Origin of the sequence: Kitasatospora sp. NPDC005856 (assembly GCF_040629945.1) — a bacterium.
Lineage (GTDB): Bacteria > Actinomycetota > Actinomycetes > Streptomycetales > Streptomycetaceae > Kitasatospora.
Genome location: NZ_JBEXWT010000008.1, coordinates 1 through 115343, shown reverse-complemented (window position 1 = coordinate 115343; position 115343 = coordinate 1). Strand labels below are relative to the sequence as shown.

The window sequence follows — 115343 nt, the reverse complement described above, 5'->3', positions numbered from 1 at the left end:
CCGGCTGCGGGAGGCGGCGGTGGCCACGGTCGGCCCCGCCGGTCTGCCGCCCGAGCGCCGCCCCGAGGCCGGTCCGGACGAGGTGCGGCTCATGTCGGCCTTCGCGTGGACCGCCGTCAGGGCCGGGGAGCGGTTGGGTCCGGCGTGACCTCCGGCGGGACCTCGGACACTGCCTCCGACGTGCCGTCCGCCTCGACCGGATGGGTGATCCACACCCCGGGCTCCCAGTACGAGCCGAGGTCCCGTGCGCGCTCGATCCGCAGCGTGGAGAGGCCTCCCGGGAAGACGTAGTCGCCGTCCTCCGGGAAGGCGAGGCCGGTCCAGCGCTCCCATTCGGCCACCGTCCCGGTGATCCGCGACGAGCGTTCCGAGGCTCCGGCGATCGTTCCGCCGGCGCCCACCTGGGTGCGGATCCACGGGTCGAGCGGGGCCCCGTCCGCGCGCCGCCAGCCCGCGTACCGCTCGATCGGCACCAGCGGGTACCGGTCCTTCCAGGTGGGCCGCACCGGTACCAGCACCGTCTCCAGGGCGGCCCACCGCGCCACCTGGCGCATCGCGTCGAGGAGCACGGTGGAGAAGCCCTTGCGCTGGTAGTCCTCGGCGACCTCGATGCCCAGCGCGCACAGGGCGCCGGCGGTCCGGCCCGCCGCGCGGTCCGCGAACGCCCGGGCGATGGAGTCGTCCAGGCCGGGGCCGAGGTCGGCGGCGGTGCCGTCCCAGGTGCGCGGCAGCGAGCGCCCGGCGCCCGCCACCAGCTCGCGCACGTCGTCGTACAGGACGAACTGGTAGTCGGGGAACTCCTCGAACAGCCGGTTCCAGTAGGTGTCGTTGACGTCTCCGTGCAGGTTGTACTCGGGCACGATGCCGGCGAACCGTTCCGGCATGCGGTCCCACAGTTCCGGGCGCTCCGCGTGGGTCACCACGACCAGGGCCATCGGGCCGTTCTCCTCTCCTCGTGGACGTCCGCGTCCTCGTCGACGTCCGCGTCCTCGTCGACGTCCGCGTCCTCGTCGACGGATGCGGGTCCTACGCCGGAACTTCGACGTCCCAGACGATCACGATCGGCAGCCCGTCCCAGGCCGCCCGAGCCGCGTCCGCGATGAACTCCTCGTAACCGCCGGGCGCCAGGCTCCCGTTGAAGAGCGGTTCATGGCAGCCCCGCACCCGCAGCCCCGCACCCGTGAACGCCTCCAGGTACCGCCCGGGGAGGTGGACGTGGTTGCGGACGAAGGCGAGCCGGTCGGCGCCGTGCACGAAGAGGCACTGCCCCTGCAGGGCGACGACGAACGGATGGAGGTCCGACACCAGGATCCGCCCGCCCGGACGGACCACCCGGGCCAGCTCGGACACCCCTGCCGCCAGGTCCGGAAGGTGGGTCATGGCCAGGGAGCAGACGGCGAGATCGACCGAGTCGTCGTCGAGCGGCAGCTTCTCCAGGTGCCCGAGCCGGAGCTCGGCCTCGGGGGCGCGCTCGCGGGCCCTGGCCAGCATCTCGGGCGACTGGTCCACGCCGATGGTGCGGTGCCCGCGGGCGGCGAGGGCGCCGGTCTGGCGGCCGGTGCCGCAGGCGGCGTCGAGGGCGGTGCCGGTGGGGAGGGTGTCGAGGATCGCGTGCAGCACGGGCTCCTCGACCTCGATGTACGAGCTGGGCAGCGAGTCGTACACCGCCGACCAGGAGGCGTAGCCCTCGGCGGCGTCGAGTTCGCTGACGGCGGCGCCGCCGTCCGGCAGCGGCTCCTCACCCGACGCGAAGCGCCGGATGTCCTCGACGCGTTCCCAGAGGAACTCCTCCTCCCCGTCCACGGCGTGGCGCAGAAGTGCCAGCCCCTCGATTCCCAGGACGAGTTCCCGTACCCGGAATTCACTGCTCATGAGAGCCCCTTGTCGATGACCGGAGGTGACGGATTTCGCGGCAGCCGGTGGGGCGCGGCCGGATTCCGCCCTACCCGGTTCGACGGAAAGAACTCGGCCGGCCGGGCCGGGTGTCCGAAAGGCGGCCCCGAATGACCGGTTCACGGCACCGTTGCCCGGAATTCCGACACCTCCTACCATGGCTTGCCGATGCGACCGGAATGAATATTCGACGGTCGATCGTTCTGCTGGGGAGGCGGAATGATAGAGGGATATCTCGGACGGGAAAGCGTCACTTCCGGGGGAGAGCTGAGGGTCCACGTCTCCACCGACGCCGCCCGGTTCCGGCTGAGGTTCTACCGGCTGGGAGAGACGGTGGACCTGGTAGCGGAGACGGGCTGGCACCCCGGTTCGCTCCACCTGCCGCCCCCGCACCCCGACGGCACACCCGGTCGGGCCTCGCCCGCCCACGACTGGGACTGGCCGCCGCTCACCCTGCCCGTGCCCGAGGACTGGACTCCCGGCATGCACCTCGTCCAGTTCATCGAGGAAGCCCAGGACGTCAAGGAAGCCAAGGGTGCCGAGGGAGCCGAGGAGACCGGGGAAGCCGAGGCCGGCGACGCCCCGCCGCCGCTGGACGCCGCGAGCATCGAAGGCCCCGCCCGCGAGTTCTTCGTCGTGCGGCCCCGGCGGGCCGGGAGCCGCTCCCGCATCCTCTACAAGAAGTCGACCTTCACCCGGCACGCCTACAACCGCTCCGACCGGCCGGGCGAGGAGCGCGCCGTCAGCCTCTACGACCACCCGGTGTACCTGTCGGACGGCGCTCTCCGCGGACACAAAGTGAGCCTGCACCGGCCGGGTGGAATCATCGACCTCGCCTACTGGGACGCCCCGTTCATCGCCTGGCTGGAACGCAACGACTACCCGGTCGAATTCTGCACGGATCTCGATCTCCACGAGGACCCGGAGCTACTCTCCTCCTACGATCTCCTGCTCAGCGTCGGCCACGACGAATACTGGAGCGAGGCGATGCGCGCCCACGCCGAGCGATTCGTCCGGGAGGGCGGGAACATCGCCTTCCTCAGTGCCAACACCTGCTGGTGGCGAATTCACCCGACCGACGGGAACACCGCCTTCGTCTCCGACACCGACCACCACGTGGGGGACGATTATCCGCACCTCCCCGCGACCGACCAGTGGTGGCCGGCGGCGCCCGACGGCGCGGGCCGCCCCGAGAACTCCCTCACCGGGGTGAGTTTCCGCAACGGCGGAATGTGGCCGAGCACCGAATGGCCCGGGGACCGTCCGCGCGCGGGGTACACCGTGCAGCACGCCGACCACTGGTTCTTCGCCGGCACCGGTCTGCGCGACGGCTCCGACGGCGGTGAGCCCGACCGGCTCGGCGCGGGCACCCCGCTCATCGGATACGAGTGCGACGGCGCCGCCTACGTCCGGGACGCCCGGGGCGTGGCCCGGGCGACCGGGGAGGACGGCACTCCGGCCTCCTTCCTCATCCTCGGCATCCACGTCCTCGATCCGGTCCACGAGGACTTCCACCACTTCAAGTGGGGCCACTGGAACGGCCCGGTCCGGGAGCCGGGCCTCACCAGCCCCCGGGCCGCGACCATGGGCGTCCACACCGCCGGGGGCACCGTGTTCACCGCGGGCACCACCGACTGGCCCGTGGTCTGCGGGAGGGAACAGGACGCCGGCGTCGTCCAGGTCACCCGCAACCTCCTGGACCGGCTGCGGCACCGCACGGCACGCCGCTGAGCAGTTCCCGCAGCCCGCGGATCCGGGCCGCGCCGGCCGGCAGCGGCGGTTCCGCTCCGCGGACCGCCGGGTCCGGCCGGCGCAGGTGGACGGGCCGCAGCCCGGCGGCGAGCGGTCCGAGGACGTCGGGCGCCCACATGTCCCCGACGAACAGCACCTCCCCCGCCCGCAGCCCGCACCGCTCCAGCAGCACCCGGTAGATCAGCGGGTGCGGCTTGCGCGCCCCCGCCCGGGCGGAGCCGACCACGACGTCGACCACCGCGCCCAGGCCGAGCTCCTCGACGTGATCCTCCAGGTTCCAGAACCAGTTGGAGCAGATGCCGACCAGCAGGCCGCGGTCGCGGAGCTCCCCGAGGACGGGGCGGACGTCCTCGAAGAGCTCCAGCCGGACGGCCTTCATGGCCCGGTCGATCTCCGCGACCAGGCCGTCGAGCTCGCGGTCCGGCACCCCGCAGGCCCGCGCCCTGGTCCGCAGCCGCTCCAACTCCCAGCGGTGGTAGGCGGTTTCGTCGACCGAGTGGGCCGCGTGCTCCTCGCCCTCGCCGGGGCCCACCGCCCACTGGTCACCCCAGCGGGCGCCCTGGGCGGCCAGGCCCCGGCGTCCGAAGATCGCTCGGTGGTCGGGTGGCAACGGCTCGACCATCCGCACCAGCGTCCCGTAGAAGTCGAAGACGGCGGCACGGATCCCCGGCGACGACGCGTACGGCAACGCGCTCGGCGACACGTACGGCGACGCATTCGGCGACGCGTCCGGCAGCGCGCTCGGCACCGGGCCGGCCTCAGTACCGGCCGTACCGGCGCGGGAAGTAGTCCTGGAGCCCGCCGTCCCGCTCGATGTCGACGGTCGCGCAGTGCAGCCCGCCGCCGAACGGCCCGACCGCCCGGAACGGCACCGGGACGATCTCGAAGCCGTACGAGGAGAGTTGCTCCGCCAGCCGGACCTCCTTCTCCTCGATGCACAGGGTGTTCTCGTCGAGGTTCAGCATGTTCCCGGCGAGCCACGGGCTGCAGAACGACAGCTTCGGCGGGTGGTCCCAGCTCGCGGGCTGCACCGCCTCGACGATCTCCCAGTCGTTGAGCCGGAAGAACTCCATCAGCTCGGCGTCCGCGAGCCGCTCGCCGCAGTGCAGCACCAGGCCGGGGCGCAGCGGCACCCAGGTGGCGTCGATGTGCAGCGGGTGGGTGTTGGTGGAGGTGACGGCGTGCACCCGGTGGTCGGGGAAGTGGCGCTTGAGCCACTGGTAGCCGCTACGGTTGGTGACGAAGGACAGCTGGACGAACAGGTCCTTGCCGAAGCGGGCGACGTCGGCGGCGTCGAACAGGGGCTCGGCCTCGGTCAGCACCAGGTCGTAGTCGCGGACCCGGGCCAGTTGTTCCTCGGTCGACAGGTCGTTGTAGGTGTCCCAGAACTTGGTGTGGTACGAGGCGTCGGTGAGGCGGGGTTTCGGGGCGGCCTCCCAGCGCATGCGTTCGTCGGCCTCGAACAGGCTCTGCAGCACGGGCCGGTAGCAGAGGTACTCGTGCCAGCGGCTTCGGTAGGACATGGTCGCCTCGAGGACCTCGTTGCCGACGGTCAGCAGCAGGTCGCGGGGCGGCATGCAGCCGAACATGGAGTCGTGGGTCCAGTCGGGCGTGCCGACCTGCCGGGTGAAGTCGACGGGGGTGGGGCGGTCGACGCGGATGCCGCGGCGGCGCAGCAGTTCGGCGAAGTCGTCGAGCTGCTGTTCGGCCTCGGCGACCATGTCCGCGGGCATCGGGCCGTGGGTTCCCAGCGGGAAGCCGTCGTCGGGGTAGTCCCGGCGGACCGCGTGTTCGGGAGCCTGGACCACGGTGCCCTCGGCGCGCCCGACGATCACATGACGCAGGGGGTCCCAGCCGTTCCAGGCGTTGACCCTCACCGGCCGTTCGGTGGTGCCGGGGTTCGCCTCGGGCGCGGTCGTCGTCTGCTCGGTCACGTACAAGCCCTTCGATCGGGGTCGTGTGGGTGACGCAGAGGCCCAACCTGCGGGTGCCACCCAGGAGGAGTCAAGGCGTTGCGCCCTCTGCGGGACACCGAACGTCATCTTCCGGCCGAATGTCCGCGCCTCCGCGCCGTGGGCGTATCGGACGGGTAGTCAGAAGACCGCCCCCATAGCGAACTTGGAGACCCCATGGCCATTCGCATGCCTTTTCGCCCCTTGGTTCTCACGTTGCTCCTGTCCATGGCCGCCGCCGGGTGCGGCTCCGGATCGGGCGGCGGTTCCGGGGCCGGCGGCAAGCTGACGGTGTGGCTGGCCGTGGACGCCCAGGAGAGTTGGCCGCAATTGGTCCAGTCCACTAACGACCGTTTCGCCAAGGCCCACCCCGGGGTCCAGGTCGAGGTCCAGTACCAGCAGTGGACGACGAAGAACCAGAAGCTGGACGCCGTCCTCGCCGGGAAGAACGTGCCCGACGTGGTGGAGATGGGCAACAGCGAGACCACCAACTACATCGTCAACGGCGCCTTCGCCACCCTCGACCCGGCGGGCTTCGACCAGTCGGGCGCCTGGCTGCCGGCACTCGCCGACGCGTGCCGGAACAACGGCAAGGCGTACTGCGTGCCCTACTACGTCGGGGCCCGGGTCGGTGTCTACCGCACCGACTACTTCGCCCAGGCCGGTGTGCCGGGCGCCCCGAAGACGTACCCCGAGCTCCTGTCCGCGTTCGACAAGCTGAAGAGCACCCTCGGCGCCCAGGACCCGAACTTCTCCGCCTTCTACATGCCCGGCCGGTACTGGTACGCGGCCATGGCCTTCGTGAAGGACGCGGGCGGCGAGATCGCGGTGAAGGAGGGCGAGCGCTGGAAGGCCTCGCTGTCCTCGCCGAAGTCCGTCGCCGGGCTCACCGAGTGGAAACGGCTGATCGACGCCTACTACGTCGGCGACCGTGCCAAGGACAACGGCGACCAGCCGGCCGTCGTCGGCCAGGGCCGCGTGGGCGTCTTCTACGGCAACACCTGGGAGGCCGACGCCGCCGCCGACGAACGCTCCGGCGGGGATCCGAAGCTGAAGGACAAGTTCGCCACCTTCCCCTTCCCCGGCCCGTCCGGAAAGCTCCTGCCGCCGTTCCTGGGAGGTTCCACCCTTGCGGTGCCGGCCAAGTCGACGCGCAAGGACCTGGCCACCGACTGGATCAGGATGTTCACCGACCGGGAGTCGCAGAAGACGCTGATCGCCGCGAACACCCTGCCCAACAACACCACCCAGCTGGCCGAGGTCGCCGCCGGCGGCATCAACGGCCCGGCCGCCCAGGCCGCGGCGACCGGGGGCTGGATGACCCCGTTCGCGCCCGGCTGGACGTCGGTGGAGAAGTCCAACGTCCTGCCCGAGATGCTCGAGCGGATCGCCAACGGCAAGGCGTCGGTGCAGGACGCCGCGCGGGAGGCGGACCGGCGGATCGACGAAGTGATCAATGAGCGCTGACCGGGGCCGGCGGCGGCGCCCGCTGCTGCCGTACCTGCTGATCGGCCCGACCGTCCTCGCGCTCGTCCTGGTGCTCGGCTACCCGCTCGTGGACATGGTCGTCCTCTCCTTCCAGGACATGACCCGCGAGCAGCTGTTCAGTGGCACCTCGCCGCCGTGGGCCGGGCTCGACCAGTTCCGCAGGATCCTCGGCGACGGGTTCTTCTGGACGGTGGTGGCCCGCACGGTGCTCTTCACGGCGGTGTGCGTCGCCCTCACCGTGCTGTGCGGGCTGTTCACCGCCCGGCTGATGCACCGGGTCTCCCCGTGGGTGCGGGCCGTCATCGCCGGGGTGCTGGTCACCGTGTGGGCGATGCCCGTCATGGTCGCCGCCTCGATCTTCCGCTGGCTCTTCGACGCCGACTACGGCGTGGTGAACTGGCTGCTCTCCAACCTGCCCGGGGTCGACCTGGCCCGCCACAACTGGTTCACCGACCCCTGGCAGGGGTTCTCCGTCATCGTCGCCGTCGTGGTGTGGGGCTCACTGCCGTTCGCCGCGATCACCCTGCGGGCCGCGCTGGCCCAGGTGCCGCCCGAGCTGGAGGAGTCCGCCGTGCTCGACGGGGCCCGGCCGTTCCAGGTCTTCCGGCACGTCACCCTGCCGGTGATCAGGCCGGTGCTCGTCATGGTCACCACGCTGTCGGCGATCTGGGACTTCGGCGTGTTCAACCAGATCTGGCTGATGCGCGGCGGCCAGCCCGAGCGGGAGTACTACCTGCTGGGCGTCTACTCCTTCATCGAGTCCTTCGCCGTCAACCGGTACAGCACCGGGGCGGCGATCGCGCTGGTGACCGTCGTGCTGCTGCTCGCCGGATCGGTCGTCTACCTGCGTCAGATGTTCAGGACGGGAGAGATCGAATGAGGCGACGGCGGTCGCTGGGCCACGACCTGCTCGGGCTGCTCGTCGCGGCGGTGATCGGCTTCCCCGTCTACTGGATGGTGCTCACCGCGTTCCGGCCGGCCACCGAGATCCTCAGCCTGCCACCGGAGTTCTGGCCGGGCCGGTTCACGCTCGACAACTTCGCCCGGGCCCTGCGCACCGAGACCTTCTGGGCCAACGTCCGCTCCAGCACGGTCATCGGCCTGGGCACCGTCCTGGTGTCCCTGGTCGTCGGCGCGCTCGCCGCCTTCGCCCTCGCCCGGTTCCGCTTCACCGGCCGCAGGGCGTTCGTCGTGGTGATCCTGATCGTCCAGATGGTCCCGCTGACGGCCCTGATCATCCCCGTGTACCTGCTGCTGAACGACATCGGGATGACCGACAGCCTCACCGGCGTGATCCTCACCTACCTGGTGTTCACGCTGCCCTTCACGGTGTGGATGCTGCGCGGCTTCATCGCCGGCGTCCCCGTGGAACTGGAGGAGGCGGCCATGGTCGACGGCTGCGGCCGCCTCGGCGCGTTCCGCCGGGTGGTGCTCCCGCTGCTCGCCCCCGGCATCGTCGCCACCTCCGTCTTCGCGCTCGTCCAGGCGTGGAACGAGTACGTCCTCGTCTACGTCCTGCTGTCGAGCCCGAAGAAGCAGACCGTCAGCATCTGGCTGGTCTCCTTCCAGACCAGCTTCGGGACGGACTACGGCGGACTCATGGCGGGTGCCACGCTGACCGCCCTGCCCGTCGTGGTCTTCTTCCTCGTCGTCCAGCGCAGGATCGCCTCCGGCCTCGCGGCCGGCGCGGTCAAGGGCTGACCGCGAGCGCAGGAGGCCCGGCTCTCCCGGCGGCACCCCGTTCACGTCCACAGGAGGATTCCGTGACGCACGACCGCCTCGACCTCGTGTCCAAGCTGTACCAGCCGTCCGGCTGGCCCCGCGTCCTACAGGCCGCCTCCGGAGCCGCATCCGGGGCGCCGCTCGTCGTGGACCTCGATCCGACGACCTTCTGCGACCTGGCCTGCCCCGAGTGCATCAGCGGAAAGCTCCTCAACCAGGGCCGCTTCACCCCCGACCGGCTGGCCGCGCTCGCCGAGGAACTCGTCGCCCTGTCCGTCCGGGCCGTGGTGCTGATCGGGGGCGGCGAACCGCTCGCCCACCGGGGCACCCGCCGGGTCCTGCGCATCCTCGGCGAGGCGGGCCTGGCCATCGGAGTCGTCACCAACGGCACCATGATCGACAAGAACCTCGCCGAACTCGCCCGGTACGCCACCTGGGTCCGCGTCTCCATGGACGCCGGCACCCCCGGGACGTACGGCCGCTTCCGCCCCGACCGCAAGGGCCGCAGCGTCTTCGACAAGGTCGTCGCGAACATGCGGCTGCTCGCCGAGGCGAAGAACGGCGCCCTCGGCTACTCCTTCCTCGTCATGACCCGCCGGGAGCCGGACGGCCGGACCGTCAGCAACCACACCGAGGTGCTGCGCGCCGCCGAACTCGCCCACGACATCGGCTGCGACTACTTCGAGACCAAGGCGATGTTCGACGACGAGCACCACGTCGTCCAAGTCTCCCAGGAGATCCTCGACTCGGTCGACCGCCAACTCGCCGAGGCTGCCCGGCTGGAGAGCGACACCTTCCAGCTCGTCAACTCCTCCACCCTCACCTCCCTGCGCCGCCGCACCGGGCCCGTGCAGCCCAAGGAGTACCACCGCTGCCGGGTCGCCGAGCTGCGCACCCTGATCACCCCGTCCGGCGTGTACGTCTGCTCCTACCACCGGGGCAATCCGATGGCCAGGATCGGCGACGCCGTCACCGACAGCCTGACCGACATCTGGCAGGGCTCGGACCGCGGCATCGTCGACCCGAACCGGGACTGCCGCTTCCACTGCGCCCGGCACCGCTCCAACCTGGAACTGGAACGCATAGCGGAAGGAACGGGCGCAGCCCCCCTCGGCGAGGACTACGACCCGTTCCTGTGACCGTTCCCGTCACCGTTCGGTGAGCGTCACACCGCGCTGACGCCGGCCCCGGCCCCGGCCCTCGCCCGGGCACCGCGGCTCCCCGGAGCCGCCCGGGCGGGGATCACCCGCGCCCCGGGGTGGGGGCCGCGCAGCGCGCCGGCCAGGCCCGCCACCACCGCGGGCGCGTCGGCCGCGCGGCACACCCCGACCAGCGAGCCGCCGCCACCGGCTCCGCTGAGTTTGAGCGGCAGACCGACGGCGCTCAGCGCCACCGTCCGCAGCTCCTCCAGGAGCGGGGTCGACATGCCCTGGAAGTCGCGCATCGCCGCGTGCGCCCGGGCCATCGCCTCCCCCAGCGCCTCGTGGTCGCGCCCGCGCAGCGCCGCCCAGGCGGCGGCCGACGCCCGGTCGGCCTCGCCCCGGTACGCCGCGAGGGCGGGATCGCCGGCCGCGAGCTGTGCCCGCACCGTGCGGATGTGGTCGCCGGTGTTCTTCCGGGTGCCCGAATCCACCACGACCACCCGCCAGTCGTCCGGGAACTCCAGCCGCTCCCGGACGACCGGCAGGCCCTGCTCCCGGCCGTCGATCAGCAGCGCGCCGCCCTCGGCGACGGCGAGGTGGTCCATGCCGCCGCCGTTGAACCGGGCGAACTCGAACTCGTAGGCCCACTGGACGATCGAGCGCTCCGGCACCCGCTCGCCGCCAGGTGCCCGCACACCGGACGGCACCCCTGTGCCGGCTTCGGCGAAGGCCCGGAACAGCGCCACGATCAGCGCCGTGGACGAGGACAGTCCGCTCGCGGCGGGCGCCTCGCTGCGCACCCGCACGGCCGGCGGGACGGGGGCCAGCCCGGGGAGCCGGGCGCGCAGGAAGGTCCACACCTCGGCCGGCCAGTCGCCCGCCGCACGCGCCGCGGCCGCGGCCGTCGCCGTCTCCGTCGCCGCTCCCCCGGGCACGACCTCGACCGTGGTCGGCAGGTCCAGGGCGAGGCTGACCGAGCGGCCGGCGCCCAGCCAGTCCAGGTCCTCCCCCGACAGGCACGCCCGGCACGGCACCGCGGCGCGGATCGGATGCTCTTCGCTCATCCTGCCTGGAACCTCCCCTCGGCGACGAACGCCCGGTACATCGACAGCACCACCCGCGTGGGCGGGTGCAGCGGCGCCGGCGGGTCGTCGAGCGGCCGGAACCGCGCCCGGCGCACCTCGTCCGCCCCCGGGGAGAGCTCCCCGGACCAGCGCCGGGCCACGAAGCACAGCGCGAAGCAGTGGGTGACGTCCCCGTTCGGGTACGTCAGGGTGTGCACGGCCGGATCGGACAGCGACCCGAACGCCACCAGGTCCTCCTTCTCCACCCGCAGCCCGGTCTCCTCCGCCACCTCGCGGACGGCGGCGTCGGCGAAGCCCCCGTCCTCCTCGCAGGCGCCCGCCGGCAGCTCCCACACGCCGTTGTCGACGCGCTGCTGGAACAGCCCGCGGCCGTCCTCGTCGAGCAGCAGGACCTGGGCGCCCGGAACCAACAGGCGTCTGCCGCCCACCTTCTGACGCAGTGACCAGATGTACGACCCGACGTAGCCCATGCCCGCACCGCCTCCTCCGCCGCCCGCCCCACGGCGGACGCCCACGGGGCCACAGACTGTCACGCGTTCTCCTCCACCAGCCAGCGCGGCACCGCCTCGGGCGTCGACTCCAGCCACCGCACGTACCGGTCCACGCCCTGCGCCACGTCGATCCGGGCCCGCCAGCGCAGCAGCTCCCGGCTGCGCTCGATGGAGGCGTACCCGCCGAGCGGATCGCCCTCGGGCCGCGGGGTGACGATCCGGCGCGCCCCCGGGAAGTAGGGGGTGAGCAGGTCCGCGACCTCCCGGACGGACGTCGGGCGACCCGTCCCCACGTTCACCGTCCGGCCCGCCATCCCCTCCTCGACCAGCGCGAGCGCCGTCGCCTCGGCCACGTCCTCGACGTGGACCAGGTCGCGCACCTGGACGCCGCCCCCGTTCAGCCGCATCGGACGGCCGAGCCGGGCCTGCAGGGACAGCCAGGGGACCATCCAGGAGTGGCTGCCCGGCTTGGGGATCTGCGGCTCCCCGTAGACGGAGAAGTACCGGACGATCGCGTGCTCGCACCCGGAGGACGACCCGAGCAGCAGCCGGGTCTGGTGCTCGGCCCACAGCTTGCCGTTCGCGTACACCGACAGCGGGAACAGCGGCTGGTCCTCGTGGAACACGTGCGGACCGGGCGAGTCGGCGGGGCCGTCGCCGTACACGGACGCGGAGGAGACCAGCACCAGCCGGCGGATCCGCGCCCGGGCCGCCTCCTCCAGGACGACCTGGGTGCCCTGCACATTGGCCCGGAAGGCGATGTCGGGGTTACGGGTGCAGGCGGCCACGTCGGCGTAGGCGGCGGCGTGGACCACGAAGTCGGCCTCCCGAAGCAGGCCCGCGACCGTGTCGCGGTCGCAGACGTCGCCGACGACGAGCCGGGCCCCGGTCCCCTCCACCGCGAAGACCGCGTGGCCGGACTCGGGGTAGGCGTCCATCCGGTCCAGGACGGCCACCTCGGCACCGACCCGGCCCAGCAGGGCGCTGAGCCGGCTGCCCACCAGCCCCCCGCCCCCCGTCACGACGACGCGGGCGTCGCGCAGTTTCTCCAGCCGGGCCTCGACGCTCTCGCCCCCGTCGGCTCCGGCTTCGTTCGATGGCGCGTGCGATCCAGCGGACATGGAGTGTCCTTTCCGTGGAGACGGCTAACTCGGATGCGCGCTCACACACAGCCACAGGCTTCACACGGAAGGTGGCGTGCCAGGCCAGCATCCGTGGAGCTCCAACCGCTCCGCCAGAGCGAATTCGGCACTCTTGCCAGCCCTCGGCTCGATCCGTACTGTCCGGAACCGGCGGCACCCGCAGTAGCCGACCGTTCCACGGGACCCACCACGCCACCCACGCAACAGCCGAGACAGGAACGCCACATGACGCGCCATCAGCTCAGCGCCGTGGTCATGACCCACCCCAAGCGCCGGCAGGCCGCCGAACGGATGGCCCGGGCGGCGCCCCCGGGCGCGCTGCGCGTCGTCATGGACCCCGACCCGACCGGGACCCCCTCGGTGCTGCGCACCGCGCTCGCCGCCTGGGAGGCGGTCGAGGACGGCGCCACCCATCAACTCGTCGTCCAGGACGACATGCTGTTGTCCGAATCGTTCTTCGAGCGGGTCCGCCTCGCCGTCGACGCGATGCCGGACGCGGCGCTGGCCCTGTTCGCCCTGTGGGACTCCCGCAACGGCGCCGCGGTCCGCTTCGGCGCCCTGGCCGGCGCCCGCTGGACCGGCGCGGTCAACGAGTACTTCCCGTGCGTCGCGATCGTGCTGCCCCGGGCCGTCGCCGAGGGCTTCGTCCGCTACGGCCGCGAGCGCCTCGGCGGCTGGCCCGACGACATCCTGATGCACCGCTACCTGCGCGACAGCGGCGTCCCCCGCTACGTCTCCGTCCCCAACCTCGCCGAACACCAGGACCACGGCTCGATCTCCGGCAACGCCTTCCGGGGGCCCCGCCGCTCGGTCTGCTTCCTGCCCGGCGACCGGCCCGGCGACGAGGGGAGCCGGCTGACCGGGCTCACCGTCCTGCCGTTCTACAAGTACGGCGTCGCACGCTGCGCGGTACGGGTCGCCGGGCCGGGCCCCGAACGGTGGCTGCACATGGACTGCGAGCAGTACCTGCGCGGCCTGGACCTGCCCCGCTCGCTGTTCGCGCCGCCCGGTGCGGAGCCGGACGAGCCGGACGTGCGGGGCACCTGGCTCACCGCCCTCGCCATGGGCCACGAGGCCGCCCGCCTCGGCCTGGACGTCGAGGGCCGCGCACCGGCGGTACGGGCCGAGGTCCACGCCGAGGCGATCGCGACGATCGGGCCGGGCGGCATCAGCAACACCAGCACCGAGGAGCGGATCGCCGAACGCCGCGAGGCCCTGGCCGCCGTGGCACGACGGGCCCTGGTCGCCGGGCGGGAGGCCGCCGACCGCCCGACCCCCCGCCGCCGGCCCCGGCGCCCCGCGGGCTCCGCTGCCGGCCTCGCCGTCCGCGCCGCCGGGCTCACCGTCCGCGCCGGCGCCACACCACTCGGCGAACACCTCACGCGCAGGCTCACCGACCTCACCGGTGACGAGGCACCCGACGCCGTCCTCGACCTCACCGGCCTGCGCGACCGCGCCCCGGCCCGGAGCCTGAGGATCCACCTGCCCGACGACCCGCGGCCGTACACCCTGGCCGTCGGCGAGGTCTACGGCCCCGGCTGCTCCCGGAACACCCCCATCGGCCGCATGGTCTGGGACGCCCTGCGCAGCCGGCCGGTGGTCGTCCAGGGCGGCCCCGACGCCGAACTGCACGCCGTGTACGTGGACGACCTGGCCGACGCCGTCCTCGCGGTGCTGCGCACCCGCCCCACCGCCCACACCCTGACCATCGCCGGCGAAAAGCCCACCACACTCAGCGAGTTGGCGCACGCCGTACACACCGCCGTCCGCCCGGTGCCGGTCCACATCGATCCGGAGGCACCCGAACTCCCCACCCCCCACCCGGACTTCGCGGAAGGCCCCCGCCCGCCCGGATGGACACCGGCCACCGGCCACACGAAGGGACTGCACGCCTTCGCCCAGTGGCTGGCGTACGAGGGGACACTGCTCACCGTCGTCTGACGGGTCACCTCCGCGACCGCACCGCGCGTTCGCCCCGCCGACGACGGGACCCTGCCGGCGTCGGCCGGGCGTGCCGCACCCGGCGTCACCCCAACAGCGCCTCGAACTGGAACTCGGGCGCGGTCAGCGGTTGTTCGGACCAGATGACCTTGCCCCGGGCCGTGTACCTGGTCCCCCACCGCTCGGCCAGCTGCGCCACCAGGAACAGACCCCGACCGCCCTCGTCCGTGGTGGCGGCGTAGCGCAGGTGGGGCGCGGTGCTGCTGCCGTCGGAGACCTCGCAGACCAGGCTGCGGTCCCGCAGCAGGCGCACCCGGATCGGCTCGGCGCCGTAGCGGACGGCGTTGGTGATCAGTTCGCTGAGGATCAGTTCGGCGGTGAAGGTCAGGTCCTCCAGGCCCCAGGCCGTCAGCTGGTCGCTGCACTCCTTGCGGACGCGCGAGACCGCGGCGAAGTCGAACGGCACGTTCCATTCGGCCATCTGGTCCGGCCGGAGCAGCCGGGTGCGCGCGACGAGGAGCGCGATGTCGTCGCTGCGGCGCGGTGGGAGCAGCGCGCCGAACACGGCCCGGCAGGTGTCCTCCGGGGAGCGGTGGGCCTGGGCGCCCGCCAGGGACAGGCGCAGCTCCGCGAGTCCGGTGTCCAGGTCGCGTCGGCGGTTCTCGACCAGCCCGTCGGTGTAGAGCACCAGCGAGGTCCCGGGCGCCAGGCGCATTTCGGCGGTCTCGAAGGGCAGTCCGCCGACCCCGAGCGGCGGGCCGACGGGCAGGTCGGCGTACTCCACGGTGCCGTCGGGACGGACCAGTGCGGGCGGCGGGTGTCCGGCCCCTGCCATGGTGCACCGTCCGGAGGCCGGATCGTAGATCGCGTACAGGCAGGTGGCTCCGGTGACGGGCGCGCTCTCCTCCTCGCCCCCGGCGCCGGTCGCCTCGTCCTGGTCGAGCCGGGTGACCAGTTCGTCGAGGCGGGCGAGCAGTTCGTCCGGAGGGAGGTCGAGGGCGGAGAAGTTGAGCACGGCGGTTCGCAGCCGGCCCATGGTGGCGGCGGCGTGCAGGCCGTGGCCGACGACGTCGCCGACGACCAGGGCCACCCGGAAGCCGGGCAGCGGGATGACGTCGAACCAGTCCCCGCCGACTCCGCGCAGCGCCGGGAGGTAGCGGTAGGCCACGTCCAGGGCGCTCTGCTCGGGCAGGCCCCGGGGCAGCAGGCTGCGCTGCAGGGTCTCGGCCATCCGGTGCTCGCGGGTGTAGCGGCGGGCGTTGTCCACGCACACCGCCGCCCGGGCCACCAGTTCCTCGACGAAGGCGAGGTCCTCCTCGTCGAACGGCGGGGAATCCCCCGCCCGCCAGAAGTTCACCGTGCCCAGGGACAGTCCCCGTGCCCGCAGCGGCGCGGTGATCAGCGAGTGCACGCCGAACGAGAGCACCCGGTCGGCGGCCTCCGGGTCGCGCGCCCGCCAGGCGTGCTCGTGGCGCAGGTCGTCGGTCAGCGCGGCGTGCCCGGTCTTGAGGGCGGTCTCCTCCGGGCTGCCGGGGAGCGGGGTGGTCTCGGTGCCGATGGGCATGAACGGCCAGTCGGCGATGCCGTCGCTGCCGCTGCCGGCGGTCGTACGGTGGGTCCGCGGGCCCTGCTCGACGCCGGGGTCCGAGAGCAGTTCCTCCCCCTGCAGCACCGGGTCGGCCAGCTCGACCGTCGCGAAGTCCGCGAACCGGGGGACCGCCACGTCGGCCAGCTCCTGGGCCGTCCGGGTGACGTCCAGGGTGGTGCCGACCCGCAGCCCCGCGTCGTAGAGCAGTTGCAGCCGGGCGCGGGCCGTCTCGGCCTGCCCGGCCAGTGCCCGCAGCTCGGTGGTGTCCCGGAGGGTCGCGACGCCGCCCGGCCCGCCGCCGAAGGGGGCGGTGGGGCGGTTGTTGACGGCGAGCAGCCGGTCCCCCATCCGGTGCACCTCGTCCGTCGCGGCCCGGCCCGAGGCCAGCAGCTCGGCCAGCCCGGGTTCGAGCCCGAACTCGGTGACCTTGCGCCCCTCCGCGTCGGGCGGCAGGTCGAGCAACCGCCGGGCCTCGTCGTTCGCGAGCACGACCCGTCCGTCCCCGCCGACGATCAGCACGCCCTCGCGGACGGCGTGCAGCACCGCGTCGTGGTGCTCGTACATCCGGGTCATCTCCGCCGGGCCCAGGCCGTGCGTCGTGCGGCGCAGCCGTCGTCGCACCAGCACCGCCCCGACGGTGCCGAGGGCGAGCGCGGCCGCCGCGCCGCCGATCAGGACCGGCAGCTGCCGGCTCACCGCGCTGCCCACGTGGGCGACGCTGATCCCGACGCCGACCGCTCCGGCGACCGAGCCGTCCGGTCGGAGAATCGGCGCACCGGACTCCACGACCTGTCCGATGGGTGTCTCGAAGCTGTCGGTGGTCGGCCCGGTGAGGGAGCGCTCGAACGGGCCGATCACGTGCTTGCCGATCAGCTCGGGGCTCTCGGCCGTGTAGCGGATCCCCTGCGGGCTGGCGAACACGACATAGTCGAATCGGCCCTCCTTCACGACCCTGTCGGCCAGCGGCTGCAGCACTGTGGTCGGGTCGGGGCTGTCCATCGCGCTCAGCACACCGGGATCCTGCGCCAGGGCGACGGCGGCGGCGCGGGTGCGCCCCGCGGCCACGCCCGTGGCGTAGCGGTTGGCCTGCAGGACGAGTGCCGTCAGTGCCGCGCCGACCAGCACCACCACCACGACCAGCAGCCATACGAACACCTGCCCGGCGACACTGTGCACCCGCAGCCGGGAACGCAGTCGGTGCAGGGCCGACCGGTGCTGTCCGGGCTCTGCCGGGGACCCGTTCCCGGCGTCCTGGCCGTCCGCTGCGTCCATCGGCCCGCGTCAGCTCCCGCCACGGTCGGTCATGCGGGTCTCCCATTCGTCCGACGGCTGAGCGGAGTCCCCGGGTCGGTGGCGTCGTCCTCGCCCGGTCGTCACCTCGGCTCTCAGAGTAGTACCGGCCCCCCGGCCCCGCCTGCACGACCGGCCGCGCCTCGACAACCCTGCCCGCACGATCGGCGGCGTTTCGACGGCCGTGCCCCCGCACCGGCCGCGCCTCGACGGCGGGCCGTGACGAAGGGGTCGCGCCGCCCGGCGCACCGTCCCTCCGGGGCGCCGTCCACCGTGGGCGCGGTCCGCCCGCCGATACCGGGCGTCGCCGCCGCGCCGATCGGTGCGCCCGTGCGTGAACCGGGGTGAGGTCCGCTGTCGGAGCCCGCCGAGACTGCTCGCCCGGACGCCGAGGTGGAAGCGGGCCCGTGCGCCGGGCATCGCCTGGAGGCGGGCGCTGCGGCGGTACACCGTCCGTCCGCTGACGCCGAGTTGGCGGGCGATCGACTCCGCGGTCGGGCCGCCGCTGTGACGGGTGGGCGGCCGCCGGGCCCGGTCGTGGTCGCCGCGCGACGGGAGGGTTCGTCCCGCGGCGGCCGCCTCGCGTTGGGTGCCAACTGCGCGACCGGTGTTCGATTGTGACTGATTATGGGGCTTTCAAGGCAGCCATGAACAAGTCCTTGTGTCCGGGGTCTTGACGCCCACGTGAACGGCGGGCTTTCCTGTGACCCGAACGTTCGATTGTGATGGCTTCTGTTTGCACGTGTTGCTTCCCGCTCCCGCGAGCGGGAAGAAGCAGCTCCTCCGACCTGCCATCAGAAGCCGGTCGACCGGCGGCACTTCGCCCAACCGCGCCCCGGCGGCCACGACATCCCCCGTCCCGTCACAGTGGAGCTCCCCCATGCCCCTTGCCGCACCACACAGGCTTCGACGATCCCTGACCGCGATGACGACCGCGCTCACCTTCCTCGCCGGCGGAGGCGCACTCGCCGCCATGGCCGCCGTCGGCCTCGACCTCGCCACGGCTCCCCCGGCGGCCGCGGTGGAGAACACCCTGGCCCGCACCCCGCAGATGGGCTTCAACAACTGGAACTCCACCCACTGCCGGGCCGAGTTCAACGAGTCCATGGTCAAGGGCATCGCGGACCTCTTCGTCTCGCAGGGCCTCAAGGACGCCGGCTACACCTACGTCAACCTGGACGACTGCTGGGCGCTGCCGGTCCGCGACGCCTCCGGCAACCTGGTGCCCGACCCGGTGCGCTTTCCCAACGGCATCAAGGCGGTCGCCGACTACGTCCACTCCAAGGGCCTGAAGTTCGGGCTGTACTCCAGCGCCGGCGTCTCGACCTGCGACGTGCAGGGCTTCCCCGGCGGCCTCGGCCACGAGCAGCAGGACGCGAACCTGTGGGCCTCCTGGGGCGTCGACTACCTCAAGTACGACAACTGCAACAACATGGGTGTGGACGCCCGGCAGCGCTACCAGGCGATGGGCGACGCCCTGAAGGCCACCGGCCGCCCGATCCTGTACAGCATCTGCGAGTGGGGCAGCAACCAGCCCTGGACCTGGGCCGAACCGCTCGGCAACTCCTGGCGCACCACCGGCGACATCTCCGACTCCTGGTCCAGCATGATCGCCATCGCGCACGGCAACCAGGCGCTGGCGCCGTACGCCGGGCCCGGGCACTGGAACGACCCGGACATGCTGGAGGTCGGCAACGGCGGCATGACCGACACCGAGTACCGCACCCACTTCAGCCTCTGGGCGGAGATGTCCGCCCCGCTGCTGATCGGCAGCGACCTGCGCACCGCGAGCCCGGCCACCCTCGCGATCCTGAAGAACACCGACGTCATCGCCGTCGACCAGGACCCGCTCGGCGCCCAGGGAACCGTCATCGCCTCCTCCGGCGGCCTGGTCGTCATGAGCAAGCCGCTGGCCGACGGAAGCCGCGCGATCACCCTCACCAACGAGAGCGCGAACCCGCAGACCATCAGCACCACCGCGGCGGCGGCCGGCATCGGCGGCGCCTCCTCGTACACCGTCAAGGACCTGTGGTCGAAGACGACCACCACCTCCTCCGGTGCGATCAGCGCCTCGGTGCCCTCCCACGGCACCGTGATGTACCGGGTCACCCCGAAGACGCCGACCCCGCTGCCCACCGGCCTCCTGCGGCTCGGCGACCTGGCCTGGACCTCGGCCACCAACGGCTGGGGCCCGGTCGAACGCGACCACAGCAACGGCGAGACGGCCGCCGGCGACGGGCACGCCCTCACGATCGGCGGGACCACCTACGCCAAGGGCCTCGGCGTGCACGCGGGCTCCGATGTCCGGTACCACCTCGGCGGCACCTGCCGGAACCTCACCGTGGACGTCGGTGTCGACGACGAGTCCGGCTCCAACGGCTCGGTGGTCTTCCGGATCTACCGCGACCAGGCCCTGGTCGCCGACAGCGGCGTCCGCCGCGGCACCGACGGACCGCTGCGCCTGAGCGCGGACCTCACCGGCGGCGGCGACCTGCGCCTGCTGGTCACCGACGCCGGCGACGGCAACACCTTCGACCACGCCGACTGGGCGGACCCCCGCATCGCCTGCGGCACCGGCCCCGCCGCCGGCGCCCACGCCCTCAGCGACCTCGCCTGGTCCAGCGCCTCCAACGGCTGGGGCCCGGTCGAGCGCGACCAGAGCAACGGCGAGACGGCCGCCGGTGACGGACTCCCCCTCACCATCGGCGGGACCACCTACGCCAAGGGCCTCGGCGTCCACGCCCCCTCCGCCGTCAGCTACTACCTCGGCGGCACCTGCACCAACCTGAGCACCGACGTGGGCGTCGACGCCGAGTCGGGAATCCGCGGCTCCGTGGTCTTCCAGATCCTCGCCGACGGCGTCAAGGTCGCCGACAGCGGGACCCTGACCGGCGCGAAGGCGGCCGTGCACCTCAGCGCCCCGCTCACCGGCGCCAACGAGCTCACCCTCCAGGTCACCGACGCCGGCGACGGCAACACCTCCGACCACGCCGACTGGGCGACTCCCGTCCTCACCTGCGTCTGAGCCGAGCCGCCACCGGGCACATGCCGGGCCGCCGCCGTTCCCCGAGGGACGGCGGCGGCCCGCCACGTTCGTGCCGCGCGTCGATCGCCCCGAGACAAAAGTTGAGAATTCAACTATAGTCAGGGGCGCCGACCAGGCGATCCAGCCGTACCAGGAGGAACCATGGACCAGTCCGTCACCGACAACGCCGAGAAGTCCCGCTTCGAGATCCAGGAGGACGGCGAACTCGCCGGCTTCGCCGAGTACCACCGCTCCGGCAACGAGATCGCCTTCATCCACACCGAGATCGACCCCCGCTTCGGGGGCCGCGGACTCGGCGGCCGGCTGGCCCGCGCCGCCCTGGACGCGGCACGCGAGCAGCAGCTCGCCGTCCTCCCCTACTGCCCCTTCATCCGCGCCTGGATCACCAAGCACCCCGAGTACGCCGACCTCGTCCCCACCACCCACCGCGCCCGCTTCGGCCTGTGACACCCCCGCACCTCGAAGCCGGACGCGCCGGGCCGCTCCCGCCTCCCCCGGCGCCCACCGGCCGCGGCAAGGGGACGAGGCCCCAGCCCGGGAGCTGGAGCCTCGTCACTGCGAACGCCCGTGCGGTACCGGGACGTTGAGGTCCGCGTACGGTTCCGGTGCTCAGCCGCCGCCGTAGGTGGCCTGGGTGACCGCGAAGACGTTGCGTCCGCCCACGGTCTCCTGCAGCGACCACAGCAGGTCGGGGTTGGTGGCATCCTCCCAGTAGGACAGGCTCTCGCCGCCGCCCACCCAGGCGAAGGTGGAGGGGCCGGTGGTCGGGGTCCAGTAGTAGAGCTTCTTCTGCCCCGAGGAGTTGAACCACCACCGGCCGTTGTGGGACGCCACGCCGTTGAGGTTGTACCAGGGCAGCTGGAGGGCCTCACTGGCGGTCGTCGTCGCGGCGAAGGTCGTCGCCCCGGAGGCGAACGGGAAGCGGACGGCCCGCGGCGCGCGGTTGGGGTAGTCGGTGCAGCCCGACTGGCAGGTGTACTCCGTCATCACGATCGACTTGCTGACCCGGTCCAGGGAGACCGACGACCACACCAGCTTGTCGCTGGAGGTCGTCTGCGCCGTGACCGTGCCGATCTGCGGCAGCACGTAGGCGTAGTTGTGGGCGTAGTAGACGGAGGCGGACTGCCGGCCGATCTGGTCGGCGGTGCCGCCGGTGTCGGTGTTGAGGATCTTGCGCATGTCGAAGACGCGCATGCCCCGCCCGGTGTCGGCGACGTAGAGGTAGTCGCCGTACCAGGAGACGCCGCCGGCGTGGATCGGGACGTCCTTGAAGTCCGGCGCCGTCGCGGTGCCGGTCGGCTCCACCAGGAGGATCTTGCGGTAGGCGTTGGGGTAGGTGGCGTCCCAGTCGACCAGGGTGATCCGGCTGCGCTGCTGGGCGCCGTCGCAGCCGTCCTTGGTGTACCAGCTCACCAGCACGAGCTGGTGGCCGTCGTAGTTGCCGCTGTTCGCGGTCCCGACGGCGTCCCGACTGGTGGTGATGCCCTGCGGGTAGCTCTGGCAGTCGGAGTTGTCGCCGTCGTCGAACCGGAAGCCGGTGGACAGGCCCGCGACGGAGAACGACGAGGGGAGCGCCTGCCGGTCGTGGTTCGCGTTCTCCATCACCGTGTGCACGGCGGAGGTCCCCAGCGTCGTGGTGAGCGCCGAGTTGAGGGTGTCGTACTTGTGGTAGTCCGCCGTGAGGGTGTAGTCGGACGCCGGCAGCGCCGTCGGTGCCGTGGCGGCCGCCGCCGGCGACGCGCCACCGAGCACGCCGGTGACGAGCAGACCGGCGGCGAGGGCCGCCCGCGCCGCGTTTCTGACATGACGGAAGATCAAGGGTGAGCCTCTCCACGTGAATGGATCATCGTGGGCACTCACGCTAGGGGCGCGTTGAGCATGTCCGCAACACCCATGAGGTGGAGGTTCGGCGCCGGTGCCGAGGTCGCCACGGCGCCTGGTCCTTCCCGCCGGAGCAACCGTCCGAAGGCGTCGCGCACGAGCGCTCGCCGTCGAACCGCTTGCCGTCCGCGACGTGCGCGGGCATCCTGACGACTCCCCACAACCACCGTGGAACGGGCTGGACATGACGACTCCATACCTGCACCGGCGCCTGCCCGCACTCGAGGACACCGTGCCGTTCCGCCGCCTCGGGCACGCCCCGACGCCGGTACGGGAACTCACCGGGACCGGCCGGGGCGATCTGTGGTGCAAGGACGAGAGCCGTTACGGATCCGGCGGCTGGGGCGGCAACAAGGTCCGCAAGCTGGAGTGGATGCTGCCCGAGCTGCGCCGGCGCGGCACCCGGACCGTGCTGACCGTCGGCGCGACCGGGACCAACTGGGGGCTGGCGTTGGCACTGTACGGGCGCGAGCTCGGCATCGACACCGCCATCGCGCTGATCGACCAGCCCGAGGACGAGCACGTGCGCGAGCAACTGCGCCGACTGCGGCGCTCCGGCGCGACGCTGCACTTCACCCGCTCCAAGCCGCTGACGATCGCCGCCGCGCCATGGCTCTTCCTGCGCCACGCGCGCGGCCTGCGGCTGCCGTCCTATCTGCCCGCCGGCGGCTCCGCACCGATCGGCGTGCTCGGCTACGTCGAGGCGGGGCTGGAACTCGCGGCCCAGGTGGCCGCCGGCGAACTGCCGGAACCCCGGCGCATCGTCACCGCCGCCGGCTCCGGCGGGACCGCCGCGGGCCTGGCCCTGGGCTGCGCACTGGCCGGATTGCGCTCGGAGGTCCTGGCGGTGGTGGCCAACGACACCCTTCCGCTGGCCACGGCCGATCTGACCCGGCTCGCGGACCGGACCGCCGCCGTCCTGCGCAGGCGCGGCGCCACCGTCGACCTTCCGCCGCTCCGGCTCACCTCGACCCGCGCCCACCTGGGCCGCGGCTACGGCCACCCGACGCCCGGGGCCGCTGCCGCCGCCCGGGTCGCCGAGGCGGCCGGACTGCACCTCGATCCCGTGTACGCCGCCAAGGCGTTCGCCGCGGCGCTGAGCACCGACCCGGACGGCCCGGTGCTGTTCCTGAACACCTACGGACCGAGAGGGTGAGTGTTCGCCCGGTCGCGCAGCGGTCACGGGGCCGCTCCGGCCGGGCCGACGGCCCGCGAGGCTGAGTCAGCGCGGCCGTTCGGATCCCCGTCACGGTGACGGGGATCCGAACGGCCCTCAGTCGGCATGAGGGCCTTGGCGGTGGGCTCTTCCTGGGCGCGAGCCGCGCTGGAGGCTGCGGTGAGCACCCTCGCTCACCGCAGGACGTCCAGGGCGTTGTCGGCGTCGTTGACGAAGTAGACCGCGTCGCGGTCGAGGTTCAGGTCGAGGCCGAAGAGGGCGCCGGCGCCGGGCGGGTTGCCCTCGCCGTTGATCTGCTTGACCGCCACCTGCTGTCCGGACCGGTTGGTCTCGACGATGTTGCCGTCCCCGCCGTTGACCGTCAGGACGTCGCCGCCGGGGGCGATCGCCAGGCCCAGCGGGGCGTTGAGGCCGCCGCCCGAGGTGAGGAGCCGGCCGGTGCCCGCGCTGTCCTTGCGGGTCAGCGCGTCCGGGATGGCGGTGATCCGGCTGAGCACCGAGTCGGCGACGTAGAGGGTGCCGTTGTGGAGCCCGACCCCGGTCGGGCCGACCACCAGGGCCGCCGGGTCCGTGCGCTCGGGGAAGCCCGAGCCGATCACGGTGGTGGCCGTGCGGGCCGGGGGCTGGTCGCCCCTGGCCTCCAGGGTGATGCGCAGGACGGTGCCCTCGTCGACGTTCGCGCCGCCGCCGGCGACCGTGCCGTTGAGCACGTTGGTGACGAACAGCTCGCTGCACTCGCCGATGCTGACGGCGGTCATGTCCCACGGACCGTTGATGCCGTCCCCGGCGATGGTGGAGCGGACCGTCCCGTGCTTGTCGAGCACCAGCAGGCAGCCCGCCTCGGCGGTGGCGGACGTGCCGTCCGAGGTGGGCAGGCTGCCGACCACCACCCAGCCGCCGGGCAGCACGGTCAGCGCCGTGGTGAGGCCGACCCCGCCGGGGCACGGACCGGGCAGGTGGGCCGGGTCGATCGTGGCGAACGTGGTCCTGATCCCGTCCGGGGTGATCTGGACCAACGTGGTCCCGGTGCCCTGGAAGTTCGCCGAGTTGTTGAAGTTGCTGATCAGGACGTTGCCCCGGTGCAGGTCACCGATGCTCTCCCGGATGGTGAAGGTGCCGTACGGGTTCACGTCCCCGTTCTCCGGAACGGTCGACGCGACGGGGGACACGGTGGTCAGCCGGTCGAGGAACGGCCGCGGCTCGGCGGCCCCGGCCGGGGTCGCGGCGGCGGTCAGGCCGACGGTCAGCGCCGCGCTCGCCAGCGCGCTCGAACATGCCCGAAGTCTCATGGGTACTGCCTCCTGGAGGGCGCGGGCCGGGCCCGCGGAAGTGTCGGGATCCCCCCAGAAGGTCACGCTAGGCACCCGGGCCGTCACCCCGCCCGGCGGCGTACGCCATATGCCGGTGCCCGAGCGGCCGGCGCCCGGTACGGCTTCACGTCGTCGCGACGCGCCGATCCGTCCGCGCCCCGCGGGGTGCTCCGCGGCAGCGCTCTCAGGCGCACCACCATGATCACCCGCAGGCGAACACCAAGATCCCTGACAGGGTCGAGCCGACGGCCGGATCAGTCGGTCCGCCCGCCCACGGCCCGCAGGACGAAGGGCAGCAGCCGGTCGGCGGTGGCCCGGGCGGTGGCCGGGTCGACGTCGTCCGGCGGTCGCGGGGTGAGCAGGAAGTGGCTCATCACCGGGCCGAGCGCGACCTCGCCGAGCAGGTCCACGTCCGCAACCGGCGGGATCTCGCCGCGTTCGACGGCCCGCCGTACGACCTCCTCCACCCGCCGGTACACCGGCTGGAGGAAGGCGCCCACCAGCGCCTGCGCGAGGGCGGTGTTGTGGGCGGCCTCGCCGATCAGGGCACGGATCAACCGGCCGCCCTCGCCGGTCATGGTGGCGGCCTTGTCGCGCAGGACCACCCGCAGGTCGCCCTCGAGGCCGCCGGTGTCGGGCTGCTCGTACACCCCCTCGCCGTGCAGCGCGGCGGCGGCGATCACCAGTTCCTCCTTGGACGACCAGCGCCGGTAGAGCGTGGCCGTGGACACCCCGGCCCGGGCCGCCACGGCGGCGGTGGTGAGCCCGCCGTAGCCCTGCTCCGCCAGGACGGCCAGCGTGGCGTCCAGCAGCGCGCGGTCCCGGGCGGCGTCGCGGGGGCGGCCCCGGCGCGCCGCGGACGCGGGGCCTTCAGGGCGGGAGGGAGGCGTGCTGCGCGTCATGCCGTCGATTCTATCCAAAAGTAGAAACGAAAGCGTTTCGTTTCGTTTATGCTCGGCGGCATGACCACCGACACCGCGAGCCCCGCCACCCCGCCCGTCGACGCGGCGGCCACCGTCGCCCGCCTGAACGCCGCCTTCGCCACCGGCCGCACAAGGCCCGTCGCCTGGCGCAAGGCCCAACTCCGCGCCCTGCGACGCCTGCTGACCGAACAGGAGGCCGCCTTCGCGACCGCTCTGCACACCGACCTCGGCAAGAGCGCCACCGAGGCGTACACCGGCGAGATCGGCCTCACGATCAACGAGATCGACCACGCCCTGCGCCACCTCGACCGGTGGCTGCGCCCGCGCCGGGTACCGGTGCCGCTCGCCCTGCAGCCCGCCCGGGCCCGTACGGTGCGCGAGCCGCTCGGCACCGTGCTGATCATCAGCCCCTGGAACTACCCGCTGCAGCTCGCCCTGGCCCCGCTGGTCGGCGCGATCGCCGCCGGGAACTGCGCGGTGGTCAAGCCCAGCGAGCTCGCCCCGGCCACCTCGGCCCTGCTCGCCCACTGGCTGCCGCGCGTGCTCGACCGGCAGGCCGTCGCCGTGGTCGAGGGCGCGGTGCCGGAGACCACCGCCCTGCTGGAGCAGCGCTTCGACCACGTCTTCTACACCGGGAACGGCACCGTCGGCCGCATCGTGATGGCCGCCGCCGCCCGCCACCTCACCCCCGTCACCCTGGAGTTGGGCGGCAAGAGCCCCGTCGTCGTCGAGCCCGGCACCGACCTCGCCACCGCCGCCCGCCGGATCGCCTGGGGCAAGTACATGAACGCCGGCCAGAGCTGCACCGCCCCCGACTACGTCCTCGCCATCGGCGGCACCGCGACCGCGCTCGAACGGCACCTGACCGCCGCGATCCGCGAGATGTACGGCGCCGAGCCGGCGAAGAGCCCCGACTACGGCCGCATCGTCACCGAGCGCCACTTCGACCGTCTGACCGCCCTGCTCTCCGACGGCCGTCTCGTCACCGGAGGCGACCACGACCGCGCCACCCGCTACCTCGCCCCCACCGTCCTCGCCGACGTCGACCCCGACGCCCCGGTGATGCGCGAGGAGGTCTTCGGCCCCGTCCTGCCGATCCTCCGCGTCCCCGACCTCGACGCCGCCATCGCCTTCATCACCGCCCGCGACAAGCCCCTCGCCCTCTACGCCTTCACCTCCTCCGCCGCCACCAAGCGCCGCCTCACCGCCGAAACCTCCTCCGGCGCCCTCTCCTTCGGCGCCCCCAACGCCCACCTCACCGTCCCCGGCCTCCCCTTCGGCGGTGTCGGCGAGAGCGGCCTCGGCCGCTACCACGGCGTCTACTCCCTCGACACGTTCAGCCACCTCAAGGCCGTCCTCGACAAGCCCCTGGCCGCCGACCCCATGCGCCTCGCGTACCCGCCCTTCACCCCCCTCAAGAACCGCCTCCTGCGCCGCCTCCTCTGACCACCCGCGCGACACCGCACCCCAGGGGCGACCAACCACCGCGCCTCCCACGAGGACTGACGAAGCATCGGTCCACGGCACGCGGCGCCCGCGCAGGCGCCGCTAGGTCGGATCCCCGGGAGGCGTGCGGATGGCGAGGATCGCCATGTCGTCGTGGCCGTCGCTCGGGTGCCGGTCGGCGAGGATGCGGACGAGCTCGTCCAGCGGGCGGTCGGCGTGGGCGGCGACGAGGTCGACGAGGGCGTCCAGGCCGTGGTCGATGGGACGGGCGGGGTGCTCGACGAGGCCGTCGGTGAACAGGACGACGGTGCTGCCCGCGGGCAGGGGGTGGATGTGGTCGGGCCGGTGGAGCTCGGGATCGATCCCCAGGGGGATGCCGGGTTCGCCCTGCAGGTACCGGGCGCGGCCGTCGGGGGTGAGGACGAGGGGCGGCAGGTGGCCGGCGGTGCTCCAGTGGAGGGTCCAGCCCTCGGCGGCGGGTTCGATCCGGGCCAGGCACGCGGTGGTGACGGGCAGGTCGGTGATCGCGCCCACGGTGACGTCGAGCTGGGTCAGCACCGAGCTGGGCGGGCTCCTCCGGTCGTACAGCAGGGCGCGGAGCATGTTGCGGGCCTGGGCCATCGCGGCGGCGGCGTGCAGGTCGTGGCCGACGACGTCGCCGATGACGGCGACGCAGGCCTGGTCGGGCAGGACCGCGGCGTCGTACCAGTCGCCGCCGACTCCGGCCGGTTCGGCGGCGGTGCGGTAGACCGCGGCCCCGGAGAACGGAGCCAGGTCCGGCAGCGTGGGCAGCAGCAGGCGCTGGAACTGCTCCGCGCTGTCGCGCAGGTAGCCGAACAGACGGGCGTTGTCGATGGCGATGCCCGCCGCGCCCGCGAGGGCCCGCACGATCTCCTCGTCGTCCTGGTCGAACGGCCGGCCGTCCACGCGCTCGGAGAGGTAGAGGTCGCCGTAGATCTCGCCGCGGACGGTGACCGCCACGCCGAGCAGCGTCCGCATCGGCGGATGGCCCGGGGGGAAGCCGACGGAGGCCGGGTGGGAGGGGATGTCGTCCACGCGCAGCGGCTCGGGGTGGCGGATCAGCTGGCCGAGCACTCCGCACCCGTGCGGGAAGTCGATCCCGGCGAGTGCCGCGCGCTCCTCCTCCGTCAGACCGGCGGTGACGAACTGCTCCAGGTGGTCGCCGGAGGGGGCGAGGACGGCGAGCGCGCCGTAGCGGGCACCGGCCAGCTCCATGGCCGTGGTGACGATGCGGTGCAGCACCGCCGGCAGGTCCAGATCGCCGCCGATGGCCACCACCGCCGACAGCAGCCCCTGCAGCCGGTCCGTCGACCTCGCCAGGGCGCGCAGCTGCGCGGCGACGCCCTCCAACCGCTCGTCCGGATCCTCCCCCGGCCCCGGGAGCCCGCCCTCACCAGGTGACCCGGCGGGCTCCCCCGCGGGGCTCACCACATCGCCTCGTTCATGACCGCCAACGCTACCCACGCCACCGCCGGTCGGCCGGGAGCACGCGCCCGCCGCGGTCGGTCCGATCGCCCGGGCCGGACCCGACCCGGGAGACGGACCGCCCGCGGCGGGCTCCCGCCCCAGACGGGCCGGGGCCGGGAGAACCCACTGGTCGGCCGTCAGGCGTGGCAGGTCCTGGTGGACCAGTCGACGGTGGCGGCGGCCTGCGAGTACTTCCACTCCGGGCCGAGCAGGTCACGGTCGAGCTGCGCGGCCGCGTTGCGGTCCTCGACGATGTAGCCGAAGTCCTGCAACCAGGCCGGGTACAGGTTCTTCGAGCCGATGTAGAAGGCCGAGTCGTCGACCGCGACCAGCTTGTGGTGCAGCGCGTACGGGTGCCCGTCGGCCCAGGTGGCTGCGGGGGCCGCGCGGAAGGAGGCGAGCTGGAGGTTGCCGCACAGGGCCGCGGAGGCCTTGCCCGGGTCGCCGGTGAGGGCGGTGAGCCGGGCCTTCAGCACGTCGCTGATCTCGGTGAGGGACTTCATCTGCGAGTAGCCGCCGCTGCCCACGGTGCCCCGGTTGGCCGGGTCGCTGACCACGATCCGCACCTTGACCCCGGCGGCCAGCTTGGCGGCCAGCGTGTCGTAGAGCCGGGCGTCGTGGTGCGAGATCGGCGGGCAGGTGCCGTTCAGGTCCTGCTGGGAGATCTCGACGTGCCGCTGGGCGCTGCCGACGAGGGCGCGCAGGGCGTTCTCCTCGGGGTTGACGGTCTCGTAGTCGCGGTCGGCGTTGGTGTTGTCGTGCAGGGTCAGCGGGCCGCACTTGGCGTCCGCGGCCCCGGCGACGGGACCGGGCCGGTAGCCGGAGGAGGGGTCCGCGTCCTTGATGCCGACGCCGAGGCCGCCGACGGCGATCACCGGGACGTTCCCGGCGGCGGGGGCGGGCGGGTTGAGCTCGCGTTCGACCGACGGGCGGCAGGCGCCGCCGTCCGAGGAGGCGAACCAGGCGTTGTCGAAGACGCCGACCCGGCCGCAGGTCCACTCCCACAGGGTGTCCAGGTAGCGGCCGGCGGAGGTCGCGGCGGGGCCGCCGAGCGCGAGGTCGACGTCCGAGACGGGGTGCGCGGTGTCGATGTAGTCCTTGCTCCAGCCGTTGATGCCGCCGGTGAGGACGGTCCGTCCGTCGACCACCAGGAGCTTGGAGTGGTTCCAGGAGAAGGCGGTGCGCGAGGCGGTCATCGAGGCGATGTTCAGGCTGACCGACGAGGCGGCCGGTCCGAGCTTGGCGACCAGCTCGTCCCGGTACCGCGACGGCAGCACGTTGGCGCTGTACAGCGGCACCGCGCCCACCAGGACGCGCACCACCGGGCGGTGCCCGGCGGCGACCGAGGCCTTGAGCCCGGCGACCAGGGCGTCCTCGAACCCGCCGTCGGGGAAGGGCGCGAGACTGGAGACGTCGACGGTCCGGGTGGCGGCGGAGACGTCGGCGGTCATCTTCGCGAGCAGCGCGCGGGTGCCGGGCCGGTCGGCGCAGGTGGCGTCGCCCCAGCAGGCGGGCGTCTGGAACAGCCAGTCGGCGGGGCCGCCGACGCGGTCGGCGCCGGCCAGGGCGTTGCCCTCGGTGCGCTGCCAGACGGTGCCCTCCAGGCCGGGCGACACCTCGCGCAGCGCCTGCTCGACGGCATCGATGTGGGTGGCGTCCGCGCCCTGCGCCGGGGCGGCGGAGGCGGGGACGGCATGGGAGGGCGCGGTCAGCAGGACCGAGAGGACAGTGGTGGCCGCGACGGCGGCGAGGGTGCCGCGCAGGGCGCGACGGGGTCGGCGGGAGCCGGGTCGGTACACGTGAGGTTCCTTCAGAACATGGCGGGCATCGTGCTGTTCGCCCGCAAGACACCCAGAGACTACCCGCTGGTAACACCTCGTCCAACTTGGGCATGACAAGCGCACGAGTCGGCCCGACCGACCCCTGACCGGCCCCCGGATGTCCGCCGCCGACCCTTCCCGCCGGCCCTTCCCTTCGGCCCTTCCCGCCGGGCGGCGGCCCGGCACGAGGCCGCGGCGCCGCCCGGCTCACCCTCCGTCAGGGAAGAGCGACGAACGGGGCGAGGAACGCCCGGGCGACGGGCGTGTCGAGCCGGTACGCGACATTGGTCGCGTAGCACGGACCGTCACCCGTGATGGTCGTCGCCACCAGCAGGGACCGCCCGCCGATCACGGCGAAGTTCGGGCCGCCCGAATCCCCGTAGCAGGCACCGCCGTTGCCCTGCGGCGCGGTCATCGCCAGCCGCACCCACGGAGCGTTGAGCGCGTCGAAGCCCACCGGTGCCTTCATCCGTACGCCGCCGCCCGGGTGCGTCAGGCCGCCGGGGCCGCGCTGCGCCTCCTGGGTGCCGTAGCCGGCGACGGTGAACGGGGTCGCGTCGAGCTGCCGCGGCCCGAGCGCGCCGAGCCGGCCCTCCGTGGGCAGCGCGGCCGGGGTGAACGTCCAGCGCGCGGCCACGGCCGCCGCCGGCAGCTGGATGACGGCGATGTCGTGGGGGTCCGACGACGGCCCCGGGTAGGCCGGGTCCTGATGGGCCGTCCCCTCGACGCCCACCGCCGCGGCGACGGCCGACGGGTCGCCCGGGTGAGCGGCCCGGGCGGCGTCCAGACCGGCCTGGACGTCCTGGTCGAGCGAGACGTGGAAACGGGCGCCGGCCGGCCAGTCGCTGGTGCAGTGCGCGGCGGTCAGGAACGTGTCGGCGTCCACCATGGTGCCCGAGCACATCCAGTCCACCCGGTCCGGCGTGGCGGGATCGCCGTCGTCGTCCCACTGCACCACCAAGGCCCCGACCTCGGTGCGTTCCGGTGCCGGAGAAGCGTTGTAGGAGTTGATCGCGGCGGCGGGCGTCGTTCCCGTGACGAACGCGCCCGCGGCGAGCGCGCCCGCGAGGGCGGCGCCTGCCGCCCGTCCGAGGACCGCGCGGAAATCGGTGATCGGCACTGCTGGGAGCTCCCTTCCGGACCGCCGGAACCTCCGGCGTCCGCTGTTCGGCACCATCGGGGTGCCACCGGGTGGATGCCCGGCGCCCGCCGGGCCGGTCCCCGGCCGCCGCACGCGGCCGGGGGTCCGGCCCGGCGGGCCGGAGGAACGAGGATCGGGGTCAGAAGACGCTGACGCCGTACTTGGCGAGTGCCTCGTTGGCCGGCTGGAAGAAGGTGGTGCCGCCGGTGCTGCAGTCCCCGCTGCCGCCGGAGGTGATGCCGAGGGCCTTGGAGCCGTCGTACAGCGGACCGCCCGAATCCCCGGGCTCGGCGCAGACGTTGGTCTGGATCATGCCGCGGACGGTGCCGCCGTCGGAGTAGCGCACGGTGGCGTTGAGCCCGGTGACGGTCCCGCCGTGCGTGCCGCTGGTCGACCCGGTGCGCTTGACCGATTCGCCGACGACGGCGTCCGGGGCGGAGGAGAACCCGCCGCTGTGGCTCAGGGCGGCGTTGTCGTAGCGGACCAGGGCGTAGTCGTTGCCCGGGAAGCTGGAGTTGACGGTCGCTCCGATCAGCGTGGAGTGACCGGAGTTGGTGTACCAGGTGTTCGCGACGTTCCCGCAGTGCCCTGCGGTGAGGAAGTAGTACGTGGAGCCGCTCACCACGTTGAAGCCGAGCGAACAGCGGTACTGACCGCCGTAGATGGCGTCACCGGCCGCGAGCAGGGGGCGGAAGGTCCCGGTGGTGCGCTGGATGCGCAGGGTGGCCGCGTCGGGGCCCGCGGCCTGCCTGATCCTGGCGATCGAGGCCGTCGACACGGTGTCGTCCGCCGTGACGACGACGCGGCCGGACGCCTGGTCGACGTACCAGGCGATGCCGTTGACGTCCGTCCGCTGCACGGCGTCGCTCACCGCCGCCAGTCGGGCCTGGCCGGCGGACGGAACGGGAGCGGCGACCGCGCTCGGCGCGGCCACCGCGGTGGCGGACAGCAGGCCGACGGCGGCGGCGAGCAGCCGGGTGGCCCTCGCGGTGCCGGTGTGGGGGATGGTGCGCGTGGTCCTCACTGGGTCTCCTCCTGGGAGTGAGAGGCCCCCCTGAGGGTGTGGGAGGCCGTGAGGCGCGATCAGGGAAGGACGCCCAACACCCGGCGGCGGCTCTGGGGAGCCACCACGGATGAGCTGCCCCTGACAGGCGCTGACGGGAAGTATGGGTAGGCCCGTGGAACGGCACAAGCCCTCGGACACGGCCTGCACACCTTCTCGACAACCCTCCGGGCCGGCGCCTGTTCGGTCCCCGGGCCGAACAGACGCCCCCACCACGGGTGCTCCGGCCCGGGGCCGCCCCGCCACGGGCCCACCGACCGACGGGCCGACCGGCAGGGCCGGGCTCGACCTCCCGCGGGCCCGGCTCAACTCCCCGCGGGCACCCGGAGCGTGCCGTACCGCTGCATCCGCTGCCAGCGCAGGCGGGATCCCGCGAGCGCGGTGAAGACCGACTGGATCACCACCAGGTACATCAGCTGCCGGTACACGAACTGCTGCAGCGGCAGGCTCCACAGCGGTCCGAGCCGCTCCTTGTCGAGCCGGAAGGCGTAGGCGCCCATCAGCATCTGGACCAGCAGGAACGCCGCCCACAGCCCGACGATCCGCACCGGATCGAGGAAGACCAGTCCGTACAGCGCGAAGACGTCGACCACCGGGGCGAGCAGGGGCAGGAGGACCTGGAACATCAGCAGGTAGAGCAGCCCGCGTCGGCCCAGCTTGCCGGCCTGCCCGCCCTGGAACAGCGCGCCGCGGTGCTTCCACATCGCCTGCAGGGTGCCGTAGCACCAGCGGTAGCGCTGCCGCCACAGGGCGCCCAGCGAGGCGGGGGCCTCGGTCCAGGCCTTGGCCCGCTCCTCGTAGACCACCCGCCAACCGGCCCGGCAGAGCGCCATGGTGAGGTCGGTGTCCTCGGCCAGCGTCTCCTCGCCCACGCCGCCGACCGCCAGCAGCGCGGAGCGGCGGAAGGCGCCGACCGCTCCGGGCACGGTGGGCATGCACTCGGCGAGATCGAACAGCCGGCGATCGAGGTTGAAGCCGACCACGTACTCGATGTGCTGCCAACGACCCAGCAGCCCACCACGGTTGATCACCTTGGCATTGCCGGAGACCGCTCCGACCGAGGGGTCGGAGAACGGCTGCACCAGGTGCCGGACGGCATCCGGCTCGAACACGGTGTCACCGTCCACCATCACCAGCAGCTCCGCGCGGGCGGCCGCGATGCCGGCATTGAGGGCGGCCGGCTTGCCCGCGTTCTCCTGCCGGATCACCCGGGTGTACGGCAGGTCGAGCGACTCGACCAGATCGGCCGTGCCGTCGGTGGACCCGTCGTCGACCACGATCACCTCCACCGGGTGGTCGGAGGCGAGCAGCGACCGCAGTGCGGCCTCGATCCCGGCGGACTCGTTGTACGCGGGCACGATCACGCTGACCGGTTCGGTCACCCGCGCTCCCCAGCGGCGACGGCGCAGCCGCTTGTGCCGGCGCGCGGCCACCAGGACGGCCACGGCGCGCAGCACGCTGATCACGCCCGCCGCCCACAGCAACCAGCCCAGGACGGCGAGCGTCCAGTCACCGCTCCGGAGGATCCAGATGAACGCGGTCCCCTGGAGCCGGTCGGCCGTCCCGGCCCGGTGGACGGGGTCCGCCAGACCGACAGCCTCGCTCACGGTGGCGAAGCGCAACCCGCGGGCCTTCAACCGGGGCAACGCCGTGGAGAGCGCCTCCACGGTCTGCGAGCGGTCGCCGCCCGCGTCGTGCATGAGCACGATCCGTCCCGGGCCCGCCGGAGCGTCGTCGAGCGACTTCACGATCTGCGCGCTCCCCGGCCGGCGCCAGTCCTCGCTGTCCTGGGTGGTGAGCACCGTCAGGTACCCTGCCTGGCCGGCCCGCCGCACGGCGTCCCACTGGCGGTCGTCCAGGGCGTCCGGGCTGGACGAGTACGGCGGCCGCAGCAGGGAGCTGGTCACCCCGGCCGAGCCGGCCAGCACGAGCTGGGTCTCGCGCAGCTCCAGCGAGCGGCGCCAGTCGGGCGCGGGGCCGAGGTCGGTGTGGGTGAAGGTGTGCACGCCGATCTGGTGGCCCTCGGCGACGATCCGGCGGACCAGGTCCGGGTGGGCGGCCGCCTGGGTGCCGACCACGAAGAAGGTGGCGTGCACTCCCTCGCGGCGCAGGACGTCGAGGACCTGCGGGGTCCAGGTCGGGTCGGGGCCGTCGTCGAAGGTGAGGGCGACCGTGCCGGGCCCGGGGGCGGCGCTGCGCGGCTGCGGGCCGGCGGCGTCGATCACCGGACCGCCGTCGAGGACCTGCTTCGGCACGCTGTCGGCACTCGTGTGCCTGGCCGCCTGGTCGGGGCGGTCGTCGAAGCTGTGCTGGGTGTAGCCCTGGAGCAGCAGGGCACCGGAGAGGGTGAGCAACAGGGCGGTGAGCAGCAGCCAGTGGGTGCGCACCGGGCGCTGCCTCACCACCCCGCGCCGGCCTCTTCGGGTGCGGTTGGGGGCAGGGGCTCGTCGCCGGCGCGCTGTGCTCACGGGTGCTGCTTTCGGGGTGCGGGTCATGGGATGGGCCACCTTGGTGGCAGGGGGTCAGGGGCCGGGTGCCCGGACGGCCGGCCGTCAGGGCTTGACGGGCTTGTTGCCCGAGTTGCCCGGCGGGACGGTGGGACGGCCGCGCCCGGGGGTGGCCGCGGCGGCGGGCGGTGCGCTCGGCGGTGCCGCGGAGGTGGCGCCGGGAGCCGGCGAGCCGGTACCGACGGGGACGCCGGTCTGCCCGGCGGCGGGTTCGGCCGGCACGCCGGTCGCCTGCGGGTTCCGGTCCCCGCCCTGGGCGACGCCGGCTTGGCGGGCGGGCGCCACGGTGGGCGGCGCGCCGGGCGGCGCGGCGGCCTCCGGAGCGGCGGAGGGCACCGCTGACGGTGTGGCCGCCCGGGAGGGAGCGCTCGGCGCGGGAGGCTGGGGCACCGGGAGGAACGGAGCGTTCACGGTGGGGCCGCCGAGCAGGGTGCTGGCCAACAGGACGAGGTACCCACCCGCCGGCACGGCCAGCGCCGCCCCCAGCCGGCGGATCCGGCGCTGACGGCGTCCGGAGGCGTCGACGAACACGGGCGGGGGCACGGACGGGGGCTGCCCGCCCGGGGCATCGGTGACGGCGGGCAGCTCGGCGGTCGGCGGGTCCTGCGCGTCGTCGGACCACGGATGGTGGCCGACGGGACCGGCCACGGGGGCGAGGTGGTCGGTCGGGGTGGCGGCGGGCGGTTCGTCGGCCGGCAGGCCCCGAACATACCTCGGGACCAGTGGAGGATGTGGCTGTTCCTCGGCGGTCGGCCACGGGCCGTACGGTGTGACGGGCACGGTGTCGGAGTCCAGATGTCGTCGGTTCACAGGGCTACCACGGCTGCGCCCGCCGGTCCCGGCGGACCGCACGGTGCGGTGGTCGTACCTGTTCAGCGCCGGACCGCGGCTGTTTGTCACACCCCCTCGGGCGCGGCGGCACCGTCCACGCCCGCGGCGGCACGGGCGGCGCGGCCGTCACCCGTCGTGTGCGGCCCGGCCCGGCGCGAAGCAGGGGTAGCCCGGCAGCGGGGCCGTCCCCCAACCGTCGGCGACCTCGTGCAGCAGCCGCATCGTCTCCGTGAACGCGGGGAGCCCGTCGAGTGCCGCCGCCGTCTCCCATCGGTGCCTGAGCACCTGGCGCCAGGTCGGCACCGGCCGCCGCGTGCGGTGCGTCGGGCGGTCCTCGGCGGTGCGCGGAAGCAGGCGTACGGTCGCGTTCACCGTCCACACGGCGACGGCCTGCCGCATCCCGGCCTCCCACACCGAGTCCTCGGCCAGCGCCGGATACACCGGGACGACCTCGGCCCGGTACGCCTCCTCGATCCGCCGGGCGAGCCCGGCGGGGAGGGCGAAGACGCACCAGCAGGTGGCGAACGGCATCCGGCAGTACGCCGCGGTCAGGAACACCGACTGGTAGCAGGCGACTTCGAAGTCCAGCAGCCGGAGCCCCTGCGGGGTGAGCAAGTTGTTGTCCGGGCAGGTGTCCCCCGGAGTGAACGCCGGGTACTCCTCCCCGCCCGCCGTCCCGATCCGCTCCAGCTCCTCGGCCAGCCCGTCCGGCACCGCGACGCCGGCCGCTTCGAGCACCCCGGGGAAGACGGCGGCGTTGCGCCGGATCCACGGCTCGTCCGCCCAGGTCGGCATCCCCTTGGCGTACCGCGCCCACAGCCGGGTGAGGTCGGCCCGGCGGTCCACCGACCGGGCCGCCAGCCGGCCGAGCCCGCCCGCCCAGGCCAGCAGCCCCTCCTCGGCCGCCTTCGGGTCGTCCCCCAGCAGCACGTCCGCCAGGCTGGGCGCGTCCCCGAGGTCCGCCAGCACCACCAGCGGCACGTCCGGATCCACCCCGAGCAGCGGCGGGCCCGCCAGGCCGAGCGCGAGCCCGGCCGCCTCCGCGGTGAACCCTCGCAGGGCGTCGGGCCCGCCGGTGTAGGCCTTGACGATGACGCTCCGCCCGTCGGCCGTCCGGCAGCGCAGCACCGCGCTGCGGGCGCTCCCACCCAGGTCGACGGGCTCGGACAACGAGGTGGCCAACAATCGCTCGGCGGCCCGCAGGATCTCCTCCACCCGCGCATCCTGCCACCCGCCGGGGCCGCGGGTGGTCGCTATCGGCAGGGTCAGCGGCGGGGCCATTGCTCCGGAGGGACGGCGTGGACTCGATCCAAGCGGTGCACCCGCCGCAGGGAAGGGTCTTCCGGCCCTGGCGAGCAGGCCGTCCAGCGCGCCGATCCTGTCCGGGTGGTCCTGGAGGAACTGCTGGCGGGTGGCCGGGTCCAGCGAGTCCCACCACGCCCGGTTGGCGTCGGGGATTCCCGGTCCGCCTCCCATGGTCTGTTCCACGGCCTTGTCGAGGTCGGCGGCGGCCTTGGTGGCCTTGCCGACGTCTTCCGCGTAGTAGTCGCCCGGGGCCTTGGCGGTGGAGTCGAACTGGCCGCGGGCCTGCGACAGACGACGGTCCACGGCCGCCGCATCCCAGGGAACGCCGGTCCGGTTCCTGGCGCTGGGCGTCGCAAGGCCGACGGACGGCCAGGCCGTCGCCAACGGCGCGTACAGGAGACATCCCCGCGTGCGCGGAGCGGACCTCGGTCCGCAGCGCGGTCGAGATCCGACGTCCGGACGCCACCGCGTCGAGTGCGCCCTGCGCTCTTCCGGTGAGCTTGTGCGCGGACGGCCCCCCGGGTGCCGTGGTCGCCAACTGCCACCAGCGTCCGAGGCGTCGGCGCACCGAGGCTGCCTCCGTTCCCGACGCGTCACTCTCCTCCGGCACGGGCTCCGCGTAGGCAGCACGGTCACACCGGCAGGCGCCAGCCGGGCCCGTCCTCGTCGCCGAGCCAGACCCGCTGGCCGTCGCCGGTGACGGTGATGCCGAAGTGCTCCTGGTGCGGTGCGCCGGCCGCCTGCCAGGCCTCGATGGCGTCCTCGACCTGGTCCCACAGGCGTAGCGGGCCGCGTTGGGTGACGGTCCAGCCGCCGTGGCCGTCGGGTTGGGTGCGGGCCTGGGAGCCGGTGGCGTGGTCGACGAGGATCTGCTGGTCGCCGGCGGTGATGCGTTCGGCGGAGGGGGCGGCGAGTTGGGCGACCCAGGTTCCGGTCCAGGTGGTGATGGTGGTGGGGTCGATGCGGGTGGGGCGTTCGTCGCCGGGGAGCAGGGTGGGGTTCTGGCGTGGGGGGCGGTCGTGGGGGCGGGCGGTCATGAAGCTGGTCCAGCCGGGCAGGAAGCGGCCGGTGGCCTCGCCGGGGTCGGTGACGGTCAGCAGGGCGAGGCCGTAGCCGTACTGCCAGCCGGAGAAGGTGACGAGGATTCTTCCGCCGGGCTTGACCTGGTGCAGCCAGGGGTAGGGCAGCGTGCGCACCGCGCAGGTCGCGATGAGCCGGTCGTACGGGGGCCAGGGGCTTGTGGCCGGCGAGGCCGTCGCCGACGACCAGGTGCGGGGTGTACCTGGCGGTTTCGAGGGAGGTGGCGGCGCGTTCGGCGAGGCCGGGGTCGACTTCGATGCTGACGATGTTCTCCTCGCCGAGGCGGTGGGCGCCCAGCGCGGTGGAGTAGCCGGTGCCGGTGCCGATCTCCAGGACGCGATGGCCGGTGTGGACGTCGAGTTGCTGCCACATGCGCAGGACCAGGGAGGGCAGGGTGGACGAGGAGGAGGGGGATCCGGTGACCGGCCCGTCGGTGTCGGCGGGGTGGATCCGGCTGTCGAGCTGGGTGATGAGGGTCTGGTTGGTGTAGACGGCCTCCAGCCAGCCGTCGTCGCCCGCGCGGACCGGTTCGTAGGAGGTGGGGAAGGAGCCGGGGACTTCGCGGAAGTGGTCGCCGACGAAGGCCTCGCGCGGTACGGCCGCCGCGGCGGCGCGCCAGTGCGGGTCGGTGAGGCCTCCGCCGCCGGTGAGCTGCCCGACGAGGGCCGCGCGCAGATCCGCGGCGGCTGCGGTGGTGGTCATGCGGCGGGGCCCTTCTGGAGCTGGTCGGCGATCGCCGTGGCGATGGCGTCGGTGGCCGGAGGCGGGAAGAACGCCCACTGCCCGTTGCTGTTGCACTCGAGGAAGTGCCAGCGGCCGTCTGCGGTGACGGCGAAGTCGAAAGCGCCGTAGACGAGCCGGAAGTGCTCCAGGTAACGGGCCACGGAGCGGCGCGCCGACGTCGGGACGTCGATCGGAGTGTGGGTGAGCAGGTGCTGGCGGCGGCGCCAGTCCAGGTCCGGGCTGTCGATGCGGACGGCGAAGAGCTCGGTGCCCACGGCGGTGAGCCGCACATCGAAGTCCTTGGCCAGGCGGGCCTGGAAGGGGTGCGGGCAGGCGGCGACGGCGTCGGTGATCTCGTCCGGCGAGACCTCGGCGACCCAGGCCTGCACCGGCTGGCCGTCCCCGTCCGTGTAGGGGGAGTTCCACAGCGGCTTGTAGACCGCCCCGCCCGGCTGCTCGGCGCAGAAGGCGCGGGCCTGATCGGGGTCGGTGGTGACGATCGTGTCGGGGACGGCGAAGCCGGCCGCGAGCGCGGCGTCGAGCTGGGCGGGCTTGTGCTCGGCCGCCCGGATCCGCCAGGGGTGGTTCACGTAGTGGGCGCCGGGCATCGCGGCGCGGGCGAACTCGGCGTCCTGCCCGTCCATGCCGGCCGGCGCGGCCTCCGGTTTCCCGGCCGCTGGCCACTACTCCTCGACCGCCTCCTTGATCGTGATGGTGGTCGAGCGCGACGTCTGGTCTCCGACGGCGAACTGCAGGAACGTGCTCACCGGATTCCCCGGGTTGTACTCCCAGCCGACCCATACGGGCACGCTCAGCAGGGTCTCCTCGCCGGGCGCCGCGAGGGCGACGTCCTCGAAGGCGATCGACTGACCGTCCATGCTGAGCTGGCCCACGTAGGGGCTGCCGCCGGCTACGACCAGAACATACTCCGGCCCGGATGCCGTTCCCCACCTCAGGCCGAAGCCTTCCGGAGGCAGTGCCACCGTGACACGCTGCGGCTTCAGCGGTTCCGATGAGGAGACGCCCAGGACCCGCACGCCGGGCAAGCCCGCCGATTCACCCGGAGTCAGCTCCACAGCCTCGGACCCTCCGGGCTCCACTCGGAACTTCCCCATCGCTCATCGCCTCCGCAACGTGATCGTCAAGCAGACGGGATCATCATCACGGGCGCAGTGTCGCTCGCGCGGAGAACCGCCGGACCCTTCCGGCGAAAGGACCGTTCGCGGTACGGAAGATCGCTGCATTGACGGATGGAAGCGGTATCCACCGCCGTGCTCACCGGCACGCCGGGGGCGAGGAGGCTGGTCACCTCGGCAACGGCCATGGACGCCGCCCTGGCCCGGCTGCGCGCTGACGGCTTCGACGTCCGCGACGAGAACGTGGCCCGGCTCTCCCCGGTGGTGGCCGATCTGGCGACGGGCCGGGCCGGGTGGGCGGAGCTGTCGGCAAGTCAGCGGGCCGAGCTGGCGGCTGCGGTGGAGGCCGAGGCGTGGAAGGCGCTGACCACCAGGGCTCAGCTCGACACCTCCGTGGTCTCGCCGCGGTACGCCTGCGGGATGGCCGCCAACGTCGGCGGGCGCCGGCCGGGCCTGTTCGGAGTGCTCCGCCCCTGCCCGGCCCTGGTGGGCCGGTGCCCCGAACTCCTCCACGAACGCGTCTTCGTCCGCAACGCCCGCGAGGCCCGCCTGCTGACCGAGGTCGGCCTCGATCCGGCCAGGATCACCCATTTCGACGTGCCTGACTACGAGCAGACCGCTCTGTGCCGAGTCACCGTGCCGACGAGGGCTCAGGCTCGCGCGTGTACCTCGAAGCCGTCGTACTGCCCGCCGACGCAGTTGCCCAGCCCGGGCTCGATCTGGAAGACCTGCCCGCCCCCGTCCAGGCACTGTTGTGGGTAGACCCAGTCCTCGGCGTTGGCGAGCCCCGCACTTGCGAGCGTGAGGGCGGCGATCGCGGCGCACACGGCAGCTGCGGTAAGGGCACGACGCATGGGGACTCCTCGGTTCGAATCGATCGGGGCGACCGGTCCATTGGATCGCCGCTCGGTGCCCTGCTCGCGGCATTCCCCGGATTGTGGGCGTGGCCCTTTCGGACCAACAGGAACGCAGGAGCTACCCCGCCAGGGGATGGCTTCCGCGCCGCGGACCGTCCCCTGCCCGCCGACCCCGACGCTGTGGATCGGCTGACCGCCGCCTGCGCGGGGAGGACTCCTCGTGGTAGCGCCGCACCAGGTGCTCGCTCGGCTGATCCCCGCCAGCGCGGGGGGGGGGCAGCCGCTGTGGGATGGACGGGTCAGACGGTCGCGGCCGGGGCGGGCTCGGTGGAACCGGACTGCCGGTGTTCGTACCGCTCCTGGGCCAGCGCCTCCACCCGGTTGCGGAACGCCGACTCCGGCCCCATGCCCCACTCGTGCATCATCACCAGCAGCTGGTTGAGCACCGTGTCGTACTCGACGAGCGTGCTGCTGCCCTCCGGGATCCGGCTCGCCAGCTGCGAGAGCCGCTCGTAGTCGCCGTCGGCCGTCAGTTTGGCCCTGAAGTTGGCGACGTACGTCGAGAGCTTGTCGCCCTTGGCGTAGTTCAGCTTGTTCCTGATCAGCGCGGTGTGCGATTCCGGGATGGTGGCGCTCTCCCGGGCGAGCAGTGCTTCGAGTTCGCCGATCCGGGCCGTGCGGTGCTTGGCCAGGGCGATGGCCTCCGCCTCGCTCATGCTCAGCGGGAGCATCAGCATGACCGCCGAGTTCCCGTACGTCCGGTGCGTGGCGACGTGCGTGAGTTCGTGGACCAGCGACCCCGTGCGCTCGACGGTCCCGTCCGGCTGGGTGAGCCCGTGCTTGACCGTGTAGGCCTGCCCCGTCGGCCCGCCGAGCTTGGCACCCGCGCCACCGGCCTCGAAGTTGACCTGGTCCGTGCCGGTCAGCACCTCGGTCAGGATCCGCTTCAGGGTGCCGTCCGTCAGCGTGTCGCGCAGCGCCTCGATCCGCGCCAGGTCCCGGCGGACGAGGTAGGCCTTCTGCTCCGGGGTCAGCGCGTGGACCGCACGGCTCATGAGGTCCTGGACCAGGGCGCTGAGAACGCCGAGGTCCTTGCCGTCCGGCGTCGCCGCGTGCCGCGCGAGCAGGTCGTTCGCCTCCATGAGGTGGACGAACCCGCCGGACTCGTCGTCGCGCCGCTGGTAGCGCTCCAGGCAGTCGTAGATGGGCTGCTCCTGGCGGGCCTGGCGCATGGCGGTCTCGACGGCGACGTCCAGGGCCATCCCGTTCTTCTCGGTGGCCGCCTCGTTCATGAGGTCGAAGGTCGCGTTCTTGCGCGGGCCGTCCTTCAGCTCCTCCTGGGCGGTGAGGCACAGTTGGACGATCGTCTCCAGTTGCTGCGAGCGGGCGGAGAACTGCTGTTCCGGAATCGCGTGGAACCGCTCCAGCGCCGTGTCCAGCTTCTTCAGCGCACTGGGACGGATGCTCTTCTTCACAGAGCTCCGCTGCTTGAAGGCCTCCACGCTCATCAGGCGGGCGATCGGCAGGACCTCCGAGGGCCGGCTCCCCCGTCCGGGGGCCGGCACCGCCGAGGCCGGCGCCATCGGGGCCGTCCCGCTCCCCGCCATCACCCGCCGGGCGTTGGCCTCGGCTTCGCGTTCGAAACGGTCGGAGGGGTCGGACACGCGCAGGCCCGCGCCGGTGTCGGTGCCCGCGACCGGACCCCGGCGCTGCTGGATGACGTGCGTCAACTCGTGGGCCAGGGTGTGCTTGTCGTCGCCACCGTCACCGAGCACCACGTGGTGGCCGCTGGTGTAGGCGCTGGCGCCGACCTCGGCGGCGGAGGCTCTGGCGGCGCTGTCGTCATGGATCCGGACGTCGGAGAAGTCGGCGCCGAGGCGGTTCTCCATCTCGGTGCGGGTCGCACCGTCGAGCGGCCGACCGCCGGTCCGCAGGACCTCGAACACGGTGGAGCGCCGCACCGCGAACCGTGCCGAATCCCCCTGTGCGAGGTGCCCGGCGTGCAGCGCCCCGCCCCGGCGCATCATCTGCACGACGGCGGCGTTCCCGACCGAGGCCTGGAGCGCGAGCAGGCTCCGCCCGGTTGCCGGAGTCTCCGCCGCCGTCCGCTTGGACGCGGCCGCAGCCGTACGCCGCACCGCCGGCCGTCCGGCCCGCTGGTCGTCGCGTTCCTGTGCTCGCACTGCCGCTCCTGACCCCGGGTGGCGAGGACGTGGCCGGGTCGGCCGCGGTGGCCACCGCACGCTCACGGCCCAGGATCCCACCCGGTTCGCCCCGCAAGGACGGCCGTACCCCAAAGGGCAGCGAACTCTGCCCGAAAGCCCCGCGCCCGCCGGCTGCACCGCTCCCTCAGCCGCCGGCTTCGGCCGGCTCTCCGGAACGGCTGCCCACGGCGGGGCGCAGCCGAAGAAGCGCCTCGCGCTCGCTGTCCGGGATCGTCATCGACTCGGCGAGCACGGCGGCGAGCGCGTCCACCTGCGTGGTGTCGATGTCGGCGCGGAAGAGCCAGCGGATGCTCTCGTCGCGGGTGATGAGGTCGATCGCCGGGCGCGCGCCGCGGTCCTGGGTGGCCGCCGCCCGGACGTAGCGCACTCGGTCGATCGGGATGTCCAGACGGATCTCGCCCTGTTCGAGGAAGGCGTTCGTCCTGGCCGTCATGATCCGGCGGTCCGTGACGGCGACCAGGGTCCTTGCCGTGGCCTTGTCCAGCGCCGCTGCCAGCTTCTCCTTCGCTCCGCCGAGAATGGCGGAGATCGGACCGAGGGCGTCGAGCTCGTCGGGGAAGCCGAGGGCCTGGAGGGTCTCGTCGTCCTCGAGGAACCAGCGCAGGATGCGCAGGTACGGTTCGAGGTCCAGGGATTCGGGTGCGCAGAGGACGCCCGGAGCCTTCAGCGCGGGGGCCGGCGGGTGGAGGGCGTCGGCCAGCGGCCTGATCGCCTCCAGCAGTAGGGCGGAGGTCTGCCGGAGCGCCTTCGCGTCCCTCCGCTTGCCCGGCAGCGACTGCGACAGGGTGTCACGCCCGGGGAGCTCGGCGATGACGCGCAGTTCCCGGGTCAGCGCGTCGACGAGGCTCGTCGTCTCGGCCAGGGCGGAGTCGAGCTCCGTGCGGGTGTCGCGCGCGATGACGTCGACGAGCCGTGCCTCGTCGGGGAGTTCGCGTCCGGCGGCTCTCGCCCGTCCGGCCCGGAGCGCCTGGTACCCGGTCCATGCCTGGACGGTGGACAGCAGGGCGTGGGAGTCGAAGACGATCGCCTCGGCGTTCGCCTGGACGTACTCGCGGCGGCGAGGGGTGTCGGCCGGATCGATCTGCCCGACGTGGCCGCGGACGTTCCGTCGGTACAGGTCGAGCTGCTTGCGCAGTGACGCCTCACTGCCCGCGATGTTGTCCCACAGGGTGGCCGGGACGGATTCGACCTGCCGCGCCTGCTCGACGGCGCGATCGACCGCGTCGACCAGCCCCGTGAGTTCGGCCCACTGCTCGTTGCGGACGGTGGTGAGGACCTGGCCGGTCAGCGCGATGTTGGTCCGGACGAGGCCGGAGATCTCGCTCAGCTGCATCTGCAGGGCGACCATGGCCAGCGCCGGCCCGATCGCGGCCACGGTCTGCGCCGCGCTCACCGCGGTCACCGGGATGAGGCGGGCCTGGGCGAGGCCGCCGTTGAGGAGCACCGTTCCGAGGTTCGCGCCGTCCTTGACGGCGAGCGTTCCGCCGGCCTTCAGCAGGGCCTGGGTGGCGTCGCTGAGCCGGTAGAGCCCCTGCACACCGGCGAACGCGTTTCCGAGGTTGCCGGCCACCGTCGCCGTGTTGCCGATCGAGGCGAGGACGGTGGAGAGCTGCTCGCGGTCGGTGGCCGGCACGAGCCCGAGGTCGATCAGATCGGGCCTGAGTTCCGCCGGGACCTCACCGAGGACGGCGGCGACCCCGGGGATCACCTCCACCAGGACCGTCGCTTCCGTCGCCGGGTCCGCAGGGTCCTGCATGCGTTTTCCTCCCCAGGTGCGCGACGGCCGGACACCGTCGGCGATCACCGCTGGAGTCTACGGCTCCGCGACGACGTCAGTGGCGGCGGAGTCCACGGCTCCGCGACCGCGTCAGTGGCGGCGGTCCAGCAGGCCGCGGTCGAGGGCCACGACCACCGCGTGGGTGCGGTCGCTGACGTCGAGTTTGGCGAAGATCCGCAGGAGATGGGTCTTCACCGTGGCCTCCGCGATGACCAGCCGTCGGCCGATCTCCACGTTGGAGAGCCCGTCGGCGACGGCGCTCAGTACGTCGACCTCGCGTGCGGTCAGGGCCGCCGGCGCGGGCCGGCGCATCCGGGCGACGAGCCGCTCGGCGACCCGTGGCGCCAGGACGGTCTCGCCCCGGGCCGCGGAGCGGATGGCGTCGACGAGTTGGTCGCGGGTGGTGTCCTTGAGCAGGTACCCGATCGCGCCGGCCTCGACGGCGCGCTCGATCTCCGCGTCGGTGTCGTACGTGGTCAGGATCAGCACCCGGGTCCGCGGGCGGCGAGCGAGGATTTCGGCGGTGGCGCTCGCCCCGTCGAGGACTGGCATGCGCAGGTCGATCAGCGCCACATCGGGTTCCAGGCGCTCGACCAGCTCGACGGCGGCGCGGCCGTCGCCCGCCTCGCCGACGATGTCGATGGCGGGCTCGGAGGCCAGCAGGGCGATGACCCCGGCCCGCATCACCGTGTGGTCGTCCACCACGATCACCCGGAGCACGTCATCCGCCATGTCACACCCGGCCGTTCACGGGAATCACGGCCAGGACGCGGGTGCCGTCGCCGACCGAGCTGGTGACGGTGAGCTCTCCGCCGAGTTCGGCGAGGCGTTTGCGCATGCCGTTGAGCCCGAAGCCACGGGAGTCCTCGACCACGAAGCCCCGGCCGTCGTCGGTGATCTCCAGTTCGACTCCGTACGCGTCCAGCGCGAGGACGACGTCCACCGTCGTGGCGGCCGCGTGCTTGCGGACGTTGGCCAGGGATTCCTGGGCGCAGCGCAGCAGCGCGATCCGGGTGGGCTGGTCGCACTCGACCTCCGGCAGCTCCGCGGTGACGATGAGTCCGGTGTCCTCGGTGAACCGGTCGAGCGTGCGGCGCAGGGTCCCCGAGACCGAGCCGGGGGCGAGGCCGCCCTGCGGGGCGGAGCCGACCAGGACGCGGGCCTCGGCGAAGTTGTCGCGGGCGGTGTTCTCGATCGAGAGCAACTGCTGGGCGGCCCGGCCGGGATCGGTGTCGAGGCTGGCACGGGCGGCTTCCGCCAGCACGATGATGGACGCGAAGCCCTGGGCGAGGGTGTCGTGGATCTCCCGCGCGAGCCTCTCGCGTTCCTCTGTGGCGCCCTGGAGCCGGTGGGCATCGAGCAGGCGCCGTTGGGCGTTCTCCAGTTCGACGCTCAGTCGGCGGGCCCGCTCGTCGCTCTGCTCGACGATCCGGGCCACGCCCAGTCCGAGCAGCACGCCCGCGGTGTAGCCGATGAGGGTGAAGACGATGTTGCCGGTGAGGAGGTCCGGGTCCCCGTCGCGGTGGACGGTGATGCCGGCCACGGTCGCCGCAGCGGCGGCCCCGCTGAGGGCGATCGCGTTCCGCGGGTTCCCGGCGAGGAGCCAGAAGTGCGGGAGCGACACGATGAACAGCGCCGCACCGTCGCCGCGCGCCCAGGCCAACCCGCCCAGGCCGAGGGCGAGAACGGCCAGGAAGGTGTACGGGCGCAGCACCCGGTTGCCGGGGAGGGCCACCACGACCGCCCAGCAGAGCGCGATCACGGCCAGCAGCGCCGACGACCACCAGAACCTGGCCGTTCCGGTCTCGTCCAGCACGGAGACGAGCGGGGGGCACAGGCCCAGGACCACCCAGGACACGGCGTACCACCGCCGAAGGGTCCGAATCCGGAACCGGTCGTCGGGCTGCGGCCGTTGAGTCATGATCGTCAGCCTATGCTCTCCGGCGCGGGGGCGACGGGCGCGGCGGGGGCGACCACGGCGGGGGCGACGGCCGCGGGGGCGACGGCGGCGGCCCGAACCGGACGGGACGGGCAGGACGGGCGGAACGGCCACCAGGCCCGGTCGCCGAGCAGCAGCAGGAGCGACGGCAGGACCAGGAGCCGGATCACCACGGCGTCCAGCAACACCGCCACCGCCAGGCAGAAGCCCATCTGCTTCATCTCGGTGAGGTGCAGGGCGACGAAGGCGCCGAACACCGTCACCATCACGATCGCCGCGCTGGTCACCACCTTGGCCGACCGGCTGATGCCCTCCAGCACCGCCGCCCGCGCCGAACTCCCGCTCCGTACGGCCTCCTGGATGCGGCTGACCACGAACACCTGGTAGTCCATCGACAGGCCGAAGAGGATCACGAAGAGGAACAGCGGCACCCGGGACGCGATCGCGCCGAGCGAGTCGAAGCCCAGCAGGCCCTCCGCCCACGTCCCCTGGAAGAACACGACCAGGAGGCCGAGCGAGGCCCCGGCGGACAGCAGGTTGAGCACGACGCCGATCAACCCGATGGCCACCGAGCGGAACGCCCACACGGTCATCAGGAAGGTGGCCAGCAGCAGGAACCCGACGACCAGCGGCAGCTTGCCGTTCTCGTGGTCCACGTAGTCGCGGCCCCGGGCCACGTCACCGCTCACCGCCGTCTCCACGCCGGAGAGCCTGCCGACCGTGGCGGGCAGGTGGTCTCCCCGGATCCGGTCGAGTGACCGGATCGCCTGGGCGGAGTTCGCGGGGAACGGAACGGCCAGCTCCAGCACGCCGATCCGGCCGTCGGCGGACATCCGCACCGTAGGCTCGGCGTTCCTGGCGAACAGCTGGTCGGCCTGCGCCCGCCGGCCGAGGTCCGCCAGGGCGCGGCGCACCTCGGCCGCCCGGTCCGGGGTGGAACGGGCGACGACCCGGTGGGTGACCAGGAGTTCGGGGAAGGCCGCGTTCAGCCGGTCGTAGACCTGCATGGCCGGGATGTCGCGGGAGAAGGTGTCCTTGCCCGGGTCGACCAGCTTCAGACCGAGCGCGGGCGCGGCCAGGGCGAGCATGACCAGCGTCGACAGGCACAGCGTGAGGGCGGGACGCTTGCGCGCGGGCCGGAGCAGGGCGCCGGCCACCCGACCGGCCTCGGGCTCCGCCCGACCGGTCCGGACCGGCTTGCCACGGCTCGCCCGGCGGGCCGCCCGGCGCTCGGTCCGCTGACCGATCTTCACGAGCAGTGCGGGAAGCGCGGTCAGCGAGCTGACCACGGCGACCGACACCACCAGGATGGTGCCCGTCGCCAGCGAGGAGAAGATGACGTCCGTGGCCAGGTAGAGCGCGGCGGTGGAGACGATCACCGCGAGGCCGGAGACCACGATGGCCCGGCCCGCGGTCGCCGCCGCCAGTTCCACCAGGGCCTCCGGGCCGAGGCGGCCGCCGGCGCGGACCCGTTCCTCGCGTTCGCGCTTGAGGTAGAAGAGCGTGTAGTCGACGCCGACCGCCAGACCGATCAGCATGATCATGTTGGTCCCGACGCCGGGGTCGGGCAGGACGTGGGACGCGACCATGGACAGCCCCAGGGCGGCGGCGATCGAGGACAGCGCGAGCAGCAGCGGCACACCGGCCATGACCGCCGATCCGAAGACGATCAGCAGGGTGACGAGCGTGACCGGCAGGGTGATGCGCTCGGAGAGCGCGAGGTCCTTCCCGCGCTGGTCGTTGACGCCCTTGCTGATGGACGGGGAACCGGTCTCCTCCACGACCAGGTCCGGGTGCCCGGCGCGCACCTTCGCCGTCTGGTCGAGGACCGGGACGACGTTCTTCCTCCCGTCCAGCTCGGGGCCCTTCAGGACCACCGGGATCCGGACGACCTTTCCGTCCACGGAGCGGACCGGGGCCCCGACGCCGTCCACCTCGGGCAGCCCGCGCAACCGCTCGGTGAGCTCCCGGACCACGGAGGCCACCGCGGCCGGGTCCGCGGGGCCGGACCTGCCGTAGATCGTGATCTGTTCGGTGGGCCTGGCCTGCAGCCCGCCTTCGGCCGCCATCGCCTCGGCCCGCCCCGCCTCACCGACCCGGTAGTCCTCGGTCGTGGCCGCATGGGAACCGACCGAGACTCCGGCACCGAGGCACAGGACGACGAAGGCGAACCAGCCGGCGATCGCGCGCCACGGGTGCCGGGCGCTCCATCGGGCTATCCGTACGGGGAGTTGACTCATACCCGGGATCCTGGTCGGCCGGGGGCGGCGCCCGACACGCCCGGCCGGTTGAACCTGCCGTCCACCGGTCGGTGGACGGCAGGGGTGGGGCTACCGGCACCGGGGCCGGTGCGGGCGCGCCGGCCGCCTGCCAACTCGCCGACGGGACACTTCCGTGCTTTGCCGACGAATCACCTCACAATGGGTCACAACTCGACTACCGGAGGGCGACATCATGCCGATGATCCTCATCAAGGGCAGCTACCTGATCAAGGGCTTCGAACCGGACGGCGATACCATCCGCTTCCTCCCCGACGACATCACCCTCTGGTCCAAGGTCCCCGGCGGGGTCAAGGTGAAGGACGGTGGCGCCAGCTTGCGGCTGGACGGGATCGACGCCCTGGAGACCCACTACCAGGGCGTCGGTCCCGAGTTCGCCCACCAGCCGCTCGACCTGGGCGCCCACGCCGCCCGGGACGTCCTGCTGGCCTGGCTGGGCTTCACCGACGTCCAGCGGGGAGGGGACGAGAAGGTCACCTCCGCCACCCCGGAGACCGTCTCCGGGTACATCCTCGCCGGCGGCGCGGACAAGTACGGCCGCTGCGTCGCGCTGGTCGGCAGGGGCACGCCGGACCCGGACGCCGCGAGCGGATCGTCGGTCATGGTCACCGTCCCGATGCTGCACCAGACCGCCAACCACGAACTGCTGTCCCGCGGCCTGGTCTACCCGACGTTCTTCTCGAACCTGCCGGAGGAACTGCGCCTCGACATGGCCGCCACCGCCCGACAGGCGCGGGCCGCGAAGGCGCCCGACAGCGTCTGGGCCAACGACGTCACCCACAGCGGCGCCGTGATCGAGGACCTGGGCACCCTCACCGACCAGCTGGTCATCCTGCCGAAGCTGTTCCGGAGCCTGGCCGACTACCTCCGGCTCTTCGGCCCGTCCCTCGACGGCTTCCCCGCCTTCCTGGCCGGCAAGGACGACGAGTACTTCTTCTCCGACCCGAGGTTCACGACCAGGGGCTTTCAGCACGTCGTCGACGTCATCGGCAACACCGTCAAGCTGCGCCCCGCCATCGAGGACATCGTCTTCCTCGAGAAGTGAACGGGAGGACGCCCACCATGCCACCCACTGCCGACTTCCTCGGCCTCTCCGAGCACCTCACCGGTACGGCCCCGCTCGACGCCCAGCTCTCCGACGCCTTCCAGCAACGCGTCCTCGCCGCCTACCCCGCCGATCTCCCTCGCCTGCTCACCGCCTGGACCACCGCGACGGGCGCGCCGGACCCGGGCAAGTCGCTCCAGGACGCCCTGGACGCCGACGCCGCGCTCGCGCTCACCGCGCGAGCCGTGATCACGGTCTGGTACACCGGGCTGTTCCCCCACCCGGACGAGACTCCGGATCCCCCGGGCACCTCCGCGCAGTGGCGCTCCGGACTGATCTGGAGCGTGATCGAGGCCCACCCGGGCTCCGCCGCACCGCAGCCGCCCCAGCCCAGCGGGTACGGCTACTGGACCCAGCACCCCTGAGCGAGCGAGGAACCGACCCCTATGGACTTCGATTTCGACCTGGTCGTGGTGGGCGCCGGCGTCGCCGGGGCGCTCACCGCCTGCACCGTGAAGGCCGCGAAACCCGGCGCCCGCATCCTGATCCTGGACGCGGGGAACAACGGCCTCGACTCGACGCAGCGGGCCGCCTTCGTCGAGGCCTACCAGCTCTCCCCCGGCAAGGGCGTCCCGACGCCGTACGCCGATCTGCCGAACAACAGGGACGGCTTCGCCCCCTCCCAGGACGGTGTCAGCAATCCGGTCGTGATGAACCAGTACTACGACCAGAGCGGAACGACCGACCTGTTCAAGAGCGGCTTCCAGCGGATGACCGGCGGCAGCACCTGGGCCTGGCGCGGCAACACCCCCCGCTGGCTCGCCAACGACTTCCGGCTGAACACCGTCTACGGTCGCGGAGTGGACTGGCCCTTCGACTACGACGAGTTGGAGCCCTACCTCGTCCGGGCCGAACAGGAGTTGGGCGTCTCGGGCGACGACGCCGAGTGGGCGTCCCTGACCCGGCGCAGCGCCGACTTCCCGATGCCGGCCATCGCCCCGAGCTACGGAGACCTCGTGGTCCGCGAGGCGCTGGCCGGCATGCCGCCGATCGACAACGTCGAGGTGGTGCCGATCACGACCCCGCAGGCCCGCAACTCCCGGGAGTACCAGGGGCGCAGCTCCTGCCAGGGCAACTCCAGCTGCCTGCCGATCTGCCCGTCCGGGGCCAAGTACGACGCCGGGCACCACGTCGGCAGAGCGGTCGCGCTCGGCGTCGAGCTCAAACCCGCGTGCGTGGTGACCAAGGTGGTGCCCCAGCCGGACGGCTCCTCCAGCGTCGTTTTCAAGGACTGGACCACCGCCGACCTCGCCGAGCAGAGCGTCACCACCCGGCAGCTGGTGCTGGCCCTCAACGCGGTCGAGATCCCCAGGCTCTGGCTGATCTCGGGCCTGCGGAACACCAGCGACCAGGTCGGCCGCAACCTGATGGACCACCTCACCGACGAGGTGGTGGGCCTGCTCGCCGAGCCGGTCTTCCCGTTCCGCGGTCCGCAGAGCACGCTCGGCATCGAGAACTTCCGGGACGGCCCGTTCCGCAAGGACACCGGTGGCTTCCGGATGACGATCGGCAACGACGGCTGGGGCCGTACCCAGTCGCCGGAGGCCGCGCTCGACGCCCTCATGTGGGACAAGGCCGCCCGGAAGATCCTGCTGACCGGCGCGAAGCTCCAGGAGGCCGTCAACCACCGGGTCACCCGGATGCTGCGGTTCAGCTACTCCACGGAGCAGCTGCCCAACCCGGACAACCGGGTCACGCTCTCCGACAAGCTCGACGTCCTCGGCCTGCCCCGCCCGAAGATCGCCTACCGGGTCGACGCCTACTCCAAGGCCGCGCTCACCTACGGCCACAGCGTCGCCCACCGGATCTGGCAGTACCTCGAAGGCACTGTCGGCGCCGCGGAGATCGCCCCCGCCGCCCCGGCCGGGACGTACAAGGGCTCCGGCCACCTGATGGGCACCATGCGGATGGGGACCGCCGCGGCGGACTCCGTGGTCGACCCGTCAGGTCAGTCCCACGACCACCCCGGCGTCTGGGTCGTCGGCTCCGCCGTGTTCCCCACCGGTGGCACCTCCAACCCCACGCTCCAGCTGGCCGCCGTCACCCTGCGCACCGCCGACACCCTCGCCGCCGCCCTGTAGGGCGGCGGGGCTGAGCACGGAACGACCGGTAGAAACAGTCAGGCGCTCTTCGGCACGGCCACCGCGCCCCGACCGGGGCCTCCCCGCGAGCGCGGGGCCGGCCTCGGGCTGTTGGCCCGGGGGCCGGTCGGGGGGGAGCTATCCTCGCGTGGGCGCGGTCCCTCCCCCGCGCACCGGCCGGTCAGCCGGTGACGGCGGCGCCGCGTTTCCCGCTCGCCGGGGCCGGGGCCGGGGCCACCGTCCCGGGCACCGCGCGCCAGGCGCGGGTGGCCAGCACGCCGGAGGCGAGGGAGACGGCACCGAGGGCGACGGAGGCCGCGGAGAGGCCCAGGGCGGCGCCGAGCCAGCCGGCCAGGGGGTAGGTGAGCAGCCAGCAGCCGTGGGAGAGGGAGAACTGGGCGGCGAAGACGGCGGGGAGGTCCTCGACGGCCACCGAGTCGCGCAGGACGCGGCCGGTGGGGGTGAGGATCAGCGAGCCGACCGCGCCGAAGGCGGCCCAGAGGGCGAGCAGGACGGGCCAGCGCCAGGCGCCCGGCCCGGCGGCCGTGAGCGCGGCGAGCAGGCCGAAGAGGCCGACGATGCCGAAGGCCGCCGGGAGCATGACGGTCCGGTCCGGCAGCCGGTCCAGCACTCGGGGCAGCAGCAGTGCCACGACCATCGACCCGGCCCCGTAGGCGCCGAGCGCGATCGGGACGTCGGTGGCGGGGCGGCCGAGCGGGCCGCGGACGTAGACGACGGTGTTGACGATCACCATCGCGCTGGCGGCGGCCGCCGCGAGGTCCAGGGCGAGCATCGCGCGCAGTCGGGGCACGGCGAGGAACAGCCGGGTGCCGCGGACGGACCTGGCGAGGACGCCTCCGCCGGGCACGGCCCGGCCCGGTTCCCGCCGGGCCGATTCGGGCCGTTTCACCGACCGGGGCCTTTCCACCGGCGCCGGCCGGACCGGCTTGGGCAGGGCGGCGGAGACCACCAGGACGGCGGAGGCGAGGAACCCGGCGGCGGTGCCCCAGAACAGCCAGTTGTAGCTGATCAGCGCGAGAAGGGCGGCCGCGAGCGCCGGGCTGACCAGACTCTCGGTGTCGTAGGCGAGCCGGGACAGCGACAGGGCGCGGGTGTACGCGCGTTCCTCGGGCAGCACCTCGGGGATCACCGACTGGAAGGCAGGGGTGAAGGCCGCCGAGGCGGACTGCAGCACGAAGATCAGGACGTAGACCTGCCACACCTCGGTGACGAAGGGCAGGGTGAGGGCGACGGCGGCCCGGGTGAGGTCGGAGGCGGCCATCAGGCGCCGGCGCGGGATGCGGTGGGCCAGCGCGGTGACCACCGGCGCGATGCCGACGTACGCGAGCATCTTGATCGCCAGCGCCGTGCCGAGCACCGATCCGGCGTGCGCCCCTGCGAGGTCGTAGGCGAGGAGGCCGAGCGCCACGGTGGCGAGACCGGTCCCCAGCAGGGCGACGATCTGGGCGGCGAACAGATGCACGTAGGTGCGGTTGCGCAGCACGGACAGCATGGGGACCCCGCTCGGACTGGGCGCGGTAGGACGATACGACCAGGATAGGTCAACATGTGCACGCATGTGCACATGTTGACGAAAGAGCGGCCCGCACCCCGCAGGGCACGGGCCGAAGAGCCGGAGGACCGGAAGGACCGGAAGGACCGGCGTGGGTCAGTCGTGCGGCGGGAGCTCGCCGATCTGGTGGTCGGCGACGCTCAGCGCCTCGTCGACGAGTCGGCGCAGGTGGCCGTGGCGCAGCGCGTAGACGACGCGCCGGCCGTCCTTGCGGGTCGTGACCAGGCCGGCCAGCCGGAGCTTGCCGAGGTGCTGGCTGACCGACGTCCGGGGGGCTCCGGCCGCCTCGGTGAGCGTGGTCACGTCGGCCTCACCGGCGCTCAGCCGCTGGAGCAGTGCGAGCCGGGTGCGGTCGGCGAGCAGCGCCAGGATGCCGGCCGCGGCCTCCAGCCGCTCGTCGTCCCGAAGCTCCTGCACATGATGTGCACCTGATATCCGAAGGCTCCCGCTCATGGCGACATCGTAGGGCCCCGGGCCCCACCTGCCGAAGCGTCGCGGCACCCGGACCGGGCGTGCCTGGCCGGAGGGGCCACCGTCGGCTCCTCCGGCCAGGTCGTCGGCTCATGCGCTCGTCGAGTTCATGCACTCATCGAGCTCATGCGCTTACAGAGCTCACGCGCTCACACGCTCACACGTTCATGCCCTCATGAGTTCACGCCCCAGAGGTAGCCCGGCACGGGCGTGTAGCGCATGTACTCGCCCCACTCACCGCCCGGCGGACAGGGGGTGGGCGGGCGCGGCTCCGGCGGGCACTTGCGGTCCTCGACCGTGATCGTCACGCACGGGTGGTCCCTGGTCAGTTCGATCTTGGTCACCGGGGACTGCGGCAGGCTGTAGCCCTCGGGCGCGGAGACCTCCTGCCAGTAGTACGTGCCCAGCGGCAGGCCGCTCGCGGAGCAGACACCCGACGCGGGGGTCACGCACGGGGAGCCGACGGCGGTGTCCGGGTCGGCCCCGGAGGTCTGCAGGCCGGTCACGCCGTTGGTCTCGTGCCAGAGCTGGAAGGTCGCGCCGGCCAGGGGCTCTCCGGTGTCGGCGTCGACCTTCTTGACGGAGGTGGTCGGAGCGGCCGCCTTCCCGTCCCGGACGGTCACGCGGATGTTCTGCCCGCCGGTGTCGAGGACCACCGTCGCCACCATGGGCTGCGACAGGTCGTAGCCGGGGGGCGCCGCGGTCTCCTGCCAGTAGTACGTGCCCAGCGGCAGGCCGTCCGCGGAGCAGGCGCCCGACGCCGGGGTGACGCAGACGGAGCCCACGGCGGTGTCGGGGTTCGTCCCCGTGGTCTGCAGGCCGGCCACCCCGTTGGTCTCGTGCCACAGCTGGAAGGAGGCGCCCGCCAGCGGCTGCCCGGTGGCGACGTCGACCTTGGTGACGGAGGTGGAGCCGGTGGGAGCGGTGGTCTGGGTGTCGGCGACGTCGACCGGGTTGCTCTGCCCGTTCATGCCCAGCACCACGGTGGTCACGTTGAGTTCCGGCAGGTCGTACCCGTTGGGCGCCGAGACCTCCTGCCAGTAGTACGTGCCCAGCGGCAGGCCGTCCGCGGAGCAGACGCCGGACGCCGGTGTGACGCAGGGGGAGCCGACGACCGTGTCGGGGTCGGCCCCGGAGGTCTGCAACCCGGTCACGCCGTTGCTCTCGCGCCAGAGCTGGAAGGTCGCGCCCGCGAGCGGCCGCCCGGTGCCGGAGTCGATCTTCGTCACGCTGGTGGATCCGGTGGGGGCGGTGCTCTGGGTGTCGGCGACGTCCACCGGGGTGTTCTGCCCGTTGGTGGTCAGCACCACGGTGGTCACGTTGAGCTCGGGCAGCTCGTAGCCGGAGGGAGGAGCGGTCTCCTGCCAGTAGTAGGTGCCCAGCGGCAGACCGCTGGCCGAGCAGATGCCCGACGCGGGGGTCACGCAGGGCGGGCCGACGGCGGTGTCGGGGTCGGCCCCGGAGGTCTGCAGCCCGGTCACGCCGTTGGTCTCGTGCCAGAGCTGGAAGGTCGCGCCCGCCAGCGGTTGCGAGTTGGCGGAGTCGATCTTCGTGACGTGGGTGGAGCCGGTCTCGACGACGGGGCTCCGGGTGTCCCGGACGGTGGCCTGGACGTTCTGCCCGTTGGTGTCGAGGACCACGGTCGTCACCGCGGGCTGGGGCAGGTCGTACCCGGGCGGCGCCGCCGTCTCCTGCCAGTAGTACGTCCCGAGCGGGAGGTCGGCGGTGGAGCAGACCCCGTTCGCCCCGGTCTGGCAGGGGGCGCCCACCTTGGTGTCCGGGGTGGTTCCGGTGGTCTGCAGGCCCGCGACGCCGTTGGTCTCGCGCCACAGCTGGAAGGTCGCGCCCGCCAGGGTCCGGCCCGTGGCGGAGTCTGCCTTCGTGACGCTGGTCGAGCCGGTGGGGGCCGGGGGGTTGCCGCACTCCGGGAGGTCGCCGTTGAAGGGGTAGGCGTGGAACTCGGTCCCGGTCATGCCCAGGCCGGAGTTGTGCAGGAGCGTGCCGGTGGTGAAGAACCGTCCGTTCAGGCCGGGCAGGTTCATCGTGGCGGTGCTGGTGGGGTTGCCGACCAGCACACTGCCCTGGAACTGTCCCGATCCCGTGAGGGTGACGGTCGTCGCGGTGGGGAAGTTCCACAGCAGGCGCTCGCGCAGCTGGTTCCAGGGGTCGGTGTCCTGGAGGCTGCCGCTGTAGGTGTTGATGGTGCGGGCGTCGCCCACGAGGTTGACGAGGACGGTCGCGTTGGCGGGGATGCCGGCGAAGGCGACGCCCTGGGTGGCGCTGCCGCGTCCGACGAGGTCGAAGTCGACGTTGAAGACCTGGAGGGCGGAGGTGCCGTCGCCGGTGAACAGGGTCTGGTAGCCCTGGTTGACGGCGGATCCGGTGGCGGGGCGGGGCGTGCCGACCCCGGCGTAGCAGGCGCTGGCGTTCTGCAGCTCACCGCGCAGCGGCGTGTAGGCGGCCACGGCCTGCGGGTCCTGCACCGTCGTGCCGGTGATGGTGCCGGTGGTCGTGCCCGCGTAGCGTACGACGCCGCCCTCGGCCAGGAGCCGCTGCCCCGGGGCCACGGTGACGTTGCCTCCGGCGGTGAGGAAGTCGGCTCCGTCCGGTGGGGGGACGCGTGAGCCGACGCCGACGATGCCGACGTTGTAGACGGAGCTGACTCCGGCGGCCTTGTTCATGCTGAAGCTGCCGAGGGTGACCACGTGTCCCTCGGCCTCGGCGGCCGAACCGCTGACGTTGAAGTCGCCGCCGACGAAGATGTTGACTCCGGCGTCGCGGCCCGCGAAGGGTCCGTTGTTGACCGGTGGGAACGTGGCCGGGCAGTCCGCGCCCAGGCAGGGCCCGAGGCCGCCCGGAAGGCCGGCCGCGTGGGCGGCCGACGGTGCGACGAGCGACATGCCGAAGGGGACGAGCGCCAGGGCCAGGGCGGATCCCATCACCCTGCCGAGTTTTCGTCCCCAGGTGACGGCGGCCGCCGGATGCTGACTGGGCTTCACATCAGTCCTTTCATCATCTGAACACAAGGCAACCCTCGGAGTGTTCTCGCCGGAGCCCCGGGCGGCGGCGCTCCGCCGAACGGTTTCAGCTGAACGCCGCGTCAGCTGCACCCGATCGGACGCACGAGGGCGAAGCCCCACCGCCCCCGACGGCCCCGGCCCGGCAGGGTCTCCCGGCCCCGGATTGGGGCCGTCCGGCCCTGATGCGGCGTCACCGGCGGCCCCGATCCTGGACGCGTCGAGGCGCCCACCCGCCGCCTCGCCCGAACGACACCACGAGTCCCCGGAGGACCCGCATGTTCTGCTTCCAGTGCGAACAGACCGACCGCACCGGCGCCACCCCCGGCTGTGCCGGTCCGATCGGCAACTGCGGCAAGGATTCCCCCACTTCGGACCTCCAGGACCTGCTGATCCACGCGGTCAAGGGCATCTCCCAGTACGCGGCCGAGGCCCGCGCCCTCGGCGACCCGGACGACGAGGCCGCGGCCTTCGTCCTGTACGCGGTGTTCACCACGCTCACCAACGTCAACTTCAACCCCACCCGCTTCGCCGCCCTGATCCAGCTGGCCGTCGGTGTCCGCGACCGGGTCAGGGACCGGTACGAACGGGCCGCGCGCGCCGCCGGACAGGAGCCGCGGACGCTCACCGGCCCCGCCGCCTGGGCCCCCGCGGCGGACCCGGCCACGCTGGTGGGCCAGGCCTCCGGCGTCCGGGTGAACATCGGGCTCCCCCTGGTCGGGCCGGAGGTGGTCGGGCTGCGCTCGCTCCACCTCTACGCGCTCAAGGGGATCTGCGCCTACGCCCACCACGCGGACGTGCTCGGCCGCCGCAGCCCCGAGGTCCTCGGCGGCGTCGAGGAGGCCCTCGCCTACCTGGCCGGCGAGCCGACCGACCCCGCCGAACTGCTGGAGCGCGCCGTCGGCCTCGGCCGGCTGAACCTCGCCGCGATCGAACTGCTCGACGCCGCCAACACCGGCACCTACGGCCCCCAGCAGCCCACCGCCGTACGCACCACCCCCGTCGCCGGAAAGGCGATCCTGGTCAGCGGCCACGACCTGCGGGACCTGGAGGCCGTCCTGGTGCAGACCAGGGACCAGGGCATCAACGTCTACACCCACGGCGAGATGCTCCCCGCCCACGCCTACCCGCTGCTCAAGGCCCACCCGCACCTGGTCGGCAACTACGGCGGCGCCTGGCAGGACCAGCAGCAGGAGTTCGCCGCCTTCCCGGGCCCGATCCTGATGACCTCCAACTGCATCATCGAACCGCACGTCAGCTACCGCCGCCGGATCTTCACCGCCGGACCGGTCGGCTGGCCCGGTGTCCGGCACCTCGCCGACCACGACTTCCGCCCGCTGATCCAGGCCGCCCACGCCCTGCCGGGATTCCCGGAGACCGCGGCCGAGGAGGAGGCCGTCACCGTCGGCTTCGGCCGGGACGCCGTGCTCGCGGTCGCCGACCAGGTGGTCCACGCGGTGCGGCAGGGGGACATCCGGCACTTCTTCCTGATCGGCGGCTGCGACGGCCCCACCCCCGGGCGCGACTACTACACCGACTTCGCCCTCGGCGCGCCCCGGGACAGCGTGATCCTCACCCTCGGCTGCGCCAAGTACCGCTTCAACAAGCACGACTTCGGCGAGATCACGGGCCTCCCCCGGCTGCTCGACCTCGGCCAGTGCAACGACACCTACTCCGCCATCCGGATCGCCACCGCGCTGGCCGACGCCTTCGAGTGCGAGGTCAACGACCTGCCGCTCACCCTGGCGCTGTCCTGGACGGAGCAGAAGGCCGTCGCGGTGCTGCTCACCCTGCTCGCGCTGGGCATCCGCAACATCCACCTCGGCCCCTCGCTACCCGGCTTCCTGACCCCCGCCCTGGTCGACGAGCTGGTGAAGCGCTTCGACCTGCGGGTGATCGGCGACCCGGCGACCGACCTGGCCGAGGCCCTCGAACGGACGGCGTCGTGAGCACGGACACCCCGGTGGGCCAGGCCGGATCGCACCCGGTCGCCCTCACCACCCGCGACGGCGGCCGGCTGGAGTTCGACTGCGCCCCCGGCCGCAGCGTCCTGGAAGCCGCGGCGGAGGCCGGTGCCGCCCTCCCGGCCTCCTGCCGCCAGGGCACCTGCGGCTCCTGCCACGCCTCGGTCACCGACGGGCCGTACGAACTCGGCACGTACAGCGAGCAGGCCCTCCCGGCGGGCGAGCGCGAGCGCGGCGAGGTGCTGCTCTGCCGCACCTTCCCCTGCGGGCCGCTGACGGCCGCCCTGCCGTACGAGGAGTCCCGCATCCTGTACGGCGACATCCCGGTCCGCGAGGCCACGGTCGAAGCGGTGGCCCCGGTCACGCCGGACACCGTACGGCTGGAGCTGCGCCTCGACGACCCGGACTGCCAGTTCGACCCGGGCCAGTTCATGGAGCTCCAGGCCCCCGGCAGCGAGCTGAAGCGCGCCTACTCCCTCGCCAACACCGGCAACTGGGAGGGCCGGCTGGAGTTCTACGTCCGGCTGCGGGAGGGCGGGCACTTCTCCTCCTACCTCGCCGACCGGGCCCGCCCGGGCGACCGGCTCACCGTGCGCGGCCCGCAGGGCGCCTTCGGTCTCCAGGAGACCGGCCTGCGCCCACGCTGGTTCGTGGCCGGCGGCACCGGGCTGGCCCCGCTGCTGGCGATGGTCCGCCGGATGGCCGAATGGCAGGACCCCCAGCCCGCGCGGCTGTTCCTCGGCGTCAACGAGCCGCGGGACGTCTTCGGACTGGACGAACTCGCTGCCGTCGCAGCCGAGTTGCCAGGATTCCGGTACGAGGCCTGCGTCTGGAAGCCGGGCCCGGACTGGTCCGGACCGACCGGCACCCCGGCCGACCTGCTGGCCGCCGCGCTGCCAGAACTCGGCGGAACCGCACCGGACTTGTACGTCTGTGGGCCGCCGCCGATGGTCGACGCCGTGCTGCACACCGCCGCTTCGGCCGGGGTTCCGCCCGAGCAGGTGCACCGGGAACGCTTCCTGGCCACCTGAGCGGACCCGGCCGCCGCCCCCCTTGATCGCTTTCGGCCCCGCCCCCACCAGCTGTCCGAACTCCTACTTGGCTTGGCCACCAACGGATTCGATGATGTCGCCGGGGAGGACTCGCCGACACGGCGAGGATCGTGACGTGAGGGGGGCGGAGATGTCCACGGGTTCGGGCAGCGCACCGGGAGATGTCGACATGTCGGCGAAGGACCGGTTCGAGCACTGGCGGGAGGCCATCGGACAGGCCCGGCAGTGCGAGGCCACCAGTGCTCACGCCGACGACTTCACGGCGCGGGTACGGTGCTCCGGGCTGGGGCCTGTGACCCTGGTGGGATCGTCCTTCCCGTCGGCGCGGTTCCGGCGCAGCGAGCGCATGGTGCGCCGCTCGGACGGCCCGGAGCTGTACCACCTGACACTCCTGACGGCGGGCCACGAAGTACTGAGGACCGGCGCGGAGCAGACGGAGAAGCTCAGGCCAGGAGACCTGCTGCTGCTCGACAGTACCCACCCGTACGACGCGCGGCTCTTCGGTGGCGGCCCCGGAGAGCCCCGGGTCGAGGGCATCGGCCTCGACTTCCCCTTGGAACTGCTGCCGATGCCTCCGCGGCTGCTGCGCGGCCTGCGGGGCCGGAGGCTGTCCGGGCGCGAGGGGACGGGTGCACTGCTCGCGGACTTCCTGCTCGGGCTGGACCGGCAGGCCGCCGCCCTGCGATCGGCCGAGGCATCCCGGCTCGGCTCGGTCGCGGTCGACCTGGTGGCGGCCTGGCTCGCCCAGGAGCTCGACGCCGAGACCGCGCTGCCGCCGGACGCCCGGCGGCGGGCCCTGGTCGAGAAGGTCCGGGCGTTCGTCCGGCAGAACCTCCACGACCCCGGCCTGACCCCGTCCGTGGTCGCCGCGGCGCACCACATCTCCGTCAGCTACCTGCACCGCCTCTTCACCCAGGAGTCGCAGGGTGAGACCGTCGCCGTGTGGATCCGCGGACAGCGGCTGAGGAAGGCCCACCGCGACCTGGCCGACCCCGCGCTGTGGGACGTGCCGGTCCATGCCATCGCCGCCCGCTGCGGCATGCTCCGTGCCCCCGAGTTCAGCCGCGCCTTCAAGGCCGTATACGGACTCTCGCCCCGCGAGCACCGTCACCGGTCCCTGTCGGAGCCCGGTGACGGTTGACGGGTCGGATCGGGTGGGCGCCCGGGCGCCCACCCGATCCGGGGCGGTCAGCCGGTGGTGGTGGCGGTGATGGCCTTCACACCGACGGCGCCCCCGGGGATCTCGACCCACGGGGTCCACTTGCCGGCGTTGTAGTCGGCGTCGCGGCTGTAGACCTTGTCGTCCTCGTTGACGGCGACGACGTGGACGACGTTGCCCTCGGCACTGCTGGAGATGGCCTTCAGCTTGTTGTCACTGACCTTCTGCCACTGCTGGTCCCAGCGGCCGAGGTCGTAGTGGCCGTAGGTGGTGAACAGGTCGCCGATGCCGCCGATGATCTGCAGGTCGACGGTGTAGCCGCGGGCGGCGGCGGTGATGCCCTGGACACCGACGGCACCACCGGGGATCTCACCCCACGGCGTCCACTGGCCGTTGGTCAGCTGGTCGCGGGTGTAGACCCTGCTGTCGGTGCCGACCGAGTACAGGTGGAGCACGTTGTCGGGGGTGGTCGCACTGGTGAGGTACTTGGCCGTGTTGTCGCCCATCCTCACCCAGCCGCGCCAGCTGCCGGCGCCGTAGTCGCCGAGGTTCTCGTACACCGCGTCGTCCGAGCCGATGATCTGGAGGCCGACGGTGTTGCCGCGGGCGGCGGCGGTGATGCCCTTGACACCGCCGGCGCCGCCGGGCACCTCGGCCCACGGGCCCCAGGGGCCGCCGACCTTGCCGTCCTTCGTGTAGACCCGGCCGGCCCCGACCACGTAGACGTGCACGGTGTCGCCGATCGCGACGCTGTCCACCGCGGTCAGCGCACTGCTGTCGATCGGCGACCACGTGCCGAGCCAGCTACCCGTCTTGCGGTCGACGGCGGTGTCCCAGAGCCCACTGTTGACGCCGACGATCTGCACGTGCGTGCCGGCCTTCACCTCCGCCGTACGGTAGCTCAGCTCCTTCACCCAGGCGCCGAGGTCGTCGACCCGGGTGGCGCTGGCGCCGGTGCGGGTCTCGGTCGAGACGGTGTCGAGGCAGCCGCCCTGCCAGGAGCGGGTGGCGACGGCGGCGAGTTCCGTCGTACCGCCGTTGTCGCGCAGGGCGGGGGCTCCGGCGTCGCCCTGGCAGAGCGGGGCCTGGCCGGCGGCCGGCGCGGTGTCGACGCCGGTCGGGTCGACGGTGCCGGTGGTGTGGGTGGTGGTGTGGAGCTTGCTGGGCACCCACTCGGTGGCGGTGCGACCGTAGCCCGGGATGCGCAGGCTCCCACCGGCCGTGGGCGCCGTGGTGGCGACCGTGGCCGGCGTGATGCCGTCCACGGGCTTGGCGAGGCGGGCCATCACCAGGTCGCGGTCCTGCCGCGGCACCAGCTCGACCACGTCGACGACCGCACCGGCGCCGGTGTTGGTGAGGTCGGTGCGGCCGACGGTGGCGGTGGTCCTGTCCTTCGGCGCACCGGCGGCGACGGTCGACAGGTCGTTCGGGGTGTCGGTGAAGCAGGACGCCGCCGTCAGCAGCCAGTACCGGTCCACCAGCGTGCCGGTGCAGGAGCGCTTGCCGTCACCGACGTTGACCTTCGCCGCGAAGGCGAGTGCCGGGTCGGTCGGCTGGGGCGCGGGCAGCTGGGCGCTGGAACCGGTGACGCGCAGTTCGAGGAGCACCGCCCGGCTCTTCGGGTCGAGCGACTCGCCGATGCCCTTGGTGTCGTTGGCCGGAACGTCGACCGTCTCGGTCGGCTTCTGATCGGTCGACAGACTCGCCCGCACCGACCGGCCGTAGGTCGTGACCCGGTACGCGTCCGGGATCGACAGCGCCAGGTAGCCGGTCGCCCCGGGCACCGCGAAGCAGATCATGTCATCGGGGTTCGCCGGCTTGGTGATCGCGTTGACCTTGATCTGGAAGCTCCCGGCCTTCCCGCAGTCGGTCAGCGTGATGCCCCCGTCGCCACGCGTCAGGGTGATCCCCCGGCTCGCCAGGATCTGCGCCGCACCCGGATACGCCAAGGTCTCCACCGCGGACGTGGGTCCGTCCGCCGCCCCGGACTGTGTGGCACCGGCCGGCGCTGCCGAGGCGGTGCTCCAGCCCGCCACGGTGGCGAGGACGAGAGCGGTCGCCGCCGCCATGGCGCCGCGCATACGTGGATTTTTTCTCATGGAACCCCACCCCATCGGATCGAGACGAAAGAAATCACGGCGGCCCTCCGAATCGGCATCCGGGGACAGGCCCTCACCCTCGCCCGGAGAAAGCATCCCGCCCGGATGAAAAGCCCGAATTCGTTCACGCCAATCCGAGGGCGCGGAAACGACGATTCGGCTTCGGTGCCGCCGGCTGGAGTCTGCCAGGAGGCGGCGCGGCCGAATTTTGCACAGCGTCGACAGCACTTGGCCCAACGTCGACTGACGGCACGGCAGCTCGGGCTCCATGCCGGCACCCAACGGCCGGTGAGGGCCGGGAAGCCGTCGCGAGGGCGACCGAAAGGGACATTTACCACGGCATTTCCGGCGCTTGATTCGATCTCCGCGGCCGACTCCAATGGACGCCGCCAGGCGCCGGCGAACGGGACGTGGGAACGCCGCCGGAATAACACCGACCGATAGGCAGCGAGGTATTCATGAGTTCGTATTCAAGGGGTTTGGGAGTCCGCGGAAGGAGGGCGGGGTTCGGACTGCTGTGCCGCACGGTGCTGCCGGTCACACTGCTGGCGTCCACGCTCTCCCTGTCCCCGGCAGCCGCCGACGGGACTCCGCCGCCCGCGGCGCCGCTGACCGACCGCGGGCGGGTGCTGCAGGCGTGGAAGGACGGCGGCCCGAGCGTCAAGGCGGCCGCCGAGATCGCCCTCAGCGGATCGCAGGACCAGGTCCGGCAGTTCCTGGGAACGCCGCAGGCCCCGCAGGACGGCGAGTTGGCCAAGGCCGAGGCGAAGGACAGCCGGGCGGCCGCCCTGCAGATGGTCACCGTCGGCGGCCCCCGGCTGCGCGCGGCCGTCGAGGCGGCGCTCGCGGGCACCGACCAGGACGTCGCCGCGTTCCTCAAGGACGGCTGGACGGCGCCGCTGGAGCAGGACCAACGGGTCCTGGTGTCGCAGATCGCCGAGGCCGGCGGCCCGCACACCAAGGCCGCCGCACTCGCCGCGCTGGACAAGCCGATCGCGGACGTCAAGGCCTTCCTGGAGCAGGGTCGGTACCCGCTGCAGGAGAGCGACGACCGCATCAGGGTCTCGCAGCTCGCCGAGAGCGGCGGCCCGGCTACCAAGCAGGCCGCCCGGCTCGCGCTGGAGGGCGGCGCGGAGGAGATCCGCACCTTCCTGGAGACCGGCGAGCACATCGCCGCGGCCCGGGATCAGGAGCACGCGACCATCGACCAGCTGGTCCAGCAGGCACAGAAGGCCGGTGACGAGGCGTCACGCCAGAAGGACGCCGCCAAGGAGGCCTCCGACCGGGCCGTCGAGGCCGCCGCGCTCGCGAAGAAGGCCACCGACGAGGCCCTCGCCGAAACCCTCGCCGCCAAGAACGACGCCCAGCGGGCGACGGCCGCCGCCAGGCGCGCCGCCGAGGCCACCCAGCGCGCCGCCGACGCGGCCAGGGCCTCGATCGCCGCCGCCCGGGCCGCCGTCCAGGCCGCCCGCGTCGCCTCCACCGCCGCCGCCCGTGCCGCGGCCGCCGCCTCCGGGGCCGCCCAGGCCACCACCCGGGCGCTCGCCTCCGCGGCCGCGGGCAGGGTCGACGAGGCCGCCGCCGCCGAAGCCACCCAGGCCGCCGCCCAGGCGCGCGCCGCCGGCGCCGCCGCCGACAACGCCTCCAAGGCCGCGTTCCAGGCCCAGTACGCCGCGGAGAAGGCCGCTTCCGCCGTCGCCGACGTGAACGCCGCCGCCGACGCGGCCGACCAGGCCGGCGGCTACGCCGACCAGGCCGGGGCCTCGTCCGTCGAGGCCAAGCAGGCCGCGGCCCAGGCGCGCCGCAACGCGGCCGAGGCGACCCGCTCCGCCAACGCCGCCGCCAAGTTCGCCAAGGACGCCGGCCCGGCCGCCGCCGAGGCCCGTGACGCCGCCAACTCGGCCGCCGACCACGCCACGAAGGCCGCCGAGTCCGCGCGCAACGCCGCCGCCAACGCCGGCAACGCCACCAACGCGGCCCAGCAGTCCGCCGCCCACGCCGAGAGCGCCAAGCAGGCCGCCGCCGACTCCGGCACCGCCGTCGCCAAGGCCGGCGTGGTCCAGGCCCAGGCGACGCTCGTCGAGGCCGAGGAACTGAACTCCCGCAAGGCCAACGGCATCGTCCAGGCCCAGGATCTGAAGGCCGACTACGATGCCGGCCAGCGCGCGGCCGACGACGCCAAGGCCCAGGCCCGGAAGCTGGACCAGGACGCGGTGCAACTCGCCGCCCGTGCGTCCCAGCCCGGCACCGACCTCGCCACCGTGGTCGCCGACGGCCGCAAGATGGCGCTCGCCGCCCTCAAGGTGCGCGGCCCGTGGGCCAAGTCCGCCGCCGAGTACGCCCTCGCCGGCAGCGACGAGGCCGTGGTCGACTACGTCCGCACCGCCTGGCAGACCTCAGCCGAGCAGGACGACCGCGCCGAGACCCGCTACCTCGCCGACAACAGCGAGTACGACACCGTGCGCACCGCGGCCAAGACCGCGCTCACCGGCGACGGGGCCGCGGTCCGTGCGTTCCTGCAGACCGGCCGGCACACCGCGGCACTCGGCCAGTACCGGGTCAAGGTCTCCCAGCTCATCGAGACCGGCGGGCCCCACCTCCAGGAGGCCGCCAGGGCCGCACTGGAGACCAACACCCCCGACACCCTCGTCTCCTTCCTCAGTCAGGGGCAGTACGACGCCAAGGCGGCCGACGACCGTGTCAAGGCCTCCCAGCTCATCGAAACCGGCGGCGCCGAGGTCAAGTCCGCCGCCCAGATCGCCCTGGAGGGCCCCTACCCGGTCCTCACCGACTTCCTCCAGACCGGCCAGTACCAGGCCCGACGACAGGACGGGCTGACCGAGGCACACGTCGCCGGCATCGACAACGCCATCAACGGCGCGGCCCAGGTCGCCTCGCTCGCCCGGCAGAACGCCGCCCAGGCCGCCCAGGCCGCGGCCATCGCCGCAGGCGCCGCCGACGCGGCCAACGCCGCGGCCGCCCAGGCGAGCGAGGCGGCCACGGCGGCGGCCGGCTTCGCGCAGCAGGCCAAGACCGCCGCCGACAAGGCCGACGCGTCCGCGACCAAGGCCGCCGGCTACGCCGCCACCGCCCGCGCCGCCGAGGCCACGGCCAACCGGGCGGCCGAATCCGCGCAGAACTCGGCCACCTACGCGGCGGCCAGCGCGGCGGCCGCGCGCGGTGCCGCCGACATCGCGTACGCGGCGGTCGCCTCCGCCCGCCAGTCCGCCGAGAACGCGGGGAAGAGCCGCGACGAGGCCCGCGCCATCGCGGAGGGCGCCCAGCGGGACGCCGTCCAGCAGGCGCAGCGGGAGGACGCGATCCGGCGGATGTCGGAACTGGCGATGCTGACGGTGCTGGACACGTACGTCCTGCCGGACATCCCCTTCAAGGAGTGGTACGACAGGCTCTCCCCCATCGGTCACGACATCCTCGGCGTCGCCAAGTACCTCCCGGAGGCAGGCCCGGCGATCGGCATCATCAACTGCGCGTGGTCCATCGGTGAGTACTTCGCCGACTACTCCGGTCTCGCCGACTCGCTCACCAACTGCGTCGGCGCGGGGCGTCGCGCGAACCCCGTAGGAACCGCCGTCAAGTGGGGCCTGAAGCTCAAGAACGTCGGCGTCGCCGTCACCAAGTGGGCCGGCGAGCAGATCGGCAAGGCGAAACCGCTCGTCCGGAGGTTCCTCGACCACATCCCCGGTTTCAACAGCTTCCCCGCCGGCACCCTCGTCCTCATGGCCGACGGAACGACCCGCCCGATCGAGCAGATCCGCGCGGGTGACGCCGTCCAGGCCGCCGACCCCCGGACCGGCACGACCGGCCCGCGGACCGTCCGGGCGACCATCTCCAGCCCGAACGACACCGAGTTCACCGAACTCACCGTCACCACCGCCGACGGCGGGACGTCCACCGTCACCGCCACCGACCGCCACCCCTTCTGGGCGCAGAACACCGGCCGGTGGACCGACGCCGCCGACCTCCGCCCGGGCGACACCCTGCGCACCGACACAGGTGCGGCCGTCCAGCTCGCCTCCGTCGAGCACCGGACCGCTCCCTCCCCCGCCTACAACCTCACCGTCGACGAGCTGCACACCTACTTCGTGCTCGCGGGCGGCACGCCCGTCCTGGTCCACAACGACGGGCGGGAGCAGTTCGCCGAGCAGCTCATCGGCAGGCTGCCCGCGTGGCAGAAGGGCGGCCCCACCCGGGGAACCGTCATCGTCCGGGGCTGGGAGGGGGACTACTACCCGCTCGGTGGCGCGCTCCCGAGCGGGGACGGCGTCGACTCCCAGGAGATCGCCGCCTTCCTGAACTCCTCGGGTCCGACCGCCGGGCTCGTCGAGACGAAGCTGGCCTGGCGGATGGTCAAGCACCGGATGTCGTTCGGGGAGCTCGTCCTCAACGACCCCCAGGGGCCGTGCGACGTCGACGGGGACCGGACCGCCTGCCTGAACGCCGTCCGGTCGATCCTCCCCAAGGGGTACGCGCTCAAGGTGTGGTGGAAGGACTACGCCGGCACCGTGCGGTCGCAGGACCTGCTCGGGGCGCGTGAGATGGCTTCGAGCTGATCCCCGGCGCGGGTCCGCCGGGGATCAGACCGGCGGGCCCGCGCTCCTCCCGTCCACGGCAGCGGTGGCAGCGGCCTGGGCGTTGTACTCGGCGAGGGTCTCGCGGGTGAAGCCGAAGAACCAGGTGGCCAGGAAGCCCGCGACGTAGCCGGTCAGCAGTCCGCCGCCGTAGACGGCGGCGCCCGCGAGGAGTCCGTGCGGGCCGGCCAGCAGAGGGAACAGCGCCCAGCCGGAGGGGCCGATGGCGGTGGAGCCGACGGCGTCACCGAGCTGGCCGGCCACCCCGACGAAGGCTCCGCCGGCGGCGCCGCCGACGCAGGCGGTGACGAAGGGGCGCCCCAGCGGCAGGGTGACGCCGTAGACCAGGGGCTCTCCGACGCCGAGCAGGCCGGCCGGGAGGGCGGACCTGATGGTGGCCCGGAGCGAGGCGTTGTGGCGCAGCCTCAGGTAGACGGCCACGGCGCAGCCGACCTGCCCGGCGCCGGCCATGGCGAGGATCGGCAGCAGGACGGTGGAGCCCTGCTGCTGGATCAGGGTGGTGTGGATCGGGATCAGTGCCTGGTGCAGGCCGAGCATGACCAGCGGCAGGAAGAGGCCGCCGAGCACGAGTCCGGCGAGCAGGCCGCCGTGGGCGAGCAGCCAGGTGGCGGCGTGGCCGATGGCGGTGGAGACCTCCCCGGCGACGAACATCAGGCCGAAGAGCGCGGCCAGGCCGCCGAGCAGGACGGTGACGGTCGGGGTGACGAGCACGTCCAGGGCGGCGGGCAGCAGCCGGCGGGTCCAGCGCTCCAGGTGGACGGCCAGCAGCGCGGCGCCGAGCGCGCCCACCACGCCGCCCTGTCCGGGGGTGAGGTGGTGGCCGAAGGCCTCCACCTTGGCGACCCCCGCGTAGACGATCACGCTGGCCACGGCGCCGCCGAGCACGGGTGTGCCGCCGAACTCCTTCGCGGTGTTGTAGCCGACGAAGACGGCGATCAGGGACATGAATCCGGAGGAGACCGGGCCCAGGGCGGTGACCAGCGCCGGTGCCCAGCCGAGGTTGGCGAGGGCCCCGGCGAGGCCGGCGACGATCCCGCACCCGATCAGGGCGGGGATCAGCGGGACGAAGATGTTCGCGATGCGGCGCAGCGCGATTTTCACGGGGGTCGCGTTGCGCACCCGTGCTTCGGCGCGGAGGCGCTCGCCGCGTCCGGCGAGGTCCTCGGCGATGGGGGCGGTTCCCGGTCCGGCCCGTCCGCCGGCTGCCTTCCGTGCGTCGGCCCCGTCGCGTCTGTCGGCCCCGTCAGTCCCGGCGCGCGCGTCGGCGGGTTCCAGGAGGCGGCGCAGCTGCGCGGTGACCCCGGCGACGGCGGCGGGCCCGAGCACGATCTGGTAGGTGTCGTCCTCGACCGTGCCCAGGACCGCCGGCAGCGCCCGGAGCGCCTCGGTGTCGGCCAGGGAGCGGTCCGCCAGGCCCAGCCGCAGCCGGGTCATGCAGTGGGCGACCGAGCGGATGTTGGCGGCGCCGCCGACGAGCGGGAGGATCGCCTCGGCCACGGCGCGGTTCTTCTCGTCCGACATGCCGGGGGACGTACCCGGGTGCTCCCCCGGCTCAACCGCCGCCGTGCGCGCCGGTGCCGAGGCGGGCCACCGCCCGCGGGGTGTCGGCGCCGCCGTCCGTCCGGTCCGGGAGCGGGTCGTCCTCGGTTCCCATGGTGCGCACCCGGTGCACGTACCGGTCGATCAGGTGGCGCAGCACGGTGACGGTGGCGAGGACGTCCGGCTCGGGGACGCCGTCCAGCGCGCCGGCGAGTCCGATGATGTTGGCCTGTTTCAGACGGTCCAGCAGCTCGCGCCCGTCGGCGGTGATGGCCACCTGGCGGGCCCGCCGGTCCTGTGCGTCCTGGCTGCGTTCGACCAGTCGCTGGCCCTGGAGGCGGTCGATCTGGCGGGTGACGTGGGAGGGTTTGACCATCAGGCGGTCGGCCAGATCACTCACCCGGCTGGCGCCGGCGCCCTCGGCGAGCGCGCGCAGCAGGTAGACGTCCGAGCGGGCGGCGGTGATGCCGGCCCGGGCGGTGCGCCGCTCGTGTTCCTGAGAGCGCGTCAACAGGTAGGCCAGCGTGGCCAGTACGTCCTCCAGACCGTCCAGGCCGTCCGGGCTGTGCGGCGCGGAGGCGGTGGTCCGATCGTCTTCGGCGTCTTCTTCGTCCGACATGGAGGAACTGTAGCGATCCGGTTCGGGCGGCGGCCGGGCCTGGGAGCCGCGACCGGATTTCGGACAGATTCGGCCGACTCCCGGTGCGCCCTTTCGTCACCACGGAACGCGAGTTAACGTGACGGTGAGTTAGTTGCTTTGGGCACGTAATTATGGCCGCTTCCGCCATGGCCGGACTCAACTCCCGGAAGGGGATTCACCGATGGCCACCGCCGAGAAGACCCCGCGGTTCACCCACCCCGCCGCCCGCGGCACCTGCCCGTTCGCCCCGCCGCCCGCCTACGGGCAGGCCCGTCAGGAGGAGCCGATCAGCCGCGTCTCCCTGTGGGACGGCTCCACCCCCTGGCTGATCACCCGCCACGAGGACATCAAGGCGGCCCTCGCCGACGCCCGGTTCAGCTCCGACTCCACCCGGCCCGGCTTCCCGTTCGTCAGCGCCGGCGCCCGGCAGCTGAACACCGGCCGGCCCACCATCATCCGGATGGACGAACCCGAGCACTCGCACTTCCGCCGGATGCTGACCGGCGAATTCATGATCAAGAAGGTCGAGGCACTGCGCCCCGAGGTCCAGCGGATCGCCGACGACCTGCTGGACCGGATGACCGACGGACGCTCCGAGGCCGACCTCGTCCGCGAGTTCGCGCTGCCGCTGCCGTCGCTGGTCATCTGCCTGCTGCTCGGCGTCCCCTACCAGGACCACGACTTCTTCCAGGAGTGCAGCCGCGTCCTGCTGCGCCGCGACTCCACCGCCGAGGAGGTCACCGACGCCCAGACCAAGCTGGCCGACTACCTGATCGAGCTCACCGAGAGCAAGCGCACCCGCCCCGACGACGGCATCCTCAGCCGCCTGGTGGAGCGCGGCGAGCTGAGCACCGAGGAGATCGGCGACATGGGCCGGCTGCTGCTGGTGGCCGGACACGAGACCACGGCGAACATGACCGCGCTCTCCGTGCTCGCCCTGCTGCGCAACCCCGACCAGCTCGACCACCTGCGCGAGCACCCCGAGTCCGTGCCCGGCGCCATCGAGGAGCTGCTGCGCTACCTCACCATCGTGCACTCCGGCCTGGCCAGGATCGCCACCGCGGACATCGACCTGGGCGGCGTACGGATCGCGGCGGGCGAGGGCGTCATCTGCATGGTCAACACCGCCAACCGGGACGAGCGGGAGTTCCCGGACGGCGACGAGCTCGACCTGACCCGCGACGCGCGCCGCCACCTGGCCTTCGGCTTCGGCAGCCACCAGTGCCTGGGACAGCCGCTGGCCCGGCTGGAGTTGCAGATCGCCCTCACCAGCGTCCTGCGGCGACTGCCCCGACTGCGCCTGGCCGTCCCGTTCGAGGAGATCAGCTTCCGCCACGAGATGCTCGTCTACGGCGTCCACACGCTGCCGATCGCCTGGTGACCCCGGCTCCCCCGGAGCCGCCACAACGCCTCGACACCGTCAACCCACCTGATTCCGCACCGGAGTTCACAGCCTCCGGGCACCCGTTCCGAAAGGAAGACCATGCTCGTCCGGATCGACCAGGAGAAGTGCTGCGGCGCCGGGCACTGCGTGCTCGCCGCCCCCGACGTCTTCGACCAGCGCGACGAGGACGGCATCGTCGTCCTGCTCGACGCCGAACCGCCCGCCGAGCTTCACCAGGCCGTCCAGGACGCCGCCGCCGTCTGCCCGGCCGCGGCGATCCAGCTGGAGCAGGTGTGACCGCACCGCGGGAGATCGCGGTGGTCGGCGCCGGCGCGGCCGGACTGCACGCCGCCGAGGCGCTGCGCAGATCCGGCTACGACGGCCGCCTCACCCTGATCGGGGCCGAACCGGAGCCGCCGTACGACCGGCCGCCGCTGTCCAAGCACGTGCTCGGCGGGCAGTGGCAGCCCGACCGCCTGGCCCTGCGCGGCCCCGAGGCGCTGGACGAGCTCCGGCTCGACCTGCGCCTGGGCGTCCGGGCCGAGCGGCTGGACCGCGGCGAGCGCACCGTGCGGCTCTCCGACGGCCGGCGGGTGCGCTGCGACGCCGTCGTCGTGGCCACCGGGGTCCGCCCGCGCCGGCTCCCCGGCGCCGACACACCCCGGCCCGGGGCGCACGTGCTGCGCACCCTCGCCGACGCCCTCGCCCTGCGTGAGGAACTGCGGCCGGGCGCACGGCTGTTGGTGGTCGGCGGCGGACTTCTCGGGGCCGAGGCGGCGGCCACCGCCGTCGAGCTCGGCGCCGAGGTGACCTGGCTGACCTCCACCGCCACGCCGCTGTCCGCCGTCCTGGGCGCCGAGACGGCCGCGCTGCTGGCCGGCCTGCACCGCGAGCACGGGGTGCGGCTCCACCGGGGCGTGGCCACCGGACTGTTGGAGCGCCACGGCCGGGCCCGGGGCGTGCGGCTCGCCGACGGCACCGAACTGGCCGCCGACGCCGTGCTGATGGCCGTCGGCTCCGAGCCCGCCACCGAGTGGCTGGCCGGCAGCGGCGTCCCGCTGGACGACGGCGTGGTCTGCGACGAGTACTGCACCGCCGGCCCCGGCGTCTGGGCGGCCGGGGACGCCGCCTCCTGGCCCGACCCGCGCACCGGCCGCCACCGGCGTCTCGAACAGCGCACCAACGCCACCGAGCAAGCCGTGCACGCGGCCCGGAACCTGCTGGCCGGCCCGGACGGCGCCCGGCAGGCCTACCGGCCGGTCCCGTACCTGTGGACCGATCAGTACGGGCTGCGGGTGCAGGTGTTCGGCCGGCCCGGGGACGCCGAACGGTTCGAGGTCGTCGACGGCAGCCTCGAGGAGCACCGCTTCGCCGCCGTCTGCGTCCGGGACGGCCTGGTCACCGGCGCGGTCGGGATCGCCGCCGCCCGGGCGCTGCGCGGGCTGCGCGCCCAGGTGGCGGCGCACGGCCCGTGGCCGCCCGAACCGGCCTGAGGCCCCGGGCCGGGCACGGTCGCCCGCCAACCGGGCAGGCCGCCGGCCCACCGGGTACGGTCCGCCGGCCGCTGCCGCCCGCCAACCGGGCGAGGCGGCGGGCGGACCGGCATGGTGCGGGGCCACCGGAACGGCCGCGCCCGGAAACTGGTGGCCCACACCCGGCCAGGGGAGCAAGCACATGGACGACCGCAGCCGACGAGCCGCCCGGGGGCCCGCTCCGATCCCCGCGGTGAGCCCCCGGGCCGGGGTCCTGGGCACCGCGCTGGCCGCCGTGCTCGCGTTCTCGCTCTCCACCGGCTCGTGGCAGTGGTTCTCCACCTACATCGGGCTGACCCTCCTCGCGGTGGTCCTCTCCTCCACCCGCCCGCCGACGCGTGCGACGGACGCGGGGGCCGGCTACGCCCGGAGCCTGGCCGCCTACGCGCTGGTCATCGGACTGACCGTGGCCCTCGCCCTGGCCCCGGCGATGCAGCGCTGGTCCTGGCTCTTCCCGATGCCCGGCACCCGCGAGGACTGCCCCCACCTGGGCGACTACGCGCGGCTGCAGGCGCAGGCCACCCTCGGCGACCTGGCCGCCCGGGACGGCGCCGCCCTCGCCACCGCACAGGAACAGCAGGCCCGGCACGCCGTCGCCGACTGCCTGTCCGCCACCACCACGCTCTGGCTGCCGGTGTACGCGCTGGCCGCGGCCCTGCTGGCCGTCCTCGTCGTGCTGCTGCTGGGGCGCGCTCGCAACCGGCGGCAGCCGTCCGGAGCCGCGGTGGGCTGACGGGCGGCGTCCGCCGGTCCGCGCCTCCCGCTCCACCTCGCGGCCGACCGCCGCACCAGGGCCGAGCCCGACCGCGCTGCCGCTGCCCGGGCCAGGGCACCGAGGTCTCGACCCCGGCGGTGTAGTCGACGCCGGGAACGTCCCAGCCGTACAGCTGCCGGAACTGGTTGTAGAACCAGGCGGCACCGGCCGACTCGGCGGCCAGCGCGCCCGCCGGATCGGCCCACAGCTCCCGCACCCGGTCCTGCACGGCGGGGTCGAGCTCCCAGCCGTCCAGGCGGATGCGGCCCTGCTCGTCCAGGGTGAGCTCCTTGGCGCCGGTCAGCTGCTCCCACAGGTCCACGGCCTGCTCGTCGGTGGTGCGCCAGCCGTCCTCGCCGAGGGCGATCCGCAGCAGCGAGGTGTAGAGGGCGATGGAGGGGATGGCGGTGGACGCCTGGGTGACGGCCGCGCCGGCGACGACGGTGAACGCCCGACCGCGGTCGGCGAGCAGTTCGGTCTGCAACTGACGGGCGGTGGCTTCCAGGTGCTCCTTGGCGGCGCCGATCGTGCCCTGCCGGTAGACCGGCGCGGTGATCTCGGAGCCGACGTAGGAGAGGGCCACCGTGGTGAAGCCGGGGGCGAGCAGGTCCTCGTCGGCCAGCGCCCGCACCCACAGCCGCCAGTCCTCGCCGCCCATCACCTTGACGGTCGCCGCCCGCTCGGCCTCGTCGGCCGGGGTGAGGTCGACGGTGCCGATCTGCGGGGCGCCGCCGTCGAAGAGCAGGGACGGCGAGGTGTACGGCACGCCGAGGGGCTTGATCACCGAGTGGTGGACCTCGCCGGTGGCCGGGTCGGTGCGCCGGGGCGAGGCGAGCGAGTAGACGAGGTAGTCGACCGGGCCGTAGCGCTCGGCGAGGAGCTTGAGCACCTCGGCGCGCGTGGCGTCCGCGTAGGCGTCGGCGTTGACGAAGGTGAAGTCTCCCCCGCTCCGCTCGACCAGGGCCGAGGTCGCGGCGGTGCGGTACCAGCCGGCGGTGGCGGTGCGCCGCTCGGTGGCGTCGGCCTCGTAGCCGACACCGATGCCACGGATGCCCTGGCGGCGCAGCCCGGCGAGCAGGAGCGCCTGGCCGTATCCGGCGCTGGCGCCGAGGACCAGGGCGACCGGGGCCCGGTCGGCCGGCGTCGCGGGCTCGATGCGCTGCCACTGGCGGTCGACGGTGGCTTCGCTGCCGGCCGGGTGGGAGTTGACGATCAGGTAGCCCCGCTGCTTGGGGGTGATCTGCTGGATGCTCACGCGGTGGCGCCTCTCCGATCCGGAGATCGTGATCAAGGTGTCGGTCGTCCGGAGCCTATCCGCGTCGGCGGGCGCCACCCTTGCCATGCCGTCACGGAAGATCGGGCCTCCACTTGTGGGAGCTCGTCATTGCGGCGGTCCTCCCGCTTCGGCTAGGCGCTTCGCCGGCCGAGTCGGTCGGTCTACCGGGCCGTCGCCCGCCGGACGCGGTAGTTCCAGTGCGCGAGTGACCGGACGACGGTTTCGGCTCCGGTGGGATTGGCGCTGTGCACGAACACCGCTCCGATCCGGAACGGCCGTCCGTGGAAGGCGGCTTCTTCCAGGAGGGTGACCACCGGCATGATGGTGTCGTCGCCCCCGAGATCGTGGTCGAGCCACAGCTCGTCGATGAAGCCGTCGCGGTACTCCTCCAGGAGCTGGACGCCTTCGCGGCTGGTGCGGGCGATCCGCGTGGCCCTGGGGAGCGTTCGGAGGTCGTCGATGCCGAGGACGACGGGCGGCGGCGCGGCGAGGGTGTCGTTCACCGGATCATTGTCATCGTGGACGGGCGGGAGGGCGACGGGGTATTGCGGCCGGTCCAGCCGCCGGACCACGGCGGTCCCGCTGCCGGCCGGGGCGAGCGGCAAGGCGGCGGGCTCCCGGCGGAGTTCAGTGAAGCCCAGGCGGCGCGCGACGGCGGCGCTGGCCGTGTTGGCCAGGTCGTGCACGATCTCCAGGTGCGCCACGTCCGGCAGTGTGAACATCTCCTCGGCCAGTGCCGCCACCGCCCGGGTGGCGAGGCCCCGGCCGGTGGCGGCCGGGTGCAGCCAGTAGCCGATGCGGCGGCCGCCGGGCTCGTCCGCACGGACGGCCTGGCACATGCCGACCGGAACGCCGTCCTCGGCGATCGCATAGGTGTACACCTCGCCGCTCGCCCACCAGGTGTCGCAGCGGGTGAGCAGGGCGCGGGTGTGCTCCTCGTCGTGCCGGGCCACCCACGGCTCCCAGGGACGCAGGTGCGCCAAGGACTCCTCGATCAGGGCGAAGGCCGCCGCGAAGTCCCGTTGTCCCCGCCAGCGCCGCAGCGCGAAGGCCCCGCGGTCGACGACGTTCCTCGGTCGCACCATGGCACCCATGCCCTCCCTCCCCCGCGGTTCGCCGCGACGACCTCCTCGTGAACCGCCCGGCACCGCCCGGGCGTCGGGCGTCAGTGGCCGCCCCGGGGCTCCTCGCAACCGCGGCCGTCCGGGTAGCCGCCGAAGGCCTCGGCCCTGGTGGAGTCGGGAATCATCGTCCCGGTGAGGCAGATCCCAGTGGCCTCGATGGTGAAGCCGACCGTGGTCCGCCCGATCCCCTGCACCTGCACCTTGTCCGCCGGGTAGCCGAGGCCGGTGAGCCGGACGCGGGTGCTCTCCGGGGTGTAGTCGTTGCCCATGCGCAGCGGTTCGAGTGCCTCCTTGACGCGCCGCACGGCCGCCAGTCCGTCGCAGCGGCTCTGGCCGTGCAGCGGGAGGGGCACCTTGAAGCCGTGGTTCTCGGCGTAGTGGTCGGGCGGCAGTACGGGCGCGGCGGTGGGGCTCACCGGGCGGGTGGGTGTCGGGGTGGGGGTCTCGCCGGGGCAGGGGAAGTCGACCGGCCTGCCCTGCGCCGTGGTCGCGGCCGTCGTCGGCGTGGCGCCGGCCGTGTCCTCGACGGTGTCCACGTGCTTCGTCCCGCACCCCGCCGCCAGCACGGCGAGTGCCGCCAGTGCCGCGATGCCGAGGCGCCCCCGCCGGATCCTGATCTTCGCCATCCCGCGATGATGCCCCCGGCGACCGCTCCGCGCCACCCCCTTCACCGGAGGCCCGCACGCTCGCACCAGGGGTACCACGGCTCCGCGCCCGTTCCGCCGTTGGAGTGCTCTGCCGGCGCCCGCCGCGGCAACCGAGGTGCTCGGCCGCCCTGCGCGCCATGAGGCCCACTAGGTTCCTGCCGTGGACGAAACCAGGGCTTCGAACGGGCGCGAGCCGTCCGCCGGCGAGCGCGTCGCGACCCGCCTGGACGCACGGCTGCCGGTCATGGAGGGAGGCCGGGAGCTGCTGCGCAAGGTCTTCCCGGACCACTGGTCCTTCCTGCTCGGCGAACTCGCGCTGTACAGCTTCGTGGTGCTGCTGCTGACCGGCGTCTACCTGACGCTCTTCTTCCGGCCGAGCATGAACGAGGTCGTCTACCAGGGGGCCTACCTGCCGCTCGGCGGCGTACGGGTGTCCGAGGCGTACGCGTCCACCCTGGACATCAGCTTCGAGGTTCGGGGTGGACTGATGATCCGTCAGATTCACCACTGGTCGGCGCTGTTGTTCGTCTCCGCGATCGGCGTGCACCTGCTGCGGGTGTTCTTCACCGGGGCGTTCCGCCGCCCGCGCGAGCTCAACTGGGTGATCGGGGTGACGCTGTTCAACCTCGCGCTGCTGGAGGGGTTCTCCGGCTACTCCCTGCCGGACGACACCCTCTCCGGCACCGGCCTGCGGATCGCCGAGGGCGTCCTGCTCTCGGTGCCGCTGGTCGGCAGCTACCTCACCCTGTTCGCCTTCGGCGGCGAATTCCCCGGCCACGAGATCATCCCCCGGCTGTTCACCCTGCACGTCCTGCTGGTCCCCGGCCTGCTGCTGGCCCTGGTCGGCGCGCACCTGACGCTGGTGGTGGTGCTGAAGCACACCCACTGGGCCGCCCCCGGCCGCACCAACCGCAACGTGGTGGGGATGCCGTTCTTCCCCCAGTTCCTCACCCGCACGGTGGGCCTGATGTTCGCGGTGGGCGGCGTGATGGCGCTGTCGGCGTTCCTCGCCGAGGTCAACCCGATCTGGCGGTACGGATCCTACCGCCCCGACGTGGTCGCGACGGGCGCGCAGCCGGACTGGTACATCGGCTTCATCGAGGGGGCGCTGCGGCTGATGCCGGCCGCGGAGACCAGGGTGCTCGGGCACACCGTGTCGTGGAACGTGCTGCTGCCCGCCCTGGTGGTACCCGGCCTGCTGTTCGCGGCGCTGTACGCCTACCCCTTCGTCGAGCGGTGGCTCGATCCCGACACCGGCGAGCACCACCTGTGCGACCGCCCGCGCAACCGGCCCACCCGCACCGGGCTGGGCACCGCCGGGGTCACCGTCTACGCGGTGCTGCTGATCGCCGGCGGCAACGACGTGATCGCGTACGCCTTCGGAGTCTCCGTCAACGCGCTGACCGTGGTGCTGCGGACGGCGCTGATCGTGCTGCCGCCGGTGGTCTTCGTGCTCACCCGTCGCCTCTGCCTGGCCCTGCAGGCCCGGGACCGCGACCGGCTGCTGGACGGCGACGAGACCGGCCGGATCGACCAGTCGTTGGACGGCGGCTTCTCCGGCCACCAGCGCCCGGTGCCGGAGGCCGAGCGGTACGTGCTGCTGGCCCGCTCCGCGGCGGAGCCGGTCACGGCCCCCGAGGGGGCGGCGCGGCACGAGCGGGTGCGGGCCGCGGCGAGCTCCTGGTTCCACCGCGACCGGGTCGAACTCCCTTCCACCGAGCGGGAGTCGGAGCAGATGGTGGCCGTCCTCGCCGCCCCGGCCCACCCCGTCGCCCCTGTCGTCCGGGCGCCCGAACCCGCCCGGGGCGGCCCGCTCCGGCGGTTGCTGCGCCGGCTCAGCCCGCGCCGTGGTCGCGGTACTGGAAGATGAAGCCGGCGACGGCGAGGGCGAGCACCAGGGCGCCGACCACGATCAGCCACCGGGCGAAGACCAGGCCCAGGGCGAAGACCGTCACGCCGACCGCCGCGAGGACGGGGTAGCCGCTGCGGGCGGGGAAGAACCCCACCGGCCCGGCGGCCTCCGCGATCTCGGCCTCCTTGCGGTCCTGCGCCCGGCCGCCGCCCAGCCGCTGGTGCTGGACGAACCAGAACAGCGCGACCAGGCCGGACATCAGGAACGCCACCGTCAGGATCGCCTTCCCGGCGGGTTCCTGGGCCCAGAAGCCGTAGACCAGCCCGGTCACCGCGAAGAACACCGTCATGACGGCGAACAGCCACCCCTCCGCCTTCACCGCCCGCTCCCCCGCTCCCCGGTGCGGCCCCGCGGGACACCGGGGCCACCGCCCGACGACTCCTCCGGCGGCACCTCCGGATGGTGCAGGTCGAAGGCCGGCGACTCGGAGCGGATCCGGGGCAGCGCGTGGAAGTTGTGCGACGGCGGCGGACTGGACGTCGCCCACTCCAGCGACCGGCCCCAGCCCCACGGGTCGTCCTCGGCGACCTTCTCGCCGTACCTGGTGGTCCTCCAGACGTTGTAGAAGAACGGCAGGTTGGAGACGCCGAGCAGGAACGAGCCGATCGAGGCGCACACGTTCAGGGCGGTGAAGTCGTCCACCGGCAGGTAGGTCGCGTAGCGGCGTGGCATCCCCTGGGCGCCCAGCCAGTGCATCACCAGGAAGGTGGTCTGGAAGCCCACGAACAGGATCCAGAAGTGGACCTTGCCCAGCTTCTCGTCGAGCATCTTCCCGGTGAGCTTCGGCCACCAGAAGTAGAAGCCTCCGAAGGTGGCGAAGACGACCGTGCCGAACAGCACGTAGTGCAGGTGCGCCACCACGAAGTAGCTGTCGGTGACGTGGAAGTCGATCGGCGGCGCGGCCAGCAGCACCCCGCTCAGCCCGCCGAACAGGAAGGTCACCATGAAGCCGATCGACCAGAGCATCGGGGTCTCGAAGGACAGCGAACCGTTCCACATCGTCCCGACCCAGTTGAAGAACTTCACCCCGGTGGGCACCGCGATCAGGAAGGACATCATCGAGAAGAACGGCAGCAGCACCTGGCCGGTGGCGAACATGTGGTGCGCCCACACCGACATGGACAGCGCGGTGATGGCGATGGTCGCCCCGATCATCCCGTAGTAGCCGAACAGCGGCTTGCGGCTGAACACCGGGATGATCTCGCTGACGATGCCGAAGAACGGGATCGCGACGATGTAGACCTCCGGATGGCCGAAGAACCAGAACAGGTGCTGCCACAGCAGGGCCCCGCCGTCGGCCGCGTCGAAGGCGTGCGCACCGAACTTGCGGTCCGCCTCCAGGCAGAGCAGCGCGGCGGTCAGCACCGGGAAGGCCAGCAGCACCATGACGGAGGTGAACAGCACGTTCCAGGTGAAGATCGGCATCCGGAACAGCGTCATGCCCGGCGCCCGCAGGCAGGTGATGGTGGTGATGAAGTTGACCGATCCCAGGATGGTGCCGAGGCCGGCCACCACCAGGCCGAGCGCCCACAGGTCCCCGCCCGCCCCGGGCGAGTACACCGGCCCGTTCAGCGGCGCGTACGCGAACCAGCCGAACGAGGGCGCGCCCTGGGTGGTGAGGAAGCCGCTCAGCACCATCAGCCCGCCCAGCAGGAAGGCCCAGTAGGTGAAGGCGTTCAGCCGGGGGAAGGCGACGTCCGGCGAGCCGATCTGCAGGGGCATGATCGCGTTGGCGAACCCGGCGAAGGTCGGGGTGGCGAACAGCAGCAGCATGATCGTGCCGTGCATGGTGAACAGCTGGTTGTACTGCTCGTTCGACAGCAGCCCGGTGTCCGGCCCCATCAGCTGCGCCCGCATCAGCAGCGCGAGCGCGCCCGCTACCAGGAAGAAGCCGAAGGCCGTCACCAGGTAGAGGTTCCCGATGACCTTGTGGTCCGTGGTGAACAGCCAGCGCAGCAGCGTGCTGCCCTGCCGGACGCGTGCCCCGGTGCGATCCTGCGCCCGGGGCGGCGCGGTGGACGAAGCGTTCATGGAACCTCCGCAGCGGAGCCGGTGACGCCCCCGGTCGCGGCGCCGCTCCCCTCCCCGGCCCGGCGGAGGGCCCGCCCTCGCACGCCATCGCCGACCCTAGCGGCGGCGGCCCCGGCCGCCGGGGCGCCACGCGGTACGGCCCTGCGACCGGGTGGCGCTCCGTCCGGGGGCTGTCGGCTCAGCGCTCCCGCAGGTCGGGGACCACCTCGCGCAGGCGCTCGGCGCCGATCGCGCCCGCCCGCAGCAGGACCGGCACCTCGCCGGTGACGTCCACGATCGAGGAGGGCACGGCGGCCGCGGTCGGGCCCCCGTCGAGGTAGACGGCCACCGAGTCGCCGAGCATGCCCTGGGCGGCGTCGCAGTCCTGCGGCGACTCGTATCCGGTCAGGTTCGCGCTGGAGACGGCCAACGGCCCGGTGGCATTGAGCAGTTCGATGGCGACCGGGTGCGCGGGCATCCGCACCGCGACCGTCCCGTTGGTCTCGCCGAGGTCCAGCTCGACCGACGCCAGGTGGCGGGCGACCACCGTCAGCCCGCCCGGCCAGAACTCCTTGACCAGCTGTCGCGCGCGCTCCGTCACCTCGACCAGCCCGTCCAGCGCCTCGGGGGAGCCGACCAGTACCGGCGAGGGCATGTTCCGGCCCCGGCCCTTGGCCCGCAGCAGGCGGTCGACCGCCTCCGGCGAGAAGGCGTCGGCGCCCACGCCGTACACGGTGTCCGTGGGAAGCACGACCAGCTCACCGCGGCGCACCGCCGCCACGGCCTCGCGCAGCCCGGCTGCGCGCTCGGACGGGTTCGAGCAGTCAAAACGACGAGTCATCAGGGGTCTCCACCGGCGGGCCGCCGGCCCGCACCGTTCCTCCGGCCCGGTCACCTCTCCGACCGGACACGTCCTGGTCAGCCTACCCGTCCCGGTCCCGCGGCCGGGCCGGGCTGGGCCGGGCACGGTGGGCTGCTCGGCGGCCTGGGCCGCTCGGGTGGCGCGGGGCGGCGGCGCCGTACCCGCCGTCGCCCCCGGGGGCGGGCGGTCACGGGCGGACGTAGGTTGCGGACATGACCAGTGACGAGACCGTCCCGGCCGTGGGAGTGCGCCCGCTGGACGAGGTGTTCGCCGCGATCGACAAGGTCAACCGGCGCCCGCGGCCCTGGGGCGGCTTCGAGCACGGCGTGCTCGGCGCCTACCGGTGGGCCGCCGGCGCCCAGGTCGCGGCCCCGGTCACCGCCGCCGCCACGGCCGGCGCCACCGGTCCGTGCCACGCCCAGCTGCTGGCCGAGTGCCAGGCCGCCGCCGTCCAGCTCCACCGGGTCCGTGCCCAGGGGTCGGACCACGGCTACGTGCTCGGGGTCCACCGGGCACTGGCCTGGCTCTGCGGACTGCACGAGGACCGCCCCTGAGCGGGGCGGCCAACGTGGGTCGAACGGCCGGCGCACGGCGCTGAACAGCGGTCAGGCGCGTGTCAGTAGTAGTGGCGGCGGCCGCCGACGGCGTGCCCGAGAACTCCGGCGACCCACAGGACCAGACCGATGGCGACCAGCACGAAGCCGATGGTCCACAGGAACGAGATGCCGGTGACGAAACCGATGACGAGCAGGATGACACCGAGGACTATCACGAGGATCTCCAGGGTTGACGGGTGGTTGTTCGACGGGGCGGCCTCGCCGGCTCGTACCCGTCGGGACCTCCCCGGGAAAGCGGGACCGGCCTTGTCCGGCCCGTTCTCCACACCCCGCGCGTGTACCGCGCCGCCGCCGGGGCAAACCCGGTCCGCCGCTCCCCCGTCAGCGCCGGTGGCGGCCGCGCCGGCGGCGGCGCGGTGCGGCCACCCGGGGCGCGGGCAGGAAGAGCCGGGCCAGCTCGCGGCCCAGGTTGACGCCGATGGCGAGGGCCATGGCCATCGCGCCGGCCCGCCCGATGCCGCTCAGTCCGACCTCGGGCTCGCCCCGCACGAAGGCGAGCATCCCGAAGTACAGCACCGATCCGGGCAGCAGCGGCCCCAGCGCGGCGGTGATGTGCGGCAGCGCCGAGCTGCCCCGGCAACGCGCCATGAGCTGACCGGACAGCCCCACCAGCCCCGCCGCCAGGCCGGTGGCCAGGATCGGCTCGCCGCCCGCGTTCACCAGCACCCCGTACGTGGTCCAACCGGCCGCGCTGTTCAGCAGGACCGCCGGCAGCGTGCCCGGCTCGGTGTTCAGCAGCACCGCGAACGCCAGGGTCAGCAGCACCGCGGCGGCGAGCTGCAGCGGGGGGTTCACCGCCCCGGGCGGGACGTCCTGGGCGGCGAGATCGGCGCCGTTGTTGACGCCGACGTAGAGGACCGTCATCACCCCGATCACCACGCCGGCCATCAGGTACAGCGCTTCGAGCAGCCGGGCGGCCGCGGTGAGGTAGAAGCCCGCCAGGCCGTCCTGGGCCGCCGCCACCATGGGCCACCCCGGCAGCACCGCGTACAGCCCTCCGGTGATCACCACCGATCCGCGCAGGTGCAGCCCGTTGAACGACAGCAGGATGCCGATCACGGCCGCCGGCACCGCCGCCACCACGAACTGGTAGAAGGCCGGGAGGTCGTGGCGCGCCACCAGCGCCGAGAGCCGCTCGCCCGTCAGCGCGGCGACGACGGCGCTGGCGAACACCAGCCAGGCCCGGGCGTCGGCCCGGCCGCCGATCAGCAGCGTGGCGGCCCCGGCCATCCCCCCGCAGCAGAGCACGAACAGCCGGCCGGAGTAGCGGCGGCTGTGCCGGCGGGCCGCCACCAGCCGGTCGTGGGCCTCGGGGACGGCCATCCCGCGCACGGTTATCTCGATGACCAGCCGGAACACGGCGGCCAGCCGCGCGTAGTCGACGGCCGGGCGGCGGACCGAGCACTCCGCCGTCAGCGAGGGCTCCGCCGGGCCGGGCTGGTACGAGATCGCCACCCGGGTGAAGGTGACCTGCGGATCGCACGGATGGAGCCGGTAGGCGTGCGCGACCGCGAGCATGGCGGCCTCGACGTCCTCCGCGGCCTCACCGCTGGCCAGCAGCAGCTCGCCGACCAGCAGGGCGAGCTCCAGCACCTGCGCCGGCTCGACGCCTGCCGGAGGCTCCGCGCCGACCACCTCCGACGCGGGCTGCCGGTCGGCCGTCGGGGTGCGCAGCAGCGGCAGCATCATGTCGGGCCAGGGGGCCGCGGTGCCGTCGCCGTCCGGTCCGGGCCGGGCGCTCGGCCGGGGCCGCCCGGGCGGGGGCGCCTGGGGCGGCACCCGTTCGGGCCGGGTGGGCCGCCCTTCCGGGCCGGCGGGCGCGCCGAGCTGCTCGTGTTCCGTCATCGCGACTCCCTGACCCCACCCCCTCCGTCAACAACGTGCAGGCGTTCAACTACCCGGAGTGACGCTGCGGCGAACGCGCCACACCCGGCACACCCGTCCGAACCGGAGCACGACCCGCCGTACACGCCCCATCGCCCCGCGCGTGCCGACCTCGGGGGCGGGAGCCGGCCGGCCGGCAGTGCTCCCGGGCGGGCCGCGCGACGCCCCCGACCGGCGGATTCGCGGCGGCGCCCGCGGGTACACGCGGCGGTGCGAGCACTCCGACAGCGCGCCCGAAGGAGCTCCCGGGGTCCGCCCCGTGACCGGCCGGACGACGAGGCCGGGCAGCACGGCACCGAAGGCCGCCGCACGAGGAACAGGCGTCGGCCGGCCCGCACGCTCGGCCGCCGAGCGGAGTTCGCCACCCGAGGAGGTGCCCCGATGACCGTCCCGATGCCCCCGGATCCGGACACCCGGCCGATTCCGCGCCCCGACCCCGCACCGGGACCGGACGGGCCCGATCCCGCACCGCCCCCGATCCCCCCGTTCCCGCCGCCCGAGCCGTTCCCCGACTCCGGTCCGCCGCCGCTTCCGCAGCCCCACCCCGGGCAGGCCTGACACCACGGCGGCCACTGCGCACGGTGATGCCGGCGGTCGTCGGCGGCGCCCGGTCAGAAGCGCGGTGCCAGCAGGCTCTCCAGCTCGGCTTCGAAGAGCAGCTCGGGCCGGAAGCCCATGCCGGTGAAGTGCCCGGCGAGCTCCAGCGACAGCACGCCGTGCAGACGGGTCCAGAAGGCCAGGAAGCGGTGGAGCACCTCGGGCGGGGCCGACTGCTCGCCCGCCCAGTCCCGGTGGCCCAGCAGATGGGTGGCGAACGGCGCCTCCGGGGTCGCCGGCCCGGCCGGGGCGAGCGCCGCGCAGGCGTCGACCAGGGTCCGCATCACCTCGTCGGCGATGGCGGTGGTGTCCTCGGGCGCCCGGTAGCCGGGCACGGGGGTGCCGTAGATCAGGAAGTACCGCTGGGGGTCGGCCAGCGCCCACGCGCGCAGGGTGCGGGCGAGCCCGGCCAGACCGGCGCCCTCGGCGGCGGCCGCGCGGAGGGTGTCGGCGAGGCTGCGGTAGGCGTCCCGGACGAGTTCGGCGATCAGCTCGTCGCGGCCGGCGAAGTAGCGGTAGAGCGCGGGGCCGCTCAGCCCCATCCGCCTGGCGATCGCGTTGACGGAGAGCGCCGAGGCGCCGGCCGTGGCGATCTGCTCCCAGGCGTGCGCCTTGATCTCCTCGCGCACCTGGGCCCGGTAGCGCTCGCGCGGGGTGTCCGCGCCCGTCCTCGCCATGGTTCGCCCCGCTCCCCGAGTCGGCCGACTACATATTCACGCTTCCGTTAGAAGGTATCACGCAACCTGTTGACCCCTCAGGCTTCGGGGAGTTACAACTTATAACGAAGGCGTGAGCATCTAGCTCGCGGCGACCGTGGCCGCCCGACGGCCGACCAGTGAATGGGGAGTTCCATGCCCGCCACCCGTAGCGGGGCCACCCGCGGCACCGGCATCCGCAGCGCCCTCCTGGCCGTCCCGCTCGCCCTCGGCCTGCTCGCCGCCGCCACGCCGGCCGGGGCCGCCCCCGCCGCCCGGCCCGGGTCCTCGCTCTCCTGCCGCGGGGCGGGCGTCGACCCCGAGGCCCGCGTCCGCTACCGGACCGAGGCCCTGATCCACGCGCCGCTGCGGACCGTCTGGCGGCTCCAGACCGACGTGGAGCGCTGGCCCGACTGGCAGGCCCCGGTGCGGAGCGCCGAGCGCCTCGACAGCGGCCCGCTGCGCCCGGGTTCGGCGTTCCACTGGACCACCCCGCTGCCCCCGAACCCGGCGTCCAGCGACCCCGTCCTGGAGATCACCTCCACCGTCCGGCAGCTGCGAGCCGGCTCCTGCATCCGCTGGACCGGCCCGGCGGTCGCGACCGGGCTGCGGATCGAAGGCGTGCACGTGTGGACCTTCACCGAGGTGCCCGGCGGGGTCCTGGTGCGCACCGAGGAGACCCACACCGGCCCCCAGGTCGACGCGAACGTCCCGGCCGCAACCGACCTCCTCCGCCGGGGCCTCGAAGGCTGGCTGCACGACCTGAAGACCGCCGCCGAGCCCCCCGCCCGGTAGCCCGGGATCCCATGAACGACCAGCACGAACCCGTCCCCAGGGACCCTCCGGTCCAGGTCGAGACCCCCGAGTCCCGGATGACCGGCGAGGGCACCCCGCCTCCCGCGCACGAGGTGGAGAAGGGGCCGCAGGACGGCCCCGGGTACGAGACCACCGAGCCCGCCCACGATCCGGACCCGCACGAGCCGCCGGACTGAGCGACCGCCGCGCGCGGCCCGTGCCATGACCGCCGGCCCGCTCACCGCGGGGCCGCGGGGCCGCGGGGCCGCGGGATGTGCCGGGCCCGACCGTTCCGGTCGCGGCGGCCACCCGTCCGCCGGCCGACGGACACCGAGGCACCCGTTCAGGGGGCGAGCAGCCCCTGCCGGCCCGCGTACTGCGCGAGGCCGTCGGCCGTCGCGCCGGCCCAGCCGACGTGGCCGTCCGGCCGGACCAGGAACACGCCGGTGCCGTACGCCTCGTAGGCCGGGATGCGGACCACCGGGACGGTGACGGCGGGCAGCGGCGCGTCCGTGCCGACGGCGAGCAGCGTCCAGTGCGGTCCGCGGAAGGCGTCGAACAGCCGGATCCCGCCCCGGCGGCCGTCCGGGGCGCGGTCGCCGGCCCGCAGGGCGTCCGCCGGGAGGTCCGGTCGGGTCTCCACCGAGAGCGCGGACTCCCGGTAGCCGAGGCCGAGTTGCTGGGTCGCCCGGCCGCGGCGCTGCTCGCCGCGGTGGACCCTGGTGGACAGCTCGAGCATCGCCGCCGCGTTGGCGCGGCGCTCCTCCTCGTAGCTGTCGAGCAGGTCCCGCCCCGCCCGTCCGGCCAGCACCGCGGCCAGCTTCCAGCCCAGGTTGTAGGCGTCCTGGACGCTGGTGTTCAGGCCCTGTCCGCCGGCCGGCGAGTGGACGTGCGCGGCGTCGCCCGCGAGGAACACCCGGCCCGCGCGGAAGCTGTCCGCGAGGGCCGCGCGCGGGCGGAACTCGGAGATCCAGCGCAGTTCGGTGACCTGTTCGGCGGTCAGGTGGGAGCGGGCCGCGACCGCCTTGCGCAGTCCGTCGAGCGTGAGATCGACGGCCGTGCCCTCCGGGAACTGGGCGACCAGTTGGAAGTCCTCGGTGCCGCCGAGCGGGCAGATCGCCAGCAGGCCCTCCTCGGAGCGGAACACGTGCCAGTGCTCGCGCCCGAGGCCGTCGATCCGGACGTCCGCGACGAGCATCGGGTCCGGGTCGACGGTCTCGCCGGTCATCCCGATGCCGAGCAGCCGCCGCACCGTCGAGCGCCCTCCGTCCGCCGCGACGACGTACCGCGCCCGGACCGGGCCGCCCGCCGCGAACTCGGCGGTCACGCCCTCCTCGTCCTGCGCCAGGCCGACCAGCTCCCGCCCGAACGCGACCTCGCCGCCCAGCTCGCGCAGCCGCCCGTACAGCACCTGCTGGGTGCGCCACTGGGGCAGCATCAGCGTCCCGGTGTACGGCTCGGCCTCGGAGGGCTCGGTCGCGTCGTACATCCGGCCTTCCTCCTGGGGCTCGCCGTCCCGCCAGGCCAGGGTGGGCGGGTACTGTCCCGCCACCGCACGGACCCGGTCGAGCACGCCGAAGTCGTCGAGCACCTCCAGCGTGCGCGGCTGGATGCCCTTGCCGCGCGAGCCGGGGAAGAGTTCCGTGCCGCGCTCGACCACGAGCGCGGCGACGCCGTGCCGGGCGAGGTCCAGCCCGAGGGCGAGTCCGGTGGGCCCGGCACCGACGACCAGGACGTCCGTGTGCATGCCGCGAGAAGCCACGGCAACCTCCTTAACGTTGTTAAGCAGCCGTTGCCGACAGCCTGCACTTAACGGCGTTAAACTGTCAACCGTGACCCCGCAGAGAACCCCCAAGCTCGACCGAGCCCAGGTCGTCGACACCGCGCTGAACCTGCTGAACGAGGCCGGCCTGGACGGCCTGACGCTGCGCGCCATCGCCGCCCGGCTCGACGTGAAGGCACCCGCGCTGTACTGGCACTTCAAGGACAAGCAGGCGCTGCTCGACGAGATGGCGACCGAGATGATGCGCCGCATGACGGCCCGGGCGGCGGCAGGCGCGGCCGCCCGGGCCGACGCCGACCCGACCCCGGGCGACTGGCGGGAGGGCTATCTGAGGACGATGCGCACCCTGCGCGCCGAGCTGCTGCGCTACCGCGACGGCGCCAAGGTCTACAGCGGGGCCAGGTTCACCGACACCAGCTACGCGGCGGGCCTGGACGCCTCGCTGCGCCTGCTGGTCGAGGCCGGCTTCACCCCGACGGCCGCCACCCGGGCCTGGCACACCGCCTACAGCTACACCATCGGCTACGTCGTCGAGGAGCAGGCGATGGGCCCCAACCCCTTCGACGGCGACGAGGGCTACGACGTGGACGCCCGCGCCGAACGCCTGGCCGCCCACCCGCTGGCCGCCGAGTCGGGCCGGGTGATGTTCCAGGACTTCGACGAGGGCTTCGAACAGGGCCTGGCGGCGGTGCTCGCCGGGGTCGAGGCCACCCTGCTCGGCTGACGGCCCCGCTCGCCGGGGTCGAGGCCACCCTGCTCGGCTGACGGCCCCGCTCGCCGGCGCCGAAGCGGCACCGCCGGGCCCGTGCCAGGGCCCGGCGGTGTCCGTTGCTCCGGGAGGTCGAAAAGTGCGGTGGGGCGCGGTCAGGCGGTCATGAACTCCCCCACGCGCAGCGCCCGCCGCACGATCCGGACGTCCCCGACGTACCCGTGGAAGACCTTGTCCAGCACCCCCGCGTACGCGTACCCGCCCAGCATCCACGGCCGCCCCAGGGTGGTCAGCCCGACCGCGGGCGTCGCCGGGTTGCGCGCCACCTCGCAGCCCTCGACGTACATCCGGCTGAGCTTCCCGTCGTTGACCACCGCGACGTGCCACCACCGGTCCAGCGGCAGCTGGTGGCCCCAACAGGTCGACGCCCCGGTCTGGTTGAGCGGGTAGACGCACCACTGGAGGGCCGGCGCCTCGGAGACGCTGAGCGTGACGACCGGCTCGTCGGCGTCCGTCCCGGGCCCGCTCCTGCCCGCCTCGCCACTCGTCCCCCACCGGCTGAGCAGGGCGGACCAGCGGCTCTGTGCGGAGTCCCAGTCGGCGGGCAGCTTGAAGAAGGCCTCGACGGTGAACCCGCGCTCGAAGGTCTCCCGGTTCAGCGGCGCGGTGGACACGGTCTGGAGGTAGCCGCCGCGCACCGGCGATCGGGTGCCCCTGAACAGCAGGCTGCCGTGGCCCGGCTGGTCCGGGTGGTGCTCGGCGGACCAGCTGAGCGAGCCCTCCGGCGTGCCCGGGGCGCCCTGCCAGAGCAGGTCGTTGCCCTGCCCGCTCAGATCCTTGACGACCTGCTGCGGGGAGACGGCCGCGCCGTCCCCGCCGCCGCCGTCGAACCGCCAGTAGGCCAGCGTGTCGCGCACCAGCAGCTCACTCGCCCGGCGCGCCGTGCGCTGCGGGACGGGCGCGAAGCCGGCGAACCGGCGCTCGAAGTCGATCGCGAGCGAGAAGCGGTCCACGTCCGAGGTCAGCTCGACCTGCTGGGCCGCCAGCGCGTTGCGTTCCTCGGCCGCGATCTGCTGGATCCACGGCGAGAAGGTCGACACGTCGACGGTGTCGCGGTCGAGGTCGAAGCGGTACGCCCGGATCATCGCCGCGCCGCCGTAGTAACGGTCCTGGTAGTTGGTGATGTGGACGTGCACGTCGTGGCCGGCCCTGTTCTCCAGCACGGTGCGCCCGGGCGGCCAGTAGTGCCCGTTGACGGTCAGGAAGATCTGGTCGTTGCCGTCGATCAGCCGCTCCCAAAGCCGCTTCCCGTTGTCCGACAGCTCGGCGCGGCCGCTGTCGTCGGCGTACGCCAGGTCGTGGGTGGTCAGGATCACCGGGACCTCGGGGTGGGCCGCGATCACCCCGTTCGCCCAGGCGAAGCCCGCGTCGGAGAGCCGCCAGTCCAGGGAGAGCACCATCCAGTCGCGGCCGGCCGCCCGGAACACGTGGCAGGTGTTGTAGCCGTCCGGGCTGGAGCCGCGGTACCCGGCGGTGCGGGCGGCCCTGGCCTTGCTGAAGGTCTCCAGGTACGGGGTGCTGCCGCGCTGGTCGTCTGTCGAGGAGCGGACGTCGTGGTTGCCGGCGAGCACGCCGTAGGCCGCGCCCGCGTCGTCCAGCAGACCGAACACCTTGGTGACGGCGGCGAATTCGACGGCCAGCCCGTTCTCGGTGACGTCCCCGAGGTGGGACAGGAAGACGATGTTGTCGTCCGTCCCGTCCTCCCGGTTGACCCCGCCGTCCAGCACGTAGCGGACCGAGGCCTCCAGCGGCGCCGGGTGGATCCGGTCCTGGTCGAACAGGTACTGGGTGTCCGGCATGACCACGACGGTGAACTGCCGGGCGTCCGGGTCGGGCTGCCAACGGCCCTTCCCCTTGCCCTTCTTCGGCTTCCCGTCGGCCCCGGCAACCTGTTCGGGCCCGGCCGCCGGCGCGGGCACCGCACCGAGCAGGCCGAGACCGGCGGTGCCGACCCCGGCGCCCACCAGCCCGGCCCCGCGCAGGAACCGGCGCCGGCTGGCCGCGGCCGGCCCCTCCCCGTCGAGGTCGGCGGTCCGCGGGCAGCCGCACTCGTGCTCGGTCGCCTGGATGTCGTGCATGTTCGCTCCCGGAAGTGGTGTGGGCCCTGACGGTAGGCGCCGGGAGCGGTCGTGGATCATCGGCCGGACCACGCCCCGCTGAACAGCGGCCGAATCCGGCGGTCGTCGACACAGCACGGGTGAGCGCCCGCGGGCGCGTACGAGCGAGCACGGGCGGGCGGGCGTGTGCCGGCAGGCGTGTGCCGGTGCCGGACCGGTTCTCACCGGAAGGAACTCGGCGAGGCGCCCGACCGTCTCCGGGCCGGACGCGCCCGACCATCACCGGACCGGACGCGTCCAAGCATCACCGGACCGGACGCGTCCGACCATCACCGGACCGGACGCGTCCAAGCATCACCGGACCACAACCATCCCACCGGGTCTGGCCCGGTGGCCGTTCGGCAGACCCCGGGTTTGCATGGAGTCACCGAGCCCCTGCGATCCGGAGGTAGCGCCGTGTACGAGATGTGGGCCGAGCACGACCCGGCGGTGTCCCCGCCCGCGGTGGTGTGGCACGTGGTGGCGAAGGACGACGCGACGTCCTCGCTCTGCGGGCGGTTCCTGGAACCCTCCCAGCGCGTCGTCCCCGCAGCGGACGGTACCGGTGCGGCCGGGCCGGACCGGTACTGCGACCCCTGCCTGATCACCGTGCGCGAGGCCCTGGCCGCCAGCGCGCGGTGACCCTCCGATACGGCTTGCGCCCTCGTCGCCCTCTCTCTTCCGTCGCCCTCGTTCCGGCACGCGGCCCGGCCGCGTGCTCAGGGCAGCGGCACCGCCATCAGGCACGGGTGCCGGCTGTCGGTTCCGCGGGCCTCCAGGACGGTGGCCACCTCACCGGTGATCTCCACCCGCAGGTCGCCGTCCGCACTCTCCCAGACCATGCCGCCGTCGGGCCCCACGATCTGCGTCTCGTGCACGACGACCACGCACAGCGGAGCGTGCCCGCCGATCGGGCCGGGGAGCGTCACCGCGTAGCGGCGCGTGAGGCTTCTCATGGCTGCCTCCTTCTCTCCCCACCTGCGTCATCGATTCTCCCCACATCCAACCGCTTGTACACGGAGGACCGATCTCCTCCCGGGGATGACCGCCATCCTTGCGCGTCTGCCCAGGAGCCGCGCGTCCACACCCGGACGGGCCGGACATCCCGCTGCCCGGACGGCCGGAACCGCCGGCACCACCGAGCGAACCGTCGCGCCACGAGTCATCGTGGCCCGAGAGGACACCCGGCCGAGCCCGAGGAGACCGCCCCGTGGGAGTGAACGGCGCCGAGCCGGACCGGCGGCCCGTGCCGCTGGGCAGCCGCCGTCCCCGGGTGTCGGCCCGCCGGTCGCGGACGGGGTCGCCGCGCCGGGGCCCGTCTCCGTCCGGGGAGCGCGTCCCCGCAGGGCTGCGGACCGCCGCCGGGTACATCTGGCGGCTGGCGCTGCTCGGGCTCTTCGCCTACCTGGTCGTCGACGTCCTCGCCCGGCTCCAGCTCGTGGTCGTCGCCCTGTTCGTGGCCCTGGTCATCACCTCCGTGCTGCGCCCGCCGGTCGATCTGCTCGCCCGCGCCACCCCGCGCTCGCTGGCCGTCCTGATCGCCTTGCTCTGCACCGTCGCGCTCATCGGCGGGGTGCTGGCCCTGGTCGGTACGACCGTCGCCGACGAGTGGACCAAGCTGGGCAACGAGCTGCGCGGCGGGCTCTCCCGGATCGACCACTGGCTCACCGGCGCCCCCTTCCACCTGCGGCCCGGCACCGTCACGGACCTGCGGGCCAAGATCGGCGATTTCGTCTCGGCCCACCGCTCCACCCTGGTCAGCACCGCGCTCAGCGGCGCCGGCCGGATCGTCGAGCTGGTCACCGGGCTGGCGCTGGCCGTCTTCTGCTCGGTGTTCTTCCTGCACTCCGGCGACCGGATGTGGTCCTGGGCGCAGCGGCAGCTGCCCGCGCGGAGCCGATCGTCCTGGGACGGTGCCGGTCGCGCCGCCTGGCGCACCTTCGCGGGCTACACCCGGGGGGTGCTGATCGTGGCGGCCTCCAACGCCGTGCTGGTGGGCATCGCGCTGGCCGTCCTGCGGGTGCCGCTGGTCATGCCGCTGATGGTGCTGGAGTTCGTGGCGACGCTCGTCCCGCTGATCGGTTCCCCGATCGCCCTGGCGATCGCCTCCGTGGTCGCGCTCGCCGCCCGCGGGCCGGTGATCGCACTGCTGGTGCTCGCCCTGATCGTGGTCATCGGCCAGATCGAGGGCCATCTGCTGCATCCGCTGGTGCTCGGCTGGTCCGTCCGCATCCACCCGGTGGCCATCGCCCTGTCGGTGGCCGGCGGCGCCGTGCTGGCCGGGGTCCTGGGCGCGGTGGTGGCGGTGCCGGTGGTGTCGGTCGGCTGGGCCGTGCTCGGCGAGCTGCGCTCCCGTGGCTCGCCCGACCGCTCAGGGCCGCAGCCCCCTGCGGCGGGCGATCGGTCTGGTCACCGACAGGAGGAAGGTCGGCGCCCAGACCAGGGCGAAGAGGGCCGGCACGGCGGGTGAGTGCACGTCGGCGGCGACCAGCAGCAGGCCGGCCGACAGCGCCAGCAGCACCGACAGCACGGCGGCCGGCACCCGCACGGCGAGGCCCAGGGCGCGGTCCAGCAGGCAGCCCGGCCCGCGCCGCATGGTGCGCATCGCGCGGTCGAGCCGGCCGTCCGTGCGCAGGTCGTCCTCGATCTCCACCAGGATCCGCAGCTCCCGGCGGGAGAGCCCGGGCCCGTCCATGGCCGTCACCTCCGGCCCCCGACAGATAGGCGGCTGCCCGTCCCGGGCGTTCCGTAACACCGGTCGGGCGGCCCGGACGCGGATGACCGGGACGGCGGTGACCTGGCAGGATGCCCGCAGACCTGCGCGGCGGGCGGCCCTGGCGGCTCCTGCCGCGCGCCCGCGACCGAAAGGCCCCCCGTGACCACTCCCAGCACCGTCGCCGTCGAGCGGGCGGACGGCCGGAACCGGTACGAGATCTCCGTCGGCGGCGAGCTCGCCGGCTTCACCGAGTACCGGGACCACGAGGAGCAGCGCGTCTTCTACCACACCGAGATCGACGAGGCCTTCGCCGGCCGGGGCCTCGCCTCGCGGCTGGTGCAGGAGGCGCTGACGGACGTGCGCGCGGCCGGCAAGCGGATCGTGCCGATCTGCCCGTACGTCGCCAGGTTCCTGCTGAAGCACGAGGAGTTCGCCGACATCACCGACCCCGTCACCGCGGAGGTCAGGGGCTGGCTGCGCACCCGGCTGTCCTGACCGCTCCCGCAGCAGCCCCCTTCCCCGGCCGGGGCCGCGACTGGTCCTCCCGGCCCTCGCGGTGGGGCCCTTGGGCCCTGGCCGCGCGGCCAGGGGGGCCGGGATCCTGGTCGCCGGTACTGCGCCGGCTGGGAGTGGAAAGGCCTGGGGATGGGCGAGTTGGTCACGGTGAGGGCGTTCGAGGGGCTGACCTGCGAGGCCCTGGCCGAGGCACGGGCCCGAGTGGCCGACGCGGCGGCGGCTCCGGGGGTGGGGACGCTGGTGGAGGCCCTGCGGGTCCGGCTCGCGGCCGCGGCCGCGGCCGGGGGCGTGCTGGCGCAGGTGAACGCCGAGGTGGACGGCCGGCGGATCCGTGTCCAGGAGGCGGCGGCCGGGCTCGGCGACGCACTCGACCGGGTCAGCGACGCGCTGCGCGGCCGGATCAGGGCCGTCACCGGGGCCTGGGCGCCGCGCCCGTGGCCGGGCCACCGCGCGGCGGCGCCCACCGGGCCCGGCGGCGGCGCCCTGCGCGAGCCCCGGGTGGTCCGGCACAAGGCGCCCTCGCTGGTCTGGTGCTCGCCGGAGGCCGCCGCCCGGACGATGGACGCGATGGACTACGACATCCACCTGTTCACCGATCCGGCGACCGAGACCGACGCCGTGGTCTACCGGGTCGGGCCGACCGGCTACCGCCTGGCCCGTACCGTCCCCGCCGGGCCGGCGGGCCGGCGGACCTCGCCGATCACCCTCAGCCCGTACGGCGCGCCCCGGCTGACGCAGGCGCAGGCCGTCGACCGGCTGGCGGGCGCGGAGCTGCCGTTCCTGTTCTTCTCGGACCCGGTCACCGGCCGGGGGCGGGTGCTCTACCGCCGCTTCGACGGCCGACTCGGGCTGATCGCCGGACACGCCGGACACCCCTGACGAGCTTGGCAGGGTTGGCGGGAACGGCCGCTCCGGCCTGCCTGGCCCGAGGCCCCGGGTGCGTTCTGACGATCGGCCCGGAAGCACCGCCGCGCCCCCGCCGAGCAGTCGCTCGACGGGGGCGCGGCGTGCCCGGGAACGGTCGTCACATGTTGATCATGTGGCCGGCGAGGCCGTGGATGGCCTCCTTGACGGCCTCGCCCAGGGTCGGGTGGGCGTGCACGTTGCGGGCGACCTCGTGGACGGTCAGGTCCCACTGCTGGGCCAGCGTCAGCTCCGGCAGCAGCTCGGTGACCTCGGGGCCGATCAGGTGGGCGCCGAGCAGTTCGCCGTGCGTGTTGTCGCTGATGACCTTGACGAAGCCGATCGGGTGGCCGAGGCCGTGCGCCTTGCCGTTGGCGGTGAACGGGAACTTGGCGACCTTCACGTCGTAGCCCAGCTCGCGTGCCTGGGCCTCGGTGTACCCGAAGGAGGCGATCTGCGGCTGGCAGTAGGTGGCGCGCGGGATCATGACGAAGTCGACCTCCATGGTCTCCGCCCCGCCGATGGTCTCGGCGGCGATCACGGCCATCGTCTCGGCGGCGTGTGCCAGCATCAGCTTGGCGGTCACGTCGCCGATCGCGAAGATGTGCTCGACGCTGGTGCGGCCGCGGCCGTCCACGGCGATGGCGTTGCGGTCGGTGAGCTTGACCCCGGTGTTCTCCAGGCCGTAGCCGTTGACCCGCGGCGCGAAGCCGATCGCCTGGAGCACCTTGTCGGCCTCCAGCACCTGCTGCTGCCCGTCCTTGGTGACGGTGACCCGGACCTTGGCGTTCGGGTCGCTGTCGTCGATCGACTCGACCCGGGTGGAGGTCAGCACCTCGATGCCCAGCTTGCGGTACTGCTTGGCGAGTTCGGTGGAGACCTCGACGTCCTCCAGCGGCACCACGCGGTCCAGGAACTCGACGATGGTGACCTTCACGCCGTAGTTGTGCAGCACGTAGGCGAACTCGACGCCGATCGCGCCGGCGCCCGCGATGATGATGCTCTCCGGCAGCTCCTCGGTGAGGATCTGCTCCTCGTAGGTGACCACGCGGTCGCTCAGGCTGGTGCCGGGCAGCAGGCGGGTGGTGGCACCGGCGGCGATGATGCAGTGGCCGAAGGTGACGACCTCGAACCCGCCGCCGCTCAGCGCGACCTGGAGGGTGTGGTCGTCGACGAAGGTGCCCCAGCCATCGTACTCGGTGATGCCGTTCTTCTTCATCAGGTAGTGGACGCCCTTGACCCGGCCGTCGGCCACCGAGCGGCTGCGCCGGAACGCCTCGCCGAAGTCGAAGGTCACCTGGCCCTCGACCTTGATGCCGAAGGTCTTGGCCTCCTTGGTGAAGATGTGGGCGAGCTCGGCGTTGCGCAGCAGGGCCTTGGAGGGGATGCAGCCGACGTTGAGGCAGACGCCGCCCCAGTACTTGGCCTCGATGACCGCGACCTTCAGGCCCAGCTGGGCCGAACGGACGGCGGCGGTGTAGCCGCCGGGGCCCGCGCCGAGGACGACGACGTCGTAGTGCGTGCTCATGTTGCTGACTCCTCCGAGGATGTCACCGTGTCGTGATCTCGGTCCCATGGTGTCAGGACCGGACCCGGCGCACCCACCGGGTCTCGGCGGATGCGCTCCGCGCGGCACCGTACCGGCCCGGGGCCGGATTGTCAGTGTCCTCCGTTACGGTGATCGCACCCATGGCCACCAGGGGCGATGACGGAGAGGTCCCGGACGGAGCAGTCCCGGACGGAGCAGTCGGATGCGGCGGTCGGGTGGGCCGGCCGGCCGGGAGCGGCGGGCCCACCCCGGCGTCAGGCCGTCACCCCGCGGGAGCGGTCGCCGCTCGAGCCGCCGATACCCGTCGTACCGGCACCGGGCGCCGTCTTCGCGGCCGGGCGCTGGGCCGGGACGGGCCGGTGGAGCGAGGAGAGGTCCCAGGCGTAGGTGCCGACGGCGTTCGCGATCACGTCGATGTTCACGTCGAGGACGCCCATGTCGATGTTGCCCAGGTTGTCGCACGCCTGGTGGTAGCACGCGTCGTACGGGGCGCCGGCCGTGCCGCCGTAACGGGCCGCCTGCTCGGGGGACTTGACCTTCTCGGCGCCGGTGTCGGTGCCGCCGGCCGGGATCCCCGCGTCGATGAACGGACCGTAGTCGGAACGGCCGTTGAAGGCGGTCGGGTCGTGCGGCAGGCCCCGGCCGTCCAGGTAGTCGTTGATGTCCCGCTCCAGCTGGGCCGAGCCCTCGGGGCCGGATTCGCCACCGGCGCTGCCCGAGCCGTTGTAGACGAACTGCGCGTAGTTGGGGGACGCGATCATGTCGAAGTTGAGGTAGAGGCTGATCTTCTTCCGCTCCGCGTCGGAGAGGGAGTTCACGTACTCCTCGGCGCCCTTGAGCCCGAACTCCTCGGCCGACCACCAGGCGAACCTGACCTTGTTCTTCACCGGGTGGACACTGAGGTTCCTGGCGACCTCCAGGATGCCGGCGCTGCCGGAGCCGTTGTCGTTGATGCCCGGCCCCTCGGGGACGGAGTCGAGGTGCGCGCCGACCATCACGGTCTTGTCCGGGTCACCGCCGCGGGTCTCGGCGAGGACGTTCCAGGTCTTGCGCTGCTCCATGAACGTACGGATGTCCAGCGTCACCCGGACCGGGCCTGCGGCGGCCTGGGCGGCCAGGGCCTCGCCCGCGGCCTGGGTGATCCCTCCGGTCGGGATCCGGCCCGCCGTCGGATCGGTGAGCGTCCCGTTGAGGGTGCCCTCGGTGTTGTTGTAGATGATCGCCCCGGTCGCCCCCGCGGCGGCCGCGGCGGCCTGCTTCTGGGCGAAGGGGCATCCGCCGCGCCGGATCAGGGCGATCCTGCCGGTGAAGGCGCCCGACGGGTAGTCGGCGGGCGTGCAGCCGGTGGTGGCACCGACCGGAGCGACCGCCAGGTCCGCGGTCAGGCCCGCGTCCGGGCCGCTCACCGAGTACGTCATGGCGATCACCGGCACCGACTCGGCCTTCGGGGAGAGCACGTCGAGGCGCTCGGAGCGGGCCTCGAAGAAGGTGTAGACGAACTCCTGCTTGGACACCTTCAGCCCGGCCCGCCGTGCCTGCTCGTAGACGTACTGCGCGGACTGGTCGTGCCCCTTCGAACCGGCCACCCGGGTACCGCCGTTGCGGTCCGCGATCAGCTGGAGCGCGGCCAGCGTGGCCCGCGCGTCCCGGGCGCTGCTCGCCTCGACCAGCCGGGAGGCCAGCTTGGCGCCCTTGCGCGCCGGGTCCGGGTCGGCCGAGGCGCCGCCGGCGCCGGCCAGCAGCAGCGGGGCGACCAGGGCGGCGACGGTCAGGGCGGCGCCCGCGCCACGCCGGGTGACGGCGGTTCGCGGGCGTCCTGGGGAGGCCGCGGGGCCGTCCGGGACGGAACGGTCGAGCGAGGAGGTGGAGCGACGGGCGCGCAGCATCAAGGTGACTCCTTACCGACGGGCCGTGAGGGTCATGATTGGACATGACCGGAATCCCGTTGCCAAGCCTTTACGCAGACCTTGCGAGATGCGGGCCGCGACGCGCGCGGTGATATTGGAGGGGTGGGGGCGTCTCATCCAGGAGTGTGACCAGATGTCCATGATGGATAAGCTCAAGAACCTGCTGAAGGGCCACGAGGAGCAGGCCGACAAGGCCGTCGACAAGGCGGGCGACGCCGTCGACCAGCGCACCGAGGGCAAGTACAGCGGTCAGGTGGACGCCGCCCAGGAGCAACTCAAGAGCCAGTTCCGCGACCAGCCGCCCCAGCAGTAGCGGCCCTGCCGTAGTAGCGGCCCCGCGGGGCTCCGTACGCGTCGCCACTGCGCGTCGCCGTCCGAGCGGCTCACCGCCCCGGTCCGGCCGAGCGGCCGGACCGGGGTTCGGCATCGGTGGCGCGCAGGATTCGGCGTCGGCAGTACGCGGGGGTCAGCCGGCGCGGCGCCCGGGTTCCGCCTCCGGCAGGCCGTCCCCGTCCTCGCCCTCGGCGCCGCAGTTCTCACACGATCCCGGCCCGGGCCGCTCGCGCAGCCGTCCGCACTCCTGGCACACCCGGTCCAGCCAGCAGGCCGACTCGCCGCCCTCGTCCATGTGGTCGATTCTGCCCGGAACGCTCTCGTGAGCGCGAGTGGACACTGTCCACGCGAGCCTGGTGGACGGCCGGGCCCACCGGGCGGCTCTGAGCGACGCCCCTCGCCCTCACCCCCGGCCCATCCTCGGGTTCACACCCCGGTGACGCCGTCGATGCGTTCCCGGAGCAGGTCGGCGTGGCCGTTGTGGCGGGCGTACTCCTCGATCAGGTGCACCAGGATCCAGCGCAGCGAGACACTGTCCGAGCCGAGCACCGCGGCCTCCTGCGGGGAGAGCGGGCCTGCCGCGTCCAGCGACTTGTCCGCCGCCAGTTCCCGGCCCCGGTCGATCTCCGCCTTCCAGGTCGCCAGCGCCTCGGGCATCCCGCGCGCCGGGTCCAGCCCGTACCCGCCGGCGTTGTCCGGCCCGTACACCGGCGGGACGTCCTGGCCGGCGAACACCCGCTGGTGCCAGTTGCGTTCGACCTCGGCAAGGTGCTGCACCAGGCCCAGCAGGGTCATCGAGGACGGCGGGGCGGACGCCAGCCGCACCTGCCGGTCGTCGAGCCCGTCGACCTTCAGGGCGAGCGTGGCCCGTTGGAAGTCCAACCAGCCCTCCAGCATGGTGCGTTCAGCGGCGTGCGGGGGCGGGATCGGCCGCCCGTCCGGGGTGACTGCCATGGCCCCCACTCTGGCACACGCCACCGACAGCGCCGCGCGAACAACGCGACCGGGTCAGTGCGGCGAGCAGCGCGAGCTGCACGACCGCGCCCACCGCCGGCCCGATCCACACCCCCGACACCCCCAACGGCCCGGACAGGGCCACCGAGGCGGCGAGTTGGGCCCCGAGGCCGAGCAGGACGGAGACCACCAGCGGACGGCCGGCGCCCGCCGCCTGGTGCACTCCCCCGAGTGCCACCACCAGCGCGTACGGCAGCAGGTAGAGCGCCGCCGAGCGCAGGAAGCCGACGGACTGCGCGGCCACCGCCCGGTCCTCGGTGAAGAGCGCGGCCAGCGGTACGGCGAGCGTGACGGACAGCACCGCCGCCACCGCACCGAGCAGTGCGGCGAGGCGTCCGGTGGCGCGGTGCAGGGTGCGCAGCGCGGCTCCCTCCCCCGCGCCGGTCAGCCGGGCGGCCTCGATCGCGGCGGCCTGGCGCAGCGCGTAGAAGGCCATGGTGACGACGAGCAGGACGCGGTAGCCGAGGCCGTAGCCGGCCACCGCCGCGACGCCGAAGCCCGCGACCATGGCGAGTTGGGCGGTTCCGACGGCCATCCGGGCGGTGAAGTCCAGGCCGAACGGTGCGCCCGCGCGCAGGATCCGTAGCGCCGCCGCGCCGACGCCGTCGGTTCCGCGGGGAGCGTGCGGCTGCGGCCCGGCGCCTCGCCCTGGTCGCGGCAGTTGCCGCTGCCGCCGCGGTCGCCGCAGGCGCAGGGTGACGGCGAGGGCGATCGCGCGGGAGAGGGCCAGGGCCAGGGCGGCACCCGGCACGCCGAGGGCGGGCAGTGGCCCTGGGCCGAGGATGAGCAGCGGGTCGAGGAGGAGCAGCAGCGCGTTGGAGAGCAGGGCGATCCGCATCGGGGTGCGGGTGTCGCCGGCGCCCTTGAACAGCTCGTCGGCGACGCGCTGGCCGACGAAGAGCGCGAAGGCCGGGAACGCGACGGTGAGGTACCCGGTGGCCTGGTCGGCGGCTTCGCCGTCCAGGAAGACGCCTGCCAGCCGGTCCCGCAGCAGGAAGCCGGGGACGGCGAGCGCCGCGCTGACGGCGGCGCAGAGCCGCCAGGCCGCGCGGGTGGTGCGGGCGGCCTCGGCGTGGTCGCCCGCGCCGAGGGCGTGGGAGAGCCGGACGCTGGTGCCGGAGGCGACCACCAGGACCAGCCCGAGCAGCAGGTTCTCGACGGTGCCGGCCAGGGTGACGGCGGCGACCGCGGCCCCGCCGAGACCTGCCACCCAGAGCGCGCCGATCACCGAGGCGATCACCCCGGACAGCAGCTCCGCGTAGACGGGTACCGCCAATGCCGTGAGCCGGCGCAACTGACCGCGCATGGCCCCTCTCCCTTCCCCCGTTGGTGCTCGTGCCCGACCGGGGCCGGGCTCGCGCCCGCCTCGGCTCTTCTCGACCCGCCTCGGCCCGGGTTGCCCCGCCCTCAGCTCGCCTCGAATAGAGATACATCGTTTCGAGGCACATCGACAAGAGGTAGCATGGCGGCTTCACAGGGCGCACTCCGACCGAAGGGCTCCAGCCGTGTTGACGCTCGCGATCCTCGGCTTCCTGTACGACCAGCCGCTGCACGGCTACGAGCTCAAGTCCCGGATCACCGGGCTGACCGGTCATGTCCGGCCGGTGAGCGACGGCGCGCTCTACCCCGCCATCTCCCGACTGGAGAAGGCCGGACTTCTGCGCCGCCGCACCGAACCGGGCAGCGGCGCCGCACCGCGGCAGACGCTGGAGCCGACGGCGCAGGGGCGGGCCGAGCTGCTGCGCCGACTGGCCGACCCGGAGCAGGCCGAGATCACCGACCAGATCCGCTTCTTCACCGTCACCGCCTTCCTGCACCACCTCGCCGACCCGCCCCGACAGGCCGCCGTGCTCCGCCGCCGGCTGGGTTTCCTGGACGCGCCGAGCAGCTTCTTCTACGACGGAACGGGGCAGCCGGTGACCGCCGAGCGCGAGCCGAACCCCTTCCGGCGCGGGATGCTGCTCGTCGCCCGGGCCTCCACGGCGGCCGAGCGGGCCTGGCTGTCCGAGACCATCGCGGAGCTGGACCGGGCGGACGTGTCGGAGCCCTCGAATGCCACCGGTACGCCCGGAAAGTCGCATTCCTCGGAACGTTAGGCCGATCAGGCGAACTCAGGGCGAAAACGAAGGCGCACGCCCATGCCGAACAGCAGAGCGAAGAAGCGAATTCGGGCCGTTCCACCTCTGGTTCCCTCCGGCCCCCGCGTCGCTATGATGATCCGCCTCACGTCCTCGGCGTCCCCCCTCCGCGGCGTGATCCGCCACCGCGCCCCGCCATCCCCCTGGAGGCCGCCGTGCCCAGTTCCGAGACCGCGGTCGAGGCCGCGGCCCACCCCGCGCCGCTGAAGCGGGACGACATTCCCGGCTGGTTCTTCAGCCTCGACCGGGCCGCCTTCAGCCACCTGCTGTCCTCCCAGACCGCGGCCGGCGTCACCGGCGACATCCTGGAGCTCGGCAGCTACCTCGGCCGCAGTGCCGTCCTGCTCGGCGACCACCTGCGGCCCGGCGAGCGGCTGACGGTCTGCGACCTGTTCGACTCCGACGCGGGCGACGCCGAGAACGCCGCAGAGATGAACATGTCCTACCGCAGGACCCTCACCCGCAGCGCCTTCGAGGCCAACTACCTCGCCTTCCACGGCGAGCTGCCCGAGATAGTGCAGGCCCCGACCTCCGTGCTGGCCGACGGCCGCATCCGCGCGGACAGCTGCCGCTTCGTCCACGTCGACGCCTCCCACCTCTACGAACACGTCGCCGGGGACATCGCCGTGGCCCGCGCCGCACTCACCGAGAACGGCCTGGTCGCCCTGGACGACTACCGTTCCGAGCACACCCCGGGCGTCTCCGCCGCGGTCTGGGAGGCGGTCTTCACCGGCGGACTGCGGCCGGTCCTGCTCACCCCGATGAAGTTCTACGGCACCTGGGGCGACGCGGCGGCCGCCCAGGAGGCCCTGAAGGAGCGCGACTGGAGGGCCGAGGGGTACACCGTCGACGAGGACACCATCGCCGGCGCCCGCGTGCTGCGCCTCAACTACCAGGTCAAGGCCCCGGTGCAGCGCTCCACCCCGCGCCGGCTCGCCCTCGAATTGCTGCCCCCGGTCGCGACCAAGGCCACCCGCCGGATGCTGCGGACGCTGCGCGAACGCCGCGCCGTCCCCCCGGTCCCCAGCGCCTGACACCCCGTCGGGGCCGGCCCACCGGGCGGGCCCCGACGCCGCCCCCGCACCACACCCCGGCACCGCCGACGCGGCCCCGGCCGCCCTTCCCTTGTGCCGGGACGTCAGCCCATTTAGACGATCACCATATTTTCGGCCTTCCTATTATCCTCGCGCATTCACTCCAACGAGGGAACCTCTCTTAAAGATTTGCCCACGGAACATTAAAGGGCGCATAGTGATGACACCTCAGTTCGGTCTGATGAACACCAAGTTCAGGCAAAGTCATCCCTAGCGAGGAGTAGGCCTTGTACTACGGAAACACGGCATCGGACACCCATGGGCAGCGGCTCCGCACCGAGATCGCGGGCCCGGAGACGACGCCGCTGATCGGCGTCTACGACATGTACTCGGCCTCCATCGCGGCCGAGCACTACGACGGCATGTTCGTCTCCGGCTTCGGCTTCGCGGCCTCCTACTACGGCCTGCCCGACATCGGCTTCATCGCCTGGCCCGACATGGTGGCCTTCGTCGAGCGGCTGCGCGGGGCCTTCCCCCGGCACCACCTGCTGGTCGACATCGACGACGGGTACGTCGACCCGGAGGTGGCCTGCCACGTCGTGCGCAGGCTCGAACGGATCGGCGCGTCGGGCGTGATCCTGGAGGACCAGAAGCGGCCGCGCCGCTGCGGGCACGCGGACGGCAAACTGGTGCTGCCGCTGGAGGAGTACCTGGAGAAGCTGGAACTCGTCCTCGCCAACCGGACGGACCTGGTGGTGGTCGCCCGCACCGACGCCACCGAGGAGGAGGACATCCTGCGCCGGGCCCGGGCGCTCGCCGCCACCGACGCCGACGTGGTGCTGGTGGACGGTGTGCGCAGCGAGGAGTGGATCCGCCGGATCCGCCGGGAGGTCGGCGACAAGCCCCTGCTGTTCAACCAGATCGCGGGCGGCAAGTCGCCCCGGCTGTCGCTCTCGGAGCTGTCGGAGCTGGGGGTGGACGTGGCCATCTACAGCACGCCGTGCCTGTTCGCCGCGCACCGGGCGATGGACGAGGCGCTGGCCGGGTTGAAGAACGCCGACGGGCGGCTGCCGGCCCCGGCCGGGGACCGCGAGCAGGTGGGCGTGCGGGAGTCCACCGAGCTGCTGGAGCGGAACATCTCGCGGTCCAGCGGGCTCATGGCGGTGACGGCATGAGCACCGGGCTGCGCGGGGCCGCCCCGCCCTCGCCGGCCACCGCCCTGCGGGCCACCGCGCTGGGGCTGGCCGGAGCCTGCGCCCTGCTCGCGGGGGCCGCGTCACCCGCGGCGGCCGGCGGCTCGCTGATCACTGTCGTGGACAACTCGCACGCCGACTCCTGGCTGGAGGTCGACCGGACAGCCAACCTCCAGAACGGCAGCGGTTCGGCGGGCAGTGACCACGACGGTGCCGGCTCGCTGGTCGGCGGACTGCTCGGGCCCGGTTCCTCGTCCAGGCCCTCGGTCCACCCGGAAGCGGAAGGCGGCCCGTGACCGACCGCCTGGCGCGCCCGGAGCAGCCACCAGGGCTCCGGGCGCGCGGGGCAGCAGCCTGCGGGGACTGGGCAGGCGGGGAACGGGCAGGCGGGGACCGGGCGCAGCAGCAACAGGCCACCGGCCCGCGTTCCCGCAGGCTGCTGCCCCGCTGGCTGGACCCGTACATGGCGGCGCTGGCCGGGACGGTCGGGCTGGCCGCGCTGTTCCCGGCCTCCGGCTCCTCGGCGCGGGTCGCCGAAGTGGCCTGCGACCTCGCGGTGGCGCTGCTGTTCTTCCTCTACGGCGCCAGGCTCTCCACCCGCGAGACATTGGCCGGGCTGCGCCACGTACGGCTGCACGGGCTGGTGCTGGCCGCCACCTTCGTCCTCTTCCCTCTGCTCGGCGTGGCCACGGCACTGCTCACGCCCGCCCCACTGACCGGGCAGCTGCACACCGGCGTGCTGTTCCTCTGTCTGGTGCCCTCGACGGTGCAGTCCTCGGTGGCGCTCACCGGCTCCGCCGGGGGCAACGTCCCGGCGGCGATCTGCGCCGGGACCTACTCCAGCCTGGCGGGGCTGGTGCTCACCCCGCTGCTGGCAGCCTGGCTGCTGGGATCGCACACCGCGCTGTCCGCCGACGGGCTGCTGCGGATCGGATTGCAGCTGCTCGCGCCGTTCCTGCTCGGGCAGCTGCTGCGGCCCTGGCTCGGCGGTCCACTGTCCCGGCACAAGAAGGTGCTCACCCCGGTGGATCGCGGCTCGATCCTGCTGGTCGTCTACACGGCGTTCAGCGCGGCGGTCGCCCAGGGCATCTGGGGCCTGGCCACCCCCCTCGCCTTGGCGGGGCTGCTCATGGTGCTGCTCGCCCTGCTCGCCGCCGCCCTGGCGGCCACCGGGCTCGGCGCTCGGCTGCTGGGGCTCGACCGGTCCGCCACCATCGCGGCGGTGCTCTGCGGTTCGCAGAAGAGCCTGGCCAACGGCCTGCCGATGGCCACCGTCCTGTTCGGGACGCAAGCCGGCCTGCTGGTACTGCCGCTGATGCTCTACCACCAGCTCCAGCTGATCGTCGGCACGGTCCTCGCGGGACGCTGGTCGCGGGCTTCCACGGCCGCCACCGCGCCCGGCCCGGTCCCGGCCGCGCTCACCGGTCCGGGCGCTCCGCCGGCGCCCGGCTGATCCCGCGCCGCACCCCGGCCGAGGCCCCGCGCTGCCGGCCGAGCCGGTGTAGCCGCTCGGCCGGCGGCTCCGACCGGCAGCTCCGGCCGGCGGGCCAGTTCCAGTACCGCCTGGACCTCGTGGTCGCCCTCCACCAGGCAGCCGACCACGAGGTCGAGGCGCGACACCGGCAGGCTGCCGGCCGCGCCCCTCGGTCCGCGTCAGTCCCGCCGCACGGCGGTGCCGCCCGGGGCGAAGGACGCGGCCGTCATCGGATGTAGTAGGCCCGGTTGTGGGCGGCGACCGGCGGGGACTGGTAGGTCCAGACTCCGGCCGCCGGGGCGTCGGCGATCAGGTGGGCGAGGTCGCGGGCGGACTCCTCGGCGGGGTTGCCGAGGTCGAGCCGGACCCGGTCGGCGGTGCGGTCGTCCAGGGCGTAGTAGCGGTAGGGCTGGTAGACGTTGAGCGGCCCGGCCAGCAGCTTGCCCTCGTCGTCGGTGCCGTAGCCGGTGATCGGCGTGTTGTTGACGGACTCGGGGGTGAGGCCGACCAGGTTCACGTCCAGAGCGAGGAGTTCCTCGTCGTGGCGGCTCAGTCCGTCCGGCCCGAGGGTGGCCCGACGGCAGGACACCGACCAGCGTTCGCGCACGTCGGGCGCGTTGAGGGAGGGCAGGGTGGTCTCGAACCAACCCGGGTGCTTGGGCTCGGCGTACAGCCGGCGCCCGGCGTCGATGGCGAGCGGGTTGTCGCAGAGCACGTGCAGCCGGGCGATGCCGAGCAGCTTGGTCTGGTCGTACCCCCTGGCGTACTGGCCGTAGTTGACCACCGGAATCCGCTCCTCGGCGAAGAGCGGATGGGCGATCAGGTTGATCTCCAGCTCCTGGGTGACGCCGGCACCGTTCGGATACTGGGCGAAGTAGAGCTGGTAGTTGAGCGAGACGCAGGCCCCGCCGTCGAAGGCGGCGACGTTCAGCCCGGGGTGGCGCTTGGCGAGCAGTTCGCGCGCCCGCGCGCGGTCCACCAGGTAGTCGACGCCGATGTTGTGCAGCGCACCGTAGTGGAAGGGCAGGTGGTAGGGCTCGGGTACGGGCGGCAGCGGCAGACCGGTCATGAGGACTCCGAGGAAGGGGGAGACGGCGGTGGCGGTACGGGGGCGCGGGAGGCCGCGAGGGGCGCCACGGCCGCCGGGCGGTGCAGCGCCAGCAGGTCGCGGTGCATCCGCTCGGCGCTGCGCAGCGCCAGGGCGGCCATGGTGAGCGAGGGGTTGGAGGTGCCGAGGGAGGGCATCGAGCCGCAACCGACGGCGTACAGGTTGGGGTGGTCCCAGCAGCGCTGCCAGTGGTCGACCACCGAGTTCGCGGGCGAGTCGCCCATGATGTGGGTGCCACCGGCGTGGCCGGCGCCGCGGTAGCCGTGGACGGTTCCCCGGTGTTCGAGCCGTCCCGGCCAGCCGGCCGCCGGGTAGGCAGTGTGGTCCTCGGCGCCGAGCAGGGCGAACAGCTGCTCGGAGACGGCCCGAGCGGACGTCATACCCTCGCGGACGTACTCCGAGAGGTCGTAGCGGATGGCCGGGCCGGGCAGACCGAGCGGGTCGCGCCGGTCCCGGTCGAGGGTGACCCGGTTGGCCGGGTCGGCGGGCTGCTCCAGCTCGAACTGGAGCGAGAACTGGCGGCCCAGCCGGTCACCGAGCCGGTCGCGCAGTTCCTTGCCGCGCAGGCCCGCCGCGAGCAGCGCCGCCGTCTCCGCCTCCGGCGCGCCGCCCGCCCAGGACCAGCCCCAGTTGCCGATCTCGATCCGGAACGGCGCCCGGCGCTTCCGCCCGGGGCCGAAGCGGAACGCCTCCAGGCCGCTGGTGGACCCGGGTCCGCGGTAGGGGCCGACCGGGCGGGGCATCAGCCCCCAGGTGAGCAGGGCCGGGTGGTCCATCAGGTTCCGGCCGACCTGGTCGCTGCGGTTGGCCAGGCCGGACAGGAGCAGCAGCCGGGCGTTCTCGATCGCGTGCGCGGCGAGGACGACCAGGCCCGCCTCCACCCGGTGGCTCGTGCCGCCGGCGAGGTACTCGACTCCCCCGGCCCGCCCGGTTTCCGGGTCGGCCAGTACCCGGCTGACGACGGCCTCCGTGCGCAGTTCGACCCCGACCGCCCAGCGGGCCTGGGTGCGCAGCGGGGTGTACTTGGCGCCGCTCGGGCAGGCGGGGACGCAGCTGGCGCTGCCCGCGCAGAGCGGCCCGTCGGCGGAGCCCGGCCTGGTCGGCACGCCGTTGCGGGCGTGCGGGGTGGTGGTGACGGCGAGCCGGGCGGGGTGTGGCACGGCGGGGTCGCGGACGGTCCGGCCGTCGAGGGCGCGGGCCAGTTGCCGGTCGAGGTAGCTCGCCGGCACGGCCCGCATCGGGAAGTCGTAGCCGTCCGGGATGGGCAGGCCGACGGCGCGGCGCTGCTCCTCGGCGTCGGCGGCGACGCCGAGCTCCCGTTCGGCCTCGCGGTAGTGGGGTTCCAGGTCGTGGTAGCCGATCGGCCAGTTGCGGCCGTGGCCGAGGTCGCCGGTGCGGAAGTCCTCGGGGTGCATGCGCGGGGTGAGCCCGGTCCAGAGCAGTCCGGTGCCGCCGTTGGCGCGCAGGTAGCCGCTGGCGTAGGGCAGTGGCCCGTGCTGGCGGAGGTGACCGGTGGCGGTGAAGCCGCCGTCCGGGTTTCCGGCGAGGTCGGTGACGTCGGGTGACGGGGCCTCGGGGCGGTGCGGGTAGGGCGAGGTGGGCGGTCCGCCGCCGGCCGCGCGGTGGGCGGCCGCGGCCTCGGCGCCGGTGGGCGCGGCCCGGCCGGCCTCCAGGACGAGGACCCGCCAGCCCTGCGCACCGAGGCGGTGGGCGATCAGGGTCCCGGCGAAGCCCGCGCCGACCACGACCGCGTCCCAGCGGGCGCTCACCGGCCCTCACCGCCGTTGTCCGGTGCCGCCGCGCCTCGCGGGGCCTCGGCCCAGCTGCCGTGTCCGGGGGCGGCGGAGCCGGGCGGGACGGCGTGGAAGGTCCGCCAGACCAGTCCCTGGTCGTGGGCCCGGGCGGAGGAGGGCGCCTCGCCGGGCCAGGCGCCGACGTACCAGAGGTGGACCAGCGCGTGCTCGTCGCGCACCCGGTGGGCCAGCGTGGTGCGGTGGTGCTCGTCCGCCATGCCGGTGGAGCGCAGTTCGGGGACGTCGAAGCCGGTCAGCTCGGCGCAGACGCGCAGGAACTCGTCCAGGTCGGCCAGGGCGTCGACGTACTCGTTCACGACGGGGTCCCAGCGCTCCGCCAGGTCGTAGTCGGCCGGACGGTCGTCGGACACGGACACGCGGGCACCCCCACGATCGGCAACGGGTGGCCGAGGCATGACAGGCCGTACGGCGCAACGGACCGCACGGCGCGACAGGCCCCGTGACGCGGCAGGTCCGGGGCGTCCGGCCGCGCCGAACGGCTCCGCCTGCCACCGCGATCCTGCCGCCCGTCGTCACCACCGGAAACGCGTTGCACGAATCCGCCCGGACTTCGTCACCGCTTGTCCGCTCAGTCGTCCACCGTGATCACACGGCGTCCGGTTCCGGTCGGCCCAGCGCCCGCACGGCCGCCAGGACGTCCAGGCCCAGCTCCGGGTCGGCGTCCTCGGGCAGGCTGACGGACAGCCGGGTGACCAGGCCCGCGTACCGGCGGTGGATCTCCCGGGCCACCTCCTCGACCGGTCCGCAGACCGCGAAGGCGTCGAAGACCTCGTCGTCGATCAGCGCGGCCATCTCCGCCCAGCGGCCGCGCACCGAGTGGGTGTGCAGTTCCTCCTGGAGCCCCTCCCAGCCGTGCTGCGCCAGCACCGGACGGTAGGCCGGCGTGGAGGCGTAGAACGCGAGCCGCTCCCGGGTGGCGGCCCGGTTGGCCGCCAGCTCCTCCTCGGTGCGGCCGGTGGCGGTGAGCACGCTGCCGACGACCTCGAACGGCCGCTCCGTCCACACGGCGCCCTCCGCCTCGGCCCGGGCCCGCTCCTCGGTCAGGCCCGGCAGCACCTGCTCGGCCAGGTAGGCGGTGGAGGAGAACGGGTGGCTCAGGAAGCCGTCGGCCACCGCCCCGGCGGTCCGGGTCATCAGCGGCCCGACGCCCGCCAGCAGGATGCGCGGCACCCCGGACGGGACCGGGTCCGGCGAGAACACCGGCGTCATCACCGTGTGGGTGTAGAACTCGCCCCGGAAACGCAGCCGTTCGCCGGTCTGCCAGCTGTGCCAGATCGCCCGCACCGCGTGCACGTACTCGTGCATCCGGGCGGCCGGACGGTCCCAGGGCATCCCGAAGCGCTTCTCGATGTGCGGCTTGACCTGCGAGCCCAGCCCGATGACGGCACGTCCGCCGGAGGCCGCGTGCAGCCCCCAGGCCTGGTAGGCGAGCGTCATCGGGGTCCGGGCGAAGGCCACCGCGATGCCGGTGGCCAGCTCGATCGACTCGGTCCGGTCGGCCGCGCGGGCGAGCTGGAGGAACGGGTCGTACGCGGTCTCGGCGACCACCAGCCGGTCCATGCCCCGGCGTTCGGCCCGCTCGGCGGCGTCCAGGATGCCCGCCGGGTGCCCGGAGGCGGTGGCGTCGAGCCGGAGGGCGGCGGGTCGGGGGGCGGCGGGTCGGGGGGCGGCGGGTCGGTCCATGGCGGGTGCTCCTGGTCGCGGGCGGCTGTGCTACCCGGGTAGCCTGCCACGGCTCGGCGCGCGCTCCGGACGGGCCGCCGCCGTCTCATCCGTCCTCCCGCCCCCTCGCTCGCTCCCGGGGGCGACGCCCTCCGAACTCCTCGAAGCCGTCGACTCCGACGCCCTGTTCCGGATGCCCTCGCTCCGGCTGACCGAGGCCAACGCGGCCGCCGGCGGCACCTCGCACCTCTTCGAACCCGCCCTGCCCGCCCCCGCCCTCGACGGCGTCTTCGGCGCCTGCCACGGCCTGGACGCACCTCTCGCCTTCGGCAGTCTGGACAGCCCGACGGCTCGGCACTTCCTCGGCGACCCACCCCCGGCGGAGGCGGTCCGGGTCTCGGCGGAACTGCGGCACGCCTGGGTGGAGTTCGCCACCACCGGCGCCCCGGGCTGGCCCGCCTACGATCCGGAGGGGCAGCTCACCCGGGTCCTGGACGCCCGCTCGCGGACCGTCCGCTACCCGGAGCGGGCCTCCCCCCGGCTCTGGGCGGGGCACCCCCTCACCGCTTACGACCTTCACTGACGAAGGCCCGGTGGGGCGGGGTGCCCGACGCCGAGGGCGTGGACGCCCCGCCACTGCCTCGGACCCCGCGCCGACGGGCGGGCGATCCGTACGAACAGTCGCCCGCCCGCGCTCCCTCGTGGGCCCTCCGTCCGGCCGCTACGCCGCCGACGCGTCCAGCAGCTTCAGCAGCCCGGCGGCCACCGAGGCCGAGGAGGCCGGGTTCTGACCGGTCACCAGGTTGCGGTCGACCACCGCGTGCGGCGCCCAGGGCTCGCCCTCCTCGAAGTCCACGCCGAGCTCGACCAGCCGGTCCTGGAGCAGCCACGGCGCCCGGTCGGCCAGCCCGGCCTGGGTCTCCTCCGCGTTGGTGAAGCCGGTCACCCGGTACCCGGCGAAGGGCGAGCCGCCGCCCTCACTCCGTGCGGCGAGCAGCGCGGCCGGGCCGTGGCAGACCACACCGAGCGGGCGCCCGGAGGCGAGCACCCGGGTGAGCAGCCGCCCGGAGTCGGCGTCGACCGCCAGGTCCTCCATCGGACCGTGGCCGCCGGGGTAGAACACGACGTCGTAGTCGGCGGGGTCCACCTCGGCCAGCACCAGCGGCTGCCGGAGCTCGGCGATCTTCGCCAGTTCCTCGGCCAGCTCGGGGTCGGCCAGGCTGGCCCGGTCCGCGACCGGGACGACGCCGCCCGGCGTGGCGACGGCGACCCGGTGGCCCGCCTCGGTGAAGGTGCGGTACGGGACGACGAGCTCCTCCGCCCAGAAGCCGGTCGGGTGCTCGGTACCGTCGTTCAGCGTCCAGACCTTCGAACCGGTCACGACGAACAGGATGTCGGCCATCGGGGTGCCTCCAGGGGTGCCGCGGGTCCTCGCCGCGACGGTCCGCCGCGGCGCTCACGCCGTCACGCTAGACGCGCCCCGCCTGCGGAAACCAATGGGCCACGCGATGCGAGGCATCGGGATTCCGATACCTCACCCGGATCGTCGAGCGTGCCGTCCAGCCATCGGAATCCCGTACGCTCGTCGGCATGAGCGATCGGCCGACCACCGGCTCCGGCCCACTGGACCTCAACCAGCTGCGGACCTTCCTCGCCGTGCACCGGGCGGGCTCCTTCACCGCGGCCGCGCATCTGCTGGGTCTGTCCCAGTCCACGGTGACCGCGCAGATCCGGGCGTTGGAGCAGCGGCTCGGCCGGGAGCTGTTCGAGCGCCGGGCCCGCGGGGTCAACCCGCTCCCGTACGCCGACGACCTCGCCTCCCGCCTGGCGGTGCCGCTGGACCGGCTCGCGAGCCTCACCGACGGGCACGGTGGCGGCGCACCGGAACCGGTCCACCTCGCCGGGCCGGCCGAGTTCCTTGGCACCGTCCTGCTGGCAGAGCTCGCCCCACTGGTCGCGGAGGGCGTCCAGCTGCGGGTGACCAGCGGGCTCACCGATCCCCTGCTGGCGGAACTGCGGGCCGGGCAACACGACCTGGTGGTCGCCACCCGACGCCCGTCCGGCCGGACGCTGCTCGCCGAACCGCTCGCCGACGAGGAGTTCGTCCTGGTCGCCGCCCCCTCCTGGGCCGAGCGGCTGGCCGGCCGGGAGCTGCCCGGCGCGCTGGACGAGGTCCCGCTGCTCAGCTACGCCGAGGACCTGCCGATCGCCCGCCGCTACTGGCGGCACGTCTTCGGCCGCCGGCTGCACGCCCGGGCGGCGATCACCGTACCGGACCTGCGGGCGGTCCTCTCGGCGGTGACCGCGGGCGCGGGCTGGAGCGTGCTCCCCGGCTACCTGTGCCGAGCCGAACTCGCCTCCGGGGCCCTGCGATTGCTGCACGAGCCGGCCGATCCGCCGATCAACACCGCCTACCTCGTCCGCCGCCCGGCCGGCTCGTCCAACCCGCACGTCGCCCTGGTCCGCGAGCGCCTGCTGGCCGCGGCCCGCACCTGGAGCTGACCCGAGCGTTCCCCCTCGCACCGCCGGCTGCCGCCGACACCGGGGCTGAGGACGGCAGCCCGTGATCCATGTCCGGCGGAGCACCCGGCCTCGCCGCCGCACGCCGCACTCGGCGGGTTCCCGCCTCGCCGTCCCCCTGCGATGTTCGGCACGCGGTAGCGTCCTGGACACGCCGAGTAACGGCGTGTCCCTTCGCTCAGACAAGGACCATCCATGCGCGTCTCCGTGATCGGCTGCGGCCACCTCGGCATCCCGCACGCCGCGGCGATGGCCGAACTCGGCCACGAGGTCATCGGCGTGGACATCGACCGGGAGAAGATCGCGAGGCTCAACGCCGGCGACTGCCCCATCTTCGAGCCCGGCCTGCCCGAGCTGCTGGCCGAGCACATCGACGGCGCCCGCCTGCGCTTCACCGCCGACATCGCCGAAGCGGCCGCCTTCGCCGAGCTGCACTTCCTCGGCGTCGGCACCCCGATCGACGCCGACGGCCGCTCCTACGACAACGGCCAGGTCTTCGGCGCCGTCCGCCGGCTCGCCCCCCACCTCACCGAGCCCTGCACCATCGTCGGGAAGAGCACCGTCACCGTCGGCACCACCGCCGAGGTCACCACCCTCGTCCAGCGCCTGTCCCCCGCGGGCACGGACGTCGAGGTCGTCTGGAACCCCGAGTTCCTGCGCGAGGGCCACGCGGTGGAGGACACCCTGCGCCCGGACCGCATCATCGCCGGTGTCACCAGCGCGGGGGGAGAGAAGGCGATCCGCGAGGTCTACGCCTCCATTCTGGAGGCCGGCGTCCCGCTGTTCGTCTGCGACCCGGCGACGGCCGAGCTGGCGAAGGGCGCGGCGAACAGCTTCCTCGGGCTCAAGATCAGCTACATCAACGGCGTCGCGGACATGTGCGCGAAGGCCGGCGGCGACGTCTCCAAGATCGTGGAGATCCTCGGCATCGACCCCCGGATCGGCGCCGGCGGCATGCGGCCGGGCCTCGGCTACGGCGGCGGATGCCTGCCCAAGGACGTCCGCGCGTTCACCGCCGGCGCGAAGCGGCTCGGCGCCACCGGCGCGGCCGAGCTCCTGCTCGCCGCCGAGAGGATCAACGAGTCCCGCACCGGCGTCGCCATGGACCTCATCGCCGACGCCCTCGGCGACCGGCCGCTCCGGGGCACCCGGGTCACCGTCCTGGGCGCCGCGTTCAAGCCCGACACCAGTGATGTGCGCGAGTCCCCCGCCCTCGCCCTGGCCCTGGCGCTGCACCGGGCCGGCGGCGTGGTCACCGTGCACGACCCGCAGGCCTCGACCAACGCGATGCTCCGCAACCCCGAACTCGACCACACCGCGGATCTGCCCGCGGCGCTCACCGGCGCCGAGCTGGTCGTCCTGGCGACCGAATGGCCCGAGTACCGACAGGCGGACCCCCACGCCCTCGTGGAACTGCCCGCCGACCCACTGCTCGTCGACTGCCGCACCACCCTCGACCCCGACCGCTGGCGCACGGCGGGCTGGCGCGTCCACCAGCTCGGCCGCCCCGGCAAGTAGCTCGGGCCGACCACATGAACCCTGGTGGCGGCCGCAATCGCCGCGGCGGCCGCCAGGGGCGCCGCCGGCATGGTGGGCGCGGCCCCGGCTGCGCGCCGATCCGGTTCTCCCACCCGACAGCCGGGGTGTCGTTCCCGGGTCGGTCGGGGTGTGGTGGCGGTCTCATCGGCGGGCGGTCGGTGTTGACCGGGTGTGGTGGTGGCGGGCCGGTCGGTGATGTCGCCGGGGCGGGGGCGGTGAGTGCGCTCACACGCGGATGCGGTGCACGACGACACCTAGCAGTGTCCGTTTTGTGCCAGTCGGCGGTGGGGGTGGTCGGCGTTCGCGCAGGCCGCAAGGGGTGGGGGCGCCGCGGGCCGTGTGTCCTTCGAATCGGAGCCGGGCCGCCCGCTACGACCGCGGATCGTAGCGGGAGGGTCTTGGCGGGGGCAGTTCCGGTCTGGCAACTTGGCATTCG

General features: G+C 73.5%; 95 protein-coding genes and 1 pseudogene (1 of these 96 running past the window's edge). 40 read left to right on the top strand and 56 right to left on the bottom strand.

The genetic code is table 11. The features are described 5' to 3' along the window. Positions 1-148, top strand: the end of a protein-coding gene (locus ABZ449_RS07820) for a hypothetical protein (protein ID WP_360341904.1). 968 nt of this gene lie to the left of the window's left edge; the window shows 148 of its 1116 coding nt (coding positions 969-1116); its start codon lies off the left edge, out of view; the stop codon is at positions 146-148. Here the strand turns inward: ABZ449_RS07820 and ABZ449_RS07815 are convergent. Both ABZ449_RS07815 and ABZ449_RS07810 read right to left on the bottom strand, forming a co-directional pair. Continuing rightward, complete coding sequence (locus tag ABZ449_RS07815; RefSeq protein WP_360341901.1) at positions 117-935, bottom strand: N-acetyltransferase; 819 nt, start codon at positions 933-935, stop codon at positions 117-119. The two genes, ABZ449_RS07820 and ABZ449_RS07815, sit on opposite strands and share 32 nt — an antisense overlap. Positions 936-1026: 91 nt before the next feature. After that, on the bottom strand, positions 1027-1872 hold the full coding sequence (locus tag ABZ449_RS07810; protein WP_360341898.1) for a class I SAM-dependent methyltransferase: 846 nt from the start codon (positions 1870-1872) through the stop codon (positions 1027-1029). Between the two features lie 240 nt (positions 1873-2112). On the opposite strand from ABZ449_RS07810, the gene ABZ449_RS07805 reads away from it, so the two are divergent. Beyond that, positions 2113-3624, top strand: a complete 1512-nt coding sequence (locus tag ABZ449_RS07805; RefSeq protein WP_360341895.1) for a N,N-dimethylformamidase beta subunit family domain-containing protein — start codon at positions 2113-2115, stop codon at positions 3622-3624. Here ABZ449_RS07805 and ABZ449_RS07800 read toward each other — a convergent pair. Together ABZ449_RS07800 and ABZ449_RS07795 are read right to left on the bottom strand one after the other, a co-directional pair. Further along, on the bottom strand, positions 3575-4393 hold the full coding sequence (locus tag ABZ449_RS07800; RefSeq protein WP_360341892.1) for an HAD family hydrolase: 819 nt from the start codon (positions 4391-4393) through the stop codon (positions 3575-3577). The genes ABZ449_RS07805 and ABZ449_RS07800 overlap by 50 nt on opposite strands. A gap of 10 nt (positions 4394-4403) precedes the next feature. Continuing rightward, positions 4404-5579: a serine/threonine protein kinase gene (locus ABZ449_RS07795; protein WP_360341889.1), complete on the bottom strand. Its 1176-nt coding sequence runs from the start codon at positions 5577-5579 to the stop codon at positions 4404-4406. Between the two features lie 246 nt (positions 5580-5825). Here ABZ449_RS07795 and ABZ449_RS07790 point away from each other — a divergent pair, with 246 nt between their 5' ends. From ABZ449_RS07790 to ABZ449_RS07775, 4 genes are all read left to right on the top strand, one after another. After that, entirely contained in the window at positions 5826-7064 is a 1239-nt protein-coding gene (locus tag ABZ449_RS07790) for an extracellular solute-binding protein (protein WP_360341886.1), read from the top strand. Further along, entirely contained in the window at positions 7054-7965 is a 912-nt protein-coding gene (locus ABZ449_RS07785; RefSeq protein ID WP_360341883.1) for a sugar ABC transporter permease, read from the top strand. Before ABZ449_RS07790 ends, ABZ449_RS07785 begins: the two co-directional genes overlap by 11 nt. Beyond that, complete coding sequence (locus ABZ449_RS07780; RefSeq protein WP_360341880.1) at positions 7962-8786, top strand: carbohydrate ABC transporter permease; 825 nt, start codon at positions 7962-7964, stop codon at positions 8784-8786. The genes ABZ449_RS07785 and ABZ449_RS07780 overlap by 4 nt, the downstream gene beginning before the upstream one ends. A gap of 62 nt (positions 8787-8848) precedes the next feature. After that, on the top strand, positions 8849-9946 hold the full coding sequence (locus ABZ449_RS07775) for a radical SAM protein (protein ID WP_360341877.1): 1098 nt from the start codon (positions 8849-8851) through the stop codon (positions 9944-9946). A gap of 26 nt (positions 9947-9972) precedes the next feature. On the opposite strand, the gene ABZ449_RS07770 is transcribed toward ABZ449_RS07775, so the two are convergent. From ABZ449_RS07770 to ABZ449_RS07760, 3 genes are read right to left on the bottom strand one after another with little or no spacing between them, the layout of a single operon-like run. Then, a complete protein-coding gene (locus ABZ449_RS07770; RefSeq protein ID WP_360341874.1) occupies positions 9973-11013 on the bottom strand; it encodes a galactokinase in 1041 nt (346 codons plus the stop codon). Next, positions 11010-11504, bottom strand: coding sequence for an NUDIX domain-containing protein (locus ABZ449_RS07765; protein ID WP_360341871.1), 495 nt, complete (start codon positions 11502-11504; stop codon positions 11010-11012). Before ABZ449_RS07765 ends, ABZ449_RS07770 begins: the two co-directional genes overlap by 4 nt. 59 nt (positions 11505-11563) lie before the next feature. After that, positions 11564-12646, bottom strand: a complete 1083-nt coding sequence (locus ABZ449_RS07760) for an NAD-dependent epimerase/dehydratase family protein (protein ID WP_360341868.1) — start codon at positions 12644-12646, stop codon at positions 11564-11566. 246 nt (positions 12647-12892) lie between these two features. On the opposite strand from ABZ449_RS07760, the gene ABZ449_RS07755 reads away from it, so the two are divergent. Continuing rightward, a complete protein-coding gene (locus ABZ449_RS07755; RefSeq protein ID WP_360341865.1) occupies positions 12893-14608 on the top strand; it encodes a hypothetical protein in 1716 nt (571 codons plus the stop codon). A gap of 85 nt (positions 14609-14693) precedes the next feature. Here the strand turns inward: ABZ449_RS07755 and ABZ449_RS07750 are convergent, their stop codons facing one another. Further along, entirely contained in the window at positions 14694-17468 is a 2775-nt protein-coding gene (locus ABZ449_RS07750; protein ID WP_360341862.1) for a SpoIIE family protein phosphatase, read from the bottom strand. A 943-nt stretch (positions 17469-18411) separates the two neighbouring features. Between ABZ449_RS07750 and ABZ449_RS07745 the strand changes: the two genes are divergently transcribed. Further along, entirely contained in the window at positions 18412-20511 is a 2100-nt protein-coding gene (locus ABZ449_RS07745; protein WP_360341859.1) for an NPCBM/NEW2 domain-containing protein, read from the top strand. A gap of 162 nt (positions 20512-20673) precedes the next feature. Then, positions 20674-20979: a GNAT family N-acetyltransferase gene (locus tag ABZ449_RS07740; RefSeq protein ID WP_360341856.1), complete on the top strand. Its 306-nt coding sequence runs from the start codon at positions 20674-20676 to the stop codon at positions 20977-20979. A 162-nt stretch (positions 20980-21141) separates the two neighbouring features. On the opposite strand, the gene ABZ449_RS07735 is transcribed toward ABZ449_RS07740, so the two are convergent. Next, positions 21142-22350, bottom strand: coding sequence for a hypothetical protein (locus tag ABZ449_RS07735; RefSeq protein WP_360341853.1), 1209 nt, complete (start codon positions 22348-22350; stop codon positions 21142-21144). A 247-nt stretch (positions 22351-22597) separates the two neighbouring features. Between ABZ449_RS07735 and ABZ449_RS07730 the strand changes: the two genes are divergently transcribed. Continuing rightward, complete coding sequence (locus ABZ449_RS07730) at positions 22598-23569, top strand: pyridoxal-phosphate dependent enzyme (protein WP_360341850.1); 972 nt, start codon at positions 22598-22600, stop codon at positions 23567-23569. 194 nt (positions 23570-23763) lie between these two features. On the opposite strand, the gene ABZ449_RS07725 is transcribed toward ABZ449_RS07730, so the two are convergent. Together ABZ449_RS07725 and ABZ449_RS07720 are read right to left on the bottom strand one after the other, a co-directional pair. Continuing rightward, entirely contained in the window at positions 23764-24879 is a 1116-nt protein-coding gene (locus tag ABZ449_RS07725) for a hypothetical protein (RefSeq protein WP_360341847.1), read from the bottom strand. A 275-nt stretch (positions 24880-25154) separates the two neighbouring features. Next, positions 25155-25802, bottom strand: coding sequence for a TetR/AcrR family transcriptional regulator (locus tag ABZ449_RS07720; RefSeq protein ID WP_360341844.1), 648 nt, complete (start codon positions 25800-25802; stop codon positions 25155-25157). Between the two features lie 60 nt (positions 25803-25862). Here ABZ449_RS07720 and ABZ449_RS07715 point away from each other — a divergent pair, with 60 nt between their 5' ends. Further along, a complete protein-coding gene (locus tag ABZ449_RS07715; RefSeq protein WP_360341841.1) occupies positions 25863-27269 on the top strand; it encodes an aldehyde dehydrogenase family protein in 1407 nt (468 codons plus the stop codon). A 102-nt stretch (positions 27270-27371) separates the two neighbouring features. On the opposite strand, the gene ABZ449_RS07710 is transcribed toward ABZ449_RS07715, so the two are convergent. The 11 genes and pseudogenes from ABZ449_RS07710 to ABZ449_RS07660 form a co-directional block, all read right to left on the bottom strand. Beyond that, positions 27372-28718, bottom strand: a complete 1347-nt coding sequence (locus tag ABZ449_RS07710) for a GAF domain-containing SpoIIE family protein phosphatase (RefSeq protein WP_360341838.1) — start codon at positions 28716-28718, stop codon at positions 27372-27374. A 176-nt stretch (positions 28719-28894) separates the two neighbouring features. Next, positions 28895-30556, bottom strand: a complete 1662-nt coding sequence (locus tag ABZ449_RS07705; RefSeq protein ID WP_360341835.1) for a phospholipase D-like domain-containing protein — start codon at positions 30554-30556, stop codon at positions 28895-28897. Positions 30557-30794: 238 nt separating this feature from the next. After that, positions 30795-31697, bottom strand: coding sequence for a trypsin-like serine protease (locus ABZ449_RS07700; RefSeq protein WP_360341832.1), 903 nt, complete (start codon positions 31695-31697; stop codon positions 30795-30797). Between the two features lie 160 nt (positions 31698-31857). Then, the gene (locus ABZ449_RS07695; RefSeq protein WP_360341829.1) at positions 31858-32742 is read right to left on the bottom strand and encodes a S1 family peptidase; all 885 of its coding nucleotides are present in this window, start codon (positions 32740-32742) and stop codon (positions 31858-31860) included. Positions 32743-33086: 344 nt separating this feature from the next. Beyond that, a complete protein-coding gene (locus tag ABZ449_RS07690; protein WP_360341826.1) occupies positions 33087-35183 on the bottom strand; it encodes a bifunctional polysaccharide deacetylase/glycosyltransferase family 2 protein in 2097 nt (698 codons plus the stop codon). A gap of 150 nt (positions 35184-35333) precedes the next feature. Beyond that, complete coding sequence (locus ABZ449_RS07685) at positions 35334-36068, bottom strand: hypothetical protein (protein WP_360341823.1); 735 nt, start codon at positions 36066-36068, stop codon at positions 35334-35336. Positions 36069-36245: 177 nt separating this feature from the next. Beyond that, entirely contained in the window at positions 36246-37727 is a 1482-nt protein-coding gene (locus ABZ449_RS07680; protein ID WP_360342043.1) for a hypothetical protein, read from the bottom strand. Positions 37728-38056: 329 nt separating this feature from the next. Further along, a complete protein-coding gene (locus ABZ449_RS07675) occupies positions 38057-38620 on the bottom strand; it encodes a hypothetical protein (protein WP_360342041.1) in 564 nt (187 codons plus the stop codon). 88 nt (positions 38621-38708) lie between these two features. Beyond that, a pseudogene (locus tag ABZ449_RS07670) lies at positions 38709-38876 on the bottom strand (rRNA adenine N-6-methyltransferase family protein); the annotation flags it as partial. 326 nt (positions 38877-39202) lie between these two features. Then, on the bottom strand, positions 39203-39871 hold the full coding sequence (locus ABZ449_RS07665) for a hypothetical protein (protein ID WP_360341820.1): 669 nt from the start codon (positions 39869-39871) through the stop codon (positions 39203-39205). Between the two features lie 39 nt (positions 39872-39910). Continuing rightward, positions 39911-40303, bottom strand: coding sequence for a hypothetical protein (locus ABZ449_RS07660; RefSeq protein ID WP_360341817.1), 393 nt, complete (start codon positions 40301-40303; stop codon positions 39911-39913). Between the two features lie 174 nt (positions 40304-40477). Here ABZ449_RS07660 and ABZ449_RS07655 point away from each other — a divergent pair, with 174 nt between their 5' ends. Then, complete coding sequence (locus ABZ449_RS07655; protein ID WP_360341814.1) at positions 40478-41125, top strand: hypothetical protein; 648 nt, start codon at positions 40478-40480, stop codon at positions 41123-41125. A gap of 394 nt (positions 41126-41519) precedes the next feature. Here ABZ449_RS07655 and ABZ449_RS07650 read toward each other — a convergent pair whose 3' ends face one another. The 5 genes from ABZ449_RS07650 to ABZ449_RS07630 form a co-directional block, all read right to left on the bottom strand. Further along, complete coding sequence (locus tag ABZ449_RS07650; RefSeq protein ID WP_360342032.1) at positions 41520-43247, bottom strand: DUF4157 domain-containing protein; 1728 nt, start codon at positions 43245-43247, stop codon at positions 41520-41522. A gap of 322 nt (positions 43248-43569) precedes the next feature. After that, entirely contained in the window at positions 43570-45201 is a 1632-nt protein-coding gene (locus tag ABZ449_RS07645; RefSeq protein WP_360341811.1) for a hypothetical protein, read from the bottom strand. Between the two features lie 111 nt (positions 45202-45312). Continuing rightward, complete coding sequence (locus ABZ449_RS07640; protein WP_360341808.1) at positions 45313-45954, bottom strand: response regulator transcription factor; 642 nt, start codon at positions 45952-45954, stop codon at positions 45313-45315. Position 45955: 1 nt separating this feature from the next. Next, positions 45956-47143: a sensor histidine kinase gene (locus ABZ449_RS07635; protein WP_360341805.1), complete on the bottom strand. Its 1188-nt coding sequence runs from the start codon at positions 47141-47143 to the stop codon at positions 45956-45958. Between the two features lie 5 nt (positions 47144-47148). Then, entirely contained in the window at positions 47149-49401 is a 2253-nt protein-coding gene (locus tag ABZ449_RS07630; protein ID WP_360341802.1) for an MMPL family transporter, read from the bottom strand. Between the two features lie 214 nt (positions 49402-49615). On the opposite strand from ABZ449_RS07630, the gene ABZ449_RS07625 reads away from it, so the two are divergent. From ABZ449_RS07625 to ABZ449_RS07615, 3 genes are read left to right on the top strand one after another with little or no spacing between them, the layout of a single operon-like run. Continuing rightward, entirely contained in the window at positions 49616-50485 is an 870-nt protein-coding gene (locus ABZ449_RS07625; protein ID WP_360341799.1) for a nuclease, read from the top strand. Further along, the gene (locus ABZ449_RS07620) at positions 50482-50910 is read left to right on the top strand and encodes a sugar dehydrogenase complex small subunit (protein ID WP_360341796.1); all 429 of its coding nucleotides are present in this window, start codon (positions 50482-50484) and stop codon (positions 50908-50910) included. The genes ABZ449_RS07625 and ABZ449_RS07620 overlap by 4 nt, the downstream gene beginning before the upstream one ends. Before the next feature lie 21 nt (positions 50911-50931). Continuing rightward, complete coding sequence (locus ABZ449_RS07615; protein WP_360341793.1) at positions 50932-52626, top strand: GMC family oxidoreductase; 1695 nt, start codon at positions 50932-50934, stop codon at positions 52624-52626. Between the two features lie 181 nt (positions 52627-52807). Here ABZ449_RS07615 and ABZ449_RS07610 read toward each other — a convergent pair whose 3' ends face one another. The 3 genes from ABZ449_RS07610 to ABZ449_RS07600 all read right to left on the bottom strand — a co-directional run bounded on the left by ABZ449_RS07610 (position 52808) and on the right by ABZ449_RS07600 (position 57609). Continuing rightward, positions 52808-54139 carry an MFS transporter gene (locus tag ABZ449_RS07610; RefSeq protein ID WP_360341790.1) on the bottom strand — a complete coding sequence of 444 codons (1332 nt, stop codon included), beginning with the start codon at positions 54137-54139 and terminating at the stop codon, positions 52808-52810. A gap of 156 nt (positions 54140-54295) precedes the next feature. Beyond that, complete coding sequence (locus ABZ449_RS07605; RefSeq protein WP_360341787.1) at positions 54296-54652, bottom strand: metalloregulator ArsR/SmtB family transcription factor; 357 nt, start codon at positions 54650-54652, stop codon at positions 54296-54298. Positions 54653-54843: 191 nt separating this feature from the next. Then, complete coding sequence (locus ABZ449_RS07600; RefSeq protein WP_360342029.1) at positions 54844-57609, bottom strand: SpaA isopeptide-forming pilin-related protein; 2766 nt, start codon at positions 57607-57609, stop codon at positions 54844-54846. Positions 57610-57965: 356 nt separating this feature from the next. Between ABZ449_RS07600 and hcp the strand changes: the two genes are divergently transcribed. The 3 genes from hcp (at position 57966) to ABZ449_RS07585 (ending at position 61844) form a co-directional block, all read left to right on the top strand. After that, positions 57966-59636 carry a hydroxylamine reductase gene (gene hcp, locus ABZ449_RS07595; RefSeq protein ID WP_360341784.1) on the top strand — a complete coding sequence of 557 codons (1671 nt, stop codon included), beginning with the start codon at positions 57966-57968 and terminating at the stop codon, positions 59634-59636. Next, positions 59633-60682, top strand: coding sequence for a 2Fe-2S iron-sulfur cluster binding domain-containing protein (locus ABZ449_RS07590; RefSeq protein ID WP_360341781.1), 1050 nt, complete (start codon positions 59633-59635; stop codon positions 60680-60682). The genes hcp and ABZ449_RS07590 overlap by 4 nt, the downstream gene beginning before the upstream one ends. Positions 60683-60872: 190 nt before the next feature. Continuing rightward, entirely contained in the window at positions 60873-61844 is a 972-nt protein-coding gene (locus ABZ449_RS07585; protein ID WP_360341778.1) for a helix-turn-helix domain-containing protein, read from the top strand. Between the two features lie 47 nt (positions 61845-61891). Here ABZ449_RS07585 and ABZ449_RS07580 read toward each other — a convergent pair whose 3' ends face one another. Then, on the bottom strand, positions 61892-63943 hold the full coding sequence (locus tag ABZ449_RS07580; RefSeq protein WP_360341775.1) for a trypsin-like serine protease: 2052 nt from the start codon (positions 63941-63943) through the stop codon (positions 61892-61894). Positions 63944-64488: 545 nt separating this feature from the next. Here ABZ449_RS07580 and ABZ449_RS07575 point away from each other — a divergent pair. Further along, positions 64489-68532 (top strand): polymorphic toxin-type HINT domain-containing protein, encoded by a 4044-nt coding sequence (locus ABZ449_RS07575; RefSeq protein ID WP_360341772.1) that lies wholly within the window; start codon positions 64489-64491, stop codon positions 68530-68532. A 24-nt stretch (positions 68533-68556) separates the two neighbouring features. Here the strand turns inward: ABZ449_RS07575 and ABZ449_RS07570 are convergent, their stop codons facing one another. Both ABZ449_RS07570 and ABZ449_RS07565 read right to left on the bottom strand, forming a co-directional pair. Continuing rightward, entirely contained in the window at positions 68557-70092 is a 1536-nt protein-coding gene (locus ABZ449_RS07570) for a PTS transporter subunit EIIC (protein WP_360341769.1), read from the bottom strand. A gap of 31 nt (positions 70093-70123) precedes the next feature. Beyond that, positions 70124-70729, bottom strand: coding sequence for a MarR family transcriptional regulator (locus ABZ449_RS07565; protein ID WP_360341766.1), 606 nt, complete (start codon positions 70727-70729; stop codon positions 70124-70126). Positions 70730-70931: 202 nt separating this feature from the next. On the opposite strand from ABZ449_RS07565, the gene ABZ449_RS07560 reads away from it, so the two are divergent. The 3 genes from ABZ449_RS07560 to ABZ449_RS07550 all read left to right on the top strand — a co-directional run bounded on the left by ABZ449_RS07560 (position 70932) and on the right by ABZ449_RS07550 (position 73627). Then, on the top strand, positions 70932-72131 hold the full coding sequence (locus ABZ449_RS07560) for a cytochrome P450 (RefSeq protein ID WP_360341763.1): 1200 nt from the start codon (positions 70932-70934) through the stop codon (positions 72129-72131). Positions 72132-72233: 102 nt separating this feature from the next. Then, positions 72234-72431, top strand: a complete 198-nt coding sequence (locus ABZ449_RS07555) for a ferredoxin (RefSeq protein WP_360341760.1) — start codon at positions 72234-72236, stop codon at positions 72429-72431. After that, positions 72428-73627 (top strand): FAD-dependent oxidoreductase, encoded by a 1200-nt coding sequence (locus ABZ449_RS07550; RefSeq protein WP_360341757.1) that lies wholly within the window; start codon positions 72428-72430, stop codon positions 73625-73627. Before ABZ449_RS07555 ends, ABZ449_RS07550 begins: the two co-directional genes overlap by 4 nt. 431 nt (positions 73628-74058) lie before the next feature. Here the strand turns inward: ABZ449_RS07550 and ABZ449_RS07545 are convergent, their stop codons facing one another. The 3 genes from ABZ449_RS07545 to ABZ449_RS07535 all read right to left on the bottom strand — a co-directional run bounded on the left by ABZ449_RS07545 (position 74059) and on the right by ABZ449_RS07535 (position 77446). After that, positions 74059-75675 carry an enoyl-[acyl-carrier-protein] reductase FabV gene (locus ABZ449_RS07545; RefSeq protein ID WP_360341754.1) on the bottom strand — a complete coding sequence of 539 codons (1617 nt, stop codon included), beginning with the start codon at positions 75673-75675 and terminating at the stop codon, positions 74059-74061. Positions 75676-75857: 182 nt separating this feature from the next. Then, complete coding sequence (locus tag ABZ449_RS07540; RefSeq protein WP_360341751.1) at positions 75858-76790, bottom strand: GNAT family N-acetyltransferase; 933 nt, start codon at positions 76788-76790, stop codon at positions 75858-75860. Positions 76791-76861: 71 nt separating this feature from the next. Then, positions 76862-77446: a hypothetical protein gene (locus ABZ449_RS07535; protein WP_360341748.1), complete on the bottom strand. Its 585-nt coding sequence runs from the start codon at positions 77444-77446 to the stop codon at positions 76862-76864. Positions 77447-77711: 265 nt separating this feature from the next. Between ABZ449_RS07535 and ABZ449_RS07530 the strand changes: the two genes are divergently transcribed. After that, a complete protein-coding gene (locus tag ABZ449_RS07530; RefSeq protein WP_360342026.1) occupies positions 77712-79337 on the top strand; it encodes a cytochrome bc complex cytochrome b subunit in 1626 nt (541 codons plus the stop codon). On the opposite strand, the gene ABZ449_RS07525 is transcribed toward ABZ449_RS07530, so the two are convergent. The 3 genes from ABZ449_RS07525 to ABZ449_RS07515 form a co-directional block, all read right to left on the bottom strand. Continuing rightward, the gene (locus ABZ449_RS07525; RefSeq protein WP_360341745.1) at positions 79303-79698 is read right to left on the bottom strand and encodes a cytochrome c oxidase subunit 4; all 396 of its coding nucleotides are present in this window, start codon (positions 79696-79698) and stop codon (positions 79303-79305) included. The genes ABZ449_RS07530 and ABZ449_RS07525 overlap by 35 nt on opposite strands. Further along, positions 79695-81410: a cytochrome c oxidase subunit I gene (gene ctaD, locus ABZ449_RS07520; protein WP_360341742.1), complete on the bottom strand. Its 1716-nt coding sequence runs from the start codon at positions 81408-81410 to the stop codon at positions 79695-79697. The genes ABZ449_RS07525 and ctaD overlap by 4 nt, the downstream gene beginning before the upstream one ends. 178 nt (positions 81411-81588) lie before the next feature. Beyond that, the gene (locus ABZ449_RS07515; protein WP_360341739.1) at positions 81589-82230 is read right to left on the bottom strand and encodes an L-threonylcarbamoyladenylate synthase; all 642 of its coding nucleotides are present in this window, start codon (positions 82228-82230) and stop codon (positions 81589-81591) included. Positions 82231-82463: 233 nt separating this feature from the next. Between ABZ449_RS07515 and ABZ449_RS07510 the strand changes: the two genes are divergently transcribed. Further along, positions 82464-82805, top strand: coding sequence for a hypothetical protein (locus ABZ449_RS07510; protein ID WP_360341736.1), 342 nt, complete (start codon positions 82464-82466; stop codon positions 82803-82805). Between the two features lie 62 nt (positions 82806-82867). Here the strand turns inward: ABZ449_RS07510 and ABZ449_RS07505 are convergent, their stop codons facing one another. The 3 genes from ABZ449_RS07505 to ABZ449_RS07495 form a co-directional block, all read right to left on the bottom strand. Beyond that, entirely contained in the window at positions 82868-83023 is a 156-nt protein-coding gene (locus ABZ449_RS07505; RefSeq protein ID WP_360341733.1) for a DUF6131 family protein, read from the bottom strand. Positions 83024-83189: 166 nt separating this feature from the next. Continuing rightward, positions 83190-84713 (bottom strand): threonine/serine exporter family protein, encoded by a 1524-nt coding sequence (locus ABZ449_RS07500; protein WP_360341731.1) that lies wholly within the window; start codon positions 84711-84713, stop codon positions 83190-83192. A gap of 650 nt (positions 84714-85363) precedes the next feature. Beyond that, positions 85364-86026, bottom strand: a complete 663-nt coding sequence (locus ABZ449_RS07495) for a TetR/AcrR family transcriptional regulator (protein ID WP_360341728.1) — start codon at positions 86024-86026, stop codon at positions 85364-85366. Positions 86027-86200: 174 nt separating this feature from the next. Between ABZ449_RS07495 and ABZ449_RS07490 the strand changes: the two genes are divergently transcribed. Both ABZ449_RS07490 and ABZ449_RS07485 read left to right on the top strand, forming a co-directional pair. Then, positions 86201-86839, top strand: a complete 639-nt coding sequence (locus tag ABZ449_RS07490) for an SRPBCC family protein (protein ID WP_360341725.1) — start codon at positions 86201-86203, stop codon at positions 86837-86839. 11 nt (positions 86840-86850) lie between these two features. Continuing rightward, positions 86851-87036, top strand: a complete 186-nt coding sequence (locus ABZ449_RS07485) for a hypothetical protein (RefSeq protein WP_360341722.1) — start codon at positions 86851-86853, stop codon at positions 87034-87036. Between the two features lie 146 nt (positions 87037-87182). Here ABZ449_RS07485 and ABZ449_RS07480 read toward each other — a convergent pair whose 3' ends face one another. Then, a complete protein-coding gene (locus tag ABZ449_RS07480) occupies positions 87183-88586 on the bottom strand; it encodes an FAD-dependent monooxygenase (protein ID WP_360342023.1) in 1404 nt (467 codons plus the stop codon). Positions 88587-88671: 85 nt separating this feature from the next. Between ABZ449_RS07480 and ABZ449_RS07475 the strand changes: the two genes are divergently transcribed. Further along, positions 88672-89346, top strand: coding sequence for a TetR/AcrR family transcriptional regulator C-terminal domain-containing protein (locus ABZ449_RS07475; protein ID WP_360341719.1), 675 nt, complete (start codon positions 88672-88674; stop codon positions 89344-89346). 140 nt (positions 89347-89486) lie between these two features. Here the strand turns inward: ABZ449_RS07475 and ABZ449_RS07470 are convergent, their stop codons facing one another. After that, positions 89487-91469 (bottom strand): LamG-like jellyroll fold domain-containing protein, encoded by a 1983-nt coding sequence (locus tag ABZ449_RS07470; RefSeq protein ID WP_360341716.1) that lies wholly within the window; start codon positions 91467-91469, stop codon positions 89487-89489. Between the two features lie 435 nt (positions 91470-91904). Between ABZ449_RS07470 and ABZ449_RS07465 the strand changes: the two genes are divergently transcribed. Beyond that, positions 91905-92129: a hypothetical protein gene (locus ABZ449_RS07465; RefSeq protein ID WP_360341713.1), complete on the top strand. Its 225-nt coding sequence runs from the start codon at positions 91905-91907 to the stop codon at positions 92127-92129. 77 nt (positions 92130-92206) lie between these two features. Here the strand turns inward: ABZ449_RS07465 and ABZ449_RS07460 are convergent, their stop codons facing one another. After that, on the bottom strand, positions 92207-92443 hold the full coding sequence (locus ABZ449_RS07460; protein ID WP_360341710.1) for a DUF6296 family protein: 237 nt from the start codon (positions 92441-92443) through the stop codon (positions 92207-92209). A gap of 254 nt (positions 92444-92697) precedes the next feature. Between ABZ449_RS07460 and ABZ449_RS07455 the strand changes: the two genes are divergently transcribed. Continuing rightward, a complete protein-coding gene (locus tag ABZ449_RS07455) occupies positions 92698-93957 on the top strand; it encodes an AI-2E family transporter (RefSeq protein ID WP_360341707.1) in 1260 nt (419 codons plus the stop codon). Here the strand turns inward: ABZ449_RS07455 and ABZ449_RS07450 are convergent. Then, positions 93859-94182, bottom strand: coding sequence for a hypothetical protein (locus ABZ449_RS07450; protein ID WP_360341704.1), 324 nt, complete (start codon positions 94180-94182; stop codon positions 93859-93861). The genes ABZ449_RS07455 and ABZ449_RS07450 overlap by 99 nt on opposite strands. A 180-nt stretch (positions 94183-94362) precedes the next feature. Between ABZ449_RS07450 and ABZ449_RS07445 the strand changes: the two genes are divergently transcribed. Then, positions 94363-94698, top strand: a complete 336-nt coding sequence (locus tag ABZ449_RS07445; RefSeq protein WP_360341701.1) for a GNAT family N-acetyltransferase — start codon at positions 94363-94365, stop codon at positions 94696-94698. 150 nt (positions 94699-94848) lie between these two features. Continuing rightward, on the top strand, positions 94849-95598 hold the full coding sequence (locus ABZ449_RS07440; RefSeq protein ID WP_360341699.1) for a sigma 54 modulation/S30EA ribosomal C-terminal domain-containing protein: 750 nt from the start codon (positions 94849-94851) through the stop codon (positions 95596-95598). A 145-nt stretch (positions 95599-95743) separates the two neighbouring features. On the opposite strand, the gene lpdA is transcribed toward ABZ449_RS07440, so the two are convergent. Both lpdA and ABZ449_RS07430 read right to left on the bottom strand, forming a co-directional pair. Further along, the gene (gene lpdA / locus ABZ449_RS07435) at positions 95744-97150 is read right to left on the bottom strand and encodes a dihydrolipoyl dehydrogenase (RefSeq protein WP_360341696.1); all 1407 of its coding nucleotides are present in this window, start codon (positions 97148-97150) and stop codon (positions 95744-95746) included. Positions 97151-97425: 275 nt separating this feature from the next. Beyond that, positions 97426-99057, bottom strand: a complete 1632-nt coding sequence (locus tag ABZ449_RS07430; protein ID WP_360341694.1) for a M28 family metallopeptidase — start codon at positions 99055-99057, stop codon at positions 97426-97428. A 154-nt stretch (positions 99058-99211) separates the two neighbouring features. Between ABZ449_RS07430 and ABZ449_RS07425 the strand changes: the two genes are divergently transcribed. Beyond that, entirely contained in the window at positions 99212-99391 is a 180-nt protein-coding gene (locus tag ABZ449_RS07425) for an antitoxin (protein WP_360341692.1), read from the top strand. Positions 99392-99544: 153 nt separating this feature from the next. On the opposite strand, the gene ABZ449_RS07420 is transcribed toward ABZ449_RS07425, so the two are convergent. The 3 genes from ABZ449_RS07420 to ABZ449_RS07410 all read right to left on the bottom strand — a co-directional run bounded on the left by ABZ449_RS07420 (position 99545) and on the right by ABZ449_RS07410 (position 101731). Then, the gene (locus ABZ449_RS07420; protein ID WP_360341689.1) at positions 99545-99706 is read right to left on the bottom strand and encodes a hypothetical protein; all 162 of its coding nucleotides are present in this window, start codon (positions 99704-99706) and stop codon (positions 99545-99547) included. Positions 99707-99837: 131 nt separating this feature from the next. Further along, the gene (locus ABZ449_RS07415; protein ID WP_360341686.1) at positions 99838-100365 is read right to left on the bottom strand and encodes a DinB family protein; all 528 of its coding nucleotides are present in this window, start codon (positions 100363-100365) and stop codon (positions 99838-99840) included. Beyond that, positions 100316-101731: an MATE family efflux transporter gene (locus tag ABZ449_RS07410; RefSeq protein WP_360341683.1), complete on the bottom strand. Its 1416-nt coding sequence runs from the start codon at positions 101729-101731 to the stop codon at positions 100316-100318. Before ABZ449_RS07410 ends, ABZ449_RS07415 begins: the two co-directional genes overlap by 50 nt. Positions 101732-101930: 199 nt before the next feature. Between ABZ449_RS07410 and ABZ449_RS07405 the strand changes: the two genes are divergently transcribed. The 5 genes from ABZ449_RS07405 to ABZ449_RS07385 all read left to right on the top strand — a co-directional run bounded on the left by ABZ449_RS07405 (position 101931) and on the right by ABZ449_RS07385 (position 106243). Next, positions 101931-102521 (top strand): PadR family transcriptional regulator, encoded by a 591-nt coding sequence (locus ABZ449_RS07405; RefSeq protein WP_360341680.1) that lies wholly within the window; start codon positions 101931-101933, stop codon positions 102519-102521. A 197-nt stretch (positions 102522-102718) separates the two neighbouring features. Next, entirely contained in the window at positions 102719-103597 is an 879-nt protein-coding gene (locus ABZ449_RS07400; protein WP_360341677.1) for a class I SAM-dependent methyltransferase, read from the top strand. A 341-nt stretch (positions 103598-103938) separates the two neighbouring features. Further along, positions 103939-104772 (top strand): isocitrate lyase/PEP mutase family protein, encoded by an 834-nt coding sequence (locus ABZ449_RS07395; RefSeq protein ID WP_360342020.1) that lies wholly within the window; start codon positions 103939-103941, stop codon positions 104770-104772. Further along, positions 104769-105086, top strand: a complete 318-nt coding sequence (locus tag ABZ449_RS07390; RefSeq protein WP_360341674.1) for a hypothetical protein — start codon at positions 104769-104771, stop codon at positions 105084-105086. The genes ABZ449_RS07395 and ABZ449_RS07390 overlap by 4 nt, the downstream gene beginning before the upstream one ends. A gap of 167 nt (positions 105087-105253) precedes the next feature. Then, the gene (locus ABZ449_RS07385; RefSeq protein ID WP_360342017.1) at positions 105254-106243 is read left to right on the top strand and encodes a bile acid:sodium symporter family protein; all 990 of its coding nucleotides are present in this window, start codon (positions 105254-105256) and stop codon (positions 106241-106243) included. Positions 106244-106490: 247 nt separating this feature from the next. Here ABZ449_RS07385 and ABZ449_RS07380 read toward each other — a convergent pair whose 3' ends face one another. The 4 genes from ABZ449_RS07380 to ABZ449_RS07365 form a co-directional block, all read right to left on the bottom strand. Then, on the bottom strand, positions 106491-107333 hold the full coding sequence (locus ABZ449_RS07380) for a hypothetical protein (protein ID WP_360341671.1): 843 nt from the start codon (positions 107331-107333) through the stop codon (positions 106491-106493). After that, positions 107330-109141, bottom strand: coding sequence for a GMC family oxidoreductase (locus tag ABZ449_RS07375; protein ID WP_360341668.1), 1812 nt, complete (start codon positions 109139-109141; stop codon positions 107330-107332). The genes ABZ449_RS07380 and ABZ449_RS07375 overlap by 4 nt, the downstream gene beginning before the upstream one ends. Further along, positions 109138-109542: a hypothetical protein gene (locus ABZ449_RS07370; protein ID WP_360341665.1), complete on the bottom strand. Its 405-nt coding sequence runs from the start codon at positions 109540-109542 to the stop codon at positions 109138-109140. Before ABZ449_RS07370 ends, ABZ449_RS07375 begins: the two co-directional genes overlap by 4 nt. A 229-nt stretch (positions 109543-109771) precedes the next feature. Beyond that, a complete protein-coding gene (locus ABZ449_RS07365) occupies positions 109772-110869 on the bottom strand; it encodes a TIGR03617 family F420-dependent LLM class oxidoreductase (protein ID WP_360341662.1) in 1098 nt (365 codons plus the stop codon). Positions 110870-111041: 172 nt separating this feature from the next. Between ABZ449_RS07365 and ABZ449_RS07360 the strand changes: the two genes are divergently transcribed. Then, a complete protein-coding gene (locus tag ABZ449_RS07360; RefSeq protein WP_360341659.1) occupies positions 111042-111431 on the top strand; it encodes a hypothetical protein in 390 nt (129 codons plus the stop codon). A gap of 138 nt (positions 111432-111569) precedes the next feature. On the opposite strand, the gene ABZ449_RS07355 is transcribed toward ABZ449_RS07360, so the two are convergent. Then, positions 111570-112250: a type 1 glutamine amidotransferase domain-containing protein gene (locus tag ABZ449_RS07355; RefSeq protein WP_360341656.1), complete on the bottom strand. Its 681-nt coding sequence runs from the start codon at positions 112248-112250 to the stop codon at positions 111570-111572. Between the two features lie 188 nt (positions 112251-112438). Here ABZ449_RS07355 and ABZ449_RS07350 point away from each other — a divergent pair, with 188 nt between their 5' ends. Both ABZ449_RS07350 and ABZ449_RS07345 read left to right on the top strand, forming a co-directional pair. After that, positions 112439-113350 carry a LysR family transcriptional regulator gene (locus tag ABZ449_RS07350; protein WP_360341653.1) on the top strand — a complete coding sequence of 304 codons (912 nt, stop codon included), beginning with the start codon at positions 112439-112441 and terminating at the stop codon, positions 113348-113350. A gap of 213 nt (positions 113351-113563) precedes the next feature. Then, on the top strand, positions 113564-114886 hold the full coding sequence (locus tag ABZ449_RS07345) for a UDP-glucose/GDP-mannose dehydrogenase family protein (RefSeq protein WP_360341650.1): 1323 nt from the start codon (positions 113564-113566) through the stop codon (positions 114884-114886). The last annotated feature ends 457 nt before the right edge of the window (positions 114887-115343 follow it).

Coding starts and splice junctions, on each gene's coding strand:
- ABZ449_RS07635 (WP_360341805.1), bottom strand. CDS start 47,143: ATGACTCAACGGCCGCAGCCCGACGACCGGTTCCGGATTCGGACCCTT.
- ABZ449_RS07665 (WP_360341820.1), bottom strand. CDS start 39,871: ATGGACGGGCAGGACGCCGAGTTCGCCCGCGCCGCGATGCCCGGCGCC.
- ABZ449_RS07495 (WP_360341728.1), bottom strand. CDS start 86,026: ATGGCGAGGACGGGCGCGGACACCCCGCGCGAGCGCTACCGGGCCCAG.
- hcp (WP_360341784.1), top strand. CDS start 57,966: ATGTTCTGCTTCCAGTGCGAACAGACCGACCGCACCGGCGCCACCCCC.
- lpdA (WP_360341696.1), bottom strand. CDS start 97,150: ATGAGCACGCACTACGACGTCGTCGTCCTCGGCGCGGGCCCCGGCGGC.
- ABZ449_RS07350 (WP_360341653.1), top strand. CDS start 112,439: ATGAGCGATCGGCCGACCACCGGCTCCGGCCCACTGGACCTCAACCAG.
- ABZ449_RS07640 (WP_360341808.1), bottom strand. CDS start 45,954: ATGGCGGATGACGTGCTCCGGGTGATCGTGGTGGACGACCACACGGTG.
- ABZ449_RS07725 (WP_360341847.1), bottom strand. CDS start 24,879: ATGAGACTTCGGGCATGTTCGAGCGCGCTGGCGAGCGCGGCGCTGACC.
- ABZ449_RS07600 (WP_360342029.1), bottom strand. CDS start 57,609: ATGGGATCCGCCCTGGCCCTGGCGCTCGTCCCCTTCGGCATGTCGCTC.
- ABZ449_RS07565 (WP_360341766.1), bottom strand. CDS start 70,729: ATGTCGGACGAAGAAGACGCCGAAGACGATCGGACCACCGCCTCCGCG.
- ABZ449_RS07630 (WP_360341802.1), bottom strand. CDS start 49,401: ATGAGTCAACTCCCCGTACGGATAGCCCGATGGAGCGCCCGGCACCCG.
- ABZ449_RS07570 (WP_360341769.1), bottom strand. CDS start 70,092: ATGTCGGACGAGAAGAACCGCGCCGTGGCCGAGGCGATCCTCCCGCTC.
- ABZ449_RS07360 (WP_360341659.1), top strand. CDS start 111,042: ATGCCCTCGCTCCGGCTGACCGAGGCCAACGCGGCCGCCGGCGGCACC.
- ABZ449_RS07470 (WP_360341716.1), bottom strand. CDS start 91,469: ATGCACGACATCCAGGCGACCGAGCACGAGTGCGGCTGCCCGCGGACC.
- ABZ449_RS07650 (WP_360342032.1), bottom strand. CDS start 43,247: ATGATGCGCCGGGGCGGGGCGCTGCACGCCGGGCACCTCGCACAGGGG.
- ABZ449_RS07415 (WP_360341686.1), bottom strand. CDS start 100,365: ATGGCAGTCACCCCGGACGGGCGGCCGATCCCGCCCCCGCACGCCGCT.
- ABZ449_RS07765 (WP_360341871.1), bottom strand. CDS start 11,504: ATGGGCTACGTCGGGTCGTACATCTGGTCACTGCGTCAGAAGGTGGGC.
- ABZ449_RS07750 (WP_360341862.1), bottom strand. CDS start 17,468: ATGGACGCAGCGGACGGCCAGGACGCCGGGAACGGGTCCCCGGCAGAG.
- ABZ449_RS07610 (WP_360341790.1), bottom strand. CDS start 54,139: ATGCTGTCCGTGCTGCGCAACCGCACCTACGTGCATCTGTTCGCCGCC.
- ABZ449_RS07390 (WP_360341674.1), top strand. CDS start 104,769: ATGAGCACCGGGCTGCGCGGGGCCGCCCCGCCCTCGCCGGCCACCGCC.
- ABZ449_RS07740 (WP_360341856.1), top strand. CDS start 20,674: ATGGACCAGTCCGTCACCGACAACGCCGAGAAGTCCCGCTTCGAGATC.
- ABZ449_RS07410 (WP_360341683.1), bottom strand. CDS start 101,731: ATGCGCGGTCAGTTGCGCCGGCTCACGGCATTGGCGGTACCCGTCTAC.
- ABZ449_RS07530 (WP_360342026.1), top strand. CDS start 77,712: ATGGAGGGAGGCCGGGAGCTGCTGCGCAAGGTCTTCCCGGACCACTGG.
- ABZ449_RS07815 (WP_360341901.1), bottom strand. CDS start 935: ATGGCCCTGGTCGTGGTGACCCACGCGGAGCGCCCGGAACTGTGGGAC.
- ABZ449_RS07560 (WP_360341763.1), top strand. CDS start 70,932: ATGGCCACCGCCGAGAAGACCCCGCGGTTCACCCACCCCGCCGCCCGC.
- ABZ449_RS07430 (WP_360341694.1), bottom strand. CDS start 99,057: ATGCTGCGCGCCCGTCGCTCCACCTCCTCGCTCGACCGTTCCGTCCCG.
- ABZ449_RS07385 (WP_360342017.1), top strand. CDS start 105,254: ATGGCGGCGCTGGCCGGGACGGTCGGGCTGGCCGCGCTGTTCCCGGCC.
- ctaD (WP_360341742.1), bottom strand. CDS start 81,410: ATGAACGCTTCGTCCACCGCGCCGCCCCGGGCGCAGGATCGCACCGGG.
- ABZ449_RS07555 (WP_360341760.1), top strand. CDS start 72,234: ATGCTCGTCCGGATCGACCAGGAGAAGTGCTGCGGCGCCGGGCACTGC.
- ABZ449_RS07450 (WP_360341704.1), bottom strand. CDS start 94,182: ATGGACGGGCCCGGGCTCTCCCGCCGGGAGCTGCGGATCCTGGTGGAG.
- ABZ449_RS07605 (WP_360341787.1), bottom strand. CDS start 54,652: ATGAGCGGGAGCCTTCGGATATCAGGTGCACATCATGTGCAGGAGCTT.
- ABZ449_RS07730 (WP_360341850.1), top strand. CDS start 22,598: ATGACGACTCCATACCTGCACCGGCGCCTGCCCGCACTCGAGGACACC.
- ABZ449_RS07780 (WP_360341880.1), top strand. CDS start 7,962: ATGAGGCGACGGCGGTCGCTGGGCCACGACCTGCTCGGGCTGCTCGTC.
- ABZ449_RS07420 (WP_360341689.1), bottom strand. CDS start 99,706: ATGGACGAGGGCGGCGAGTCGGCCTGCTGGCTGGACCGGGTGTGCCAG.
- ABZ449_RS07355 (WP_360341656.1), bottom strand. CDS start 112,250: ATGGCCGACATCCTGTTCGTCGTGACCGGTTCGAAGGTCTGGACGCTG.
- ABZ449_RS07535 (WP_360341748.1), bottom strand. CDS start 77,446: ATGGCGAAGATCAGGATCCGGCGGGGGCGCCTCGGCATCGCGGCACTG.
- ABZ449_RS07580 (WP_360341775.1), bottom strand. CDS start 63,943: ATGCGCGGCGCCATGGCGGCGGCGACCGCTCTCGTCCTCGCCACCGTG.
- ABZ449_RS07460 (WP_360341710.1), bottom strand. CDS start 92,443: ATGAGAAGCCTCACGCGCCGCTACGCGGTGACGCTCCCCGGCCCGATC.
- ABZ449_RS07770 (WP_360341874.1), bottom strand. CDS start 11,013: ATGAGCGAAGAGCATCCGATCCGCGCCGCGGTGCCGTGCCGGGCGTGC.
- ABZ449_RS07655 (WP_360341814.1), top strand. CDS start 40,478: ATGGAAGCGGTATCCACCGCCGTGCTCACCGGCACGCCGGGGGCGAGG.
- ABZ449_RS07715 (WP_360341841.1), top strand. CDS start 25,863: ATGACCACCGACACCGCGAGCCCCGCCACCCCGCCCGTCGACGCGGCG.
- ABZ449_RS07425 (WP_360341692.1), top strand. CDS start 99,212: ATGTCCATGATGGATAAGCTCAAGAACCTGCTGAAGGGCCACGAGGAG.
- ABZ449_RS07345 (WP_360341650.1), top strand. CDS start 113,564: ATGCGCGTCTCCGTGATCGGCTGCGGCCACCTCGGCATCCCGCACGCC.
- ABZ449_RS07585 (WP_360341778.1), top strand. CDS start 60,873: ATGTCGGCGAAGGACCGGTTCGAGCACTGGCGGGAGGCCATCGGACAG.
- ABZ449_RS07380 (WP_360341671.1), bottom strand. CDS start 107,333: ATGACCGGTCTGCCGCTGCCGCCCGTACCCGAGCCCTACCACCTGCCC.
- ABZ449_RS07440 (WP_360341699.1), top strand. CDS start 94,849: ATGGGCGAGTTGGTCACGGTGAGGGCGTTCGAGGGGCTGACCTGCGAG.
- ABZ449_RS07540 (WP_360341751.1), bottom strand. CDS start 76,790: ATGGGTGCCATGGTGCGACCGAGGAACGTCGTCGACCGCGGGGCCTTC.
- ABZ449_RS07485 (WP_360341722.1), top strand. CDS start 86,851: ATGAACGACCAGCACGAACCCGTCCCCAGGGACCCTCCGGTCCAGGTC.
- ABZ449_RS07365 (WP_360341662.1), bottom strand. CDS start 110,869: ATGGACCGACCCGCCGCCCCCCGACCCGCCGCCCCCCGACCCGCCGCC.
- ABZ449_RS07755 (WP_360341865.1), top strand. CDS start 12,893: ATGACGCGCCATCAGCTCAGCGCCGTGGTCATGACCCACCCCAAGCGC.
- ABZ449_RS07615 (WP_360341793.1), top strand. CDS start 50,932: ATGGACTTCGATTTCGACCTGGTCGTGGTGGGCGCCGGCGTCGCCGGG.
- ABZ449_RS07490 (WP_360341725.1), top strand. CDS start 86,201: ATGCCCGCCACCCGTAGCGGGGCCACCCGCGGCACCGGCATCCGCAGC.
- ABZ449_RS07790 (WP_360341886.1), top strand. CDS start 5,826: ATGGCCGCCGCCGGGTGCGGCTCCGGATCGGGCGGCGGTTCCGGGGCC.
- ABZ449_RS07810 (WP_360341898.1), bottom strand. CDS start 1,872: ATGAGCAGTGAATTCCGGGTACGGGAACTCGTCCTGGGAATCGAGGGG.
- ABZ449_RS07625 (WP_360341799.1), top strand. CDS start 49,616: ATGCCGATGATCCTCATCAAGGGCAGCTACCTGATCAAGGGCTTCGAA.
- ABZ449_RS07785 (WP_360341883.1), top strand. CDS start 7,054: ATGAGCGCTGACCGGGGCCGGCGGCGGCGCCCGCTGCTGCCGTACCTG.
- ABZ449_RS07645 (WP_360341811.1), bottom strand. CDS start 45,201: ATGCAGGACCCTGCGGACCCGGCGACGGAAGCGACGGTCCTGGTGGAG.
- ABZ449_RS07720 (WP_360341844.1), bottom strand. CDS start 25,802: ATGACGCGCAGCACGCCTCCCTCCCGCCCTGAAGGCCCCGCGTCCGCG.
- ABZ449_RS07515 (WP_360341739.1), bottom strand. CDS start 82,230: ATGACTCGTCGTTTTGACTGCTCGAACCCGTCCGAGCGCGCAGCCGGG.
- ABZ449_RS07745 (WP_360341859.1), top strand. CDS start 18,412: ATGACGACCGCGCTCACCTTCCTCGCCGGCGGAGGCGCACTCGCCGCC.
- ABZ449_RS07480 (WP_360342023.1), bottom strand. CDS start 88,586: ATGCACACGGACGTCCTGGTCGTCGGTGCCGGGCCCACCGGACTCGCC.
- ABZ449_RS07510 (WP_360341736.1), top strand. CDS start 82,464: ATGACCAGTGACGAGACCGTCCCGGCCGTGGGAGTGCGCCCGCTGGAC.
- ABZ449_RS07500 (WP_360341731.1), bottom strand. CDS start 84,713: ATGACGGAACACGAGCAGCTCGGCGCGCCCGCCGGCCCGGAAGGGCGG.
- ABZ449_RS07805 (WP_360341895.1), top strand. CDS start 2,113: ATGATAGAGGGATATCTCGGACGGGAAAGCGTCACTTCCGGGGGAGAG.
- ABZ449_RS07760 (WP_360341868.1), bottom strand. CDS start 12,646: ATGTCCGCTGGATCGCACGCGCCATCGAACGAAGCCGGAGCCGACGGG.